The sequence below is a fragment of the Acinetobacter sp. Li1LvA2 genome (genome assembly GCF_056156705.1).
On the sequence record NZ_JBSICF010000005.1, the window covers coordinates 57,672 to 173,014 of the forward strand.

114 protein-coding genes, 1 tRNA gene and 1 pseudogene (2 of these 116 cut by a window edge) are annotated in these 115,343 nt (G+C 38.5%); 61 read left to right on the forward strand and 55 right to left on the reverse strand.

Features of this window, described 5'->3' with window-relative positions:
• Both ACS604_RS11480 and ACS604_RS11485 read left to right on the forward strand, forming a co-directional pair.
• A protein-coding gene (locus ACS604_RS11480; RefSeq protein ID WP_174742247.1) for an aminoglycoside phosphotransferase family protein crosses the window boundary here: on the forward strand, positions 1–789 show its 3' portion. 132 nt of this gene lie to the left of the window's left edge; the window shows 789 of its 921 coding nt (coding positions 133–921); its start codon lies off the left edge, out of view; the stop codon is at positions 787–789.
• A 190-nt stretch (positions 790–979) separates the two neighbouring features.
• Complete coding sequence (locus ACS604_RS11485; protein ID WP_174742249.1) at positions 980–1,693, forward strand: DUF4882 family protein; 714 nt, start codon at positions 980–982, stop codon at positions 1,691–1,693.
• Between the two features lie 68 nt (positions 1,694–1,761).
• Here the strand turns inward: ACS604_RS11485 and ACS604_RS11490 are convergent, their stop codons facing one another.
• Complete coding sequence (locus ACS604_RS11490) at positions 1,762–2,145, reverse strand: hypothetical protein (protein ID WP_474771831.1); 384 nt, start codon at positions 2,143–2,145, stop codon at positions 1,762–1,764.
• Positions 2,146–2,423: 278 nt separating this feature from the next.
• On the opposite strand from ACS604_RS11490, the gene ACS604_RS11495 reads away from it, so the two are divergent.
• The 3 genes from ACS604_RS11495 to ACS604_RS11505 all read left to right on the forward strand — a co-directional run bounded on the left by ACS604_RS11495 (position 2,424) and on the right by ACS604_RS11505 (position 4,066).
• A complete protein-coding gene (locus ACS604_RS11495; RefSeq protein WP_474771832.1) occupies positions 2,424–2,567 on the forward strand; it encodes a hypothetical protein in 144 nt (47 codons plus the stop codon).
• 107 nt (positions 2,568–2,674) lie between these two features.
• Positions 2,675–2,848 (forward strand): hypothetical protein, encoded by a 174-nt coding sequence (locus tag ACS604_RS11500; protein ID WP_474771833.1) that lies wholly within the window; start codon positions 2,675–2,677, stop codon positions 2,846–2,848.
• A gap of 648 nt (positions 2,849–3,496) precedes the next feature.
• Positions 3,497–4,066: a TetR family transcriptional regulator gene (locus ACS604_RS11505; RefSeq protein ID WP_312821152.1), complete on the forward strand. Its 570-nt coding sequence runs from the start codon at positions 3,497–3,499 to the stop codon at positions 4,064–4,066.
• A 69-nt stretch (positions 4,067–4,135) separates the two neighbouring features.
• On the opposite strand, the gene ACS604_RS11510 is transcribed toward ACS604_RS11505, so the two are convergent.
• Positions 4,136–4,999, reverse strand: coding sequence for a metal-dependent hydrolase (locus ACS604_RS11510; RefSeq protein WP_474771834.1), 864 nt, complete (start codon positions 4,997–4,999; stop codon positions 4,136–4,138).
• Positions 5,000–5,105: 106 nt separating this feature from the next.
• On the opposite strand from ACS604_RS11510, the gene ACS604_RS11515 reads away from it, so the two are divergent.
• A complete protein-coding gene (locus ACS604_RS11515; protein WP_004790546.1) occupies positions 5,106–5,723 on the forward strand; it encodes a TetR/AcrR family transcriptional regulator in 618 nt (205 codons plus the stop codon).
• Between the two features lie 122 nt (positions 5,724–5,845).
• Here the strand turns inward: ACS604_RS11515 and ACS604_RS11520 are convergent, their stop codons facing one another.
• Positions 5,846–6,463, reverse strand: a complete 618-nt coding sequence (locus ACS604_RS11520; protein WP_004790547.1) for a TetR/AcrR family transcriptional regulator — start codon at positions 6,461–6,463, stop codon at positions 5,846–5,848.
• A 79-nt stretch (positions 6,464–6,542) separates the two neighbouring features.
• Between ACS604_RS11520 and adeD the strand changes: the two genes are divergently transcribed.
• Both adeD and adeE read left to right on the forward strand, forming a co-directional pair.
• Entirely contained in the window at positions 6,543–7,667 is a 1,125-nt protein-coding gene (adeD, locus tag ACS604_RS11525; protein WP_174731918.1) for a multidrug efflux RND transporter periplasmic adaptor subunit AdeD, read from the forward strand.
• Between the two features lie 9 nt (positions 7,668–7,676).
• Complete coding sequence (gene adeE, locus ACS604_RS11530) at positions 7,677–10,790, forward strand: multidrug efflux RND transporter permease subunit AdeE (RefSeq protein ID WP_474771835.1); 3,114 nt, start codon at positions 7,677–7,679, stop codon at positions 10,788–10,790.
• Between the two features lie 77 nt (positions 10,791–10,867).
• Here the strand turns inward: adeE and ACS604_RS11535 are convergent, their stop codons facing one another.
• On the reverse strand, positions 10,868–11,473 hold the full coding sequence (locus ACS604_RS11535; protein ID WP_174731911.1) for a nitroreductase family protein: 606 nt from the start codon (positions 11,471–11,473) through the stop codon (positions 10,868–10,870).
• 52 nt (positions 11,474–11,525) lie between these two features.
• Positions 11,526–12,668: a glycerate kinase gene (locus ACS604_RS11540; RefSeq protein ID WP_474771836.1), complete on the reverse strand. Its 1,143-nt coding sequence runs from the start codon at positions 12,666–12,668 to the stop codon at positions 11,526–11,528.
• 398 nt (positions 12,669–13,066) lie between these two features.
• Here ACS604_RS11540 and ACS604_RS11545 point away from each other — a divergent pair, with 398 nt between their 5' ends.
• From ACS604_RS11545 to epmA, 5 genes are all read left to right on the forward strand, one after another.
• A complete protein-coding gene (locus tag ACS604_RS11545; protein ID WP_474771837.1) occupies positions 13,067–15,475 on the forward strand; it encodes an FdhF/YdeP family oxidoreductase in 2,409 nt (802 codons plus the stop codon).
• 78 nt (positions 15,476–15,553) lie between these two features.
• Positions 15,554–16,339: a formate dehydrogenase accessory sulfurtransferase FdhD gene (gene fdhD / locus ACS604_RS11550; protein ID WP_174731560.1), complete on the forward strand. Its 786-nt coding sequence runs from the start codon at positions 15,554–15,556 to the stop codon at positions 16,337–16,339.
• Positions 16,340–16,489: 150 nt separating this feature from the next.
• On the forward strand, positions 16,490–16,882 hold the full coding sequence (locus ACS604_RS11555; protein ID WP_004790561.1) for a YkvA family protein: 393 nt from the start codon (positions 16,490–16,492) through the stop codon (positions 16,880–16,882).
• A 106-nt stretch (positions 16,883–16,988) separates the two neighbouring features.
• Entirely contained in the window at positions 16,989–18,056 is a 1,068-nt protein-coding gene (locus ACS604_RS11560; protein WP_474771838.1) for a 4-phosphoerythronate dehydrogenase, read from the forward strand.
• Positions 18,053–19,027 carry an EF-P lysine aminoacylase EpmA gene (gene epmA / locus ACS604_RS11565; protein WP_474771839.1) on the forward strand — a complete coding sequence of 325 codons (975 nt, stop codon included), beginning with the start codon at positions 18,053–18,055 and terminating at the stop codon, positions 19,025–19,027. Before ACS604_RS11560 ends, epmA begins: the two co-directional genes overlap by 4 nt.
• A gap of 58 nt (positions 19,028–19,085) precedes the next feature.
• Here epmA and ACS604_RS11570 read toward each other — a convergent pair whose 3' ends face one another.
• Both ACS604_RS11570 and radA read right to left on the reverse strand, forming a co-directional pair.
• On the reverse strand, positions 19,086–20,078 hold the full coding sequence (locus ACS604_RS11570; RefSeq protein WP_013197042.1) for a Tim44 domain-containing protein: 993 nt from the start codon (positions 20,076–20,078) through the stop codon (positions 19,086–19,088).
• An 82-nt stretch (positions 20,079–20,160) separates the two neighbouring features.
• The gene (gene radA, locus ACS604_RS11575) at positions 20,161–21,549 is read right to left on the reverse strand and encodes a DNA repair protein RadA (protein WP_004790569.1); all 1,389 of its coding nucleotides are present in this window, start codon (positions 21,547–21,549) and stop codon (positions 20,161–20,163) included.
• Positions 21,550–21,891: 342 nt separating this feature from the next.
• Here radA and ACS604_RS11580 point away from each other — a divergent pair, with 342 nt between their 5' ends.
• The 5 genes from ACS604_RS11580 (at position 21,892) to dapF (ending at position 27,593) form a co-directional block, all read left to right on the forward strand.
• A complete protein-coding gene (locus ACS604_RS11580; protein ID WP_004790571.1) occupies positions 21,892–23,385 on the forward strand; it encodes an alanine/glycine:cation symporter family protein in 1,494 nt (497 codons plus the stop codon).
• Positions 23,386–23,700: 315 nt separating this feature from the next.
• Positions 23,701–25,107: an amino acid permease gene (locus ACS604_RS11585; protein ID WP_174731640.1), complete on the forward strand. Its 1,407-nt coding sequence runs from the start codon at positions 23,701–23,703 to the stop codon at positions 25,105–25,107.
• A 140-nt stretch (positions 25,108–25,247) separates the two neighbouring features.
• Positions 25,248–25,469: an LPS translocon maturation chaperone LptM gene (lptM, locus tag ACS604_RS11590; RefSeq protein WP_004790575.1), complete on the forward strand. Its 222-nt coding sequence runs from the start codon at positions 25,248–25,250 to the stop codon at positions 25,467–25,469.
• 22 nt (positions 25,470–25,491) lie between these two features.
• The gene (gene lysA, locus ACS604_RS11595) at positions 25,492–26,742 is read left to right on the forward strand and encodes a diaminopimelate decarboxylase (RefSeq protein ID WP_440202671.1); all 1,251 of its coding nucleotides are present in this window, start codon (positions 25,492–25,494) and stop codon (positions 26,740–26,742) included.
• A 5-nt stretch (positions 26,743–26,747) separates the two neighbouring features.
• The gene (gene dapF / locus ACS604_RS11600; protein WP_151828423.1) at positions 26,748–27,593 is read left to right on the forward strand and encodes a diaminopimelate epimerase; all 846 of its coding nucleotides are present in this window, start codon (positions 26,748–26,750) and stop codon (positions 27,591–27,593) included.
• An 83-nt stretch (positions 27,594–27,676) separates the two neighbouring features.
• Here the strand turns inward: dapF and ACS604_RS11605 are convergent, their stop codons facing one another.
• Positions 27,677–28,300, reverse strand: coding sequence for a LysE family translocator (locus tag ACS604_RS11605; protein ID WP_174731642.1), 624 nt, complete (start codon positions 28,298–28,300; stop codon positions 27,677–27,679).
• A 169-nt stretch (positions 28,301–28,469) separates the two neighbouring features.
• Between ACS604_RS11605 and xerA the strand changes: the two genes are divergently transcribed.
• The 6 genes from xerA to gyrA all read left to right on the forward strand — a co-directional run bounded on the left by xerA (position 28,470) and on the right by gyrA (position 36,612).
• Positions 28,470–29,360: a site-specific tyrosine recombinase/integron integrase gene (gene xerA, locus ACS604_RS11610; RefSeq protein WP_474771898.1), complete on the forward strand. Its 891-nt coding sequence runs from the start codon at positions 28,470–28,472 to the stop codon at positions 29,358–29,360.
• A 461-nt stretch (positions 29,361–29,821) separates the two neighbouring features.
• Positions 29,822–30,571: an electron transfer flavoprotein subunit beta/FixA family protein gene (locus ACS604_RS11615; RefSeq protein WP_474771840.1), complete on the forward strand. Its 750-nt coding sequence runs from the start codon at positions 29,822–29,824 to the stop codon at positions 30,569–30,571.
• A 17-nt stretch (positions 30,572–30,588) separates the two neighbouring features.
• Positions 30,589–31,521 carry an electron transfer flavoprotein subunit alpha/FixB family protein gene (locus tag ACS604_RS11620; RefSeq protein WP_016137313.1) on the forward strand — a complete coding sequence of 311 codons (933 nt, stop codon included), beginning with the start codon at positions 30,589–30,591 and terminating at the stop codon, positions 31,519–31,521.
• Positions 31,522–31,599: 78 nt separating this feature from the next.
• A complete protein-coding gene (locus tag ACS604_RS11625; RefSeq protein WP_474771841.1) occupies positions 31,600–32,442 on the forward strand; it encodes a helix-turn-helix domain-containing protein in 843 nt (280 codons plus the stop codon).
• Positions 32,443–32,532: 90 nt separating this feature from the next.
• On the forward strand, positions 32,533–33,492 hold the full coding sequence (locus tag ACS604_RS11630; RefSeq protein WP_474771842.1) for an MBL fold metallo-hydrolase: 960 nt from the start codon (positions 32,533–32,535) through the stop codon (positions 33,490–33,492).
• A 405-nt stretch (positions 33,493–33,897) separates the two neighbouring features.
• On the forward strand, positions 33,898–36,612 hold the full coding sequence (gyrA, locus tag ACS604_RS11635) for a DNA gyrase subunit A (protein ID WP_004790593.1): 2,715 nt from the start codon (positions 33,898–33,900) through the stop codon (positions 36,610–36,612).
• Between the two features lie 49 nt (positions 36,613–36,661).
• Here gyrA and ACS604_RS11640 read toward each other — a convergent pair whose 3' ends face one another.
• From ACS604_RS11640 to ACS604_RS11675, 8 genes are all read right to left on the reverse strand, one after another.
• The gene (locus ACS604_RS11640; protein ID WP_312821128.1) at positions 36,662–38,308 is read right to left on the reverse strand and encodes a glycosyltransferase family 39 protein; all 1,647 of its coding nucleotides are present in this window, start codon (positions 38,306–38,308) and stop codon (positions 36,662–36,664) included.
• A 9-nt stretch (positions 38,309–38,317) separates the two neighbouring features.
• The gene (locus ACS604_RS11645; RefSeq protein ID WP_151964208.1) at positions 38,318–38,698 is read right to left on the reverse strand and encodes a GtrA family protein; all 381 of its coding nucleotides are present in this window, start codon (positions 38,696–38,698) and stop codon (positions 38,318–38,320) included.
• Positions 38,698–39,678 carry a glycosyltransferase family 2 protein gene (locus tag ACS604_RS11650; RefSeq protein WP_474771843.1) on the reverse strand — a complete coding sequence of 327 codons (981 nt, stop codon included), beginning with the start codon at positions 39,676–39,678 and terminating at the stop codon, positions 38,698–38,700. Before ACS604_RS11650 ends, ACS604_RS11645 begins: the two co-directional genes overlap by 1 nt.
• Complete coding sequence (locus ACS604_RS11655; protein ID WP_474771844.1) at positions 39,675–40,469, reverse strand: ChbG/HpnK family deacetylase; 795 nt, start codon at positions 40,467–40,469, stop codon at positions 39,675–39,677. The genes ACS604_RS11650 and ACS604_RS11655 overlap by 4 nt, the downstream gene beginning before the upstream one ends.
• Positions 40,470–40,728: 259 nt before the next feature.
• The gene (locus ACS604_RS11660; RefSeq protein WP_474771845.1) at positions 40,729–41,820 is read right to left on the reverse strand and encodes an A1S_2622 family ABC transporter permease subunit; all 1,092 of its coding nucleotides are present in this window, start codon (positions 41,818–41,820) and stop codon (positions 40,729–40,731) included.
• A complete protein-coding gene (locus tag ACS604_RS11665; protein ID WP_353155127.1) occupies positions 41,817–42,947 on the reverse strand; it encodes an ABC transporter permease in 1,131 nt (376 codons plus the stop codon). Before ACS604_RS11665 ends, ACS604_RS11660 begins: the two co-directional genes overlap by 4 nt.
• 3 nt (positions 42,948–42,950) lie before the next feature.
• Entirely contained in the window at positions 42,951–44,072 is a 1,122-nt protein-coding gene (locus ACS604_RS11670; RefSeq protein ID WP_353155125.1) for an HlyD family secretion protein, read from the reverse strand.
• Positions 44,073–44,084: 12 nt separating this feature from the next.
• Positions 44,085–45,572, reverse strand: coding sequence for a TolC family protein (locus tag ACS604_RS11675; protein WP_474771846.1), 1,488 nt, complete (start codon positions 45,570–45,572; stop codon positions 44,085–44,087).
• A gap of 384 nt (positions 45,573–45,956) precedes the next feature.
• Here ACS604_RS11675 and serC point away from each other — a divergent pair, with 384 nt between their 5' ends.
• Positions 45,957–47,036, forward strand: coding sequence for a 3-phosphoserine/phosphohydroxythreonine transaminase (serC, locus tag ACS604_RS11680; protein ID WP_474771847.1), 1,080 nt, complete (start codon positions 45,957–45,959; stop codon positions 47,034–47,036).
• 59 nt (positions 47,037–47,095) lie between these two features.
• On the opposite strand, the gene ACS604_RS11685 is transcribed toward serC, so the two are convergent.
• Positions 47,096–47,242: a hypothetical protein gene (locus tag ACS604_RS11685; protein ID WP_004790612.1), complete on the reverse strand. Its 147-nt coding sequence runs from the start codon at positions 47,240–47,242 to the stop codon at positions 47,096–47,098.
• A 33-nt stretch (positions 47,243–47,275) separates the two neighbouring features.
• Positions 47,276–48,217 (reverse strand): hypothetical protein, encoded by a 942-nt coding sequence (locus tag ACS604_RS11690; RefSeq protein WP_474771848.1) that lies wholly within the window; start codon positions 48,215–48,217, stop codon positions 47,276–47,278.
• A 245-nt stretch (positions 48,218–48,462) separates the two neighbouring features.
• Between ACS604_RS11690 and ACS604_RS11695 the strand changes: the two genes are divergently transcribed.
• The gene (locus tag ACS604_RS11695) at positions 48,463–48,951 is read left to right on the forward strand and encodes a YaiI/YqxD family protein (RefSeq protein WP_014207405.1); all 489 of its coding nucleotides are present in this window, start codon (positions 48,463–48,465) and stop codon (positions 48,949–48,951) included.
• Positions 48,952–48,958: 7 nt separating this feature from the next.
• The gene (locus ACS604_RS11700; RefSeq protein ID WP_474771849.1) at positions 48,959–49,867 is read left to right on the forward strand and encodes a DMT family transporter; all 909 of its coding nucleotides are present in this window, start codon (positions 48,959–48,961) and stop codon (positions 49,865–49,867) included.
• Between the two features lie 29 nt (positions 49,868–49,896).
• On the opposite strand, the pseudogene ACS604_RS11705 reads toward ACS604_RS11700, so the two are convergent.
• A pseudogene (locus ACS604_RS11705) lies at positions 49,897–49,977 on the reverse strand (PilZ domain-containing protein); the annotation flags it as partial.
• Between the two features lie 149 nt (positions 49,978–50,126).
• On the opposite strand from ACS604_RS11705, the gene ACS604_RS11710 reads away from it, so the two are divergent.
• From ACS604_RS11710 to ACS604_RS11720, 3 genes are all read left to right on the forward strand, one after another.
• Entirely contained in the window at positions 50,127–51,362 is a 1,236-nt protein-coding gene (locus ACS604_RS11710; RefSeq protein WP_004790618.1) for a lipoprotein-releasing ABC transporter permease subunit, read from the forward strand.
• Positions 51,355–52,041 (forward strand): ABC transporter ATP-binding protein, encoded by a 687-nt coding sequence (locus ACS604_RS11715; protein WP_474771850.1) that lies wholly within the window; start codon positions 51,355–51,357, stop codon positions 52,039–52,041. The genes ACS604_RS11710 and ACS604_RS11715 overlap by 8 nt, the downstream gene beginning before the upstream one ends.
• An 83-nt stretch (positions 52,042–52,124) precedes the next feature.
• Positions 52,125–54,557 carry a DNA internalization-related competence protein ComEC/Rec2 gene (locus ACS604_RS11720; RefSeq protein ID WP_474771851.1) on the forward strand — a complete coding sequence of 811 codons (2,433 nt, stop codon included), beginning with the start codon at positions 52,125–52,127 and terminating at the stop codon, positions 54,555–54,557.
• Here the strand turns inward: ACS604_RS11720 and ACS604_RS11725 are convergent.
• Positions 54,510–55,493, reverse strand: coding sequence for a lysophospholipid acyltransferase family protein (locus tag ACS604_RS11725; protein WP_474771852.1), 984 nt, complete (start codon positions 55,491–55,493; stop codon positions 54,510–54,512). The two genes, ACS604_RS11720 and ACS604_RS11725, sit on opposite strands and share 48 nt — an antisense overlap.
• A 133-nt stretch (positions 55,494–55,626) precedes the next feature.
• Between ACS604_RS11725 and sppA the strand changes: the two genes are divergently transcribed.
• Complete coding sequence (gene sppA, locus ACS604_RS11730; protein WP_004790623.1) at positions 55,627–56,643, forward strand: signal peptide peptidase SppA; 1,017 nt, start codon at positions 55,627–55,629, stop codon at positions 56,641–56,643.
• 21 nt (positions 56,644–56,664) lie between these two features.
• Positions 56,665–57,474, forward strand: a complete 810-nt coding sequence (locus tag ACS604_RS11735; protein ID WP_353155114.1) for an alpha/beta fold hydrolase — start codon at positions 56,665–56,667, stop codon at positions 57,472–57,474.
• Positions 57,475–57,541: 67 nt separating this feature from the next.
• Here ACS604_RS11735 and purN read toward each other — a convergent pair whose 3' ends face one another.
• Both purN and purM read right to left on the reverse strand, forming a co-directional pair.
• The gene (purN, locus tag ACS604_RS11740) at positions 57,542–58,171 is read right to left on the reverse strand and encodes a phosphoribosylglycinamide formyltransferase (RefSeq protein ID WP_004790628.1); all 630 of its coding nucleotides are present in this window, start codon (positions 58,169–58,171) and stop codon (positions 57,542–57,544) included.
• A complete protein-coding gene (purM, locus tag ACS604_RS11745; protein ID WP_004790630.1) occupies positions 58,168–59,238 on the reverse strand; it encodes a phosphoribosylformylglycinamidine cyclo-ligase in 1,071 nt (356 codons plus the stop codon). The genes purN and purM overlap by 4 nt, the downstream gene beginning before the upstream one ends.
• A gap of 135 nt (positions 59,239–59,373) precedes the next feature.
• Here purM and cxpE point away from each other — a divergent pair, with 135 nt between their 5' ends.
• The 4 genes from cxpE to ACS604_RS11765 all read left to right on the forward strand — a co-directional run bounded on the left by cxpE (position 59,374) and on the right by ACS604_RS11765 (position 65,911).
• Positions 59,374–60,567 (forward strand): chloramphenicol efflux transporter CxpE, encoded by a 1,194-nt coding sequence (gene cxpE, locus ACS604_RS11750; RefSeq protein ID WP_004790632.1) that lies wholly within the window; start codon positions 59,374–59,376, stop codon positions 60,565–60,567.
• Positions 60,568–60,587: 20 nt separating this feature from the next.
• Entirely contained in the window at positions 60,588–61,286 is a 699-nt protein-coding gene (hda, locus tag ACS604_RS11755; RefSeq protein WP_144732148.1) for a DnaA regulatory inactivator Hda, read from the forward strand.
• A gap of 335 nt (positions 61,287–61,621) precedes the next feature.
• Positions 61,622–63,472 carry a rhombotarget A gene (gene rbtA / locus ACS604_RS11760; protein ID WP_474771853.1) on the forward strand — a complete coding sequence of 617 codons (1,851 nt, stop codon included), beginning with the start codon at positions 61,622–61,624 and terminating at the stop codon, positions 63,470–63,472.
• Between the two features lie 15 nt (positions 63,473–63,487).
• Positions 63,488–65,911: a CSLREA domain-containing protein gene (locus ACS604_RS11765; RefSeq protein ID WP_474771854.1), complete on the forward strand. Its 2,424-nt coding sequence runs from the start codon at positions 63,488–63,490 to the stop codon at positions 65,909–65,911.
• A gap of 92 nt (positions 65,912–66,003) precedes the next feature.
• Here the strand turns inward: ACS604_RS11765 and ACS604_RS11770 are convergent, their stop codons facing one another.
• The 5 genes from ACS604_RS11770 to ACS604_RS11790 all read right to left on the reverse strand — a co-directional run bounded on the left by ACS604_RS11770 (position 66,004) and on the right by ACS604_RS11790 (position 69,274).
• Positions 66,004–66,393: a DUF3106 domain-containing protein gene (locus ACS604_RS11770; protein ID WP_004790640.1), complete on the reverse strand. Its 390-nt coding sequence runs from the start codon at positions 66,391–66,393 to the stop codon at positions 66,004–66,006.
• The gene (locus ACS604_RS11775) at positions 66,383–66,703 is read right to left on the reverse strand and encodes a hypothetical protein (RefSeq protein ID WP_004643705.1); all 321 of its coding nucleotides are present in this window, start codon (positions 66,701–66,703) and stop codon (positions 66,383–66,385) included. The genes ACS604_RS11770 and ACS604_RS11775 overlap by 11 nt, the downstream gene beginning before the upstream one ends.
• On the reverse strand, positions 66,693–67,307 hold the full coding sequence (locus ACS604_RS11780; RefSeq protein WP_474771899.1) for an RNA polymerase sigma factor: 615 nt from the start codon (positions 67,305–67,307) through the stop codon (positions 66,693–66,695). The genes ACS604_RS11775 and ACS604_RS11780 overlap by 11 nt, the downstream gene beginning before the upstream one ends.
• Before the next feature lie 159 nt (positions 67,308–67,466).
• On the reverse strand, positions 67,467–68,243 hold the full coding sequence (locus ACS604_RS11785; protein WP_005307562.1) for a TrmH family RNA methyltransferase: 777 nt from the start codon (positions 68,241–68,243) through the stop codon (positions 67,467–67,469).
• Between the two features lie 59 nt (positions 68,244–68,302).
• Positions 68,303–69,274: a class 1 fructose-bisphosphatase gene (locus tag ACS604_RS11790; protein ID WP_151964194.1), complete on the reverse strand. Its 972-nt coding sequence runs from the start codon at positions 69,272–69,274 to the stop codon at positions 68,303–68,305.
• A 183-nt stretch (positions 69,275–69,457) separates the two neighbouring features.
• Between ACS604_RS11790 and ACS604_RS11795 the strand changes: the two genes are divergently transcribed.
• Positions 69,458–69,643 carry an NF038105 family protein gene (locus ACS604_RS11795; protein WP_004790651.1) on the forward strand — a complete coding sequence of 62 codons (186 nt, stop codon included), beginning with the start codon at positions 69,458–69,460 and terminating at the stop codon, positions 69,641–69,643.
• Positions 69,644–69,699: 56 nt separating this feature from the next.
• Here the strand turns inward: ACS604_RS11795 and pal are convergent, their stop codons facing one another.
• The 10 genes from pal to ACS604_RS11845 form a co-directional block, all read right to left on the reverse strand.
• Positions 69,700–70,260: a peptidoglycan-associated lipoprotein Pal gene (gene pal / locus ACS604_RS11800; protein WP_013197071.1), complete on the reverse strand. Its 561-nt coding sequence runs from the start codon at positions 70,258–70,260 to the stop codon at positions 69,700–69,702.
• Between the two features lie 27 nt (positions 70,261–70,287).
• A complete protein-coding gene (gene tolB, locus ACS604_RS11805; protein WP_440202655.1) occupies positions 70,288–71,568 on the reverse strand; it encodes a Tol-Pal system beta propeller repeat protein TolB in 1,281 nt (426 codons plus the stop codon).
• A gap of 93 nt (positions 71,569–71,661) precedes the next feature.
• On the reverse strand, positions 71,662–73,062 hold the full coding sequence (gene tolA, locus ACS604_RS11810) for a cell envelope integrity protein TolA (protein WP_474771855.1): 1,401 nt from the start codon (positions 73,060–73,062) through the stop codon (positions 71,662–71,664).
• Positions 73,063–73,065: 3 nt separating this feature from the next.
• Positions 73,066–73,518, reverse strand: a complete 453-nt coding sequence (gene tolR / locus ACS604_RS11815; RefSeq protein WP_004790658.1) for a protein TolR — start codon at positions 73,516–73,518, stop codon at positions 73,066–73,068.
• On the reverse strand, positions 73,518–74,216 hold the full coding sequence (gene tolQ / locus ACS604_RS11820; RefSeq protein WP_004790660.1) for a protein TolQ: 699 nt from the start codon (positions 74,214–74,216) through the stop codon (positions 73,518–73,520). Before tolQ ends, tolR begins: the two co-directional genes overlap by 1 nt.
• Positions 74,217–74,239: 23 nt before the next feature.
• Positions 74,240–74,647: a tol-pal system-associated acyl-CoA thioesterase gene (gene ybgC / locus ACS604_RS11825; RefSeq protein ID WP_004699892.1), complete on the reverse strand. Its 408-nt coding sequence runs from the start codon at positions 74,645–74,647 to the stop codon at positions 74,240–74,242.
• Positions 74,648–74,859: 212 nt separating this feature from the next.
• The gene (locus tag ACS604_RS11830) at positions 74,860–76,194 is read right to left on the reverse strand and encodes a M20 family metallopeptidase (RefSeq protein WP_474771856.1); all 1,335 of its coding nucleotides are present in this window, start codon (positions 76,192–76,194) and stop codon (positions 74,860–74,862) included.
• Between the two features lie 203 nt (positions 76,195–76,397).
• Positions 76,398–77,402 carry a Holliday junction branch migration DNA helicase RuvB gene (gene ruvB, locus ACS604_RS11835; protein WP_004790665.1) on the reverse strand — a complete coding sequence of 335 codons (1,005 nt, stop codon included), beginning with the start codon at positions 77,400–77,402 and terminating at the stop codon, positions 76,398–76,400.
• Between the two features lie 7 nt (positions 77,403–77,409).
• Positions 77,410–78,009: a Holliday junction branch migration protein RuvA gene (gene ruvA / locus ACS604_RS11840; RefSeq protein WP_005307546.1), complete on the reverse strand. Its 600-nt coding sequence runs from the start codon at positions 78,007–78,009 to the stop codon at positions 77,410–77,412.
• 93 nt (positions 78,010–78,102) lie between these two features.
• Positions 78,103–79,443 carry a deoxyguanosinetriphosphate triphosphohydrolase gene (locus ACS604_RS11845; protein WP_004790671.1) on the reverse strand — a complete coding sequence of 447 codons (1,341 nt, stop codon included), beginning with the start codon at positions 79,441–79,443 and terminating at the stop codon, positions 78,103–78,105.
• 308 nt (positions 79,444–79,751) lie between these two features.
• Here ACS604_RS11845 and purL point away from each other — a divergent pair, with 308 nt between their 5' ends.
• The 4 genes from purL to ACS604_RS11865 all read left to right on the forward strand — a co-directional run bounded on the left by purL (position 79,752) and on the right by ACS604_RS11865 (position 85,589).
• Positions 79,752–83,585 (forward strand): phosphoribosylformylglycinamidine synthase, encoded by a 3,834-nt coding sequence (gene purL / locus ACS604_RS11850; protein WP_474771857.1) that lies wholly within the window; start codon positions 79,752–79,754, stop codon positions 83,583–83,585.
• An 82-nt stretch (positions 83,586–83,667) separates the two neighbouring features.
• Positions 83,668–84,873, forward strand: coding sequence for a multidrug effflux MFS transporter (locus tag ACS604_RS11855; protein WP_238611859.1), 1,206 nt, complete (start codon positions 83,668–83,670; stop codon positions 84,871–84,873).
• Positions 84,874–85,073: 200 nt separating this feature from the next.
• The gene (locus ACS604_RS11860; RefSeq protein WP_254628961.1) at positions 85,074–85,199 is read left to right on the forward strand and encodes a KGW motif small protein; all 126 of its coding nucleotides are present in this window, start codon (positions 85,074–85,076) and stop codon (positions 85,197–85,199) included.
• Positions 85,200–85,268: 69 nt separating this feature from the next.
• Complete coding sequence (locus ACS604_RS11865; protein WP_004790680.1) at positions 85,269–85,589, forward strand: YqfO family protein; 321 nt, start codon at positions 85,269–85,271, stop codon at positions 85,587–85,589.
• Here ACS604_RS11865 and ACS604_RS11870 read toward each other — a convergent pair.
• Positions 85,582–86,382 (reverse strand): enoyl-CoA hydratase-related protein, encoded by an 801-nt coding sequence (locus tag ACS604_RS11870; RefSeq protein ID WP_474771858.1) that lies wholly within the window; start codon positions 86,380–86,382, stop codon positions 85,582–85,584. The genes ACS604_RS11865 and ACS604_RS11870 overlap by 8 nt on opposite strands.
• Positions 86,383–86,491: 109 nt before the next feature.
• Between ACS604_RS11870 and ACS604_RS11875 the strand changes: the two genes are divergently transcribed.
• The gene (locus tag ACS604_RS11875; protein ID WP_474771859.1) at positions 86,492–87,067 is read left to right on the forward strand and encodes a nicotinate-nicotinamide nucleotide adenylyltransferase; all 576 of its coding nucleotides are present in this window, start codon (positions 86,492–86,494) and stop codon (positions 87,065–87,067) included.
• An 11-nt stretch (positions 87,068–87,078) separates the two neighbouring features.
• Here the strand turns inward: ACS604_RS11875 and ACS604_RS11880 are convergent, their stop codons facing one another.
• From ACS604_RS11880 to dapD, 8 genes are all read right to left on the reverse strand, one after another.
• Positions 87,079–87,441: a glyoxalase superfamily protein gene (locus ACS604_RS11880; RefSeq protein ID WP_004790695.1), complete on the reverse strand. Its 363-nt coding sequence runs from the start codon at positions 87,439–87,441 to the stop codon at positions 87,079–87,081.
• Between the two features lie 11 nt (positions 87,442–87,452).
• Positions 87,453–88,025, reverse strand: coding sequence for a CAP domain-containing protein (locus tag ACS604_RS11885; protein ID WP_312821096.1), 573 nt, complete (start codon positions 88,023–88,025; stop codon positions 87,453–87,455).
• A 115-nt stretch (positions 88,026–88,140) separates the two neighbouring features.
• Positions 88,141–88,602: a peroxiredoxin gene (locus ACS604_RS11890; RefSeq protein ID WP_151767145.1), complete on the reverse strand. Its 462-nt coding sequence runs from the start codon at positions 88,600–88,602 to the stop codon at positions 88,141–88,143.
• Positions 88,603–88,621: 19 nt separating this feature from the next.
• A complete protein-coding gene (locus ACS604_RS11895; protein WP_474771860.1) occupies positions 88,622–89,308 on the reverse strand; it encodes a Dph6-related ATP pyrophosphatase in 687 nt (228 codons plus the stop codon).
• Positions 89,309–89,407: 99 nt separating this feature from the next.
• Positions 89,408–89,824, reverse strand: coding sequence for a hypothetical protein (locus tag ACS604_RS11900; RefSeq protein WP_017387866.1), 417 nt, complete (start codon positions 89,822–89,824; stop codon positions 89,408–89,410).
• Between the two features lie 16 nt (positions 89,825–89,840).
• Positions 89,841–90,509, reverse strand: a complete 669-nt coding sequence (queC, locus tag ACS604_RS11905) for a 7-cyano-7-deazaguanine synthase QueC (protein ID WP_004790702.1) — start codon at positions 90,507–90,509, stop codon at positions 89,841–89,843.
• A gap of 40 nt (positions 90,510–90,549) precedes the next feature.
• Positions 90,550–91,260 (reverse strand): 7-carboxy-7-deazaguanine synthase QueE, encoded by a 711-nt coding sequence (queE, locus tag ACS604_RS11910; RefSeq protein WP_004790704.1) that lies wholly within the window; start codon positions 91,258–91,260, stop codon positions 90,550–90,552.
• A gap of 98 nt (positions 91,261–91,358) precedes the next feature.
• The gene (dapD, locus tag ACS604_RS11915) at positions 91,359–92,180 is read right to left on the reverse strand and encodes a 2,3,4,5-tetrahydropyridine-2,6-dicarboxylate N-succinyltransferase (RefSeq protein WP_004699931.1); all 822 of its coding nucleotides are present in this window, start codon (positions 92,178–92,180) and stop codon (positions 91,359–91,361) included.
• Between the two features lie 286 nt (positions 92,181–92,466).
• Between dapD and carO the strand changes: the two genes are divergently transcribed.
• A complete protein-coding gene (gene carO / locus ACS604_RS11920; protein WP_004790707.1) occupies positions 92,467–93,216 on the forward strand; it encodes an ornithine uptake porin CarO type 1 in 750 nt (249 codons plus the stop codon).
• An 89-nt stretch (positions 93,217–93,305) separates the two neighbouring features.
• Here carO and ACS604_RS11925 read toward each other — a convergent pair whose 3' ends face one another.
• From ACS604_RS11925 to ACS604_RS11950, 6 genes are all read right to left on the reverse strand, one after another.
• Positions 93,306–94,229, reverse strand: coding sequence for a CysB family HTH-type transcriptional regulator (locus ACS604_RS11925; protein ID WP_004790709.1), 924 nt, complete (start codon positions 94,227–94,229; stop codon positions 93,306–93,308).
• A gap of 28 nt (positions 94,230–94,257) precedes the next feature.
• Positions 94,258–95,319 (reverse strand): sulfate/molybdate ABC transporter ATP-binding protein, encoded by a 1,062-nt coding sequence (locus ACS604_RS11930; protein WP_440202648.1) that lies wholly within the window; start codon positions 95,317–95,319, stop codon positions 94,258–94,260.
• A gap of 11 nt (positions 95,320–95,330) precedes the next feature.
• The gene (cysW, locus tag ACS604_RS11935; RefSeq protein ID WP_353155073.1) at positions 95,331–96,215 is read right to left on the reverse strand and encodes a sulfate ABC transporter permease subunit CysW; all 885 of its coding nucleotides are present in this window, start codon (positions 96,213–96,215) and stop codon (positions 95,331–95,333) included.
• Positions 96,212–97,045, reverse strand: a complete 834-nt coding sequence (cysT, locus tag ACS604_RS11940; protein WP_004699938.1) for a sulfate ABC transporter permease subunit CysT — start codon at positions 97,043–97,045, stop codon at positions 96,212–96,214. The genes cysW and cysT overlap by 4 nt, the downstream gene beginning before the upstream one ends.
• 80 nt (positions 97,046–97,125) lie before the next feature.
• The gene (locus ACS604_RS11945) at positions 97,126–97,734 is read right to left on the reverse strand and encodes an RBBP9/YdeN family alpha/beta hydrolase (RefSeq protein ID WP_004790715.1); all 609 of its coding nucleotides are present in this window, start codon (positions 97,732–97,734) and stop codon (positions 97,126–97,128) included.
• Between the two features lie 30 nt (positions 97,735–97,764).
• Positions 97,765–98,772, reverse strand: coding sequence for a sulfate ABC transporter substrate-binding protein (locus ACS604_RS11950; protein ID WP_004790716.1), 1,008 nt, complete (start codon positions 98,770–98,772; stop codon positions 97,765–97,767).
• A 263-nt stretch (positions 98,773–99,035) separates the two neighbouring features.
• Between ACS604_RS11950 and pabC the strand changes: the two genes are divergently transcribed.
• The 4 genes from pabC (at position 99,036) to ACS604_RS11970 (ending at position 102,083) form a co-directional block, all read left to right on the forward strand.
• The gene (gene pabC / locus ACS604_RS11955; protein WP_004790717.1) at positions 99,036–99,848 is read left to right on the forward strand and encodes an aminodeoxychorismate lyase; all 813 of its coding nucleotides are present in this window, start codon (positions 99,036–99,038) and stop codon (positions 99,846–99,848) included.
• Between the two features lies 1 nt (position 99,849).
• On the forward strand, positions 99,850–100,920 hold the full coding sequence (gene mltG, locus ACS604_RS11960; RefSeq protein WP_474771861.1) for an endolytic transglycosylase MltG: 1,071 nt from the start codon (positions 99,850–99,852) through the stop codon (positions 100,918–100,920).
• 9 nt (positions 100,921–100,929) lie between these two features.
• Positions 100,930–101,529: a dTMP kinase gene (tmk, locus tag ACS604_RS11965; RefSeq protein WP_016140285.1), complete on the forward strand. Its 600-nt coding sequence runs from the start codon at positions 100,930–100,932 to the stop codon at positions 101,527–101,529.
• A 137-nt stretch (positions 101,530–101,666) separates the two neighbouring features.
• Positions 101,667–102,083: a PaaI family thioesterase gene (locus ACS604_RS11970; protein WP_174739611.1), complete on the forward strand. Its 417-nt coding sequence runs from the start codon at positions 101,667–101,669 to the stop codon at positions 102,081–102,083.
• Positions 102,084–102,139: 56 nt separating this feature from the next.
• Here the strand turns inward: ACS604_RS11970 and nadB are convergent, their stop codons facing one another.
• Complete coding sequence (gene nadB / locus ACS604_RS11975) at positions 102,140–103,783, reverse strand: L-aspartate oxidase (protein ID WP_174758567.1); 1,644 nt, start codon at positions 103,781–103,783, stop codon at positions 102,140–102,142.
• A 230-nt stretch (positions 103,784–104,013) separates the two neighbouring features.
• Here nadB and ACS604_RS11980 point away from each other — a divergent pair, with 230 nt between their 5' ends.
• The 12 genes from ACS604_RS11980 (at position 104,014) to ACS604_RS12035 (ending at position 114,241) form a co-directional block, all read left to right on the forward strand.
• Entirely contained in the window at positions 104,014–105,390 is a 1,377-nt protein-coding gene (locus ACS604_RS11980; protein ID WP_312821084.1) for a Do family serine endopeptidase, read from the forward strand.
• A gap of 123 nt (positions 105,391–105,513) precedes the next feature.
• Positions 105,514–105,966, forward strand: a complete 453-nt coding sequence (locus tag ACS604_RS11985; RefSeq protein WP_004790729.1) for an acyl-CoA thioesterase — start codon at positions 105,514–105,516, stop codon at positions 105,964–105,966.
• Positions 105,967–106,140: 174 nt separating this feature from the next.
• Positions 106,141–107,958, forward strand: a complete 1,818-nt coding sequence (gene lepA / locus ACS604_RS11990) for a translation elongation factor 4 (RefSeq protein WP_009393568.1) — start codon at positions 106,141–106,143, stop codon at positions 107,956–107,958.
• A gap of 76 nt (positions 107,959–108,034) precedes the next feature.
• The gene (gene lepB / locus ACS604_RS11995) at positions 108,035–108,862 is read left to right on the forward strand and encodes a signal peptidase I (protein ID WP_474771862.1); all 828 of its coding nucleotides are present in this window, start codon (positions 108,035–108,037) and stop codon (positions 108,860–108,862) included.
• A 24-nt stretch (positions 108,863–108,886) separates the two neighbouring features.
• Positions 108,887–109,261: a DUF4845 domain-containing protein gene (locus ACS604_RS12000; RefSeq protein ID WP_474771863.1), complete on the forward strand. Its 375-nt coding sequence runs from the start codon at positions 108,887–108,889 to the stop codon at positions 109,259–109,261.
• Positions 109,233–109,925, forward strand: coding sequence for a ribonuclease III (gene rnc, locus ACS604_RS12005; RefSeq protein WP_474771864.1), 693 nt, complete (start codon positions 109,233–109,235; stop codon positions 109,923–109,925). Before ACS604_RS12000 ends, rnc begins: the two co-directional genes overlap by 29 nt.
• A gap of 11 nt (positions 109,926–109,936) precedes the next feature.
• Positions 109,937–110,959, forward strand: coding sequence for a GTPase Era (gene era / locus ACS604_RS12010; protein ID WP_081399272.1), 1,023 nt, complete (start codon positions 109,937–109,939; stop codon positions 110,957–110,959).
• Between the two features lie 17 nt (positions 110,960–110,976).
• A complete protein-coding gene (locus tag ACS604_RS12015; RefSeq protein WP_004790744.1) occupies positions 110,977–111,180 on the forward strand; it encodes an NF038104 family lipoprotein in 204 nt (67 codons plus the stop codon).
• 9 nt (positions 111,181–111,189) lie between these two features.
• Positions 111,190–111,903 carry a DNA repair protein RecO gene (gene recO, locus ACS604_RS12020; RefSeq protein WP_107882892.1) on the forward strand — a complete coding sequence of 238 codons (714 nt, stop codon included), beginning with the start codon at positions 111,190–111,192 and terminating at the stop codon, positions 111,901–111,903.
• Positions 111,904–111,916: 13 nt separating this feature from the next.
• Positions 111,917–112,642, forward strand: a complete 726-nt coding sequence (gene pdxJ, locus ACS604_RS12025) for a pyridoxine 5'-phosphate synthase (RefSeq protein WP_312821081.1) — start codon at positions 111,917–111,919, stop codon at positions 112,640–112,642.
• Between the two features lie 6 nt (positions 112,643–112,648).
• A complete protein-coding gene (locus tag ACS604_RS12030) occupies positions 112,649–113,293 on the forward strand; it encodes a MiaE family protein (RefSeq protein ID WP_474771865.1) in 645 nt (214 codons plus the stop codon).
• 189 nt (positions 113,294–113,482) lie between these two features.
• Entirely contained in the window at positions 113,483–114,241 is a 759-nt protein-coding gene (locus tag ACS604_RS12035) for an SDR family NAD(P)-dependent oxidoreductase (protein ID WP_312821080.1), read from the forward strand.
• A 169-nt stretch (positions 114,242–114,410) separates the two neighbouring features.
• Here ACS604_RS12035 and ACS604_RS12040 read toward each other — a convergent pair.
• Positions 114,411–114,486: transfer RNA gene (locus tag ACS604_RS12040), tRNA-Asn, on the reverse strand.
• Between the two features lie 46 nt (positions 114,487–114,532).
• Between ACS604_RS12040 and ACS604_RS12045 the strand changes: the two genes are divergently transcribed.
• Positions 114,533–114,679 (forward strand): hypothetical protein, encoded by a 147-nt coding sequence (locus ACS604_RS12045; protein ID WP_296521840.1) that lies wholly within the window; start codon positions 114,533–114,535, stop codon positions 114,677–114,679.
• A gap of 41 nt (positions 114,680–114,720) precedes the next feature.
• Positions 114,721–115,152, forward strand: coding sequence for a hypothetical protein (locus tag ACS604_RS12050; protein WP_312821079.1), 432 nt, complete (start codon positions 114,721–114,723; stop codon positions 115,150–115,152).
• A gap of 15 nt (positions 115,153–115,167) precedes the next feature.
• Here ACS604_RS12050 and ACS604_RS12055 read toward each other — a convergent pair whose 3' ends face one another.
• Positions 115,168–115,343: the 3' end of a PaaI family thioesterase gene (locus ACS604_RS12055; RefSeq protein WP_151964171.1), read on the reverse strand. It continues 262 nt past the right edge of the window; the window shows 176 of its 438 coding nt (coding positions 263–438); its start codon lies beyond the right edge, outside the window — the gene reads right to left on this strand; it ends in the stop codon at positions 115,168–115,170.

Here is a 115,343-nt window from a genome sequence, read left to right on the forward strand (position 1 = left end):
AAAGTAGATAATGACAGATATTGTGAAATATTGAATGAGCTTAATACATTTTCCCTAGGCCCAAAATTATTAAATAAATTTGAATGGGAAAATTATTCTATTGTTGTAATGAGTGCTTTAGAAGGGCAGTCAGTAAACAATATTTTAAAAAATTGCTCGAGAACAGAAAAATTATTATTGCTAAAATCCGCGGGATCATCTCTAGGAAGTTTTCATCGAGCAATTAATTCTTCTCGCTTACTTAAGATGAATTTCTGGAAGGGACGAGATAATTCTTATGAAGCCCCAACTTTATGGAGCGAACATCTAAAATTAATGACATCAAAGTGGATGTCCCGTATTGATCCATCTAAAGCTGACTATCAAGAATTTAGTTATGAGTTGAATGTATTGCTTTCATATTGCAAAGATTTACGAGAACCCGCCCAGTTGAGTATTTTGCATTGTGATTATATTGGTCGGAATCTTCTGGCAACTAGCAGTAATAAAATCTCTGGTATTTTAGATTTTGAGGCTGCTCGTATAGGAGATGCGGTTTATGATTTAGCGAAGATGGTTTGGGTAGATATAGATTTCTCTGATTTAGAATTAAGAAATTCATTTCTACGAGGTTGGGAAATGACTTATGGAGAAGAAGTTCCTCAAAGGGAGTTCTTATGCTATGTCGGTATTCAATGTCTTGCAGCAATAGCGTGGACAGATAAAAATAAGTCTATGGAAGGTAATACTATATTTAGATCTTCAGCCGTTAAAACATTAAAAAAAGTATTAGAAGAGTTGCAGGTATAGTTTTAGTAAATTTTTAGTTTCATTAATAAATATTGCTAATGTATGGTAAGTAATCTTATTTTGATTTTAGAAAAACACCTATCTAATAAATTACTATAGAACTTAACCTATTGTCTCTTTATCTGAAAAATTTTTAAACCTTAAATTTTTACCATACAATCAAAAATCACAATAAAATTAAGGTGAAATAATGAAAAAAAATATATTGATTCTTAGCTTATTAATTGTCAGTGTACAGAGCTGGGCTGAATGTAAAATTGGTGATCTAGAGATTGATCCAAGTGCTTCACAAACACCAGAAGGGACACCAAATCCAAGCAACTATATAACAATAATTGGGCAGAAAGTGTTAACTAAGGCTTTGGCTAATATAAACATAGGAACACTGATAAAAACTAAATCTGATACCAATATTGCTCAGTCTAATGTGATTGCTTTTGAATATATTTTCAAGAAACCAATAAATCTAAACTCAAATGAACTGGCTTCAGGGTTTATCACAGGAACAAGTAATTATGACGGTATTGTTTTTGCAGCTCCAAGTTTTGGAAGTGCATATGGTTCACAGCAAAATATATTTATGAGTTCTATTTCTGGAAACATAACCCCAACTCAAACACAAAATGAAGTTTTAGCAAATGAAACAGTGAGAGTTGGGATTTATTACAATCAAATCAGCAAGAAAATTGGCTATATTGTAAATGGCGTAGATAGAGGATACACATGGAGTTATACAACTCCGTTAAGCAAAATGAAGTTTGCTATTGCAATTGAAGAGGGATTCTATGCTTCCAACTCTAGTGCCCTTGGTAAAGAAATATCATATGAAATAGTATCTGATCATTCGAAACTACAATTTACCTATCCAGTAGGCACCACAGATATTTGTGGCACACCTCTTTAAAAATAAATTACATATTAAATATACTGCCTTACTACTTCGGTTAGGCAGTTTTTATTAACTACTTATATTTAAATAGAGGACAGTGCTAATAAGGGATTTACTTTTTCAAAAATGTTTTGTCCAGGCATTGAGCTAGAGAAATACCCTTCAAATACTAATAGCACTCTTTCTCTCATCTCATAAAGTTCAGAGCCTTTCAAATTCTTTATTTTAAAATAGTCATTTTGATCTAAATGAGAGCTAATACAAAGTATAATCACGCTAAAAATCCTAAAAATTTCCCAATCTAATTTTTCTGGTGAGTTTTTTTCAAGTTTATAAACTCCCCATTCTAAAAGCCAATATTCTTCGATATCCCATGACTGTTCTTCGTTTAATTTTCCTAAGAATGATAAGTCATCATATAAGTTATTATGTGAAAAATTACGTAGGATAATTTCTTTTGCATCCATAAATTTTGTTCTTTAAAAATTTCCTAAAATACACAATACAGCTTATATGAAATTTACCAACTTAATAAGTAAAAAACTCAGTATTTCTAATCGGCTGATTAACCAAGTTGTATCTGAACTGCTCATAAATTCTTTTAAAAGTGGCTAAGGCTGCTGTAGCTCCATCGTCAAAAGCTGTAAAAACAGGTTTATAAATTATTTAGTGTTGAATTAAATATGTTATACGAGGAAAAGCTCTTAATATATCCTTCTAAAGTTCTAATAATTTGAGTAAGTTTATGTGGGATACTGTTATTTATATTTCTATTTTTGATCATTGGCTTTCAGAGGTAGATGCTGATCAATCAAATATTATTTGCTACGACATCTCATTGAAAAATGATAGTCTGGATGAATATTTAAGTGGGGAAAAAAATTCTTAAACTTTTACTATCAACTTTTTGATGAGTATTCTTTTAAAGATAATAAAAAAATAGATTTTGATGAATATAAAGCCATCATTATAGAAAGTCTAAGAGAGCAGCGGTTGATGGATGTTTATGTTCAAAATGGAAAAATAAGGTTACAAGGGGGATTTGATAGAACTGATCAGCTCTTTTTAGCTAATGCATCTTTGATTCCAGATATTATGAAAAAACTAGAAATAAGCAAATTACACGTTTTAGAGACAATAAGTTATGAAGATTATTTAAAATTAACGTAATACAGATTATAGAAAATCTTTCTAGCTCAAATAAAACAGCCTCCTAAGATTGTTTTACCCCTCTTTATAAACCCCCATTTAACAATAACTCACTCATTATTTATCCTTACTTTTTAATGATCTATTTTAAAACAAATGTCATTTTGTGTGCTTGACTGCAAAAGGGCGGAGCACTATTCTTTGCCTGCTGGCCTACATTGCCAGACGGTTTTAGCAGACCGTACTCAAGTACATTGAAAAAACTCGTTTTTTTTAATGTAGACCCGTTCGTCTCCCTTTTGTTGCGGTAGGACGGAAGGGGGACACCTTCGGGTGTGCTGGGTCTTGAGCCAGTCTGCTAACCCCCTTTCGTTCTGCCACCATAATTCCTATTCATGTCTGGCAGAACTCCCAATAAAAAGGAGTTGGCTTTGCACATTCTTAATTTCTTGGCAGCCTTTGCCAAAATCTATATCGACACCACTTAAACTTTTAAAGCAGTTTGATGGCCATTGGGCTTTTCAGGCTTTAATTCGTCACGACCAAAAACTTAATTAACAATAAAACTTGAGATGTGCCAAGCACAGTCTTTACGGCTTTGCTATGCCTTTTTTTCTCCCAAAAAAGTATCTCATTTATCTACAACAATAATTTTATAACGGTAAAACTATGCGACATTTAGTGATCTCTCCACGTGCCATACAAGTCGTAAATAAATCGATTGATCTGTTTCACCACCACGGATTTCATACGGTTGGAATCGACAGAATCGTGAAAAAATCTCAAATTCCCAAAGCCACTTTTTATCATTATTTTCACTCTAAAGAGCGGTTTATTGAAATCTGTTTGAACGTTCAAAAAGAACGCTTAAAAGAAAAAGTAGTTTCAATTGCTGACTACGACCAAGGTGCAGGTGTGATGGATAAACTCAAAACAATTTATCTTTTACATACCGATTTAGAAGGGCCGTACTATTTATTATTTAAAGCCATTTTTGAAACGAAACTGACCTATCCAAAAGCCTATCAAATTGCAGTGAGATATAGAACGTGGCTACTTAATGAAATTTATAGCCAACTTATAAAACTAAAAACCGATGTTTCCTTTCAGGATGCCAAATTATTTTTATATATGATTGAAGGCGCAATTATTCAGCTTTTAAGTTCAGATAAAACAGGGGAGCGAGAGATGATATTAGAATGTTTTTTGAAGCAGTTTAAAGTCGGCAGGACTATGTAATATCTACATATTTTGAAAGGAAATCAAATTTGTAAAAGCCCTCAGATGAGGGCCTATATATTAATTTTTCTAGCTGAGAGACTCTTTCAAAAAACCTTGTTGGCCAAATAGCTTTTCACGGAATTCAGCTTCTAATTGTTCGGTTTGCATGTGTAAAGGATTAAAATTTTCATCTCTGACATCAAGCATATCCACAAATGCTTTCGATAAAATTCCTAACCGATTAACTCCTCCAAATCCTAAATAAACGCCATCCTTTAACTGCTTTAAGCTAAATCTAATATCTTTTCTTTTTAAAATTTTTATCCAATATTCAAACATAATAGGCATGATAAGTTTTGTGACTCTAGCTAAAGCGAGTTTTCTATTTTTGCTCGAGTTGCCACCGATGGCATTTAGCACATCAAATGCAACCGACTTATGTTCAAGCTCTTCGAGTGCATGCCACTCCCAAAGATTTCTGCTTTCCTGTGTAGTTTTTCGTTTAATTAACTGATCTGTAAGCAATAGCCGAGCGAGGGTAGCTGTGTAATGTTCCATGACTACGGTCGCTGCGACTTGTTCGACCGTTGAAAGTTTACGTAATTTATCTAAACGTGCTTTAGTCTTGGCCTCAATCTCGATTACTTCAGGATAGTTAGAATGTATGAGGTGATTGTTCAGTGTTTTATGTTCACGACTATGAAAGGCTTCTTGAGCAATAAAGGCTCTGATATCTTCTAAAAGTTTTTCATCCTTAATTTGATTTCGAACGTTTCTGATACTTTCAATAAAGAACATTTCACCCGGAGGAAACATGGCGGAAAGTACAACGAATAAAGACGTAACGACAGGATTTTCTTCGTAATAAAAAGAGTAATTTTTATTCGCATCGTAAGAAAGTTCAACATTACGACGAACAATTTTTTGATTTGTAGCGAGAGCTGTATTCATTTTTTTAACTCATCTTTAAAAATAATTGATCAAATTTTGATTTCTATTAGAATTTATCAATGAATTTATACGGAAAAAAGACGGATTTTTTGAAGGATAAAAAACAATGGTAACTATAAGAAAACCAAAACAAAATAGAGCTAAAAATACATTTGATTCTATAGTGAGTGCAGGATTTATATCTGTTATGAAAAATGGCTTGGACCATACAACTGTACTTAAAGTATGTGAGATAGCAGGTGTAGGATCGGGGAGTTTTTATGAATATTTCAAAAATAAAGAAGCACTTTTTATTGAGATGCAGCAGCACTTTATTATGGAAATATCGAAAGTTATTTACGACGTAATTCCTGAAATTTTAGATTTAGAGATCCCTGAAGCAATCAGAACAATTTTTTTAAAAATCGGTGAATTTTTGGCAAAAGATAATAATAAATATTTTTATTGGCTCAGTGTTTCTTCTAAATATAGTACCGAAGCAAGCCATGTAAAAGCTGTAAAAGCGATCAATGTCTTAGCCATTGAATATGCTATGAAGCATCCTGAAGTATTAAAAATCAAAAATTTGAAAATGATGGTTTATATTTTGATTCATTCAAGTATTGCCTTAACCATGAACTTTTTTGCTTCACAAAATATGGGTTTTACTTTTGAAGAGTTAGTTGACTGTTTAATTAACCTTACGATGTCATACATCGAGAATGATCGGAATAAGGTGGTTTAGCTTAGGGGTTATGAGGTTCTCATATTAGAAAGTTCATCGGTCATATTTGTATTCACAAAGAATCTAAATGAACTGATCTAATCATTTAAAAAGCCCTTCTTATAAAAGGGCTTTTTTAAAATCTATTCTTTATATTGCCATGCTTTTAAAAAGGTTCGGCAAACCTCTTCATTTAACTGTTGTAGTTCTTGAGGAGTCGGAATATTTCCACTTATAAGGGTCGCTGGATAAGCATACCCCATCACAGCACCAAGGAATGCTTTTGTTGCTTCCTCAGGTTGATCAATTTTAACAATGCCTGCATTGTGTGCTGTTGCAAGAATATCGGCTAACGATCTTTTAATATTTCCTTGAGTACGCTGTTGAATTTTTGGAAGAATTTCCTTCATTTCAACTAATGCAATAATCAACAATCTTTGCAGACGAATGACGTCAATATTATAAAAATGATTTTGTACAGTCTGCCCAATTTCTAAGAGTAATTGATCTAGGCGCTTATTTTTTAATTCATGTTGTTCAACAAAAGGTACTTCCATTTCTGTTTTTAAATGATCAAAAACTTCAATAAGTAGAGCCGTCTTAGTTGGGAAATGATTATATAAGGTTTGTCGATTTGTTCCGGCTTTAGCTGCAATAGCCTCCAAACGAACTTCTAATCCATGCTCAAGAAATAGTGCACGTGCTGCTGCAAGGATAGTAGGGCGAATTCGAGAAGGGCGACCTGGAGATTTTTTTAACATATGAGAGCTTTCTTGCACATCCTAATTATTTACTTTACAGTAAAGTAAATAAATTGTCTATAAGTCTGGGGTCCCAGATATGCTTGATCTAAGTTTTAATTATCGTAAGTTTTTATATTTATTGCCGTTATTGGTTTTTTTAAATGGATGTGATTCTGATCAGCCTGTCACTAAAAATATTCAGCAGGTGGGTATTATCACAATAAAACCAGAATCTATTGAATCTACTTATCAATTGGCTGGCAGAACAGTAGCTTCTGAAATCTCTCAGGTCCGCCCGCAAGTCAATGGGGTAGTGATAGAGCAATTATTTAAAGAGGGCACACAAGTAAACAAAGGACAACCCCTTTATAAAATTGATTCTTCACTTTATCGGGATGGTGTTGATGAAGCTGTAGGTAATCTTGCACTTGCTAAAGCAACAGTCAATTCGACTCGTTTGCAAGCCGAGCGCTATAAAGAATTAATTAAAGTAAATGGCGTGAGTCAGCAAGAGCTTGATAATGCTCGAAGCGCATATGAACAAGCAAAAGCTACAGTTGCGGTAAATGAGGCTGTACTTAAAACGGCTCGCACCAATTTACGTTATACGCAAGTTACTGCGCCTATTTCAGGACGAATAGGGCGTTCATCCATTACACGTGGGGCTTTGGTCACTTCTGCTCAAACAGATCCTTTAGCAACAATTCAAAAACTGGATCCCATGTATGTCGATTTGACCCAGTCGAGTGACGAATACATGGCACTGCGTAAACAGCTTACTGAAAATGGAATAAAACCAACTGAACTTTCAGTACGTTTGCAACTTGAAAATGGTACGACTTATGCCGAACAGGGAACGTTTAAGTTTAGTGATGTTGCTGTAGATGAAGCGACAGGAAGTGTCACCTTACGTGCGGCGTTTTCCAATCCCAATAATGCTTTACTACCTGGTCTGTATGTGCGGGCAGAACTAGGAACGGGCACACGGCCTAACAGCATCTTAATTCCTCAAGGCGCACTTTTTCGAGATGCCGAAGGAAATCCACTTGTATGGGTTGTTGGAAAAAATAATAAAGCCGAGCAACGAAAAATTACTTTAGGCAGTGCGATTGATAATCGTTGGTTAGTGACCTCTGGCTTGAGTTCAGGAGATCAAGTCATTGTTGATGGCCTGCAAGGCTTAAGTGCTGGCATGACGATTGAACCTACCCCAATGAGTTGAGGATTCACTATGTTGTCGAGTTTTTTTATTGCACGACCTATTTTTGCTTGGGTCCTCTCTATTTGTATTATGGCGTTAGGTGCAATTTCTATTTTGACTTTGCCGATTGAGCAATATCCCGACATTGCACCACCGGGTGTAAATGTCACAGCAAATTATCCGGGCGCATCGGCCAAAACTGTTGAAGACAGTGTGACCCAGATTTTGGAGCAACAAATTAAAGGGATTGACGGTCTACTTTATTTTTCATCGAGTAGTAGTTCGGCGGGGCAAGCACGCATAAGTCTTAGTTTTAATCAAAATACTAATCCTGACACTGCGCAGGTTCAGGTACAAAATGCTGTGAATCAGGCGCTGAGTCGATTACCTCAAGAGGTTCAGCAACAAGGGATCACTGTAACAAAGTCACAAGGCGATAGTTTACTGGTCTTTGCGCTTTATGATGAAAGTGGAAGTAGATCTTCAGTAGATATTTCCGATTATATGGTGAGCACACTTCAAGACCCATTAAGTCGGGTTGATGGGGTAGGTGAAATCACTGTATTCGGTGCCCAATATGCAATGCGTATCTGGCTTGATCCTCATAAATTAAACAGTTATGGATTAATGCCTTCAGATGTTAGGACTGCGATTGAAGCACAAAACACTCAAATTACAGCGGGAGAATTAGGCGCATTACCTACGCGTGATGGGCAGGCTCTAAATGCAACAGTAACGGCACTATCTCGGTTACAAACCGTAAGCCAATTTGAAAATATTATTTTGCGGACAGAAACAAATGGTGCGGTTGTATTACTTAAAGATGTTGCCCGAGTTGAGCGTGGTGCTGAAAGTTATCAGACCTCTACACGTCTGAATGGAAAGCCAGCTTCGGGGATGTCTATTCAACTTGCATCCGGTGCCAATGCACTAGAAACGGCTGAGCGAGTTAAAGCTGAGGTCACACGATTAACTGCCTCTATGCCAGCAGGGCTAAAGGTTGCGTACCCACGCGACAGTACTCCATTTGTGGAAGCTTCGGTAAATGGGGTGATTAAAACTTTAGCTGAGGCGATTGTTCTCGTCATTATTGTCATGTTCTTATTTTTGCAGAGCTGGCGTGCGACTTTAATACCGGCAATTGCCGTTCCAGTTGTATTGTTAGGAACATTTGGGGTGTTAAGCATATTGGGCTATAGCATTAATACGCTGACCTTATTTGCGATGGTTTTGGCTATTGGTTTGCTTGTAGATGACGCAATTGTGGTCGTGGAAAATGTTGAGCGGGTTATGCATGAGCAAAATCTTGATGCTCGGCAAGCCACCATAATTTCAATGCAAGAAATATCTGGCGCACTCGTTGGTATCGCAATGGTACTAGCAGCGGTATTTTTACCTATGGCATTTTTTGGTGGCTCAGTCGGGATTATCTATCGCCAATTTTCGGTAACGCTCGTATCGGCAATGGTACTTTCGGCAATTGTTGCTTTAACACTTTCACCTGCGCTATGTGCAACCTTACTTAAACCTGCAAATGAAAAGCATAAGCAGAAGAAGTTTTTTACTTGGTTCAACCGTAAAGTTGAACAAGGGCAGTCAGGCTACCACACAAAACTGCTTGCAGTTTTAGGTAAACCTAAAATATTTATGATTATATTCTTAGCTATTACAGCTTTGTTAGGCTGGCAATATACGCGTATGAATACGGGGTTTTTACCACAAGAAGACCAAGGTTCAGTTATGGTCCAATTTAGTACGCCAGTTGGCACGACACTCGCTGAAACAGAACGGGTTGGTAATCAAATCGCAGATTATTTCTTGACGAAAGAAAAGGATAATCTCAATGTGATTTTCATGGTCATGGGCAGAAACAATGCAGGTAGTGGTCAAAATGTGGGAATGGCATTTGCTGGACTTAAACATTGGGATGACCGAGAAGGTAGTGAAAATACAGCCGAAGCTGTGATTGCTCGAGCAAATGCACATTTTAAGTCGCTACGTAACGCACGTGTTCAGGTGCTTTCACCCGCTGCTGTAAGAGGCCTTGGGCAATCAAGTGGTTTTGAACTTTGGTTGCAAGATGCTGAAAATAAAGGACGAGATGCTTTAATTACTGCACAAAATAATGTGTTAAAAGCAGCAAATGCTGATTCTGGCCTAGCAGCAGTACGGCTAAATAGTTTAGAAGATAAAGTTCAGTTACAAGTCGATATTGATCAAAGAAAAGCGAGTGCTTTCGGCTTAGCTCAAGCAGATATTAGCAATACGCTGTCGTCGGCATGGGGCGGATCTTATATTAATGATTTTATTGATCAGGGGCGTGTTAAGCGAGTTTATTTACAAGGCGAAGCGAACTATCGCTCTTTACCTCAAGATATCGGGCAGTGGTATGTTCGTGGTTCTAGCGGTGAAATGACGCCATTTTCTAGTTTTTCGTCTGTAAAGTGGCAAATGGGGCCTCAAATGCTGCAACGCTTTAATGGTCTTTCAGCCGTACAACTTCAAGGCTCTGCGGCAACGGGTGAAAGTTCTGGTGGGGCTATGGATAAGATCCAGCAATTGGTCGATCAACAACAAGGCTTTAATCTTCAGTGGAGTGGGTTGTCTTACCAAGAGAAGTTAGCGGGTGGACAAACGATATGGTTATATTTGGCTTCAATCATCTTTATCTTTTTGTGTTTGGCAGCACTTTATGAAAGTTGGTCTATTCCTGTTTCTGTCATGTTGGTTATTCCTTTAGGTCTTATTGGTGCTGTAGTGGCTGCAAGCCTAGCTGGTTTTGTGAATGATATTTACTTTCAGGTGGCGATGCTCACCACAATTGGGCTTTCTGCCAAAAATGCTATTTTGATTGTTGAATTTGCGGCAGCTAAATTGGAGGCAGGTCAGGCGTTAATGGATGCGATTATTGAAGGAGCAGGTCAGCGATTACGGCCAATTATTATGACCTCTCTTGCCTTTGTTGCGGGCGTTCTTCCGCTGGCCGTGTCTACAGGAGCGGGAGCCGTAAGCCGAAAAGAAATTGGTATCGCCGTCACTGGTGGGATGATTTCGGGAACTCTACTTTCTATTTTCTTTGTGCCTTTATTTTTTCTTTTAGTGCGCCGTTTAACGAATAGATTAAATAGCTCAGCAGGAAAATAGTTTCAAAAAAATAATAAAAGCTATTAAAAATTAGGCCCTCATGCTGTAAATGGTATGAAGGCCTAAAATTTAAAAACTTAGAATGTATTTTGAATAATCACATCATCGTAAGGAAGTTTGCCCACACGTGGGTAAGGCTGAGAAGCTGACTTACCAACTGCAATCATTAAACACACCACGTGATCTTCAGGTAAGTTAATCAGCTTTGCCATTGCATCAAAGTCAAAACCATCCATAGGGCAACTGTCTAAACCATGCTCTTGCGCAAGAAGCATCAAGGTTTGAGCAAAAATGCCCGCACTGCGCATAACTTCGTCACGTTGGGTTTGTGGACGATCACGGTAATATTGGTCAATTGCGCCAACCATAATATTTTGAACCTCTGGAGTCGCGCCATCCCACACACGTTTAGCATCGGCCTCCCACGAGCTTACTTTTGCACATAGCACAATCAGTAAGGATGACTCTGTAACTTGCGGTTGGTCCCAAGCAATGGTGCGAATCTTTTGTCTGAGTTCAGCGTCTTCTATCACCACAGGACGCCAGTGCTGTAAATTAAACGCACTTGGTGCATTTGCTAAAACTTCTTGTAATAACTGCTTTTTATTATCTTCAGAGATTTGAAAAGAAGGGTCGAAGCGTTTCACTGCACGGCGGTTACGGATGGCATCAATAACATTCATAAGATTTTCCTACTTGTTGGTTTGACCGTTTTTTAAAATAACAAAGAAATGTTTAGGATTGGTTCATATTAAACTGAATTAATCTTGCAATATCGACAGTTCTCTCATAAATAAGTTCCGATGCATTTTCGCAGGCTTGCTCTAATGTGATGGGACCATTAGTTAGCGAAAATGCAGCCGTAACACCGTGCTCATAAAGCGCTTGGTAGCCTTCGCCTAATGTTCCTGCAATGACAATGACAGGAACATTGTGTGTTTTGGCAATTTGACTCACCCCAAAAACTGTTTTACCACTTAAGGTTTGTTGGTCAAATTTACCTTCGCCTGTAATGACCCAATCCGCGTTAGAGATTTTATGTGCAAGCTGATTGAGTTCAGCCACAACCTTAACTCCAGCCTTAAACTCAGCATTTAAATAACTTTTGGCTGCAAAACCTAAACCTCCCGCAGCGCCAGAACCCGCTTCATCTCGTTTATCGAAACCTAAAAGCTTAAGCGAGACATCGGCAAAATGGGTCAGTGCTTCATCGAGTAACTGTACTTGAGCAGGTGACGCACCTTTTTGTGGACCAAAAATATGAGATGCGCCGTTTGGACCACAAAGTGGGTTGGTCACATCGGCAGCCAGTAAAAACCGTGTATGCTGAATACGCGAGTCGAAATGTGTTAAATCAATTTTTGTTAGGTTTTTAAGAGCAAATCCACCTGCGGGTAAAACGTTTTGGTTAGCATCGAGCAAAACTGCCCCTAAAGCACTGAGTAGTCCTGTGCCGCCATCATTGGTTGCACTGCCACCTACAGTTAAAATAATATCTTTTGCACCTGCGTTTAATGCATCCAAAATGAGTTGGCCTGTGCCAAACGTTGTGCTATGGCAGGCATCACGTTCAGCCGGTGAAACTAACTGTATGCCGCTGGCTTGAGCCATTTCAATGATGGCGATTTTTTGTTTTTCTAACCATCCCCATTTTGCTTGAACAGACTGACCTAATGGTCCCATTACGGTTTTTTCACGCCATTCACCTTCACAGACCTCTAACACAGCTTCTATAGTTCCTTCACCACCGTCTGCCATTGGACATAACAGCGTTTCAGCGTCTGGAAAAACCTCTTGCCATCCTTTGGCAATAGCTTGAGCGACGCCCAAAGCCGACAGGCTGTCTTTAAAAGAGTCTGGCGCAATCACAACCTTCATAAGTTCTCTGAATCTGTTTTTTTCAATTAATTTATACTGCTTAAACCCATAAAAACCTACTTAAAATGACGTAAATTTCAGCTCATTACATCATTTCTATTTTTAAAAAATATAAAGTAAATTATGTTTTTATCTGTAAAAAACAAATCATTGTGTTTTTAAGGTATTGTTATTATTGAATTTAAATAATTTTTTGGTTTGGGCTGAATGATTGTAATTATAAAAAATATGGCACATATTATAACTAGCGTTGAGGCTGCCTCTAAATATCATGAATAAGATAAAAGTGGATTTTTACTTATTTAAGATAAGTAGCAAAATGGCATAGATATAACCATAATTAAGTTGTGAATTTATTGCACCTATAGAATGTGTAAAAGTAATAAGAGGATGAAAAAGTGGATAATTCAGAAGAACAAAAGCATATTCAGGAAAATAACGGCTTTGCACGAATTGAACCCTATACTCATCCTGCGGGCGGGTGGGGAGCACTTCTTAGTGTCGCTCGTAACTTAAAGCGACAAGATATTTTAAAAAAAGGTTCAATTACCTTACTCAACATTAACCAGCCTACCGGGTTCGACTGTCCCGGTTGTGCATGGCCAGAAAAGAAAAATGCTCACGCGTTTAACTTCTGTGAAAACGGCGCAAAAGCAGTTGCATTTGAAGCGACCAGTAAAACCGTTACTCCTGAATATTTTGCAGGTCACACTGTTAGTTGGTTATCAGAACAAAGTGACTTTTTTCTAGAAGACTTAGGTCGCTTGACCGACCCAGTTCGCTACGATGCTGCAACCGATAAATATGTCGCAATTTCATGGGATGAAGCATTTCAGATTATTGCTAAGCATTTACATGCCTTAGATCACCCAGACCAAGCTGCGTTTTATACCTCTGGCCGTGCCAGTAATGAAGCAGCATTTCTATATCAATTGTTTGTGCGAAGCTTTGGAACAAATAACTTCCCCGACTGTTCGAACATGTGCCATGAAACCACAAGCGTTGGGTTACTTGATTCGATCGGTTTAGGAAAGGGCACAGTCACCCTAGAAGACTTTGATTTAGCCGACGCAATTTTTAGTTTTGGGCATAACCCCGGAACCAATCACCCGCGTATGTTAGGTACTTTACGTGAAGTGTCTAAACGTGGCGGTAACATTATTGCGATTAACCCGATTAAAGAGCGGGGTTTAGAGCGTTTCCAAGACCCGCAAGCACCGCTTGAAATGATGACCAACGGCAGTACGCCAATTAGTCGTTATTATTTCCAGCCTAAAATTGGTGGTGACTATGCACTCATGTTAGGGATGTTAAAGCATTTAAATGAGTGGGATAAAAAAGCACTTGCCTCAGGTAAACCAAGCGTTTTTGACCGAAACTTTATTGCGGTGAATACCGTTGGTTTCGATGAAATGATTGCCGAGGTGGAAAGAACTGAGTGGGCAGATATTTATAAGCACTCAGGTCTGTCGCCTGAACATTTAGAAAAACTCTCTAAACTCTTTTTAGAATCAGAGCGTTCAATTTTCTGTTGGGGAATGGGCATCACTCAACATCGCCACGGAACCGCTAACGTACATATGCTGGCAAATTTATTGTTGGCGCGTGGTCAAATTGGCAGACCGGGTGCAGGACTATGTCCGGTTCGTGGGCACAGTAACGTGCAAGGCGACCGCACCATGGGGATTAATGAACTGCCTAGCCCTAAACTACTCGACAATATTGACCGCGTGTTTGGGATTAAATCTCCTAGAAAAAATGGGCATGGTGTGGTTGAAACCATTAAAGCTATGGCTGAAGGCGAGGTTAAAGTCTTTATTGGTCTAGGCGGAAACTTTGCAGTAGCGACACCAGATACACCGTATACCCAAGAAGCACTTAGAAAGTGTAATTTAACCGTTCATGTCGCAACCAAGTTAAACCGTAGCCATTTGGTTTGTGGTAAAGAGGCTCTGATTTTGCCATGTTTGGGCCGTACCGAAATTGATGAGCAGCTTCATGGTCCACAGGCCATTTCAGTCGAAGATTCGATGAGTAATATTCATTTGTCGGCTGGGCGTAATACCCCAATTTCTGAAAATATTTTATCTGAACCTGACATCGTGGCAAGAATGGCTGAAGCCGTGCTGCCAGACAGTAAGATCAAATGGAAATGGTACATTGAAAGTTATGACCGTATTCGTGACTCAATTGCTGAGGTTTTTGATGAGTTCCATGATTTTAATTTACGTGTCTATAACCCAGGTGGTTTCCATCTAGAGCACCCGGCTAATCAGCACATCTGGAACACAAAAAGTGGTAAAGCACAGTTTATGATTACACCACTGAGTGAAGTCTATGGTGATAAAGAAAATCAATATGCTGCCGCCTATACCGATAGCAAAGTTTATACCTTAATGACCACTCGCTCTCACGATCAGTACAACACTACGCTATATGGTCTCGATGACCGTTACCGCGGAGTCTTTGGGCAGCGCCGTGTGTTATTTATGAACCAAGCCGATATTGATGAAGCGGGCTTTGAAGCAAATCAGTGGGTTGATATTGAAAGTGTTTTCTCAGATGGTATTAAACGTATTGTGCATAGTTTCCGTATTGTGCCGTACAACATTCCACGTGGTAGTTTAGCTGCGTACTATCCAGAGACCAATCCTTTGGTGGCGTTAAGCAGTCATGATAAATATGCCAAGATTCCAGCTTCAAAAAGTGTTCCTGTGATTTTGCATGCTGGTGATGCACCTGCACACTTTAATTTGGCAACGGCAGTTGACCCTGAAGATGCAGATAAGAAAGTAAGTAACCTTTAAATTAACAGCGATATTAAAAGTGTAATTCAAACAAATGGCGCTCTAAACAAGCGCCATTTCAAGATAAAGGAAATTATTTTGACACCACATTCTTATGGGGTTGAAACATTACAAGTAAAGCGGTTTAAAAAAACCGAATCTGAAAGTGTTTTAGATAATATTGTTCAAGAGCATCCGATTGCTTTGGTATATAACGGCATTTCTCATGCAGTGATGATGGCAACGCCTACCGATGTGAAAGTGTTCGCTAAAGGTTTTAGTCTGTCCGAAGGAATTTTAACAAGTTTAAAAGAGTTGTACGCCATTGAGATTTATGAAAGTGAATTGGGAATTGAAGTGAACATGACCATTTCATCTAGAGCATTTGCTGCGTTAAAAGAAAGGCGGCGTATGTTGGTGGGTCGTACAGGCTGTGGTTTATGTGGGATTGAAAGTTTGGAGCAGCTTCAGCTCGATATTTCTAAAATTACCATCGAACCTTCCAAAGAGTGGCTTGAACAAATTCCAGTCGCGATTTCTCAATTAAAAGATCAACAAAAAATTACTGCCTTAACAGGTGGCGCTCATGCCGCTGCTTGGGTGGTTCAAGGCAAAATCATGGCTTTGTTTGAAGATGTCGGCCGTCACAATGCCTTAGACAAACTACTAGGTTATTTAGCTCAAGAAAACTACGACACCAGTTTAGGTTTTGTTGTTATGACCAGTCGTGCAAGCTACGAATTAATTCGTAAATGCGCTCAGCTTAATATTGGTTTATTGGCTTCAATTTCTGCCCCAACCAGTATGGCCATTCGGCTCGCAAAAATATCTGGCCTAACTTTAGCAAGCTTTTGTCGTGGAGATGATTTCGTTTTATACACATAAAGGTCATGCATCAAAATATTGATCAGATCAGCTCAAATGCTAAGAATGATCAAACACAATGGAAATATACATTTCTATTTTGCCTAATTTTAAGTTAAGTACGAACTTTATACTTTATGATCAGACTTATGTAGTTCAGAGTGTGTCCCAGTGGCTTGGTTACAGTCCTTAAAAGATTGGGCAAAACGTTTAAAAAAACAAATTATTATGCTTTGGTTTGCATCGAAGCATCCTCAAATGCCGATATTGCCTAAAATTTTGGCTGTGATTGCTGTTGCCTATGCTTTTAGCCCCATCGATTTAATTCCAGATTTTATTCCTATTTTAGGTTTTGTTGATGACGCTTTAATTTTGCCCATTCTTATTTGGTTAGCTGTTCGTTTTACGCCTAAGCAAGTCATTTTAGATGCAGAACAACAAGCTGATGAATGGCTAGAACAACAGGAGCGACGACCTCAAAATTATTTGGTCGCTGTGTTAATTATTTTAGTTTGGATAACGCTAGCAGTAATGGCTTATTTCTATTTTGGTGGAGGTTTGTAAGCCTTAAAAGTGCAAGATATAGAATCGTGAATTTAAAGCCATTAATATTGTGCTTTGCTACAACTCAAAGGATAATAACGTTTTTATAAGCTTTGAGTTGCAGATAATGAAAATCGTCGCAGATGAAAATTTGGCATTTACCGACTACTTTTTTTCAGAGTTTGGCGATATTCAACACCATGCGGGACGCACCTTAACTCATGCAGATGTAAAAGATGCAGAAGCATTATTGGTTCGCTCAGTCACTGCGGTGAATGCAAGCTTAATCGAAAATACAGCATTAAAATATGTGGGTAGTGCCACAATCGGCACCGATCATTTAGATATTCCTGCTTTAGAAAAACAAGGGATTATATGGGCGAATGCGGCAGGCTGTAATGCGCAGGCAGTTGCTGAATATGTTATTACTGCTTTACTTCATTTAGATGCCAACCTTTTAGAACAACAAGAAAAATTTACACTAGGCATTGTTGGTCTTGGAAATGTCGGTAAGCGTTTGGCCTATATGGCCCAGTTGCTTGGCTGGAACGTGATTGGCTTTGACCCATTTGTGCAGTTAGATTCAATTAAAAATGTAAGTTTAGAAACTCTTTTGCAACAAGCCAATACAATTTCAATTCATGTGCCTTTAACCAAAAATGGTGAACATGCGACGTATCATCTGTTTGATGAGCAAGCGTTTGCAGCACTTCAACCGAACACGATTTTAATTAATAGTGCGCGTGGGCCGGTCGTTAAAGAAGCTGCTTTAATCGAAGATATTCAGCGCACCCAGCGTAAAGTTGTGCTCGATGTATTTGAGCATGAGCCAGTGATATCTGAAGAACTTATAGACATGTTGGCTTTAGCAACACCGCATATTGCAGGTTATAGCTTGGAAGGTAAGGCTCGTGGCACCCAAATGATTTATGAAGCGTTCTGTCAAAAGTTTGGGTTTGATATAAATAAACGTTTCGAGACCCAATTGCCTACATGTGACGACTATTTTTCAGGCAATGATTTAAAAGCGGTGTTAAAGCAAAAATTAGCTCAGATTTATGATATTGCTCAAGATGATGCCAACATCCGTGCCTGTATTAAAGATGGCAAAGTAGAGCAAAAAGCATTTGATTCATTACGTAAGAATTATCCGCTGCGCCGTGAATGGGCAGCACATGGAGGGCCGCAGGCATGAGCTTAAGTTATCAACCAACTTGTTCAATTGATGCCTTAAAAGCACGTGCTAAGCTCTATAACCAGATTCGTCTGTTTTTTGCTGAACGTGATGTCATGGAAGTGGAAACACCGATTGTTTCACAGGCAGGTGTCACCGATGTGCATTTAGCTTCTGTTCAGACTTTACGTCATATTAATGGCAAATTGCAGACTCAATATTTACAGACTTCGCCTGAGTTTGCCATGAAGCGTTTGTTGGCGAGTGGCAGTGGGCCGATTTACCAGATTTGTAAGGTTTTTCGAGACGATGAACACGGACGTAAACACAATAGTGAATTTACCATGCTCGAATGGTACCGCCCGGGTCTAGACTTAAAAGCATTAATGCATGAAACCGCCGATTTATTGCAAAGCTGTTTGCAGCATCGTTTTGGTGAAGTTCGTCCGTTTATTTTAAGTTATAAATATGCCTTTCAAGATCGCCTTGACATTAATCCTTTACAAGCAACATTGAAGCAACTCAAAGATACGGCAAATCGTGTGGGATTAAATCTTGATTTAGGCGATGACCGCCTAGCTTACATGGATTTATTATTTTCTCATTTTGTTGAGCCAAGTTTAGGGTTTGATGCACCTGTCTTTTTAACTGACTTTCCTCCAGAAATGGCGTCTTTGGCAAAAGTGAAAGTGGATGAAGATGGGGAAGAGGTCGCAGCGCGTTTTGAGGTTTATATTGAAGGCTTAGAGCTTGCCAATGCTTACGATGAATTGCTTGATGCAGAGGTGTTACGTTCACGCTTTGAAGCAGACAATGCAGAGCGAGCTAAGCAAGGTCTCCATGTCATGCCTTTAGATGAGCATCTTTTAGCAGCTTTGCCTCATATGCCAGAATGTTCAGGAATTGCTTTAGGTATAGACCGCTTGCTCATGGTTGCAATGGATCAGGTCAAAATTGAAAAAGTCATTACATTCCCAGCAGAAATTGCTTAAAAACTGACAAATAAAAAAGCCACAATATTGTGGCTTTTTTATTAAGGGTTTATTTAGCTTAAGCTTGTTGAATACCAGCAACAACCCAGTCTTGCTGAGAACCAGCAGGTTTAACAAAGTGCCAGATTTCAGTAAATGGTTGTGGCAAGCTGTTTAAATCTTCACTCACAGTACCAGTGAAGCGTACGCTTACAACGTATTGACCATTTTCAGTCGCGCTGTCTACAACCATCGCATTCAGATTGCTAAATTCAGCAACGTCTTGATCTTGGTTTTCCATGATGTCGTTATACATAGAACTATAAAGTTCTGGTGTTAAGTAACGGCGAATTTCTTCAATGTTACTTGCAGTATTCATCGACTGGATGTGATTAAAACGTTGACGTGCAATACGTAAGAAAGCAGCAGGTTCACTACCATCTGGAAGTTGATTGCCATTGCTCGTTGTTGCACCGCCAAAAGGAGCTTGGGTTGCTGCACCGCCACCAACAGATTGACCAAAGATATTTGTATTATCTCCAGCATTACGTGGTGTCGCTTGTGGTGCAGCAGAACGACCAAATGGGTTTTGACCGTCGTTATTCGGTGCGTAAGGATTATTAGCTGCTAATTTTTTTTTTGCGCCCAATTTGCGGAAAACAAAAAAGGCTAAAGCTGCTGCAAGTAATACCCAAAGCCAGCTAGGAATTCCACCTTTTTTCTCTTCTTGTTGCGCTTGAGCAGCTTGTTCTGTTCCAGCTTGAGTTGCTTGATGTTCAGTTGATGTTGGTTTGTCATCAGCTAAAGCATTTGCTGCAACAGCACCTACGGCAGCACCAGCCACACCAGCTGCAACCATTGAACCAACACCCGGACCTGATCGTTGAGGTGCAGTAGCAGGTTGTTGAGCAGGAGTCACTTGACGAGGTTGTTGATAAGACTGGCTTGAAGTAGTAGAGCGTGCCATACCGTGGCTTTTACCACCACCTGCACGTTTAGCTTCAGCAAGAGGCGAAATTGCTAAAGCAGCCATTAAAATACCGGTAATCAAGCCACGCTGGTGTACTTCCATAGGAAATTCCTGTCTAAAATTAAATTGTAATAGTATTTATGAAGGTATTTACGCTAAATTTCAACCATAAAAGTATGTTTTTTTATGTCAATTCATCACTGAGTTGCATTGCTTCAGTCAATGCTTCATGCAGACGGGCAACCGCAATGACTTGTACGCCTGGAATTGCTTTTTGCGGCGCATTCCCTCTTGGCAAAATGACATACTTAAAACCATGTTTTGCAGCTTCTTTTAAACGCTCTTGACCATTTGGTACAGGACGAATTTCACCAGAAAGGCCAACTTCTCCAAAAACGGCAAGTTGTTGAGGTAAAGCTTTAGTGCGCAAACTTGAAGCGCATGCTAATAAGACAGCCAAGTCAGAACCTGTTTCGGTAATTTTTAGACCACCTACAATGTTCACATAAACGTCTTGTCCAGTAGTTTGAACACCACCATGACGATGCATTACAGCAAGCAGCATATTTAAACGGTTTTGCTCAAGACCCAATGCGACACGTCGTGGTTGACCTTGGGCATCATCTACTAAGGCTTGAACTTCAACTAACAGAGGGCGGGTTCCTTCACGGCTAATCATAACAATTGAACCAGGAATTGCTTCATCATAACGGCTTAAGAAAATAGCAGAAGGGTTGGCAACTTCACGCAAGCCTTTATCTGTCATGGCGAATACGCCAAGTTCGTTCACTGCACCAAAACGGTTTTTAACAGCACGAATCATTCGATAACGTGAGTCTGATTGACCTTCAAAGTAAAGTACACAATCCACCATATGTTCTAAAACACGTGGACCTGCCAGTGCACCTTCTTTGGTCACGTGCCCAACAAGAAATAGCGCCGTGCCACTATTTTTTGCATAGCGTGTAAGTAATGCCGCAGATTCACGAATTTGAGAAACACCACCCGGTGCCGATTGGAGTGTTTCGGTGTAAAGAGTTTGAATCGAATCTAAAATAGCAACCGCAGGCTTTTCTTGTTCTAAAACTTCACAAATTCGCTCAACACAGGTTTCGGCCATGGCTTTTAATTTGTCAGTTGGCAAATCAAGTCGTTGAGCACGAAGAGCAACCTGAGATAACGATTCTTCACCCGTAATATAAAGAGCAGAGCTTTTTGCACTTGCCATGTGGGTCGCTGTTTGTAACAGAATGGTCGATTTACCAATGCCCGGGTCACCGCCAATCAGTACGACTGAACCTGTAACTAAGCCTCCGCCAAGTACGCGATCAAATTCGCTGATACCGGTCTGTAAGCGTGTTTCATGCGAAACTGAAACTTTATTTAGTGTTGTAATATTCGCGACTTGACCTGCATAGCCTCCAATTTTTGGACGTGCGCGGTGAGCAGTGGTCGGCTCAAGTTTGACTTCAGTCAGAGAATTCCATTCACCACACTCTGAACATTGACCAGCCCATTTAAGATGATCGGCACCACATTGCTCGCAACGGTAAACAGTTTTGACTTTGCTCATAAAAAATTGAAATTTTGCTCGATATTATATAAATATAGTTCTTAGGAAGTTCTTCATTCTTGTTTCCTGAAATTTTCGTAAAAGATAATGAGGAAATTTGAAGGGTATTTCTAAGGAACTAGTAAGGGAAAGACGTCAAAAATAACACGATATAGGATTTTTACAAGTCAGATAGAGTTTGTTTTAAATGGATATAAAAATCTAATCGATCCCCAAGGAAGGTGTTTTTACTGATGTATGTATCTAACTGTTTATTATAGATATGGCATGGATATTGCTGAAGTGAAAAACGAACAAAATAATATGAGTATTGTATCTTAAAGATACAAAAGGTTGATATCTATGAGTGCAGCAGAAATTGTTGATTGGGTAAATAGCATAATTTGGAGTAAAGGGCTTATTTATCTGTGCTTAGGTGCAGGTTTATTTTTTTCTATTTTGACAAGGTTTGTTCAAGTACGCCAAATGAAGGAAATGGCTAGACTTTTAATAAAAGGTACTTCTTCAGAACAAGGGATTTCATCTTTTCAGGCTTTAGCGGTTTCATTATCAGGGCGAGTAGGTGTAGGTAATATTGCTGGTGTAGCGGCAGCAATTGGTTTCGGTGGACCTGGTGCTGTTTTTTGGATGTGGTTAGTTGCATTTTTAGGAGCAGGCACTGCATATGTAGAGTCAACTCTAGGGCAAATCTATAAAGTTGAATATCAAGGACAATATCGTGGTGGCCCTGCTTTTTATTTTGATAAAGGCTTAGGTCAGCGTTGGTTAGGCGTTGTGTTTGCTATAGCAGCGATTGTTTCTTGTGGTTTGTTCTTACCAGGGATCCAAGCAAATGCTGTGGGTAAGGCATTTACACAGATTACAGGTGAAGGAGCAATTATATTTGGCGATATTGGGTTATTTAAGCTTGTTGCACTTGTAGTCATTGTTGGTTTACTTGCTATCATTATTTTTGGTGGGATCAAACGAATTGCACGTTTTGCTGAATTTGTGGTTCCTTTCATGGCAGCTGGTTACATTTTAATGGCTGTCGTTATCGTTATTGCTAATATTCATGAATTACCTGGTGTAATTAAATTAATTTTTGAAGATGCTTTTTCTCCTATGGCAGGCCTTGGTGCTGCGATCGGTTGGGGCGTAAAACGTGGTGTTTATTCAAATGAGGCGGGACAAGGAACTGGTCCTCATGCCGCGGCTGCTGCAGAAGTTCAGCATCCTGCTCAGCAAGGTTTTGTACAAGCATTCTCCGTTTATGTAGATACTTTATTCGTATGCTCTGCAACAGCATTCATGATCTTAATTACCGGCAAATATAATGTGCAAGGAACATTAGAAGCTGGTCAATTCATTGTGCAACATGTTGGAGCTACTGTAGAAATAGGTTCTCCTGCATTTACCCAGATGGCAGTGAGCACAATGTTTGGTAATTTTGGTCAAATCTTTGTTGCTTTAGCGGTTTTCTTCTTTGCATTCACCACCATAGTTGCTTACTACTATATTGCTGAAACCAATATTACTTACCTAAGTTATATTACAAAATCTCCATCATTATTATTTGTGACCAAGTGCTTTATTATTTTATCAGTATCTTATGGGGTATTAAGTGCAACTGGCTATATATGGGGAATTGGCGATATCGGTGTAGGTTTAATGGCATGGATTAATATCGTTGGCATTATAGTGACTTATTTTGTTTGGAAACCAACGATTAAAGCACTAAAAGATTACGAGGAGCAGCAAAAAGCTGGAGTAAAAGAATTCACATTTGATCCTGTTAAATTAGGAATAAAAAATGCGACATTCTGGGAAGAAAGACTGAAGAATAAGCAAAAGTAAATTTTTAAAAGATTACTGTATTTTTTGTCTCTTCATCAAAAAGGCTACCTCATCGGTAGCCTTTTTATATAGGTTGGAGTTAAACAAGTGCGACAAAAGTTGACTTGATAGTCCGTTGTATTGCAGAAGGCTTGTGCGTATTATCGGCCCTAATTGTATGTAGCTTAAAGTCATTAGCAATACAGACAAATATTGGTTAGCTGAAAAGTTGTCAAAAAATATACATTTAAAAGATACCTGCAAATGGTGCGATATCGTCTTTTTGATTTGGATTTAGCTAACGGACTAAAAAAATTACTGGAGTGTATTTATAAAATGTCGAATCAAAATCTGAGCGAGCCTCATGAACAAGGTGAGCTCCATCGAAGCCTCTCCAATCGGCATTTACAGCTGATCGCGATTGGTGGTGCAATTGGTACCGGATTATTTATGGGATCAGGCAAAACAATTAGCCTCGCTGGTCCGTCGATCTTATTCATTTATTTGATTATTGGTGTGATGGTGTTTTTTGTCATGCGTGCGCTTGGCGAATTACTTCTTTCAAATCTTGCCTATAAATCATTTATTGACTTCACAACAGATTTAATCGGTCCATGGGCAGGTTATTTCGTCGGATGGACCTACTGGTTATGTTGGATTACGATTGGTATCGCCGATCTGTCTGCAATTATCTATTACTTACAGTTCTTCAATAATGGTCTGCCTTTCTCACCTGTCGAAGGGGCGATGATCAGTGTTGCGGCTATTGTATTTATTATGGGTTTGAACCTACTGACAGTACGTTTATTTGGTGAGTTAGAGTTCTGGTTTGCGCTCATTAAGATTCTTGCGATTATTATTTTAATTGCTGTGGGTCTATGGATGATTTTTACTGGCTTTACTTCGAGTACTGGTGAAGTTGCTTCATTTACTCATCTTTGGGCGAATGGTGGTTTCTTCCCAACAGGCGTACATGGTTTCTTAGCTGGTTTCCAGATTGCAATCTTTGCCTTCGTTGGTGTAGAACTTGTGGGAACAACAGCTGCCGAAACGAAAGATCCAGCCCGTAACTTACCAAAAGCCATTAACTCAATCCCAATTCGTATCATTATTTTCTATGTGTTCGCATTAATTATTGTAATGTCAGTAACACCATGGAATAAAATTGATCCGGCGATCAGTCCATTTGTAAACTTGTTTAGTCAAGCTGGTGTTGCAGCTGCAGCGATCTTGATGAACTTGGTGGTGTTGTCTTCAGTAATGTCATCAATGAACAGTGGCGTGTTTTCAACAAGCCGTATGTTGTTTGGTTTATCGCGTGAAGATCAGGGACCCAAAGCTTTTGGTAAATTGAATAGACGTGCGGTACCTGCAAATGCATTGTATTTTTCTGCTGCGTGTTTGCTGTTAGGTGCAGCATTACAGTATTTTGTACCCAATACCGTTGAAGCATTTACGCTCGCAACAACACTTTCAACGATTTTGTTCATTTGCGTGTGGTTACTTATTATCTGGAGTTATATCCGTTATTACACTACACGTCCTGAGCTACACGCAAAATCAACATTTAAATTGCCGGGCGGTCTATTTACATGTTGGATCACGATTATTTTCTTTATTGGTATGATTTACGTGTTGTCTTTAGAGCCAGATACGTTTAAAGCGCTTAAAGTCAGCCCAATTTGGTTTATTATCTTGATCATTGGTTATTTCTTCTTCTATAAACCGCGTCATAAAAAGTAATTAAATTTATTTAGTTATGATCAAACGCCGGCTGAAAAGCTGGCGTTTTTTATGCATATTGTTTTTCTCTTTAAGTTTACTCTTTAGCCGCCTGCATGATCACGGTATACTGCATCGAATTGTTTAAATCAGGTGCTCAGATGCGTCGTGTCATTTGCCTCATCAGTTTATTGAGCAGCAGTATTTTGCTAAGCGCTTGCGGTCAGTCAGGAGCATTACAGCTACCTTCTGATCCGAATTATGACAAACGTGCGAAATACTTGCTCTATCGTAATAAAGAACAGAAACAAGTTGTGCAACAGGATGAACAAGCTGATCAGCCAGTTGAATCATCAGCCCCAACCCAAACAACTTCACCTTAAGCTTTGAAATAAGGACACATTCATGAGTTTCACTCGCATTAATGGAGTATTGCACGCAGAGCAATGTTCTATGGAGCAGCTTGCGCAGCAATTTGGCACACCTTTGTATGTTTATTCAAAAGCAGCTTTTGAAAAACATTACTTAGATATGGATCGTGCTTTTGATTTTATTGATCATCAAATCTGTTTTGCGGTGAAGTCTAACTCAAATTTAGCTGTTCTTAATGTATTGGCAAAACTTGGTGCTGGTTTTGATATCGTATCAGGTGGTGAGCTTGCACGTGTTTTAAAAGCGGGTGGAGATGCATCTAAAGTTGTTTTTTCTGGCTTAGGTAAAACTGAAGCTGATATTGAAACATCATTAAATGTAGGCATTGCTTGCTTTAATGTGGAGTCTTATGCCGAACTAGATCGTCTTCAAAAAGTTGCTGCACGTCTAGGCAAAAAAGCGCCGATTTCTTTGCGTGTAAATCCAGACGTAGATGCAAAAACACATCCTTATATTTCAACAGGCCTTAAAGAAAATAAATTTGGTATTCCAAGTGATACCGTTTATGAAACCTATCAATATGCTGCATCTTTACCAAACCTTGAAATCATTGGCATTGACTGCCACATTGGTTCGCAACTAACCGAGACTAAACCATTCGTTGATGCTTTAGATCGTGTCATGGTGATGATCGAAGAGTTGAAAAAGCTTGGTATCAATCTTAAACATATTGATATCGGTGGGGGGTTAGGTGTTTGTTATAAAGATGAAATACCACCAAGTGTTGAAGAATATGCAAATTCAATGAAACCTGCTTTAGAAAAGCTAGGTCTCAAGGTTTATATGGAACCGGGCCGTAGCATTAGTGCAAATGCAGGTGTGCTTTTAACCAAAGTGGATTTACTCAAACCAACGAGCCATCGTAATTTTGCCATTATTGATGCAGCAATGAATGATTTAATTCGCCCTGCTTTATATGAAGCTTGGATGGATATCCAACCTGTGGTGCCAAGTTCAGATACTGAAGAAAAAACCTGGGATCTCGTGGGTGCAATCTGTGAGACAGGTGATTTTATTGGGAAAGATCGCTCATTGGCTTTAAAAGAAAATGACTTGTTAGCTGTTCTTGGCGCTGGTGCTTATGGTTTTGTAATGAGTTCAAATTACAATACACGTGGACGTGCCGCAGAAGTGATGGTGTCTGGCGACAAAGCCCATTTGATTCGTGAACGTGAAACAGTTGAATCCCTTTGGGAAAAAGAAAGTTTATTGCCTGAGGAGTAAATGAAATGTTGTTAGAATTTACTAAAATGCATGGTCTAGGCAATGACTTTATGGTGGTTGATCTAATCAGCCAACGTGCCTATTTGGATACAGAAACAATTCAACGCTTAGCTGACCGCCATTTTGGCATCGGTTTTGATCAACTTTTAATTGTTGAACCACCAGATTTACCGGAAGCGGATTTTAAATATCGTATTTTTAATGCTGATGGCTCTGAAGTTGAACAATGTGGTAACGGTGTGCGTTGTTTTGCTCGCTTTGTACATGAGCGCCATTTAACAACCAAAACTAGTATTACTGTTCAAACCAAAGCAGGGATTGTCAAACCTGAATTGGGGCAAAATGGTTGGGTTCGCGTGAATATGGGCTACCCGAAATTCTTGCCGAATGAAATTCCATTCATTGCTGAACAACCAGAAGCTTTATATACACTTGAGTTAGCCAACGACCAAAGCATTAGCATTGATGTGGTCAACATGGGTAATCCTCATGCTGTCACTATTGTTCCAGATGTATTAACTGCTGATGTTGCTGGCATTGGTCCACAAGTTGAATCACATAAACGTTTCCCTGAACGTGTGAATGCTGGTTTCATGCAAATTATTGATGAAAAGCATGTGCGTTTACGTGTATTTGAACGTGGTGTAGGTGAAACTCTCGCATGTGGTACAGGCGCTTGTGCTGCTGCGGTAAGTGGTATGCGCCGTGGTTTACTTGCTAACTCAGTTGAAGTTGAACTTGCTGGTGGTAAGCTACAAATCGAATGGCAAGAAGGTGATGTGGTCTGGATGACGGGCCCGACAACTCATGTATATGATGGGCGTTTGGATCTACGTTATTTTCAAGGTTAATCGCATGACCTAAATAGAGGCCTCTTTTATTAGCTAAAATGATAAAAGAGGCTTTCTTTATATACAATAATTTTTTAATTTAATTACCTTTTACTCAAAGCCAATTTCAAAGCAAACAATACAAAAATACTGCCTGTAATTCGGTCCATATATTTCACAAATTTGGGTTGCTTAAGATAACGTGACAGTGGCTGCATAGCCAAAATTAATAAAATTGACCATAAGGTTCCAATCACCACATGAATCATTACAAGCCCCATAATCCAAGTGACAGCCGATGCTTGTGGTGGAATAAATTGTGGAAGAAATGAAATATAAAAAATCCCAACTTTGGGGTTAAGTAAGTTACCCAAAAAACCTTTAATAAACCAATTTTGTGAAGGAGATGTATTTGAACTATTCTCTTGCATATCTGCAAGCTGGCTACGTGGTTTTAAAATCATATTTAAACCTAACCATGCTAGATAAGCTGCTCCCATCCATTTCAGAATATTAAAAGCTAAATCAGAAGCCATAAGCAAAGCCCCTAGACCACAAGCAACTACAATTCCCCATGCAATACAGCCAAGGCTAATACCTACTGCTGCTTGAAATGCTTTTGATTTACCTTCAAGAGTAGCAGTACGAATAATTAAAGTCGTATCGAGACCAGGTGTAAGCGTAAGTAAAGTAATGGCAATTAAGTAGGGAATGAGTATGGTAGTCATGATAGAGGGATTCCGACAAATACTTACAGTGGAGTGTAATATATAAGGTAGAGAGTTGTTGCACTGTACGATCTTAAATTTCCTGAACAACTACTTTTTGATACACTGAAAAAATAAAATGAGCAAATAAATGGAGAGCAATTTGGATTTTGCATTACAGCTGCTCTCAATGTGGTTAAAAGAAAGAAAAATTCAGAATCAATCTGAGCACACGATTACAGCTTATGAAAGAGATGTTAAAAGCTTTCTTGAATTCTGCGAGCTCAAACAAATTGATTTAAGAAATATTGAAGCTTCAGATTTACGTGAATATTTGGCCCAGCGTGTTGAGCAGGATCAGTTAAGTTCAAGCAGTATGCAGCGTCATCTCACGTCAATTCGCCAGTTTATGAAATGGGCTGAGCAAGGGAAATATTTAGAAATTAATCCTACTGATGATTTTAAGTTAAAACGTCAGCCTAGACCCTTGCCGGGTATGATCGACATAGAAACGGTTAATCAAATTTTAGATCAGCCAATGCCTGAAAAACCAATTGATCAGCAATTATGGTTACGTGATAAAGCCATGCTCGAATTACTTTACTCAAGTGGTTTGCGTCTGGCTGAACTGCAAGGCTTAACAATTAAAGATATAGATTTTAACCGTCAACTGGTACGTATTACAGGTAAAGGAAATAAAACTCGGATTGTACCATTTGGGAAAAAGGCGAGAGAAAGCCTATTGAATTGGCTGAAAATCTACAAAATCTGGAAAGGTCATTTTGATCAGAATGCTTCTGTTTTTATTTCTCAAAGAGGCGGTGTGTTAACCCCACGGCAAATCGAAAAGCGTGTAAAGCTTCAAGCACAAAGAGCTGGTGTGAATGTAGATTTGCATCCTCATTTATTACGGCATTGTTTTGCTAGCCATATGTTATCAAGTAGTGGTGATTTGCGATCAGTACAAGAAATGTTAGGCCACAGTAATTTGTCTACGACACAAATTTACACGCATATCGATTTTGATCATTTGGCGCAAGTTTATGATCGAGCTCATCCGAGAGCACAAAAGTATGAATAGATTTAAGAACGATCTTAATAATAAAGTTGTTTAAAATGGCAAGTCTTATACGAATGTAGACATCATTTGTATTTTTTTAGAAATTTGTTTAAGAGAAATAGGGGAAATAGTCAAATTGACCATTTTGATCTTGGGATATTTTGTCGGTACCCCTGAGTCAAAAACATCTAATCCCGATTATTTTAAGGCGATCTTATGTTTCTGACTAATAAGCTAAATAAGATAAAAAGATAATAAAAATCAATATATAAAATAGAGTGTAAAAAGAATGAAATAGCACCGAATAAGGCATAATATTTTTTTTATGAACTGATGGTTTCATTTTTTTTGTGCTGTTCTGGAAAATTGTGACTTGACCGAAATGCCAAACACATTGCAAGATAGGGTACCTAAAAAATTTTAATTGAAGAGTTAATATACTTTTCTCAACATTTACTTTTGCTAGAACAGCCGAGGATTACATGAAGGCTCTTGTTGCTGTAAAACGCGTGGTTGATGCCAACGTCAAAGTTCGTGTTAAGCCGGACAATAGTGGGGTTGACCTAACTAACGTTAAAATGTCAATTAACCCATTTTGTGAAATCGCAGTGGAAGAAGCGGTTCGCTTAAAAGAAAAAGGAACAGTAACAGAAATCGTTGTTGTTTCTGTGGGTCCTAAAGAAGCTCAAGAACAAATCCGTTCTGCAATGGCTTTGGGTGCAGACCGCGGTATTTTAGTTGAAACCACTGATGAAATTGGCGCTTTAGAAGTTGCTAAAATTTTAAAAGGTGTTGTTGATGCTGAAAAACCAGAACTTATCCTTCTTGGTAAACAAGCAATTGATGATGACTCTAACCAAGTAGGTCAAATGCTTGGCGCATTATTAGGTGCGGGCCAAGGTACATTCGCTTCTGAAGTGAAAGTTGATGGCGGCAAAGTACAAGTAACTCGTGAAGTTGACGGTGGTTTACAAACTGTTGAACTGGCACTTCCTGCAATCATTACAACTGACTTGCGTTTGAATGAGCCACGTTATGCAGCATTGCCTAACATCATGAAAGCTCGTAAGAAGCCACTTGATACTAAAGCTCCTGCTGATTATGGCGTTACAGCTGGTACTAAGCTTAAAACTGTTAAAGTTGAAGCTCCAGCAGAACGTAAAGCTGGCGTACAAGTGAAATCTGTAGATGAGCTTGTTGAAAAATTGAAAAATGAAGCGAAAGTGATCTAATACGGAAGGATAAAATCATGAGTATTTTAGTTATCGCTGATCACAACAACCAAGTACTTAACGGTGCTACTTTAAACGTTGTTGCTGCAGCACAAAAAATCGGTGGTGATATTACTGTATTAGTTGCTGGTTCTGGTGCTCAGGCAGTTGCTGATGCTGCTGCTAAAGTTGCTGGTGTAAGCAAAGTTTTACTTGCTGACAATGCTGCTTATGCAAACCAGTTAGCTGAAAACGTAGCTGCTTTAGTTGCTGATTTAGCTAAAGGTTACAAATACGTATTAGCTGCTTCTACAACGACTGGTAAGAACATTCTTCCACGTGTTGCTGCTCTTCTTGATGTAAGCATGATCACAGACATTATTTCTGTTGAATCTGCAAATACATTCAAGCGTCCGATTTATGCAGGTAACGCGATTGCGACTGTTCAATCTGACGAAGCAATCATTGTAGGTACAGTTCGTGGTACTGCATTCGATCCAGTAGCTGCTGAAGGTGGTTCTGCTGCGGTTGAAGCAGTAAGTGAAGCGAAAGATGCAGGTATTTCTAACTTTGTATCTGAAGAAATCGTGAAACTTGACCGTCCAGAATTAACTGCGGCTCGTATCGTAGTTTCTGGTGGTCGTGGTGTTGGTTCTGGTGAGAACTACCATAAAGTACTTGATCCATTAGCTGACAAGCTTGGTGCAGCACAAGGTGCTTCACGTGCGGCAGTTGATGCGGGCTTCGTACCTAACGATTTCCAAGTGGGTCAAACTGGTAAAATCGTTGCACCTGACCTTTACGTTGCTGTAGGTATTTCTGGTGCGATCCAGCATTTAGCTGGTATGAAAGATTCTAAAGTTATTGTTGCGATCAACAAAGACGAAGAAGCGCCAATCAACAGTGTTGCTGACTACTGGTTAGTTGGTGATTTGAACACTGTAGTACCAGAGTTAGTAAGCAAGTTGTAATTTACAGCTTGTCACTTATTCGAAAAACGCCCTTGTGCTATAAATAGCCAAGGGCGTTTTTTTATTTAGATCATCATTATGAATATTAATTATTCCGCTTCCATAGAGGCCCACCAATTGCATCAATCACTTGTGAGATTAGCACGGGCAGATATGGCGCGAGATTATTTATGTATTCGTTCGAAAAATCAGCATGGACTATCCAATATTAAAGTTAGTCAGTTGCACATGGGATTTATTTTATATGGGCAACAACAATTAAATCTTCAAACAAAACAAATCAATTTTAATGCCGGTGACCTATACATTATAAAACCCGATACGGTTATCGATGCAGTTAATCTGCCTGACCCTATAACGGGTGAATATCTCACTATTCTGGTGCCTATGTGTGACGAAGTCATTCAAGCTGCACAAATGATTTGGGCTAAGCCAGTTGTAGACAGAACTGAAGCAATATTAAAGTTTTCAATTGATGATTTCGCTATATCTTTAGCTGAGTGGCAAACGGCTTTATTTAATCATGACGTGGTGAAAGCACGTTTATGTATTACCGCCATACTTGTACAGTTATGCCAACAGCATTGTTCAGATGTGTTAATTGTACCGCCACCTAAATTGACAAAAATCATTCATGATTGGGTCATAGAGAATCCACAGCATCATTGGCAGTCTAGTGAGTTTGAAATACGACTAGGTTTGAGCAGTGCCACACTTCGCCGCAAGCTTAGCCATGAAAATACAACCTTAAGAGAAACGATTACGCATGCACGGCTTACTTCTGCACTTGAGTTGTTGTATTCGAAAAAGTTACCTATGAAAACTATTGCAGCAAAATCTGGATACCAGTCTGTTGCTATTTTTCGTGATCGCTTTGTAGAGCGTTATGGTATAGATCCTGCTGTGCTAGCTGCTGAATAAGTCAATTTGAGCGTTTCTTATCGCTTATTGAGCGATTTAAATAGATAAAAACGAATAGAGTTAAAGTATGAAGATACCAAGGACTCTATGATGAAATCATTAAAATCACTTACGATATTATTGCTACTGAGTGCCAGTACAGTCATACATGCGGAACAAACGCCAAGAGTACATCAAGTTGATGGTTATTTTTTACAACCAGTAGGAAACCTTAAGGTAACAGCATTGTTTGATGGCGAGTTGGGATTACCTCGTAGTGATTTATTGGGTATTTCAGCTGAAAAAGCCAATCGATTGTTTGCAGAAAACTTTGTTCCTGTAGATGAGCATAATCAAATTGTCACAGATTTCTCTGCCTATCTTGTTCAAACACCCACACAAAATATTTTAATTGATGCTGGCACTGCAAAATGTTTTGGTCCAACCTTGGGCCATGTGCGTGAAAATTTAAAGAAAGCAGGCGTACAGCCTGAACAAATAGATACCATCTTGATTACACATGCCCATCCTGATCATTTATGCGGTATTACACTTGATGGCAAAATGGCTTATCCGAATGCGAAAGTTTATCTGGCTAAAGAAGATGTAGATTTTTGGACATCGCCAGTGAATGAAGCAAAAGCTACCAATTTTTTTAAGCCAATATTTAAAATGACGAGAGATGCATTGCAGCCATATCAAAAGGCAGGGCAACTCGTTGCTTTTACAAAAACTTCTTTTAACGTACCGAATGTTCAACTCATCGTTACTCATGGTCATACTGAAGGTCATTCTTCATATTTAGTAGATGGAAAAAACGGTCAAAAGTTCTTAGGTCTAGGTGATGTTGTGCATTATGGTGCAGTACAGTTTCCTTATCCTGAAGCAAGCTACAAACCCGATACTCACTCGAATCAGGCTATAGCTGTTCGTAAAAGTATTTTTGAACAAGCCTATAAAAACCAATGGTGGGTAGGGGCAGCACATATCGCTTTTCCTGGCATTGGACACATTGGTAAAGGCTCAAAAGGATATCAGTGGATTCCTGCTCAATATCAGCCTACAAAATGACATTTCAAACCTATTATTAAAAGAATAATAGGTTTACAACAAGGCAAGTATATTTAAGCTAAATATTATTTATTTTGGCTAATAAACTAAGTTTTGTTTTTAAGATTAGATGAAAAGTGCTCTAAAGAGAGCACTTTTGTGTTGTCTATATTTTGGTCGAACTGTTGAGTTTTAAGAAATACATTTAAAACTAGAATTCTCTAATTTTAACTTATTAATTCTAATGAAATTTTTATTGTAAAAAAATGCTATTTTCAGATTGCTAAACTCCCAGTTAACGAGCAGTTTGTGCTATACTATACAGCTATATTTTTTTCGATTTTAGTTCAGTTTTCAGAACTAAATTTTTTGCAAGATCAAGACATATTAGCAGATGGAAATTTCTATCTGTAAGAAGGAGTATGCATGAGCGTATCGGAAATCCGACCGATTGCCATTGAGGATGAACTCAAGCATTCATATTTAGATTACGCAATGAGTGTAATCGTATCTCGTGCATTGCCGGATGTGAGAGACGGTCTGAAACCTGTTCACCGTCGTGTGCTATTTGCCATGCACGAATTGGGCAATGACTATAACAAAGCCTACAAGAAATCTGCACGTGTTGTTGGGGACGTAATCGGTAAATATCACCCTCATGGTGACTCAGCTGTTTATGAAACTATTGTACGTATGGCTCAAGATTTTAGCTTACGTTATTTATTGGTAGATGGTCAGGGTAACTTCGGTTCGATCGATGGTGATAGCGCGGCTGCAATGCGTTATACCGAAGTCCGTATGACTAAGTTAGCGCACGAGCTTCTTGCAGATCTAGAAAAAGACACAGTTGACTGGGAAGATAACTACGACGGATCTGAGCGTATTCCTCAGGTACTTCCAACACGTGTTCCTAACCTGTTAATTAATGGCGCTGCTGGTATTGCCGTAGGTATGGCAACTAACATGGCACCGCATAACATGACAGAAGTTGTGAATGCATGCTTAGCTTATGCTGACAATCCGAATATCTCGATTGAAGGATTGATGGAATATATTACTGGTCCTGATTTCCCTACAGGCGGTATTATTTACGGTAAATCAGGTATTGTTGATGCTTACCGTACAGGTAAAGGCCGACTACACATTCGTGGTAAATACCATTTCGAAGAAGATGAAAAGACAGGTCGTACAACCATCGTCTTTACTGAAATTCCATATCAAGTTAACAAGGCAAGAGTTATTGAACGTATTGCTGAGTTAGTTAAAGAGAAAAAACTTGAAGGCATTTCAGAGCTTCGTGATGAGTCTGACAAAGATGGTATGCGTATTGCAATTGACTTAAAACGTGGTGAAAACGCAGAAGTCGTTGTAAATAACTTATTCTTAAATACGCAGCTTGAAAACTCATTCAGCATCAACATGGTTTGTCTTGATAACGGACAACCAAAATTGATGAATCTGAAAGATATTATTGCGGCATTTATTCGTCACCGCCAAGAAGTAGTGACACGCCGTACCATGTTCGAATTGCGTAAAGCTCGTGAACGTGGTCATATCTTAGAAGGCTTAACTGTTGCTTTAGCCAATATTGATGAAATTATTGAAACCATCAAAACTTCTGCTAACCCAGCTGAAGCGCGCGAGCGTTTACTAGCTGGTGAGTGGGCTGGTGGTGGCGTTATTTCGTTACTTGAAAAAGCTGGTGCTATTTCTGTTCGCCCAGATGAAATCGAAGGTGAAAACCCAGATCGTCCATTTGGTCTAACTGAATCAATTTACCGTTTATCACCAACGCAAGTGGGTGCAATTTTAGAATTGCGTTTACATCGTTTAACGGGTCTTGAGCAAGACAAATTACATGCAGAATATACTGAAATTTTAGGTCAAATTGCTGAACTTACGGCAATTCTTAATGATTTCAATTTATTGATGGCTGTAATTCGTGAAGAATTAGCGCAAGTACTACAACAGTATGGTGATGGTCGTCGTACAGAAATTATTGAATCACGTATTGATTTTAGCCGTGAAGATTTAATTCCTGAAGAACAAGTTGTATTAACGGTTTCACAAACAGGTTATGCAAAAACTCAACCACTTTCAGACTATCAGGCTCAGCGCCGTGGTGGACGTGGTAAGTCTGCAACCTCAATGAAAGATGATGACTTTATTCAACATCTGATCGTGGCTTCAAATCATGCGACTGTACTCTGCTTTACTAACGTAGGTAAAGTGTATCGTCTTCGCGTATTTGAAGTACCTCAAGCATCACGTGGTGCTAAAGGCCGCCCGATTGTAAACTTGTTACCTTTAGATGCGAATGAAACAGTAACTGCTATCTTGCCGTTAACTGAATTCCCAGAAAACCATTATGTATTTATGGCCACAGCTTCTGGTACGGTTAAACGTGTTGATTTGGAGCAGTTTGCTAACATTCGTTCAAATGGCTTACGTGCAATTGAACTGAATGAAGAAGATACCTTGATTGGTGTTGCGATTACTGATGGTAATCAGCAGATCATGTTGTTCTCGAATGAAGGCAAGGCAATTCGTTTTGCAGAAACTGACGTGCGTTCAATGGGTCGTACTGCTAAAGGCGTCCGTGGTATGCGTGTTAGCTTTGCAAGCAGCACTTTAAGTGAAGAAGATGCAGAAGTTGAAAATGATGAATCTGATGACAACGAAGATTCAGCAGATTTAAATGTCGTAAGTCGCATCGTATCGCTTGTTGTTGTTCCTGAAACGGGCGAAGTGTTGTGTGCGAGTGCCAATGGTTATGGTAAACGTACTCCTGTAAATGACTTCCCAACCAAAAAACGTGGTGGTAAGGGCGTTATTGCGATTAAGACAAGTGAACGTAATGGTGAGCTTGTAGGTGCAGTATCTATTGATGAAAGCAAAGAACTGTTGCTTATTTCTGATGGTGGTACATTAGTTCGTACTCGTGCTGCTGAAGTTGCAATGACAGGTCGTAATGCACAAGGTGTTCGTCTGATTCGTTTAAGCGAAGAAGAAACTTTAGTGGGTGTTGTGTCTATTGAAGCTGTCGAAGATGAAGAAGAGTTTCTCGAAGGAGAAGTTGATACTTCAGAAGTAGATGGTGAAGATGCAGTTTCTACGAATGATGATGTGTCAGAAGAGTAAGTCTTAATTAAATAAAAAAGGAAGCGCAAGCTTCCTTTTTTTTTATGGTTTATTTGGAGTTATTAAAAATAAACACATCATAATTTCGATAATGTAGTGTTTTAACAGATGGATCTTTAGTTGCAAAATTATTAGGCTGACTTACGACAATCAAATCTTGCTTTTGCGTTAAAGCATCTTGAAGCTGTTGCTCACTCCATAAGTATTTTTTACGTTGCGGTTCAAACAACAAACCATCTTTAATTTCTAAAGAAGCACTATCTGAATGTACTGTATCCCATTGATTCACAATATATACAGGTTGTTTTAGCTGTAAAAGGAAAGGCACATCATAGAAATAGTAATTGTAGAAAACTATTTTTGTTGATGGTGTCATATATTCAGAAAAACTCGTTTCTCCCACATTATTTTTGGTATCTAAAATACGAACGGCAAATGGGACTGAACTACACAGAACAATTAAACTTATAAAAATATAGTTTAAATAGTTTAATTTCTGCTTTTTATATAACCAGACTAGAGCCAGTGGAAGCATAACCAATAGCGCGCCAATGATATAAATAAATACCGCTTGGTTTTGGAAAAAGGGTTGATGTGCACGTATAAAATGCGGTGTAGCAGCAATACCTATTCCAACAAACATAATAAATATAGGTAAACCCCAAACCTGTAATTTGGTTTTATAGTCACTTTTAATTACATGGTTGATAACAAGAGCCAAGAAAACAGCGAGCGGGGGCACAGCTGGTAAAATATAGCCAGCTAGCTTAGATGGAGGAATAGAGAAGAAAACCGTAACAGAAATAAACCACCATACAAGTAAGGCTAGTAAAGCGGATTTCTTATAATTTTGAAATACGGCTTTAATAGATTGAAATCTACTCGAAAGAATCCACGGTAAAAAACTGACAAATAAAATAAGCAGATAGAAACACCATGGTTGCTTATTATTAAACTCTTTTGAGCTGAATCGACTAAATTGCTGGTCTATAAAGAAATAATGTAAAAATTGAGGGTATTTAAGTTGAACTGCATAGAGCCATGGACTAACCAATAATATAAATAGCAAAATCGCCAAAGGGTTAAGCAATGACGGGATTTTTTTCCATTGTTTGGTGTAAAGCAACCACGGTAAGAGAATCATACCGGGAATTAACACACCAATCAGGCCTTTACTTAAGAACGCAGCCGCGCCTGCAAAATATCCTAAAAATAAAATAGATTTGCGTGCTGAAATTGTGAAATCAACAAAACATAAAACACTGACTGTAATCCATGAAGCAAGCAGTAGGTCATGGTTAATATATTCACTACTACCAAAAAACAGTAAATTGGTGCCTAAAATAATGGCAGTAAGTTGTGCTACACGTTCTGAAATGTGCTTTCTAACGAATAAGAATAGGCTGACGAGCATGAGTGTAGCTGCTAGCACTGGAACTAATCTCAACACCCAAATATGCATACCGAACAGTTCCATAAATATAGAACTTAACCAGTGTAATAGAGGGGGTTTATGCATAAATGGCAAGCTATTGATACGGGGAATCAACCAATCTCCCAACTCAAACATAGATCGACTAATATCTCCGTAGCGTCCTTCATCTGGCACAGAGAGAGGTCTTATCCAAGACAGAACAAACAACCAAATCGGTAAAAATATTAATAAGAATTTGGAACTACGAAGCCATTGCTGCATACATAATCCTTAATGTTGAAATGCAAAAAAACGATTAAGCAAGAAAGTCACAATTGAAGTCAGGACAATAGCCACACAAACCAATGTTGAAACAGGGGCGCTGAAATACAAATTAGAAAGTAAGAGAAAACTCTCATTGAATAAAAAACCTAATCCAGCGACTAATGTAAATTTGGGTAGTGTGCGTCGATGAGAAATATGCTGAGCTTTGAAAGTAAAAATACGATGCCCAAAATAGCTCACCCAATAGGCAAGTAGAAAGGCCACTAAATTGGCATACTGCAATGCAATGTTTCGTTTAAATAAGAGCATGACAATACTGTAGTGTGTAAGTGCCGCTGCGGCCCCAGTCGTGGTAAACCGGGCAAGCTGAAAAATATGTGCAAACATTAGAAACTAGAGAACGTATTTTCGGAGTGAGTAATTGGGTGTTCTTGCTTAATACGAGAATGTTCGGTTGAAACAATATATTTTGGTCGATTTTTAACTTCTGCATAAATTCGGCCAATGTATTCACCTAAAATTCCAATGAATAACAATTGAATGCCACCTAATAGCGTCATACCTGCTGCAAGAGTTGCCCAACCAGGTACAGAAATTCCTTCAATCAGAGTTTTAATAATGATCCAGACACCATAACTCATAGCGCCTAAAGCCAATAGGGCACCTAGATAAATACAAATTCGTAAAGGTAAATCTGAAAACCCAGTTAGACCCGACATTGCCAGATTGAATAATGACTTTACGTTAAAACTAGAGCGACCATGTTGACGTTCTTGCTCCGAGAAATTGATTCCGATACTTTTAAAACCGACCCAAGCATATAGACCTTTCATATAGCGATTTTTTTCTGGTAATTGTTTAATCGCCTCGACAACTTTTGCATCTAGAAGTCTAAAGTCACCAGCACTTTCAGGAATATCAATAGGCGAGCTTAAGTTTAATATGCGGTAATAACCGTGGGTTAAGGTTCGTTTTAACCATGATTCAGTGGTACGATTACGAATGCCATACACCATGTCATAACCATTTTTCCAAAGGTTAATCATGGTCGGAATTGCTTCAAAAGGATGTTGAAAGTCAGCATCAATCAGTAGTGCAACTTCACCATTTACATGGTCTAAACCTGCGCTTAAAGCAGCTTCCTTACCAAAATTTCGTGATAATTCCAGCACAACTAAAGGATAATCTTCGATCATCGTTTGCAAGATCGTAATAGTATCGTCCTTACTGCCATCATCGACCACAATAATTTCATAGCTAAGATTTTGTTGCTTTAAGCTGTTTGCTAAAGCTGGAATAAATGTCTTTAAATTCTCGGCTTCGTTATAAGCGGGAACAACGCAGGATAAAAAAGGTTTTGTGCTCATTGCATTGCCCCTAGTCTAGTAAGTTGGATGCCATTTTTCTGGCAATCAAGAGGGAACTGATCAGAAGAAAAATATTGGTATTCTTGGATTCGTGCATGCTGGATCGGATCTTGCTCACTTGGTGTAGAAAGTGAGGGATGGCACATAATCAGTAAGTGGTCTTTTGCTTGAGCAAGCCAATATTGATTCAGTTCGGCATAATCATTTTGTTTAAAGTCATAGATACCAGCGAAATATTCATTTTGGCTAAACTGGTAGGTTTGGCATGCTTTTGCTAAGGCATTTGAGCCAAGTGCAGAAAGCATATGAGTTTTAAAACGATAATGTGGTAGATAAATTGGATGTTGTAAATTACGTATCCAACCAGTGAAATTTTTCTCTTTTAAAAGCTGTAGCAAAATATCTCGTATAAACGGAAATTGATGGACATGTTGGTGCCCATCAATAAAATCGGGTTGTTTTCCCATGACTGAAACAAATGCATCCCATTGCTCTTCAATACACTGAGTAATTAATTCACGGTTAAGATTTGATGACCATGCGCGAAATATGAGTGCTGGTAATGAGAAAACCGTATTACCTGAAGTAAACGCATGAGTGAAATTTAAATGTAAGCCAATATCAATTTGATTCGAGAAAGGTTTAAGTTTGGCAGCAGCTGTTTCCCAGAGTTCAGATTGGGTCATACATGAGGTCGCTTGCAGTACTCCTCTTTCAATTAACTGAATAATTGCATGAGATATCTCTGCATTCATTGCAAAGTCATCTGCGCAATAACATACCTTTGCCATATCAAATTCCGTCATAGAACAGGGTAGCAGAGTTACCCTTTTAGGCTGCTGAAAAACTAAACAGTTTTACTATGGAGAAATTTCCTTAATTTCAACTTAAAGTTTTTTTAAGGTTTTATGACAATTGTTACTAATTAATAATTTGAATTTATTGGTTTTTTTATATTTTTATGGTCAATAATTTTTAAGAAATGACTTTTATCTATCAGATTTCATAGTAAATAAAAATATAATTTATGCTCCAAGTTTAGAAAACTCTTCACTTGGAGGCTTTTAAACGTGAATATGCCCAGATTAAAAAAATAAGACCGATTGTCGTAAGAAATATCAGTTTTGGTACAACTGTGGCTAACGGAACACCCATCTGATTAAGTTGTACAAACATTTGTACTCCATGTGTTGATGGTAAACACCACGCGAACCATTGTAGCCATTCAGGCATTGCTTGATGTGGCCATGCAGCGCCAGTTAATAAGAATAAGGGTACAGAGCTAAACACAATAATATGTCCAGCACGTTCTGGCATGTCTAAAAGTGAACCGATCAACATGCCTAATCCAATCACACAGCTAATAAAAATAGGAACAGCAACGAGTAAACCTGTGAAGTTTCCACCGTGTGGATAGTCGTTGAACCATAAGGTAAAACCAAAAAGATAAAAACTGCTTAAACAACCAATAGTAAACAGGCTGGCGAAAATTCCAGCGAAGCGAATAGCTGTAATTTTTTGGTGTTGCTCACGGTAGCTTGCAATCAACATCGCTAAACCTAACACAATGGTTTGATGAATAATTAAAGATGCAACAGCCGGAAAAATATAACTTCCATATCCTGAAAGGGGATTAAATAAAGGAACCTGATGGATAGAAAGTGCGGGTTGGAAATGAGTACGCTCTCCAAATTTTTCGACATATTCTTTTAAGGTGGCTTCAATGGATGTAGCTAGGCCTAAACCAATTTCTTTAGTTTTTAAAAAGTTCGTTGTACTCAAATATAAGCCAATTCCGCCCGTTTCTCCACGGCGTAAGCTTTGCGTTAAGTTGCTTGGTAAAAGTAAAATACCATCGGCTTTTTGTTCACGAACCATTTGTTCTGCTTGTAAGAAGTTGCTTGTAACGGTAACAATATGAACATGTGGGCTATTTGCACTTTGACCGATTAATTGAGAAGTTAAAAGGCTTTGCTCTTCATCAACAATTACGATTGGAATTGATTCTGCCCGCTCAGCTTTATAGGCAGTAGGGTAAAAAAAACTATAAAGAATGACCGATAAAATCAGAGTCGTGAAAACTGAACTATTCCCTACAATATCTTTAAAAGTTTGCAAATATGCATTTAAAAACTCTTTCATTGTGCTGCTCCCTGAATTAGTTTTTTAAGAAGCAAACAACTTAAGAAGAAATAAATAAGGCAATAACCCATAAGTATTAAAAAAGGAATCATAGAAATGAAAACTGGACTTCCAATCACCCATTGTTCAGTTTGCAGCTTGGCATAAGGGGTATAGGGAATAATGAGTGACCAAAATTTGGTAAAAATAGGAGCATTATTCAAAGGTAGTGTAACGCCTGCGAAACTTAAAGATGACCCACCATAGACAGCGATAAAGCCAAAAGTTTTGCTTAAATTTTTGGTTGCTAAAATAACTGTGCTGCTAATCAAAGCGTAGGCAAAATAAAGTAGGAACTGTGCAGATAGCAATAAACTAAGAGAACCCGCTACAAACCAGCCACGGATTTCGACTAGCCAAAACATCCATAACCATGTCCAGAAACAAAAAATAAGGCTATAGAGCAAATTTTTAGCCAATAAGCCTTGAATAAAACTTTCTCGGTTTACCCACGATGTTAATGTGCCACGTTTCAGTTCTTGTCCAATGGCAAAGGCAACACAGCAGCATAGCAATAGATGTAATACAGCTGGAACCATGAAGGGTTCTAAATAAAACTCATAGCTCATGCTTGGGTTATAAAGCGTTGAGATTTTGACATGAGCCGTAGGAACATCTAAATAGGGAATATTATTTGCGAGATAACTCTGGCCTGCGTAGTCTGCTAAAGCATTGAGGGTGCTGACCAACATTGCGGAGGAAATCGTATTCCCGACACTAAAAAAAGACTGGTTAAATGCAATGCTGATTTGAGCATCTTGCGCTTTCACAAAGCGTTTTTCAGCGCCGTCTGGAATGAAAACATAGCCCCAGATTTTTGTTTCATTGAGTAGTTGTTCCGCTTCTGTGGAGCTTGCCGTAATTGTTTTAATATCTACCGTATGATTTAAAGAAAGATACTTTTCAATATTACGGCTGAGTTCACTTTGGTCCTGATCAATAATCGCAATTGGTAAGTGTTCAGCTTTACCTGCGTAAAACATGCTGCTAAACATAAAAATGATAAAAGCAGGGATGAGTGTCACCATACACAAATCCCATTTGTTGCTTTTTAGATAGTTTAGTTCACGTAATATACTGGCAAACATGCTTTATTTTTCTTCTTTAATTTTAAATAGAACACTCATCCCAACTTTTAAATCTTGCACTGGACGTTCAGGTATAAGATGCAATTTAAAGCTGCGAATATCATAACCTCCAGTTTGGCGAGTCGTTTTTATAGTGGCAAATTCACCTTCAGCATCTATATTCTTAATTTTAAAATTCACATTCTGATTAAGTGCTGGAATGAATCCTTCAAGGGTTTTATTTTTATAAACAGAGGCATATTGATTTTCACCCACGTTTAAACTTACCCATAAATCATCATCTTCTAAAATGCTGACAACAGGTACACCCATAGCGACTAACTCAGAAGGCTTACCGTAAGTTTTTGAAACCGTACCTGAAATAGGAGAGAGTAAACGTGTTTCTTCCTCTAGTGCTTTTGCTTCACCTACAGCTGCTTTTGCAATTTCAACCTGTGCATCTGCTGTAGATTTTTGTTGGCTCGTACTGCCACGTTTTGCACGAGCATATTGTTGATAAGAGGCTTCACTTAATTCTTGAGCAGAGGTCTGTGCTGCGAGCATTTCATCTCGTCTTTGACGCGAAATTACCCCTTGTCTATATAAATTTTCCCCACGTTGGTAAGTGGTTTTTGCAAGGTTTGCTTGTGCTTTCGTGCTTTGCCAGTTGGCATAAAGAGTATCGATATTCTCTTGTTGAGAACCACGATCTACCGTAGATTGAAATGCTAAAGCAGATTGTAAGGTAGCCAAAGCTTGTTGCTTTTTAGCTTCTATTTCCGGGCTAACTAAACGAACAAGTGGCTGGCCTTTGGAAATTTTTTGGCCTTCTTGTACATAAATTTCTTCAATACGACTCGGAACTTTTGTGCTTACGTGAATTGTTTCGGCTTCAACTCGGCCTTGTAGTTCAATAGGCTTTGGCTGATAACTTTTCCATAAACCAAAAATAATTAAACCTAATAGGGCAATAATGATCAAACCAATAATCAGTTTAATTTTTGAATTTTTAGGTGGTGTGGAATCACTTTTATTTGTGCTTGATTCTTGCTGATCACCAGCTTGGTCATCTTTTTGAACTTGGTTGGTTTCTGCTGTATCCGCAACAGGAGCATCTTGTTCTGAATGAGCTGAGTCTTGATTCATTTTATACTCCCCTTAACGAATATAGTCGGTATGTGGTTGATTAACGTAAGCTTTAAACTGGTCAATTGAGCCGTGACTTTGTAGTAAGGTTGCGAGTGACATGACATATTTATAAGCATTTAAAGCCATTTCAGTTTTTAACGCACTTAATGCATTTTGTGCATCAATCACTTGGGTTGCTGTACCCATTCCTTCACGAAAAGACAGTTCTTGAATACGTAAGTTTTCTTGAGCAGCATTTACGTTTCTTTGTAAGAGCTGATGACTTTGCTGAGCAGAGTTAAGTTCGTTATATGACTTATTCAAAAGAGCTTCGATCTCTTGTTTAGTTCGTTCAGTCATGAGTTCAGAGGCATAGCGCTTCAATTCGGCAGCGTGAATATTCTTATTTTTATCTACACCTGAAAATAGGTTGTATTTTGCCATTACGCCGACAATCCAGTTTTCATTTTTATCGAGAGCATATTCACCAAAAGCAAAAAGACTTGGTTTTTTTGCAGCTTCCTGAGCTTGAATATTTACATTAGCCAGTTGAGTATCCATCTGCATTTTTTGTACAAGGCTAGATTTTTGCGAATAACTGCTTAAAAGTGATTCTAGAGACTGGCTTGGGGTCTTATTTACAAATAGTGGCGTACTTAAATCTATATTATTTTGTTGATGTAAAAGATTATTAAGACTGAAGCGACTGGCATTTAAGTTGGCTTGAGTATTTTGTAAAGTACGTTCCGCATTATTACGGGCGACTTCAAATTGCATGCGTTGCCCTTTACTAATAAATCCTTGTTGTTCGAGTTTTAGGGCGTTGCTGTAATGTTTTTGCATTGCATTAAAGTTAAATAAGCTACTCGCTACCAGTTGCTGCTGTAATTGAACATTAAAATAGCTTTGTACCACTTCAAACCGCTGTATATCTTGTTGTTGCTGGCTTGAAAGCTCTGAACGCTGTGCTTGAATATTTGCTAGTTTTTTTGCACTGCTAGTTAAGCCGCCTGTATAGAGTGGCATAACGACCGAAATAGAAGGGCGTACAACCTGATCTTCTATGGTCAGATTCGCATAATCGGGAAAGCGATTTATACCGTCATGGATGGTTTGATTTGCGCCTTCTTGGACTTGCCCCAGCACATCCGATGGAATGACATTGTTCCACTGTGAAAGTTTGTCATTGAGTCCTTGGCTTAAATCATTCTCAAGTTTTTGTTTAAAAGAGCCAAGAGGTACATCTGTTTCACTATGAAAAGCATAGGCTCTGACATTTAAATCAACTCGAGGTAATCCGAGGCCCTTTACGGCTTCAGCTTCTAATTGAGATGCTTGCTGTAATGCTTGGTTGGCTTGAGTACTATATGAACTTTTCAAAGCTTGTTGTTCTGCTTCTGCATAACTTAAGCTTTGGGCATATAAATGATTAGTGAAAAAAAAGCCTAAAGCCAAAGCAATATGTTTAGGTTTAAATGAAAAGGGAAAAATAGACTGTCTATATCGATGTGCTGGCATTTTAAATAACAATTTCTGGCATCCCTTATAGTTTAAATTTCTTGTTATTAAATTCAATTATCATATTGTTTATTATACATTTGTATAAAAACATTTTGATTTTAGCTCCTTTAATTATTGAATTTACTAAGCCAATATTTTTTCTAATATCTATCAAGGTATGTGAAATTATAATCACAAGTCAAGTTGATCTTTTTGCTTAAAATCTTTTTAAATTTGGAAGGCAGTAATTAACAGTAGGTAAATAGCGGCACCAATAATTGAAAAAATAAACTTAAATACAGTCCAGCATTGAAATATTTACTTGAGAAGCTGCTGCAAGCTTAAGCAATCTGTGGTTAAATGCCATTTTTATTGTGTTTGACTTTATACAAGGGAAAAATCATGCGCGCGTACAATTTCTGTGCTGGTCCTGCTGCATTACCTACTGCCGTTTTAGAAAAAGCTCAACAAGAATTGTTGGATTGGCAAGGTAAAGGTCTATCCATCATGGAAATGAGTCACCGTAGTGCTGACTATGTTGCTGTGGCTGAAAAAGCTGAAGCAGATTTACGCAAGCTAATGAATATTCCAGAAAATTATAAAGTACTGTTTTTACAAGGCGGTGCGTCATTACAATTTTCTGCGATTCCTTTAAACCTTTTAGGTAAGAACAGTAAAGCTGATTATATTGACACAGGCATCTGGTCTGAAAAAGCGTTAAAAGAAGCTCAACGTTATGGCGACATTAATGTTGTAAAAGCTGGTATTAAAGTAGATGGTAAGTTCGCAATTTCTGATCAAAGCGAATGGAATTTGTCTGATGATGCAGCATATGTACATTATGCAGATAATGAAACGATTGGTGGTTTACAGTTCGCAGGAATTCCTGATGTAAAAGCTCCACTCGTTTGTGACTATTCATCAAGCATCTTATCTGCTCCATTAGATGTGACCAAGTTTGGTTTGATCTATGCTGGCGCTCAAAAAAATATTGGTCCTGCTGGTTTAACAATTGTCATTATTCGTGATGACTTACTTGATCAAGCTAAACCAGAAATTCCAAGCATTTTAAAATATGGTGACCAAGCGAAAAATGGTTCTATGGTAAATACACCATCGACTTACGCTTGGTACTTGTCTGGTTTGGTATTTGAATGGTTGTTAGAGCAGGGTGGGGTAGATGCTATCCATAAAGTTAACCTTGAAAAAGCTCAGTTGTTATATGGTTATATCGACTCAAGTGATTTCTACAATAACCCGATTGCAATTCCGAACCGTTCAATTATGAACGTACCGTTTACCTTGGCAGATGAAGCTTTAGACAAGCAATTCTTAAAAGAAGCGGAAGCAAACCATTTGTTGAATTTAGCTGGACACCGTTCTGTAGGTGGTATGCGTGCAAGTATTTATAATGCTGTACCATTAGAAGGCGTACAGGCTTTAATTAGCTTTATGGATGATTTTGCAAAACGTAATGGTTAAGCAAATCAAATAAATAAAGCCCTCAAATGAGGGCTTTATTTTTGAATAAATTTTATAAACTAAAAAGGCACTAAACCAAGTTGGTGCATGAATATGGCAGCTAAAAACATACCCAATACAAAAAAGCAAAACGCACCAGTATCGACCTTTACGCGCAGGCTACTAGATTGAATGAGGCTGGTAGTTTGTTCGGGTATAATCTTCATTCAATAACCTAATTATTAAAATATTAGTGAAATTCAATTAGTTTCACCCTTTTTAGCACAAATAGTCGCCTGAATCCAGATATTACCGCGAATATATTCGCCAATATTAAAGTTTTTATACAAATCGTTTTTGGTCGCAATGCGCACTAATATGGCAGGAAGATCATCTTCTAAAACCAAAGTGACATCATAAAGAGTATATTCTGCCCCCATAAATGTCATAGAAGTTTTACCAACAATATTACCTTGGAACCATGCTTCATCTTCTTGACCAAGATTTTCGCCATATAAATATGCAACCATTTTAGAAAAATCAACAGTTACAGGTTCTTGATCTTCTGGGGTTTTTGGCTGCCATTCATTAATGAGTTCCTGTAGGTTTTCAGGAGCAACACCATTATGTTCAGTCAAAATTGCATTTAATGCACGGTGATGTTTAATTGAAGCTGGGTCATCAACAACAATTTTCTCGCCTGCTGGAACCGGTTCTAATTCATATGCCCATGCATTAAATTGAACTTGATAGTTTTGATTTTTGTCATATTGACAAGCGTTAACGCTAAATAAATTATCAAATGCATAAACAGTTGTATTTTTATTTAGTCTTAAACTTAACACGGCTTGCGTTGCAGACTCACAAGTAATGATACGTTCAATTTTTGCATTATATTGATATGGACTTTCAAAACTTGGAAACGCTGTTTTGAGTGCTCGAGGCTTTTGGTTTTCAACAGCAATAATCTGGTTGATTGTAACTTTTTGGTTTTGTGGGCCTTGGATCAACCAAAAAGATTGATCCATATCTTCTTCATATTCGCATAAGCCCATTGGCATTACTGGTGCATCAAGTGCTAGTCCTAACCATTTTGGTACATCTGTTTCAGGATGGGACGTCAATAGATTCCAATGTTCGCCATGACTACCAAAATTTTGGTCATTTACTTTAATTACTTCTGGACTGTTTTGATTTTTCATAAGCACGATGCTGTTGGGTTCACATTACTTGTTATATTAAATCGAGGGTGTTTACTATTTTTCAAGTCATCATGTGTAAATTCTCTTGTAAAAGCACATATTTAGTCATTTAAAGAGAAATGCGGCTTCTATTTATAAATTAAAAGTAAGCTTCATCTATAAAAACTTGAATGTTGAAATTAAAAATAAGTTTAATGTTTATTTCTACTCACCTTCGAAAAGCATCTGTTAGACTTAGATTTTTAGTGGAAATAGAGAATAACGTGCTGCCATTTAAGCTATGGGTAGACGCAGATGCCTTACCAAAAATTTTACGTGAAGTAATTTTGCGTGCATCAGATCGTTATCAGTTAGAAGTTATTTTTGTTGCCAATCAAAATGTTGGGATTACACCTTCTGTTCGTATTAAGTCAATACAAGTTTTAAGTGGCGCTGATCAGGCCGATAAAGAAATAGTTGATCGTATGACTGAAAATGACATTGTCATTACGCAAGATATTCCACTGGCAGCTCAAGTGATCGAGAAAGGGGGCGTTGCTATTCATCCGCGTGGTGAAGTCTATACAACTGCAAATGTTAAAGCACGTTTACATCTGCGTGATTTCATGGATACGCTTCGTGGTGCGGGTGTGCAAACTGGTGGACCGCCGCCTATTTCCGAGCGAGATAAGCGTGAATTTTCAAGTTCATTAGATCAAACAATTTTAAAGCAAAAACGTAAAACAGCTAAGTGAGCATCACATGCCATCGCAAACCAATTTGGCTTTAACTTATGCCTTGTTAGTGTTCATTTGGGCAACCACTCCATTGGCTATTGTTTGGAGTGTGTCTGATTTACATCTGATGTGGGCATTGTTGTTACGCTTTTTTATTGCATTGCCTTTGGCAGTCATCATATTACTGATTTTAAGAACACCTTTTCCGACTCATCGACAAGCAATTCATAGCTACATTGCCGGATCTTTTAGCTTAATTGGTTCCCAAATTTTTACTTATGCCGCAACCCAATATTTAAGTTCAGGCATGATTGCACTTATGTTTGGCTTAGCACCTATTATGGCAGGGCTTATTGGTCGGTTTGCATTTGGCCAACAACTTTATAAGCTGCAATGGTTGGGTATGGCAATTGCGGTTAGTGGGCTAGCGATTATTTGTTTGAGCGGTGCAAATCAGCATGTGCATCCGTTTGGTATTGTCCTTATGCTGATCAGTGTGTTTGTTTATTCTTTTTCAATTTTCTGGGTTAAGAAAGTTAATGCTCAGATCCAGCCGATGGCTCAGGCAACTGGTTCTATTTTAGTGTCTTCTGTTTTTGCTAGTTGTTTTATTCCATTTATTTGGCAATATGCACCGACACATTTGCCAGAAGCTAAATCTTTATTTGCCTTAATTTATACGGTACTCATGGCTTCATTAGTCGCCATGTTTTGTTATTTCAAACTTATACAAAATATTCAGCCAACGACTTTATCTTTAACTACAGTAATTACACCAATGTTAGCTATGATGATTGGAGCTGCCTTAAATCATGAACAACTTTCGATTATGGTTTTTGTAGGGGCTTTAATCATCTTGTCTGGACTCTTTTTATATTTCTATAAAGACATTCAGGCAAACCGGAACTTTGCTCAACATATGAAGTCTAAATAGGAGAAGATTGGGGTAATTTGTTGAGCTTATTCATTAAATTGTTCTAATTCGTAGCGAAATGCATGATCAAATTGATCTCCTAACTTAAGTAGTAGAAAATAGCGCAGCAATATAATATTAGGATTGTTAAGGGAAGATCAGAACTTACTGATTTTTAAACCTTAATACAGCATCTAACGATATGGCCAAATAGTAAATGTGAATGTAATTTGACATTAGCATCTGCTATTTCCCATCAATCACCTTGGATTTAGAAGGTATGTTTAAACCAATCTCACTGTATATAGGGTTGAGATATACTCGCGCAAGACGCAGTAATCATTTTATTTCTTTTATTGCATTGGTTTCGATGGTCGGTTTGACACTAGGTGTCGCAGTGCTGATTACGGTACTTTCTGTAATGAACGGTTTTGATCGCGAATTGAAAAACCGTGTTTTGGGAATGGTGCCGCAAGCGACAGTTTCATCTACACAAATCCTTACGGATTGGCCTGAACTGGTAAAGCGAGTTGAACATCATCCACATGTAACAGGGGTTGCACCTTTTACCCAATTGCAAGGTATGTTAACCGCGCAAGGGCAAGTCGCTGGTATTATGGTGACGGGTATTGACCCAAAATATGAAAAGAATGTTTCTATTATTCAAAATCATATTGTTGCCGGAAGCTTAGATTCACTTAAAAAAGGTGAGTTTGGTATTGTGCTTGGTAAAGATATGGCTGATTCATTGGGCTTACGTCTAAATGACAGTGTGACATTGGTTTTACCAGAAGCAACCCCATCTCCAGCAGGTGTAGTACCGCGTTTCAAGCGTTTTAAAGTGGTTGGTATTTTTAGTGTAGGCGCTGAAGTTGACTCTATGGTGGGTTATATCGCCCTATATGATGCTTCAACCTTATTACGCTTACCAGATGGTGCCCAAGGTGTTCGTTTAAAACTAGATGATATTTTTGCAGCGCCACAAGTTGCCGATGATTTGGTAAAAAGTTTACCAAGCAATTTCTATGCAACGAACTGGACTTATACGCATGGCAATTTGTTTAATGCCATTCAAATGGAAAAAACTCTAGTTGGTTTGTTGCTTGTACTTATTATTGTGGTTGCAGCATTTAATATTGTTTCGTCATTGGTCATGGTTGTAACTGATAAAAAATCAGATATTGCAATTTTGCGTACTTTAGGCGCTTCGCCATCAATGATTACTAAAATATTTATGGTTCAAGGCACCGTGATTGGTGTGATTGGTACCGTTGCAGGTACGGTTTTAGGTGTTATTTTAGCTTTAACCATTAGCGATATTATTTCATGGTTTAACAATGTGTTGGGCTTAAATCTATTTGATGCTTACTTTGTGCATTACCTTCCATCTTATTTAAGATGGCAAGATGTGACGATTATCGTGATTGTTTCTTTACTTTTAAGTTTCTTGGCGACTATCTATCCGGCGCTTCGTGCTGCCAAAGTTCAACCTGCCGAGGCTTTGCGCTATGAGTAAAATTGTTTTAGAAGCGAAAGAAATATATAAACATTTTGATGATGGTAAATCTAAAGTTGAAGTCATTAAAGGTCTTTCTTTACAAGTTGAAGCAGGGCAGTTTGTTTCTATTGTCGGTGCAAGTGGTTCAGGTAAAAGTACTTTGCTTCATGTGCTAGGTGGTTTAGAGCAACCAACTCAAGGGCAAGTATTTTTAAATAGTCAGCGTTTTGATAATTTAGGTGAAGCCGAGCGTGGTTTTCAACGCAACCAATACCTCGGTTTTGTTTATCAATTTCACCATTTATTACCTGAGTTTTCTGCGCTTGAAAATGTGGCGATGCCTTTAATGCTTCGAGCGGATAGCCAATTTAAATCGGTAAAAGCACAAGCTGAATATTTACTTGATCGAGTTGGGTTATCTCATCGTATGGACCATAAGCCAGGTGAGCTTTCAGGTGGTGAGCGCCAACGTGTGGCTTTAGCGCGTGCTTTAGTCACCAAACCAGCGGTTGTTTTAGCAGATGAGCCAACAGGTAATTTAGACCGTAAAACAGCTCTAGGTATTTTTGAGTTACTGACAGATCTTAAGAAAGAACTAAACATGGCAATGTTAATTGTGACCCATGATGAGCATTTAGCTCAGGCTGCTGACTCTATTTTGCATATGCAAGATGGACTCTGGGTGAGTGGTTCTTAAAAATTGTCATTAAATCACATTGTTAAAGCCCACTCAGTTGGGCTTTAATTTTGCCCCTAAAAAGATAATGATTATGACGTTGAATGTTAAAATTTATTTTAATGGGGTGGATTGGGGGTATTGCATTTATGGGGATAGATATCCCTCTCATCATGCAATATGGTTGGATCGGTAAAGTATTAATCGTTATAGGTTTTATTTTTTATATTTTTAAGGGGCATACATTTTTAAATCGACTCATATTAAAAGCCATTTACTGTCTAGTCTGCGCTATTAGTCTTTTTACTATAGGACATCAATATGCTCAGAATGCCTTAAATGAAAGATTACAACTGCGACAAATGCAGCCTAAATCTTTAGATATAGTTGTGTATGTAGACCACATAAGTGAAGAAAAAGAAGATAAAACACAGCAACCCGTTCAGGTATTAGGGCAGTCCTTACATCCCGTTAACTGGCTATTATATTTAAAAAGCCAAAAAGTAAACTCAGCGATAGATGAACCAAAATTACAATTAGGTCATTACTATCGAATTTCGGGTAAAACCAGACCAGCTCATAGCTATGCAGTGGCAGGAGCTTTTGATCAAGAACAATGGTTTATTCAGCGAGACATAATGTCTGGTTTTAGTGTTCAGCATATTGAGTCTTTAAGCTCTAATGAAATGTATCGGTTGGGTTATCAACATCATTTAAAAGAGCAACAAAAGTTTTTTAACAGACAACAATTAAATATAGAAAAATTGCGTCTAAAATTTAGATTGATGCTACAAAAATCTCCTTTGCAAAATAAAGGGCTATTATTAGCTTTATTAACAGGGGACGAAAGTCTCTTAAATGATGAGATTAAAAATCAATTTAAGGAATTAGGAATCTCTCATTTGTTGGCGATTTCAGGGCCTCATGTGCTCATTTTTGCCATCATCTTGTCTTGGGGATTACATCAATTAGTACGGCGTTATTATCCGCAGCTTTACTTGTATCAGCCTAAACAAATTTGGGCCATGATTCCATTATGTTTCGGTGTTTTGATTTATACGGCATTTGTTGGTTTTGAAATTCCCGCCTTAAGAACTTTACTTTCAGTATTTTTATTTGCTTCTTTATTATTGATCAAACTGCCTGTTAAGCCATTTTCACTGTTAGTTTATAGTGCAAGTCTACTTTTATTTTTCGATCCTTTCAGTGTTTTATCTGCAGGCTTTTGGCTCTCTTATGGTTCCTGCTTTATTTTATTACGTATTTATCAAACTATAGAACAAGTTCCAAAACTAGTTTCAATGAGTCTGTTATCTAGAATCATTCTTTTCGGCAAAATCTTAATTGATTCTCAAGGCAAAATATTTATTGCTCTATGTCCTTTAATGTTGGTTTTCTTTCAACAGATTTCATGGGTTGCGCCTTTTACAAATATTATTGCGGTGCCTTTACTCGGAGGGGTAATTGTTCCTTTAAATATTTTTGCTGCTTGTATATGGCTTATTTTTAATCCTATTGGAAATTTATTTTTTCAAATTAATGATATTTTGCTCAGTATGGTGCTGACATGCTTTAGTCTTTTAGAGAAATTATCTCTACCATTACAAGGCTTTAGCCTGACAACACTTGATTTAGTTTGCCTTAGCTTCGTTATTATTATCTTATTTTTACCGCGTGGGGTTTTACCAAAATCTTGGGGACTCATATGCTGTTTACCCTTGGTTATTCCAAATAAGTCGTCCCAGCAAATTCAATTAAATATTATAGATGTGGGACAGGGGCAAGCTATTTTCTTGCAACATCCAGAGCAGACATGGCTCATAGATACAGGCGGTTCTTATGATGAGAAAGCCTTTAGTATTGGTCAAAATGTGGTGATTCCATATTTACGTCAAAAGGGAATTAGACAACTGGATCACGTCGTACTATCTCATCTTGACCAAGATCATAGCGGAGCATTTCCTTCTATCGCGCAAGCTTTTCCTATTAAACAAGTCATATCAAATGAATTATGGAAAGAGCAAATTAAAGAACCTTTTACTTATTGTCATCAAGGGCAAAAATGGCAATATCCACAATTAGATATTAAAATTCTTTGGCCTAAAGAAAAAGATTTAAATTTAGTTTCTTTAAATCAAAACCAATATTCTTGTGTGGTTTATATTCATTTAAAACAGATTAATGGTTATCAAAACTATTTAATTATGGGGGATGCAGGGTGGGAAGCAGAATATCAACTAATGAAAGAATATCCTGATTTAAAGGTAGATGTCTTGGTCTTAGGTCATCATGGTAGCAAGCATAGTTCAGCCTATGACTTCTTAGCGAAGTTAAACCCCAAGCTTGTTATTGCGTCTGCCGGTTTTAATAACCGATATGGTCATCCAAGCAAAGGGGTTTTAGCGAGAATACAAGAACTTAATATTCCATTTAAAAGCACAGTTGAGCAAGGAACATTAAGTTTTGTATATGAGAATCATCAAATGATTTTATACACTCGACGTTTCGAGCGTACTTGGCTTCACAGAAATTTGTGAAGCTTCTGCTTTAAGCTTATCCACAATTTGAAGAGCTTCAGTTGGATCAATATTATAAATATTATCTAAAGCAGGATTTGCTTTAAAACGTTTATAGCTCCAATGGTAATGTTCTGGATAACGATGGATGAGTTGTTCAATAGCCTGATGAATGACATAAGTTCCATCATCTGCACTACCTTCGTAGATTTTCTCATCCATAGGTTCAACGTGCATCGTGAAACCGTCATTTTCGTTACGAATCGCGTAAAGGAATAAAGCTTTTGCTTTAGTTTTTTGAATAAGCTTGGTACTTAAATTACTTGAGGCAAGCGGAACACCAAAATAATTGATCATACTGCCGCCGACGTTAGGGGTATGGTCAGGCAAAATTACGGTAGTTTCACCTTGTTTTAAGGCTTTAAAAATTTGTCTTACACCAGTTTCGTCAGTAGGAACCAAGTGAGCTTGTTCACGACTACGTGCTTCTCGAACAAAACGGTCTGCATCTTCATTCTTTACTGGCTTGTATAAAATTGTCATTGAAGTGAATTGTGAACACCAAGCATTCAGGATTTCCCATGTACCAAAATGTGGAACAATCAAAACCACACCTTTTTTTGCTGCAAGTGCTTCATGAAAGTAATGCTCACCTTCAATATGATGAATTCTTTCGATATTCTTACTATTTGATGAGCCCCAAATACTTAAAAATTCAAAGTATGAGGTGACTTCATTACGAATAGCTTGTTGCGTAATTTCTATTCGCTGCTGTGGCGTTAAATGTGGAAGGGCGATTTGTAGATTTAGTTCTATACTTTTTGATGTTTTAGTAATTTTTAAAGTATTGATTAACCCTGCCAACATACGAGCAAGAAAACGTCCAAATTGAATTGGCTGGCGGCTAAAAGTTTTGAGTAGGTAGTAGTTCATGCTTTTTGTATCTAATTTGGTCATCTATCGCGGTAAAAAGGAAGCAATAATTAAAAAAAGATAAAATTATTATAAATGAAATCATATTATTTAGACAGTTTTTATCAAATCAACGTATATAATGACATCATTTTAGATTAATTTGGATTGGAATTTTATGTCCGATTGGCCACCAAAACCACAAAATGAACCTATAATCCCTAAACAAAATGGACCAGAATGGCAAATTCTTGAGAAGGCTGTACTTGCTTCAGTAGAGGAGCAGCGCCGTAGTCGCCGTTGGGGAATCTTCTTTAAAACATTAACTTTTATTTATTTATTATTCATTATTGTACTCATGGGTAAAGGCTGTTCAACCAGCAAAGAAGGCTCTGCTGTAAGTAGCAGTAGTGCCCATTTGGCTGTAGTGGATATTATTGGAACTATTGATGCTTCGAGTAATCAATCAGTAAATAGTGAAGATACCAATAAAGCGCTTAAACGTGCTTTTGAAGCTTCAAATAGTAAAGCTATTGCACTTAATATTAACTCACCTGGCGGTTCCCCAGTTCAGTCTGATGAAATCTGGCAAGAGATTCGTTATTTGAAAAAACAGCATCCAGATAAAAAGGTTTACGCTGTGATTGGTGATATGGGCGCATCAGGTGCTTATTATATTGCGTCTGCTGCGGATGAGATTATTGTCAATCCATCAAGTCTAGTCGGCTCAATTGGTGTGATCATGCCTAACTATGGGATTACTGGTTTAGCTCAGAAACTTGGCATTGAAGATCGCACTTTAACGGCAGGAACGAATAAAGACATTTTAAGTATGACAAAACCGATTGATCCTGTGCAAAAGCAACATATTCAATCTGTTCTTGATAATGTCCACACTCACTTTATCACTGCAGTTAAAGAAGGGCGTGGAAAGCGTTTGAAATCGAACGATCCAGCTATTTTTTCTGGTTTATTCTGGACTGGCGAACAAGCAATCCAATTGGGCGTTGCTGACCGTTCAGGTAACATTACGAGCTTGATGCGTGAACTAAACCTTGATAATAAAGTTGACTACACAATTGAGCGCAACCCATTACAATCCATTTTAGGTCGTATGGGGGCACAAATCGGGCAAGGGGTAAGTGAATCTATTGCTCAAGAAGTGCAGACTCGTCAAAGCGCAAAATTACAATAAAATCTGTTTTAGGATAGCGGTATGTCAATGAAACCAGTTATACACTTTGCTCATGCGAATGGCGTGCCATCAAAAGTGTATCAAAAACTGTTTGACCAGTTGAAAGGGGAATATGACATTATTTATGTTCCTCTGATTGGTCCTGATAAACGTTATCCTGTGACTAACCATTGGCCTGCTTTGGTTGATCAGGTAATTGACAGTATTGTACGACAGGCGAAAGGACGTAAAGTGATTGGAGTTGGCCATTCTCTCGGTTCGGTTTTAACGTTGATGGCATCTTTTCAGCGTCCTGAACTCTTTTCTCAAGTCATTATGTTAGATCCGCCTCTTATTTTAGGGCGATATTCATTTGCATTTCACATGGCAAAACTATTTCGTCCTAAATTGGTTGATGCGATGACTCCAGCAGGTTTATCTGCACGCCGTCGTGAACATTGGGACTCGAGAGAGCAGGCTGCTGAGTTACTACGTCCTAAAGGATTTTATAAAGATTTTGATGAAGATTGTTTTCAAGCCTACATCGACTATGCTTTGAAAGAAGATTCGGTCCGTGGCGGAGTTACTTTAACGATTTCTCGTGAGGATGAAGTTGCAATTTTCCGTAAGAATCCTTCTTGGTGGTGGTTGCCTATGCCAAAACCTAAGATGCCTGTGCATTTAGTAGTGGGTAAAAGAAGTGATTTCTTAAAAAGAGGCTTTCCTCAAATGGCAAAGCGAAAAATGGGAATTCCGTTTACTGTGGTTGAAGGGGGGCATATGTTCCCTCTAGAGCATCCAATTGATACAGTGAATTCTATAAAGAAATTGATTCATCATCAGCCAAATTAATTTTTAGACTTATAAAAAAGGACATGCTGGCATGTCCTTTTTTATTTTTGCTTTTAAGTAAAAAGTTTTACCAATTTGCAAAACGAATAGGGTGTTCAAGAACTTGATCACGGAAATAAGCTTGACCATTTTTCCACGTAAGTTGACCGTTACATAACCACTCTGCTACTTGTGGGTAGATAAAGTGCTCAAGTGCATGCACTCGATTTGCTAATGAAGCGGCAGTATCATGTTCTTTAACTGAAATAGCGGATTGGGCAATTGATTGACCAGAATCCAGTTCAGCCGTTACAAAGTGTACGGTACAACCATGTAAACGATCACCTGTGTTTAAAACACGTTGATGAGTGTTCACACCTTTATAAGCTGGAAGAAGTGAGGGATGTATGTTCAGCATTTTCCCTTGCCATTTGTTGACAAAGGTGGGAGTTAAAATGCGCATGAAACCGGCTAAAATAACCACATCCACTTGCCAAGCTAACAGCTGTTGATGCATTGCTTCATCAAACACTTCACGAGTTGGAAAGTCTTTATGAGAAATAACGGCCGTAGCAATATTGGCTTTTTGAGCACGCTCTAGAGCATAAGCATCTGCTTTATTAGACAGTACACCTACAATTTGCCCTGATAGATTTGCATCTATCAAGGCTTGTAAATTACTGCCGTTCCCAGAGACTAGAACAGCAATTTTTATCATGCAAAGATCACACGAATTTTTTCGTCTGCACCTTCCACTGATTCAGCATTTTCTTGGATGTGTCCGATTTTCCAAGCTTTTTCACCTTGAGCATTAAGCACTTCAATTGCTTTTTCAGCATCATTAGCATCAACAGCAATGACCATACCTACACCACAGTTAAACGTACGGTACATTTCAAAGCGCTCTACATTGCCTTCGCGTTGTAGAAGTTGGAATAACTCAGACCATTCCCAAGAAGCTTCATCAATGACCGCTTGAGCACCATTTGGTAATACACGTGGTAAGTTACCAGGTAAACCGCCGCCAGTGATGTGTGCCATAGCATGCACATCAACTTGTTTGCAAAGTTCAAGAACTGGTTTTACATAAATACGTGTTGGTTCCATTGCAACATCTGCAAGAGGGCGACCATCAATTATTTGAGTTAAATCAACGTTTTTAACGTCTAAAATTTTACGTAGTAATGAGTAACCATTTGAGTGAGCACCACTTGATGCAACACCGATAAGTACGTCACCAGACTTTACTTTAGTGCCATCAATAATTTTGCTTTGCTCAACAACACCAACCGCAAAACCAGCAAGATCGTAATCTTCGCCTTCATACATGCCTGGCATTTCTGCGGTTTCACCACCTACAAGTGCGCAACCTGCAAGCTCACAACCTTTACCAATACCGGTAACAACATTTGCAGCAACGTCAACATTTAAGTGACCAGTCGCGTAATAATCAAGGAAGAATAATGGTTCTGCACCACAAACTAAAAGGTCATTTACACACATAGCCACAAGATCTTGGCCGATTGTGTCATGACGATTAAGATTAAGTGCCAAACGTAATTTAGTTCCTACACCATCGGTTCCAGAAACTAAAACAGGCTCTTCATAACCTTTAGGAATTTTGCATAGTGCACCAAAGCCACCAAGACCGCCCATTACTTCAGGACGACTTGTACGTTTAGCGACTGACTTGATACGATCGACCAGTGCGTCGCCCGCTTCAATGTCGACACCCGCATCTTTATAGCTTAAACCGGTATTTGGGGTAGAAGTTGAGTTGCTCATAAATGAAGTCTCCGCATTGGCGGCAGATTATAACCTGAATATACGAAACTCTTATGTTATTTATGCTCGAAAATGCTATCTTTAATAAAAATATTTTTTCATTTATAACGATTAAATCAAAAAAGGCTAGATTTTATGCAAGATCGTATACTGCGCCGTATTCTTTTACTCGCAGGTATTGTATTGCTGGTATGGGTATTGTACTTACTCAAGCCTGTAGTCATTCCTTTTATCGGTGCTTTTTTCCTGGCTTATTTATTCAGTCCACTCGTTGATGTTCTGGTAAAAATCAAATTGCCGCGCTGGTTAGCAATTAGCGTGGTGTTCATCGGAATTGGTGTAACACTAACCATTGCATTATGGTATTTGGTTCCTCTGATCTGGAAACAATTGGTTTACGCCCGAGATAGCATTCCAGCAGGTATTCACTGGATTAATGCAGAACTATTGCCATGGGTTTCTTCGACATTTAATGTTCAGCAAATGGAAATTGATACTGATCAAATGTCCAAAGCTGTCATGGATTATGTTCAGACAAATTACAGTGCCGATAGTATTCAAGCTGTCTTATTAAAGCTTGCACAATCAGGGCTCAATTTTATTCAAATTGGTGGAACAGTTGTTCTAATTCCAATTATTGCTTTTTATTTTTTATTAGACTGGGACCGTATGCTACAAAACTTACGCCGTCTCATTCCACGCCCATATGAAGCAACTACTTTACAGATCGTTGGTGAATGCCATAGCGTTTTAGGAGCGTTTGTTAAAGGTCAGTTTCTCGTCATGCTATTGCTAGGCGTGGTATACGCAGTTGGTTTACAGCTCATTGGTTTGGAAGTTGGTCTTATTATTGGTATGGTGGCTGGTCTTGCCAGTATTATTCCTTATCTAGGATTTGCTGTCGGTATTATTGCTGCGGTTATCGCGAGCTTATTCCAGTTCGGATTGGACTGGATGCATTTATTACTGGTTGGTGTGGTTTTCATGATTGGCCAAGCCGTAGAGGGGTATATTCTTCAGCCATTCCTACTAGGAGATAAAATTGGTTTATCTCCTGTAGCAGTCGTTTTTGCCGTATTAGCAGGTGCACAGCTTGCAGGTTTCTTGGGAATGTTAATTGCATTGCCTGTTGCGGCTGTTATTGTAGTGTTGTTGAAGCATTTAAGAGAGAATTATGAAAGAAGCTCACTTTATGCTCCACCTTCTACATTAGTGATCCAACATGGCGATATTGAGCAAATTCATGTAGAAACCGAAAGCACTAAGCTTGATCTTGAAGTTAAAACACAGCAAGATACAGATGAACTGAAATCCCCTAACCAGAAATAATTTCAAGGTTAATTCAATATATGCGTCAACTCCAACTGGATATAGAACCTCAACTTGATGCCCGAATCAGTGATTTTTCGGGACCAAGTTGGGGGAATGTAGTCGATGCTGTGCGTCAACTACATGCAGGTCTAGTGAGTAGGTTTTACATCTACGGTGGAGCAGGGACAGGAAAGAGTCACTTACTTTCCGCAATTTGTGACTCTTATTTAGAAATAGGCAAATCTGCAATTAAAGTTTCTTTGCTTGAACTCCTCGATGCTCCTATCGAAGCAATTACTTCTTTAGAGCATTATGATCTTGTCGCTTTGGATGATATTGAATCAATTAGTGGTGTGCCTCATTGGCAAAAAGCTGTCTTCCATTTAATGAATAATCACGAAGGACAGCTAGTATTTTCTTCACGTGTAGCGCCTATCGAATTAAAGTTAGAATTGCCAGACTTACAGTCACGACTTACGCAAGCTGTTAGTGTTAAAGTACCGAGTGGAAGCTTATATGCGGACCGCTACTCTTTAGTTACGTCTGTAATGTCTAGACGTGGTATCCATTTTGATCAGCAAATTGTTGACTATTTATTATTACATGGTCCTCATCAAGCTTCTCTTTTACTACAGACAGTTGCTCAGTTAGAAAAACTTCTCAAAGGCGAAAAAACAAAACTTTCCAATGCAACTTTAAGACAAATTTATGCTTTGATTGATGAATATCAACAATAGATATCCTTTAATCTTGTCTTATTGCCTCGCCTGCGCATATAAAAACTATTAAAAATAGAGTCTCTGACATAAGATTTCTAATTTCAGAGCACTTACTTCTACATCTTTTAAAGCTTCTTCTAATTTTAAACCATTCACATTTTTGTATTTAAAAAAGTTTTTTAAATGTATGAAGCTTTTTGTAAGCTGGTTTAAAAATGACTCTACAGACCGACCAAAATGTCTTGAGAAATTCTACTTGCTGTGACAAAGTACGCACAAAGGATGCGATTGCAAAAGCGGAAATTTTGCAATTTTGACAAAGAAAAATGAAAAAAAGATGTAAGGAGATGGGTATGCTCAAACGGAGCATTGCTTTTGCTTTATTGGCTGCTGCTGGACACGCTTATTCTGCCGATATTCAAGTCACAAGCTTAATTGATGAAGATAAAGACGATACGCTCTGTACATTGCGTGAAGCTGTAGAACTGTTAAATAAGCGTAATTCAAGTGATTCTACTGTTGTTGCATCTGTAAAAGATGGTTATCACGGCTGTGCGAGTAGTGACTCAACAAATATTATTCTGCAAAGGGATAAAGAGTACACACTTAATGAAAAAATAAAGATTACAGCACCATTAACAATCAGTACTGTTAAGAATGATTCTACGTTAGTTGATACCGATCAACCAGGTTCACATAACGCTACAATAAAAATGATTGGTACAGATCAGTTATTTAAAATTGATGATGAAAGTGTTGAGAAGGCATCGCTCTCGGTTTCTCTAACTGATCTTAATTTACAAGGTGCAGGTTTAAAATCTAAAGTCTTTACTGGTGGATTGATCGATAATCATGAAATGTTGAAGATCCAAAATTCACGTTTAATCGATGGATACGCAGCTCAAGGGGGAGCAATTTATAATCGAGGGCTGGTCGCGAAAAGTGGTCAGACTTATGGTTTCGTCACTATTACCAATACTCTTATTCAAAATAATAAAGCAACAGAAGGTGGAGTAATTTATAGTGAACAGCCTTTGTATTTGGTCACTCAGTCTGTAATCCGAGATAATGAAGTTAGTTCTGTAACTGGATCACTTTTTTTTAATGCAAATAAATTTGATGATGCAAGCACAGCTGGATATTTAAGTCAGCGCGATACTGGATTGAGTAACAGTACTTTTTTCCACAATAAGGTAGGTTTTATTGCAAATATTCGGGATGGAATGTTTGTTAATAACATTACGATGATTAAAAATGATAAAGGATTATTTCTAGATGCTCCGCAAGGTAATGCTTCTATCTCAAATAGTGTTTTAGTTGGAAATACGATCAACTGTCAGGCTAGTACTACTGATAAAGCAATTATACAAAGTAATTTAGTTACAACAGAATGTAATAGGAATGCGACATCTAAGCTCCCTAATATTCTTTATCCCGCTAATGAAAAATTAATAGCAGGTAGCACAGATGAAGGTGTCTGTGATGTAACAGCAAAAGAAGGCTTATTTTGTCCTTTTAATACTCCTAAAGATAGCTTCTTAGGTTTTTTTAAACCTCGACTTTTAGAAAGTTATAATACTTTAGCTGACTCCTTAATTATTAATAAAGGTCGTTTATATAGTGACGGCACTTCAGTAGGATTAGCAAGCTGTGAAAGCGTTGATCAACGTGGGAAAAAACGTAGCGGTTATGATGAGCTGTGTGATCTTGGTGCAATCGAATATATATTAAACACAGAAATGTCTTCAGTAGGTCAAGATATTAGATATGGCCAAGTTGCTAAATTTAATATTCTGGGTTCTTTAAGTGAAGCAGATTTAGTTACTCCAGCTACATGCAAACGTTTATTTGGTGAGCGTGCTGATGGCAAAGAATGGCAACCTGGATGCTTTCGAATTAGACAAAGTACGGATACTCCAGTCTCTAAAGGTACTATAACTCTAGATCAAAATGGGAATGTAATTTATACGCCGAATGGGAACTGGCATGGTGCAGATATTTTTAGCATTCAGGTTGTTACGAGTGTGTCTCGATTTAATGAAGGCGTAGAGTTTCAATATATCACTATCCCGACAAGAATTGTTCAGGACCCTGTATCTGGAATTGAAGACAAATCTGTGAGTGCTGGAGGTGGGGGCAGTGTTGGTGGCGGCTTTATTTTAAGTTTATTGGGTTTAATTGCTTTGCGCCGTTTCAAGTCATAATCAGGGATGAGGACTATGAAAAATTATAAAAAAGCATTATTAGCATTAGCTGTACTTGCAAATATGCCACTTTTTGCTGATACCACAAATCAAAGAATTGAGGTTACAACTTTTGCTGATGAAGATGGTGAAAATGCGAATGCATGTTCATTAAGAGAAGCTATTAAAGTTGCTGAAACCCGTAAATCGGCTTATGGATGTACTGTTTTTAATCTTAATACTGATCAGGTAATTCAGCTAAAAGCTGGAACTTATACTTTAAATAAGGAATTAGTCCCAAATGCTAATATTTCTATTTATGGTTTCGGAGAGCGTGAGCAAGATAAAATTTGGTCAGAAAAGAATGTACTAACAAATGATTATCCTGCTTTACCTCTTCTTCAAACTCGTATTAATGCGGCAGGTAAGTCACGTATATTTAATACAGCAGAAAATCAAAAAGCATTATTTCTGCAAAATATTATTTTAGAAAATGGTAGGGTTTCAAATCAAGGCGGTGCTATTTATGCGGGTGGTAATGTTACCTTATTAAATACTCAAATTTTGAATTCGCAAGCGTCGAAAGGTGGCGCTGTCTTTCTTGGTGGTAGCGGAGTAAATTTATCGGTAACTCACTCGTTATTACAAGGCAATCAGGCAACGACTGGTAGTGTATTAGCAATGAGTTGTCTTAATGGTACTGAATATGCCAAACGAGACGTTACTTTTACATCTTCAAGTATTATCAAGAATGGTTCAAATAATTCTGCTAGTACATTTGAATTTTGTGGTGAACCGAAAGCTGAGTTTACTATTAATACGATTGCTCAAAATATTGCAAGTACTGTAAATGGGGGAATTTTAAAATTTACAGGAGATGCGATTCCTGGTAGTACAACGAATCCATCAACCATTTTAAGTGGTGGAAGTAGTTTAAAACTACAAAATAATACGATTGTCGAGAACAGTGCCAATACTACTTTCCTTTATGATAGTTTAGGTGGAAAAGAATTAAATTTTAATATAATTGGATATAATCCAAATGGTTATGCTTGTCGATATCTGGCAGGCTCAGCAGCTGATTTGAAAAACTCGGGTCTTAGGTTATCATTTAATGCACTAAATTTAAGTAATAGTACAGACAAATGTGATTTGCCAACAGAAGTACTTTCTTCAGCTAATAAGACAATTGATATTTCTGGTGTTCCATTTAACTCTTTACTTGAGCGCCATGATGCTACAGCAGTAACAGGCTTCTTACCGCTTTATTTTCCACTAAAATTATCAGAAGGAAAAGAAGATCTGATAGATGTAGATTCTGATGGTAAAGCTGTATGTGCTAATATAGATCAACGTGGTTTAGCTCGACTTCCAACTAATAAATTATATTATCAACCAGTAAATATTGCTCGTAATAGCTGTGATATAGGCTCAGTAGAATTAATGAAATTGACTGCTGGTGATTTAAAAGGTTTGGGTAATGAATCACTTACGACTTTACTTGAGGGCTATCAAACACAATATGATACTGCAGAAAAAAACCTCACTAATCCACTTTATTCATATTTGTGGGATGCTCTAAAAAAAGATTTGGCAAATTATAAAAATCTTCTTGATCAAACTAAAGCAAATGCAAAATATCGAGCGATCTATATTGATTTGAAAGCAAATGGTTTACCTTTGCCAAATGAAGATAGTAGCCATCTTCTAAAGTTTTTTAATAGCACAGACTACAATATTAAAGTCGAGACAATTGGGACCGGGCTAATCGATGATAAAGTATATAATATTAAAGATAAGGAAGAAAAAGTACTTAAATGTGAGTGGAATGCGGCTTTACAACAAATTATTTTTTATAGATTAGATGATTTAATTACAACAGCTGGCGACAATAATTATTGTAAGTATACCGTAAGTACTAAGGATGGAACTATCCAGTCAACAGGTTTGATAGAAGCGAAGTTTGATAACATTGCACCAGTAGTAAGTGATAATAAGGTCGTATTTCAATATTTAGCAAATGAAATGATTCCTTTGAATTTACTTAAATATGCAAATGATGATGGGGATGGTCCAGCTAATACACTTATTACAAAGCCAAATAAACCTCAGTTTGCAGACTTGCCTATCTATTTACCAAGTAAAAGCTCAAAAGATGGAATTTTTACAGTAGTTAAGGCAGATAGAGAAGGCCCTTGCCCAGGCGATGATAAGGATAATACTTGTTATGGCGGCAATATTTATATTCAGGCTAAGAACAGTTTTAATAACTTCAATGATACGTTAACTTATTACGTATATGACGCTGATAATAAAATTTCAAATGCTGGTACTCTGAGTTTAGTTAGCAGTAATACTGCTGCCGGTGGAAATAGTAATGGAGGCGGAGGTGGTAGCATCGGAATTTTATCTTTAGCATCCTTACTTGGTTTAATAGCTTATAGACGCTACCGTAAATAAACGATATGAAAAAAAGCCTCCAATTGGAGGCTTTTTTATAAAAAATTATTTAAGACATTAAAGTCACTTCATACGAATTTTACAGAGTATATTTAATGTTCTAAATACTTGTTCATATACTCTTCACGAATAGCTGTTCTTTCTTCGCCATTCGCTTTAAGCATACGCTGGCGTAAATCATTACGCTCTTGTGTACTCATTTTTTGCCATGCTTCACGCATTTTTTCTTTTTCAGCATCGGGAAGTTGAGTAAACCAGTCCATACGTTGCTGTAGGTTCGTACTTTGATTCGCTGGTAACTCTTTTAAGCTCTGGTAGCGTTTAATAACTGCACGTTGTTCCTCTTCAGAAAGAGCATTCCATGTGTCATCAACTTGTGTATTGGCATCCTTAGAAAAAATCCAAAATCGTTCAAAACCTGCAAAACTCGTTTGCAGGAAACTTAATGAACAAAGGATAAGTGCTAATTTTTTAGCTGCCATGTTGTACTTTATCCTCACCCAAGACCATTAGCATTTCTAAATCTTCTACCATTTGTGGAGATAATTTAGGATTTACAATCACTTGATTTTGCGGCTTATCAACAATATCTGCTGAATTAGGTAAAATTACAAAACCTGTGATCGCAGCTGCAAGTGCAAAACCAGACATTTTCCAGACACTATAAAAAGAGGCTGGTTTTTGTTGAATATGGTCAAGCACATGATTCATGACCACTGTTTTATTTTTATGGTGATGTGCCAAACTATCAAGTTTAGACGTCACCTTTTTAGTGAAATCATCATGATTCATCAGAACCTCCCAAGGGATTTAAATGGGCTAAGTACTCTCTAAGTCCCTGAATTGCTCGGTGATAATGGGTTTTTACACTACCTTCAGTACAGTTCATGATCTGAGCTGTTGTGTGTGTGTCAAAACCTTCCCACGCACGTAACATAAATGCCTGTTGTTGACGAACAGGTAGCTTTGAAATTGCTTCTCGAATTTCTTCGATAGTCACTGCTTGATCAAGAAAATCCGCAGGATTAATGGCTTTTTCATCAACTACATCAATAACTTCATCTTCGTCATTATCCAGACTAACTTTTTTGAAGAATGAAAATGGGTTTGCTCTACGAGATTCTTTGCGGCGCCAGTCCTGAAGTTTGTTGTTTAAAATAGTATAAAACAGGGGATACCATTCTTCAGTACTTTTATCGGCATAAGATTTGTGTAAAGCAATAAATGCTTCTTGAACCAAATCCATTGCAATACCTTGTTGACCTTGGGTAGCACTCTCCATCATCACCAAAGCGCGACCAGTAACATCTTGCATGAAAACTTTCAGGCGTTGTTCAGCCGTGCTTGCATGAGCACTAGATGTTTCCGATCGAGACTTTTTCGGTGCTAAATCCATGGAGATGGAAAATCCTGTCATTGGACATACCCACCTTATCTTCAATATATCTCTTATATAACGTTGAAAAGAGGTGGGAGGTTGACAACAATCGGTTATTTTTTACTAGTGTAATTGATTTTTTTCACAAATATGTGAGATGTAAAATAAATTAACGTTTTATTGGCGTTGACGAACCATCTCAAAAAAACAAATAGATCCTGCAATTGCTACATTTAATGACTCTTGTCCACCAGGCTGAGGAATAGTCACAGATTCTGCATGATCTAAGGCGTAATCACTTGCACCTTGGCCTTCATTTCCTAAAATCCAGACACATGGTTTTGAAAGATCTTTTGAGTAAAGACTAGTTGAGCGATGAGAACTTGTAACAAAAACTGGTATTTGAAATTTTGGAAGAATATCTGTGAGTTGGAAGTTTTCAAAACAATGTAAGCTAAAATGAGCTCCCATGCCTGCTCTTAAAACTCGTGGCGACCAAAGTGATGCAGAGCCTTGTGTGCAAATAATTTGTTTAATATTTGCTGCCGCTGCTGAACGTAGCAATGTGCCTACGTTACCTGGATCTTGTATATTTTCCAGAATTAAAGTATCTACTTTATAGTCAATTGTTGATGCAGTTTTAGGTAAATCAATAATAGCTAAACAAGGTAAGCTTGTACCTAATGTGCTCAAATCTCTATATAAAACTTCACTAATAACAAAGATATGACCTTGATGCAGTTCGATTATTTTTTTTAAATCAGTATGTTCTAATGCTTGTTCTGTCGTAAATAAAGAAAAAATCTTCTTTTGCTGTTGTAACCATGTCAAGCAGAGATGGGTACCTTCAAGAACTGTTTGTTGGTGCTTTTTTCGGGCGCTATTAAGTTCGATTAACCCACGCAAATGTTTAATTTTTGCATTGTCTTTTGATTCTAAAAAAATAACCGCCATGAGAAAATATCCAACAAAAGGGCACCATCATACTATGATGCCCTAAATAATTAAAATTATTAATGATAGCTTGTTACACGTTCAACTTCATTTTTAGAACCAATAATTACAGGAACACGTTGGTGAAGTTCTGTCGGTTCAATATCTAAAATGCGAACACGGCCTGTAGTTGATGTGCCACCAGCTTGTTCTATCAGCATACTCATTGGGTTTGCTTCATACATTAAACGTAAGCGACCTGCTTTTTTCGGGTCTTTTAAGTCGTATGGATAAAGGAAAATACCGCCGCGGCATAAAATACGGTGGATATCACCCACCATACATGCTACCCAGCGCATATTGAAATCTTTTTCACGAACAGATGTTTTACCTGCAAGTAATTCATTAATATATTGTTTTACAGGCTCTTCCCAATGACGTTGGTTAGATGCGTTAATTGCAAACTCTTGAGTATCTACTGAAACTTGAACATTGTCATTCGTCAGCAAGAATGTTTGAGTTTCTGGGTCTAAAGTAAAGAATACTACGCCATTTCCTACAGTTAAGGCCATCATGGTTGATGGACCATAAAGTACGTAACCAGCAGCAACTTGCTGTGTACCTGCTTGCATGAAATCTTCTGCTTGGGTTACCGCATTTTTCGCAGGCAGAATAGAGAAAATTGTGCCTACACACATATTGATGTCGATGTTACTTGAGCCGTCTAATGGATCAAATAAAACCAGATATTTACCATTTTCTTGTGCAGGTGTGAACTCATCAAGTTCTTCTGAAGCGAGGCCACCCACTTGTGGATGAACTTTTAAAGCATCAATTAAATAGTCATTTGAAATCACATCAAGTTTTTTCTGTGTTTCACCTTGAACATTTTCATTACCAGCACTACCTAAAATACCAGCGAGTGCACCTTTTTGTAAGGCTTGATCGATTGTTTTACAGGTGGTGGCGATAGTGTCGATGACTTGAGCCAACTCAGGTGTTAGATTCCCTTTTTGTTGTTGTAAAAATTGGGACAATGTGAGGTTGGACATAAAAAAAGCTCCTGTGCTTCAAGCATCAAAATGAGTCAGATAAATACGTGGCATATTCTAGATGAGAATGTCATAAAATAAAAATTATCTTACTTTATTTGTGTTGGATTTATGCTTACAACCCCCATTTTAAATGGTATGTTGATGATATGACAACGGACTGTATATTTTAGGAGAATCGAAATGACAACAAAGAAGTTTGATGCGACCCCAACAGCAGGTGAACCAATCAATCTAGATGAAATTTCGAAAGAAAATGTTCAGGAAGCTTGGAAAGACTACGAGGCTAAGCCTGAATATAAAGACTTTAATAAGCATGATTTGATTGAATCTATGCAACATTCTGAAGAAGAAAAGAAATCTTCTTAAGTTCTGTTGTTATAAAAAACGCTCATAAAATATGAGCGTTTTTTTATGCATATGCCTTATTTTAATAAAGGAGGCACTGCTTCGTAATTAATTTCAACGCGGCGATTTTCTTTCCACGCAGATTCATCATGTCCTGCATTAACAGGCGCTTCTTTACCATAACTTACAGCTTCAAGTTGCTGTGGATTTACACCATTGGTAATTAAGTAGCTTTGTACAGCTTTAGCACGACGCTCGCCTAAAGCCATATTGTACTCACGTGTACCACGTTCATCTGTATGGCCAGTTAATGCAACTTTTGAATTTGCATTTGCCATAAGGAATTGAGCGTGAGCTTGAAGCGTTTGATAGTCTTCAGTAGATAAATCACTACTGTCATAATCAAAATGAACAACGCGTTTAGCCAAAGCAGCTTTATTTGCTTCAGTTACACCTTTCGATGAAGCACCAGCCAAATTTTGAGCATTTAATGCAGCATCTTCACTTAAACCAGAAGTGTTAACTGTACTTGGATTTGTGCCAGTTGCAGTAGTTGTTGCTGGTTTGCGGCTAGCACAACCCGTCATTACAAGTGCTACGCTAAGAAAGGGTAAAGCTAAATATTTGATTGATTTCATGATCTTCTCCATCAATGGAATTAAAAGTTATTTTGGTGCCCAAGCTGGTTCACGTACTTCACCTTGTTCACTTGGTAAATTCATACGGAAACGTCCATCAGTAGACATGATAGATAACAAGCCGCGGTTACCTTCACGAGTCGCGTAGACCACCATTTGCCCATTCGGTGAGAAACTTGGTGATTCGTCTAAACTGGTTGGAGTAAGAATATTGGTGATGCCAGTATTAATGTCTTGAATTGCAACTTTATAACTGCTGCCACTTGGACGATGAACAAGAGCAATCTTTTTGCCATCTGCACTCAAAGTTCCGCGTGCATTAAATGAACCTTTAAACGTTAGACGTTTTACTGAACCATCAGCAAAGGTATAACGATAGATTTGGGCTGAACCACCACGGTCAGAAGTGAAAATAAACGATTTTCCATCTGGTGTATAACGTGCTTCTGTATCAATTGCCGAGTCGTTTGTCATACGTTTAACTTGGCGAGTTGATAAATCCATTTGATAGATTTCTGGATTGCCATTCATAGATGCTGTGAATAGCATTGATAGGCCATCAGGTGAAAAACTCGGTGCGCCATTTAGGCCTTTAAAGCTAGTGAGTACTTCACGTGTTCCAGTAGATAAATCTTGTAAATAAATTGCTGGACGTTTGGTTTCAAAAGAAACATAAGCAATTTTCTTGGCATCTGGTGTCCATGCCGGAGAAAGAATTGGATCACGAGATGACAAAACAGTTTTTGGCTGTTCACCATCTGTATCTGCAATTTGCAGAGTATAACGCTCAGCAGGAGTTGCGGGGTTTCTGAGTACATATGCAATACGGCCGCTAAAATCACCTGGAATACCAGTAAGTGCCTGATAAATAGCATCACTCACCATATGGCCAGCTTGACGTATCCGTGAAGCGGGTACATTTAAAAGTTCATTTAAAATGTATTGTTGCTTTTGTACATCATAAAGTTGGTAATGAACTTCAAAACCTGTAGCTGTTTGTTTAATTTGTCCAGTAACTACATATGGAATTCCGGCAGCTTGCCAGTCAGAAGCTTGAATCTGATTGATTGCAGCATTGGCAGGCAAATTTTTAGATGAGCTTGTAAAGCGCCCAGAACGGTTTAAGTCAGTTTCAACAATAGGAGAAAGCCCATTGTCATTGTTAAACGGGACAATAGCAATTTTTGGTGCCTGATCTGGTGCTTTGGCAATTTCCAGATATAACTGGGCAAAAGCAGTTGTAGAAGCAATAGGGCTTAAGGCGGTGATCAATGCTAAAGATAGCAGGTGTTTGCGGCTCGTATTCATAAGTTTAAAGTCATAGCAGGTATTTTTGTGACTGTTGATTTTGTAGCATAGTTACATGCCTTAAACTATTTAAAGCATGTAACTCTTTCAAAATTATTGCGCTCTAAATGTAGAGTTAACACTTCTTGCTTCGCGTCTTGCATCAGGGTCTGATGGCATAGGATATGGTGCAGATGCTTGAATTGCAGCCTTAATACTTGCATCTAAAGCATCATCGCCACTTGAACGTGTGATCACAATAGAATTAACGCTACCTGAGTCTGAAAGGGTAAAACGGACACCAACTGTTTTACCGCTACTGCCAGTCGGAACATCCCAAGAGCGTCGAATTTTTTGCTCAAAATCACGTCTAGCTGAAGAAGCAATTTTTTTAGCTTCGGCTTTCTTCTGAGCTGCTTCTTCTTGTGCTTTTTGAGCAGATGCAGCTTTTGCTTCGGCCTCAGCTTCAGCTTTACGTTTAGCATCATCAGCAGCTTTTTGCTGCTTAGCTTTAGCGTCTGCTTCAGCTTTACGTTTAGCGTCGTCATTGGCTTTTTGCTGTTTAGCTTTCGCATCGGCCTCAGCTTTACGTTTAGCATCATCAGCTTTTTGCTGTTTAGCTTTAGCGTCTGCTTCAGCTTTACGTTTAGCATCGTCATTGGCTTTTTGCTGCTTAGCTTTCGCATCGGCCTCAGCTTTACGTTTAGCATCTTCAGTTGCTTTTTGCTGCTTAGCTCTAGCATCTGCTTCAGCTTTACGTTTAGCATCATCAGCTTTTTGCTGCTTAGCTCTAGCATCTGCTTCAGCTTTACGTTTAGCATCTTCAGCAGCTTTTTGTTGCTTAGCTTTAGCATCAGCTTCGGCTTTTCGCTTAGCTTCTTGTTGTGCTTGAAGTTTAGCGTTTTCAGCCTTTTGAGCTTCACGTTTTAATTTTGCATCGGCCTCAGCTTTACGTTTAGCGTCTTCAGCAGCTTTTTGACTGGCCTTAGCTTCAGCATCAGCTTTTGCACTTTGTTCAGCCTTACGTTTTTGTTCGGCTTCGGATTTTGTTTTAGCCTCCGCTTGGCGTTTAGCTTCAGCCTGCTGTTTTTGAGTTTCCTCTATGCGTTGCTGTTCTGCTGCTTGTTTCGCTTTCGCAGCTTCTTCAGCTTTACGCTTTTGCTCAGCTAACTTGGCTTGCTGGGCCTGTTCGGCCTTTTGCTTTTGAGCAGCAAGTTGTTGAGCTGTTGGAGGAGGAGGTACAACTGGAAGATTTTGAGGTAGCGTTTCATCCACAATAGGGGCTAATACCTCTTTTGCTTCATTGGTAGCTGTAGTCTCTTGTTCAACTTCTTTGGCTAAAGGAGGAGGTAAATCTTCTGGCTTAACTAAAATAGTTGTTAGCTTTTTTGGCTGTTCAGGTGGTTTACTCAAGCCTAAAAAAAGCAAGCCAACAATGGCAATTGCATGAACTCCTAGTGTAAAGCTCAATGCAATCGCATTTTGTTTAAAGTGTGGCTTTTGATTTTTATTCATAGCTTATTTTAAAGGCTCTGTCAGAAGGCCAACTTGAGTTAAACCTGCTTCTTGTAAACTTGCCATTAATGATACGACTTCTCCATAAGGACGAGACTTATCACCATTGACTAAAACTGTGAGTTGTTTATTTTCTTGTTCAGCTTGTTTTTGAGCACCGCTTAAAACTTCTTCAAGTTTTTCACGAGACAATGGTTCACTATCTTTGTAATCTTCATACTGAAGATAAATATTGCCATCTTTACCAATGGTTACCATGGCTGGCATATCTTTTGATTCGATTGGATGGTTATTTGCTTGAGGTAAATCGACTTTAATACCACTAGTAATCATGGGAGCAGTCACCATGAAAATAACCAAAAGTACGAGCATAACGTCAATATAGGGTACGACGTTCATATCACTTTTTAATGGTTTTTTTATGCGCTCAAAGCGCCCTGAACGCTGAATTGCCATTATGCATCTTCCTGTGATGAACCCACAGACTGACGTTGCAATAAGGCAATCATCTCTTCAGCAAATAAAGCACGATCAGAGTAAACACTTTCACTTTTAGAAGTGAAGTGGTTAAAAGCTAATACAGCAGGAATTGCAGCAAATAAACCAATTGCGGTTGCAATAAGTGCTTCGGCAATACCAGGTGCAACAGTTGCCAAAGTGACTTGATCAACAGCAGCTAAACCGATAAATGCATTCATAATCCCCCAAACGGTACCGAATAGACCGATGTAAGGAGCTACAGAGCCAATACTTGCTAAAGTACCTAAGCCGTATTCTAGATGGCTCTGATCACGACTCAAACCTACTCGCAAAATACGTTCAGTCCCTTCAATCGTTTGTGAAACAGGGGCCTGACGTTTTTTAAGTTTAAAAAACTCACTCAACCCTTGATAAAAAATATCTTCAAGACCTGAGCGTTTTGAGTTGAGCTGAGCATTGTTGTAAAGCGTATTGAGTTCAGCACCCGACCAGAACATTTTCTGGAAATGTTCATCTTCTTGATGGGCTTTTTTATAACTCATATGTAACTTGGCAATCAGATACCAACTAAAGATTGATGCTAATAATAAAATTAGCATGACCAACTGAACGACTGGACTTGCCTGTAAAATAAGGTCAGAAATATGCAGGGTTGATTCAATGTTTGTTGCCATAGTTACATATGCCGGTTGTTTTTTTAGTCTTGTTCCAATTCTTTACGAATAAGATCACGTATTTCTTCTGGAAGACGACGAGCTACAAGTTCTTTGCTTAAACATGCCAACTCAACCTCGCCAGAAGCAAGCAAGATTTCACCACGATAAATATTTTGTTGCAACACAAATGACGCAGCTTTACATGAAACTACACGTGCTGTAACAGTAATTAAATCATCCATTAAAATAGGACGCATGTATTTTACGTCAATTTTGTGTACGACAAAGTTGTAGTCTTTTTGATGCCAGTAATGATCAACGCCAGAAGCACGGAGCCATTCAGTACGGGTACGCTCCATATAGCGAATGTGGTTGGCATGGTAAACAATACCGCCTGCGTCCGTATCTTCAATATAAACACGAATGTTGAATTCAAAATGATTCGCCATGAGAGGATTCCGTTTTAGTTCACTATAGAGCTTTATATTTAAAATGTGGCTTTGAATAAAACATTGGTTCCATTCAAAAGCCATACATCTGCTTTTAAATACGGGGCAGTTTAGCAGATTGCATACTAAGTCCTATGGCACAACCTTTCAATTGCGATTGCTGAATTTCTAATCTAAAAACGCTACATCTTATGGCTAGCAAGCTTTTTAAGTTAAGAGGGCTTCCATGAAGTTTGGACTTGTTTTGATATATTCGGATAATCTAATACGAACCTTACATGTAGCTCGGTTCCAGTTTTTAGAGCTTTGTCATCTACAATAAAATAGGGATTATGATTCGGTGCAGCCTGACTTAAGTCTTGATTTTCTGGTGTCGCCCCTAAGAAAACAAAAAATGAGGGCATTAACTTGCCATAATAGGCAAAATCTTCACTAGCGCTTGCATTGTGATCAAGCACATGCAGTTTTGAATCTCCTGCAACTTTGGCTAATGTTGGCTGAATAAGTTGAGTAAGGGTTTTATCATTCATGGTTACTGGTGCATAAGGTGCAATTTCAACTTTAGCAGTTACATCATTGGCTTGAGCATTATGCTCTATCATGACTGGTAAACTTTTTAAGATATTATTTCTTATTTCTTCGTTATTAGAGCGAATGGTACCAATCATATTGACCTGTTCGGGAATCACATTTCCTGCTGTACCACCTTGAATATTGCCAATACTGACTACGCCCATACCTTGGGTTAGATCTGTTCTTCGGCTAATAAGGCTTTGCAAATTATTAATCATTTGTGCCGATGCATAAATTGGATCTCTGCCTAACCACGGCGTTGATCCATGAACCTGCTTGCCGTTGACCTGAATACGTAAGTGATCTGCACTATTTAAAATGGCACCATCTTTATAATAAAGATGACCACTTTTCATACCCGCAATGACATGCATTCCAAAAATAGCTTCTGGTTTATAGTCTTTAAAAGCACCATCAGTGATCATTTTTCGTGAACCGATTTGATCACCCTGAGTGAAGTTATCTATATCTGCACCACCTTCTTCAGCAGGTTGAAAAACAAAAATAACTGTGCCCGATATTTTATCTTTATTCGCAGCTAAAATTTTTGCTGCGCCTAATAACATTGCAGTGTGTGCATCATGTCCACAGGCATGCATTACATAAGTTTCTTTACCTTGATAAATTGCTTTTTGTTTACTGGCAAAGGGAACACCGCTTTTTTCTTCCATGGGTAGTGCATCCATATCGGCTCGAAGTGCGATAATAGGCCCTGGTTTATTGCCTTTTAAAATGCCAATTACACCCGTTTTTGCATAGCCTGTTTTGACCTGAATGCCATAAGATTTCAATTCTTTTTGAACAAGGGCAGACGTTTTAAATTCCATATTGCCCAGTTCAGGATGTTGGTGAATGTTTTGTCTTAGCTGAATGACTTGATTTTCATTTTGTTGGGTAGCATCGCTGACCCAATCTGCTAGGCTTAGCTGAGTCATGAAGGCAAGTGGAAAAAATAAAGCGGCTTTCTTATACATGTCCTTATCCTAAAAATATTATTGTTCATAAGATTTAATATCTAGATTTCTTATAATTCAGTTTTTGAAAATATTAAAAAATCAATAAGGTATAAAGAAAGACTTAAAAGGTATCGAGTGGCTAATCTATTGATAAGAAAATAATTATTTGAGTTGGAAGAATAGAAGAATTAAAAAAGGAAGAGAAAATTCTCTTCCTTTGATTAGTTTTTAGGCTCTGGTGGTGTCATTCCAAACTGTAAATAAGATTGGTTCGTTGCAATGCGGCCTCGCGCAGTACGCATCACATAACCTTGTTGAATTAAATACGGTTCAATTACATCTTCAAGGGTGCCGCTATCTTCAGCCATAGCAGCTGCAAGTGCTTCGACTCCGGCAGGGCCACCATCAAAACGCTCTAACAGCATGCTCAAATAACGGCGGTCTAGGGTGTCTAAGCCAGCTTTATCAACATTGAGCATATCAAGCGCACGTTGTGCCATTTCATGAGTCACTTCACCTGTACCTTTCACTTGGGCATAGTCACGAACTCGACGTAATAAACGATTGGCAATACGAGGCGTTCCGCGTGCACGGCGTGCAACTTCTTCTGCACCCTCAACTGTAATGGGTACATTCATCAGGTTTGCAGAGCGTGAAACAATATGAGTTAAGTCTTCTACAGAGTAGAACTCAAGACGTTGCACAATACCAAAACGGTCACGTAGAGGTGAGGTGAGTAAGCCCGCACGTGTAGTTGCAGCCACAAGTGTAAAAGGCGGTAAATCGAGTTTAATTGAACGAGCAGCAGGGCCTTCACCAATCATAATATCTAATTGGTAGTCTTCCATCGCAGGATAAAGAATTTCTTCAATCACTGGAGAAAGGCGGTGAATTTCATCAATGAACAAGACGTCGCCTTCTTCAAGGTTGGTCAGCATTGCAGCTAAGTCGCCTGCACGCTCCAAAACTGGCCCCGAAGTAGATTTAAGATTACCGCCCATTTCACGCGCAATAATGTTGGCAAGGGTGGTTTTACCTAAGCCCGGTGGACCAAAAATCAGCGTGTGGTCAAGTGCTTCACCACGACCGCGAGCTGCGCCAATGAAAATTTCCATTTGCTCGCGGACTACAGGCTGTCCGATGTAGTCGGCAAGAGAAGTTGGTCGAATCGCCCGATCAAAATGATCTTCAGGTTTTTCCGCTCCACTGATTAGACGGTCTTGCATAAGTGTTTTACTTCATCATTGATTTAAGAGCAGCACGAATAATATCGGCTGATTCTGTGTAATCGGCTTTAACCGCAGCAACAGCTTTTTGTGCTTCAAGTGGCTTATAACCTAAAGATTGCAAAGCGGCTTCTGCTTCTGCCACAGGCGAGTTTGCAGCGAACTGAATTTGAGGCAGGCTAGCTGAAGTAGAAGTGCCTTGGGCTAATGTTTTGAAACGGTCACGAAGCTCAATCATTAAACGTTCAGCTGTTTTTTTGCCAACACCCGGAACTTTTACTAACGTGTTAATGTCGTCATGCTCAATGGTGTGAACCAATAGCTCAACGCTTAGTGTCGATAGAATACCCAATGCCATTTTCGGGCCGACACCATTTACTTTTAATAAGGTGCGGAAAATTGTTTTCTCTTGAGCATCACTAAAACCGTAGAGTTGTTGAGCATCTTCACGAACAACCAAATGCGTCCATAACGTAACTTTCTGGCCTTTTTGTAATTGGCAAAATGTTGAAAGTGGCGTATCGATTTCATATCCCACACCATTTACATTCAGTAAGACAGTAGGGGCTTCTAGGGCAAACACTTCGCCAATTAAACATCCGATCATAGAGTAATTTCACTTATTCATAACTGTAAATCTGATCGTTTTAACATTTATTGAAAACGATACAGGTTTTATTTCTTTCTATATTAAGCCAGCTTAAAACAAGCCAATTTTATTACCTTGTAGCTCTTGAGCCAAGCTATAAGCCTGATGATCTGAGAACTTACTGATAATATCGAGTACTTGCATAATATTGCTGTAATGATTATTGCTAAAGTTAGCACCATACAGATTAAGGATAGACATTAAACGTTGTTCTTTAAAGCTTAAAGATTTATGTGGTGTGGTCAGCGGCACAAATGCATCTAAAATCGTTTGCAAACTTTGATGCGCAATAATTTCTAAGCCAGACTTTTGTGGATGCTCAAAAATTTTATCACGCGCCAGATTTTTGGCTGTTTCAATACCAATTGCAATATCGGGTGAGCAATATTGTAAAAGGTTACCTTTAAGCTGGCCTGTAATGATTTCATAATGATGTTTAGCAAAGGCTGTAGTGACTTCATCTACAAGCCGTTTCATGACACGACCACGTAATGCCGAAATCTTTTGTTGCCATGTACTATTTGGATGTGACAATTCTTCAGGCTGACCATAGTCGGCAATAAGGTTTAAGAAAATTGGTTCAACTTCTTGGTAACTCAACATATTTAAGATAATGCCATCTTCTAAGTCAATTAAGGCATAGCAAATGTCATCCGCAGCTTCTAACAAATAGGTGAGTGGGTGACGGCAATAATGATATTCACCTAACTGAATAAGGCCGAGCTGTTCAGCAATCTGTTTTAAAATTTCTTTTTCAGATTGATAACAACCAAACTTTGCTCGTTGATGAGAAGGGCGATCACCTTGTGAGGCAATAGTTTTTGAAAGCCATGGATACTTTAAATAAGCCCCTAAAGTTGCATAGGTTAAGCGCATTCCTCCATCATTTGGATGATAGTCAATGCGACTTAATAAACGTAATCCTTGAGCATTGCCTTCAAACTGACGTACATCGGCCTCTTCTTCGGGACTTAGCTTTTTTAAAAAATCATCATGTGAGGCATCATCGAACCACTCACGGATTGCATATTCACCTGCATGTCCGAAAGGTGGGTTGCCAATGTCGTGGGCAAGACAAGCTGCTTGAATAATTGCGCCGACATCGGCAGGGGAAATCCAGACGGGTAATTCATTTTTAATTTTTTCTGCGGCAAGCATACCCATTGAGCGGCCAATACAGGAAACTTCAAGTGAGTGAGTTAAACGGGTATGAATGCCATCATGCTGTGCGAGTGGGTGAACTTGCGTCTTACGGTTTAGCTGACGAAAACTTTGAGAAAATATAATACGGTCATAATCTTTATGGAATGGGCTACGAGCCAGTTCTGTACTGCTTTTTTTACTACCTAAACGAACTGCAGAAAGCAGCTCTAACCAACGCATTTGTTCCATTTATCATTATTCAAAACTGTAAAACCTGATCATGCCAAAAAAAAGTTAAAAGCACTAGCTTGGTGCGACATAGTTTGTCTTAGTTCAGGTTTTATTATGTTATTGAATAAACATGAAACAATTTATTTTTAGCTAGAATGCCTAAAAAATGATTTTGAACAAAAAACTATTCACTTCTTGCAGAATTAGGTTACAGAATACTGATTCTACATCTAGCTGATTTTAGCAAGAAGCAGTAGAATATGCGCTCTCTCTAAAGTCACATTGCGGTAAGGTTCACAAGACCTGCCCGTGGAGCCAAAATCAACATGTTTATCGTGGCCGGTGCAGCAGCACATTCTTCTTTTAAGAAAGCTCAACTATTAACACGTTTATCGTCAATTAGTTCTGTTCAATCTTTTGACAGCCAATGGGTCTATTTGTTTGATCAAGCGCTCAACGAGCAGCAAAATCAATCTGCTTTGCAATTATTGAATGACGGTGAGTCTTTTGAACTTCGTCAATCTGCAAGTGATGAGATTCAGATTTTAGTTACACCACGTGTGGGTACTATTTCACCTTGGTCTTCTAAAGCAACTGATATTTTCAAAAACTGTAATACGCCAGTACACCGTTTAGAACGTGGTCTTTTATTCACGTTAAAAGGCGTTACTGAAATTACGAATGAAGTTAAACAAGTACTTCATGACCGTATGACAGAAACAGTTTTTGCTCAAATTGATGATGCAAAAGCATTATTTTCAGAAACAGCTCCAAAACCATTAAATTCAATTGATATCTTGGGTCAAGGCAAAGAAGCTTTGGTTAAAGCTAACAATGAGTTTGGTTTTGCGTTATCTGAACAAGAAATTGATTACTTAACTGAAGCATTCATTAAGCTTGGTCGTAATCCGAATGACATCGAGTTGATGATGTTTGCACAAGCAAACTCTGAGCACTGTCGTCATAAAATCTTTGGATCTGAATGGACAATTGATGGTGAAAAACAACCATTATCATTGTTCCAGATGATTAAAAACACTTATAAAGAATCTCCAACTGATGTGTTATCGGCATATAAAGATAATGCTTCAGTAATTGTGGGTTATGACACGATGCGTTTTTATCCGAAAGCGGATGAAAATGGTCACTTTGTTTATAAATATAAGAGCCAAGCTGCTCATATTTTAATGAAGGTTGAAACTCATAACCACCCAACAGCAATTTCTCCATTTGCTGGTGCTGCAACTGGTTCAGGCGGTGAAATCCGTGATGAAGGTGCAACAGGTCGTGGTGGTAAACCAAAAGCTGGTTTAACAGGTTTCACAGTTTCGAACTTAAACATTCCTGGTTTTGAACAACCTTGGGAAGAAAACTACGGTAAACCTTCACGTATGGCATCGCCATTACAAATCATGATTGAAGGTCCATTAGGCGGCGCGGCATTTAACAATGAATTCGGTCGTCCTGCATTAAATGGTTATTTCCGTACTTTCGAACAGAATGTAAATGGTGAAGTGAAAGGCTTCCACAAGCCAATTATGATCGCTGGTGGTTACGGTAATATCCGTCCTGACCATGTAGAAAAAGATGCGATTCAACCAGGTGATTTACTCATTGTATTGGGTGGCCCTGCAATGTTAATCGGTCTTGGTGGCGGTGCAGCATCTTCTGTAGATAGCGGTACAATGGGTGAAAGCCTTGATTTCGCTTCTGTACAACGTGAAAACCCAGAAATGGAGCGCCGTTGTCAAGAAGTCATCGATACTTGCTGGCGTTTAGAAGACTTCAACCCAATCGTTTCTGTACACGACGTTGGCGCGGGTGGTCTATCAAATGCTATGCCTGAACTTGTGAACGATCATGAGTTAGGAGCGGTTCTTAACCTTCGTAAGATTCCTTCATTAGAGCCGGGCATGAGCCCAATGGAAATCTGGTCAAATGAAGCACAAGAGCGTTATGTTCTTGCTATTCGTCCAGAATCTTTAGAGCAGTTCGAAGCAATCTGTGCACGTGAACGTTGTCCGTTTGCCGTGTTGGGTGAAGCAACTGAAGCACGTCACTTAACAGTTGAAGATCCATTGTTCCAAAATGATGCTGTTGATATGCCAATGCAGGTAATGCTTGGTGGTACGCCACGCATGCAACGTTCTTATGAAACTATTGAACGTAGTGGCGATGATTTTGACGCTTCAAAAGTTGATTTGAAAGATGCGATTTTCCGCGTATTGAAAAACCCTACAGTTGCGTCTAAATCATTCTTGATCACCATTGGTGACCGTTCAATTACAGGTATGGTTGCACGTGATCAAATGGTTGGACGTTGGCAGGTTCCTGTTGCAGATGCAGCAGTAACGACAACAAGTTTGCAAGGTTTCACTGGTGAAGCAATGGCAATGGGCGAACGTCCGCCAGTTGCATTGTTAAATCCAGCTGCATCTGCTCGTTTGGCAGTTGCTGAAGCAATTACCAATATTGCATGTGCAAACATTGAACAAATTAGCGATATCAAACTTTCTGCAAACTGGATGGCTGCTGCGGGTCAAAAAGGTGAAGATCAAGCACTGTTTGAAGGCGTGAAAGCAATTGGTATGGAAATGTGTCCTGCTTTAGGAATTGCGATTCCAGTAGGTAAAGACTCACTTTCAATGCGTACGACTTGGAATGATAACGGTGAAGATAAAGCCGTAACTTCTCCAATGACGGGTGTAATTACTGCATTTGCTCCAGTAACTGATGTTCGTAAGACCTTAACACCTGAACTTAAAAATTTAGAAGATTCAGTACTTGTGCGTATTGATTTATCTAAAGGTCAGTTCCGTTTAGGTGGTTCGATTCTTGCTCAAGTATATAAAGCAATCGGTTCAATCACTCCAGATGTTGATAGTTTTGATGATTTCAAAGCGTTCTTCGCTTTAATCCAAGACTGGAACAATCGTGGCCTAATTCAGGCTTACCATGACATCGGTGATGGTGGTTTATTAGCTTCTGTAGCTGAAATGATGTTTGCTGCACGTTTAGGTGTTGCGTTAGAAAATCAGACTACTGCGGGCTTATTTGCAGAAGAAATTGGTGCAGTACTTCAAGTCAAAGCAACTGATTGGGAAGCTTTGCAGGCAGAAATCGCAGCTTCTAGCTTAAAAGATGCAATTGCTGTAGTTGGTCATGTAAATAACTCAGATCAATTATCTGTAAATGGTTTAACTTTAGATCGTGCTGAATTACAACAAGCTTGGTCTGAGGTATCTCATCAGATCCAACGTTTACGTGATAACGTAGAAACTGCTGATCAGGAATTTTCATTAATTACTGACAATGCACACCAAGGTTTAATTGCTAAACCAACATTCGATTTGAATGAACCTATTGAAGCGCCGTTCATTAATACACGTCGTCCTAATATGGCAATCTTGCGTGAGCAAGGTGTAAATGGTCATATTGAAATGGCAGCAGCTTTTGACAAAGTTGGCTTTAATACGATTGACGTACACATGAGCGATTTACTTGCTGGTCGTGTAAGCCTAAGTGATTTCGAAGGTTTAGTGACTTGTGGTGGTTTCTCTTACGGCGACGTAATGGGCGCAGGTGGTGGTTGGGCAAAATCAGTATTGTTCAATGCTAAATTACGTGATCAGTTTGAACAGTTCTTCCATCGTGAAGAAACATTCAGCTTAGGTATCTGTAATGGTTGCCAAATGTTGTCACAATTAGCACCGCTTATTCCGGGTGCTGAACATTGGCCACGTTTCCACCGCAATATGTCAGAAGTTTTTGAAGCTCGTAGCGTAAACGTTCGTGTTGAAAAATCTGTTTCTGTATTGCTTGATGGTATGGAAGGTTCAATCTTACCAATCGCTGTAGCACATGGCGAAGGTCGTGCTGTTGCAAGTGAAGCTAACATTGCAAGCTTGAACGCAGCTAACCAAGTTGCATTGCGTTATGTTGATAGCCACGGTAACCCGACTCAACATTACCCATTGAACCCGAATGGCTCACCTGAAGCGATTACTGGTGTTACTTCTAAAGATGGTCGTGCAACGATTATGATGCCGCACCCTGAGCGTACTTTCCGTGCAATTCAGCACTCTTGGAGTCCAGAAGAGTGGACTGAAGATGGTGCATGGTTACGTATGTTCCGTAACGCTCGTAAGTTTATTGGTTAATATAAACACTGAAATAAGCCACCGTTAGGTGGCTTATTTGTATGTAGTACAATTTAAATAGAATAAATAGTAGAGAATAAAAATGAAATCAAAAATCCATTTCCGTGAATTTGCATTGCTCATGGCATTACTCATGTCTATTGTTTCTTTTTCGATAGATGCAGTTTTGCCTGCTTTAGGCGAGATAGGACGTATTTTTGAATTAAAAAATAATAACCAATCGCAATGGGTCATCATTGGTATCTTTTCTGGTATGACCATTGGCCAGCTCATTGCGGGGCCTCTATCCGATGCGATTGGGCGTAAACGCATTTTATTCACAGGAATTATTATTTATTTCCTGGGAAGTTTATTGTGCTTTACAACACAAAGTTTTGAGTGGTTTTTAGTTGGGCGCTTTATTCAAGGTATTGGTGTTTCAGGGCCTTATGTTGCTACTATTTCAATTGTTAGAGATAAATACAGCGGAGCTCAAATGGCTCGTATCATGTCTTTAATCATGATGGTATTTATGGTGGCTCCAGCAGTTGCACCGAGTTTAGGGCAACTCATAATTCATTTCTTTGGTTGGCGTGAGATCTTTGTTTTATATATGGTTTATGCCACAGTGATTGGAGCATGGGTTGCTTTAAGATTAGAAGAAACCTTAGTGCCTGAAAATCGTTTACCTATGCGGTTGCAAGCATTTCAAGAGGGCTTTAAAGAAGTTGTAAGTAATAAAACCACCATGAGCTATTTGCTATGTGCAGGTTTTTGCTTTGGTGGATTCATTGGTTATTTGGGAACTTCTCAACAAATCTTTATGCAGCAGTTTGGTAAAACAGGACAAGAATTTAGCGCTTATTTTGCTGTACTTGCTGGTGTGATGGGAATTGCCTCATTTACAAACTCTAAAATTGTTATGAAGTTTGGTATGCGTCCAATCTGTATTTATGGCTTTTTAGGCTTGTGCTTTATTTCTTTGATTTTCTTGGGAATTCAGCTTTTAGGCGTGGTTGTATCATTCTGGATGTTTATGCTTTATGCCTGCATTTTATTTTTATTATTTGGAACTCTATTTGGTAATTTAAACGCGATTGCGATGGAACCAATGGGGCATGTCGCTGGAATGGCGTCGGCTATTATTGGTGCAGCTTCCTCTGTCTTGTCACTTATTCTTGCCTCTATTATTGGGCAATTATATAACGGTACATTAATTCCAATGACCTGTGGTTTTGTCATTTTGTGTGGTTTAGCTTTTGCTATGACAATATATGAAAATAGATATTTAAAGAAATCGGATGCTTAAAATTATAGGGATGAAGATAAGTCATTGAATTTTCAATTTTCTTCAAACTATTGACTGCATATGGATGGTTGAAGCTCTTGAAGCATTTTAAAAAAACGTATAAAAGTATAAGCAGCTTACTATTTAACCACTTATGCTTTATTTGAGGTTGGTTCAATTTTTGCTTTCTCTGTAACAACGATAAAAAATCGGAGATCAAAATGATGAAAAATGGAAATCACATAAAAACGTTTTATAAAAAAGATAAGGGCTGGCGTTTATTCGGCTTGGCGCTTGCGATTCAAATCCTCTTTATTGGAGCAAATTATTTAGTAATGATGAACTGACTTTGATTTTGAGGCTTTTTTAACGGTATGATTTAAAGCAAGTTCGCTAGTTTTTGAGTCATTTTGCCCATGTTAAAGCTGATTTATTACGTACCTGAGTCACATCTTGAGTCGACTAAACAAGCCATTTTCTCTGCTGGTGCAGGTGGTATTGGTAATTATGAACACTGCGCATGGCAAGTGAAAGGAATAGGGCAGTTTAAGCCAGTTAAAGGCGCCGATCCTTACATCGGAGAGCTAGGTGAACTTGAACAAGTTGATGAGTGGCGTGTAGAAACAATTGTAATTGAAGAAAACGCCAAGACCGTAGCGAAAGCATTAAAGGCAAGCCATCCTTATGAAGAGCCTGCCTTTGAGTTTATTCAAATCATAGAAATTGATTTTAATTAAACTGAGCGAAATCTGGTTTACGTTTTTGCATAAATGCTTGTACTGCTTCTAGCATTTCAGGTGAGTGAACGCGCTGCATAAAGATTTCAGCTTCATGATCAATACATTCAATAATTTGCTCTAAATTATGCTTCATAAGCGCTTTTGTTTGTTTTAATGATGCAAGAGGCAAAGCTGCTAAATGCTGAGCTGTTGTCTGAGCAGATGCGTAAGAATCTTCAACCACTTCATTCACTAAGCCTGCTTGTACTGCAGTTTCAGCATTGAATTTTTTTGCAGTAAGCAGAAGTTCGGCTGCTTTGTGATAACCAGCTTGTTGAATGAGTAATTGACTTGCACCACCTTCTGGAGAAAGGCCAAGACTTACAAATGGAATTTGGAAAAGGGCGGTGTTGTCAGCAAAAACTAAATCTGCGTGTAATAAAATCGTAACGCCAATTCCAATTGCCACACCTTTTACTGCAATAATAAGTGGTTTTGTTAATTTAGCAGCCGCTTTAAGTAGAACGAATGGCGGAACTTCTCCTGCTGGACCCATGTTCGGATTTTGTACAAAACTCATAAAATCTTTCATGTCATTGCCAGCGGTAAAATCTTGCTCGACACCACGTAGAATAACTACTCGAACATCTTTATGAAGGTCGGCTTCATTCAGTGCTTGAGCAATCCATAAATAGAGTTCGCCATAGAGTGCATTTTTTGCATCTGGGCGATTTATGGCTAAGGTGAGTACGCCACCTTCTAAATTTGCGTTTAAATGTTGATGAGGTTGTTGAATACAGCTAAGTGTCATCGTACTATCCTTGCTTTAAACCACGTTGTTAATTTTTAGGTTCTCATTATGGCGCATATTTTTTGTAATGAGCGTTACTGATGAGTTCATAAAAAGTGAAAATCTAATTATGTATAAATTTGACTATCTCGTTTTTATAGGGCGTTTTCAACCATTTCATTTGGCTCATATGCAGACAATTGAAATTGCCTTACAACAAAGTCACTATGTGGTTTTGGCACTAGGCTCTGCTCAAATGGAACGTAATATTAAAAATCCATTCTTAGCAATAGAGCGTGAGCAAATGATCTTGTCAAATTTTTCTCTAGAAGAACAAAGACGCATCCGTTTTGTACATGTGGTAGATGTTTATAATGACGAAAAGTGGGTAAAACAAGTCAAATCTTTAGTGAATGGTGTAATTGAACCGAACTCAAAAATTGGTTTGATCGGGCATTTTAAGGATGAGTCTTCATATTATTTAAGATTATTTCCAGAGTGGATCATGGTTGAGCTGGATAGCTTAAAAGATTCAATTTCGGCAACGCCAATGCGTGAAGCTTATTATCGTGGTGAAATCCAAACGGAATTTTTTCCTGTAGGAACGATTAAATTTTTAGATGAGTTTAAAAAAACACGTACTTATCAACAACTGCAACAACGATTTGAAGAAGATGATCGCTCTAATCTAGATGAGTTTGAATAAATTCATCTAGATTAAGCATCTGCCCAAAAGATAATTCGGTTGGAAAAAGGATCGGTGATGCTGAGTTCAAGTGTTTCCCAATCTGTTTTTTCAACCTGAGGCTTAGAAAATTTATAATCTTTTTTGCTTAGTTCGCTGTGCAGCTCATAAATATGTTCCCAATAAATACGGATTGCACTATGTGGACTTGCATCACCAAAATGCTCTGATAAATGAATAACGCAATCATCTTTGGAAATTTGTAAATATAACGGAAAGTTATCTTCAAATTGATGTTGCCAATCAAGCTGAAAACCTAAGAACTCAAGATAAAATGATTGAGCTAAATCAACATCAAAAATTCTTAAAATTGGAGTGATTGAACCAGATTGCATCATTTTTCCTTTTAACGCGTACCAAATTGTTGAGTCCAATAACTCTTTTGCTTTACAGACTGATCAGAAGCACACGCAATTGCGTAAGTGGTGAATTTTGGATTCATTAGATTACTACAATGCAAGGGACTTGTTAGCCATTTAGACATAACTTGCCCTAAAGTTTTTTGGCCACTAGCGACATTTTCACCATTGGCTTTACCAAGTGTATTGTAAATTTTCAAACGTGATTTTAAGTCCAGACCGGTTGAGCCAACATGCCCGAGAAAGTTGTGTGCAGCCATATCTTCACTATGAGAAAGTGCACCTTTATATAAATTATTACTCCAGCTCAAAGGTTTGGTTGCTGGGAAATACTGCTGACCACATTGGCGTGATTGCTGTCGGATCTGATTAATTGTGTTTAGTACAGCTTGTTGATAGGCTGGGTTTTGCAAGTCTTGGCAGCTTATTTCATTGGAATTTTTTTGAATTTGAGCAATTGTTGTGGGCGTGTCAGTGGATATTGCTAATGTATTTGCACTACATGCACCGATAAAAAGAGTAGCAGGCAGCAAAGAGCAAGTTTTGAGTAGTAGACTCATATCATTGCCTTAAAATAATTATTCTAATATTTTTATGATACGCCAAAGTCAAAGTATTGGGTAATGCTTTGCAAACAAAAAGCGAGTGTAAAACTCGCTTTTTTTGTTAATTTTATTAAGCTGTTTGAAGGGCTTTTAAGTCTTCTAGAACTTGTTCCGCATGCCCAGCAGCTTTAACTTTACGGTAGCTTTTAACTAAAGTTTTGTTATGGAAAATGAAAGTAGAGCGTTCAATACCCATTACTTTTTTGCCATACATATTTTTTTCTTTAATCACATCGAAGTGCTTACACAGTACTTCTTCTTTATCACTAATCAGATCAATAGTCAGTGCCTGTTTTTCAGTAAAGTTTTGGTGGGCTTTTACTGAGTCGCGCGAAACACCGTAAATACGAGCACCTAAAGCTTCAAACTGATCTTTTAGACAAGAAAAACCAACTGCTTGTGTTGTACATCCTGGAGTTGAATCTTTAGGGTAGAAGTAAATGATTAACCATTCGTTTTCGACCTCAGTCAAGTTCACTTCACCTTGTGTCGTTGGGAATACCTGATTTGGTAATTGGATATTGTCAGTCATTTCTCATCCTTCAAAAAAGCTAAATTTGATCTAATTCAAGTGGTAAAAAAGCATATTCTTCATAATAAACAATATCGAGCTTTCTTACAGGAATTGGTTTGTTAAAAATTGGGCCATCAATTACCGTCGTATGAAATTCACCGCCTTCACCACATGGATCAATACCACGGTTTTCAAGTTCTTTTATATATTCTAAGGTTAAAGTTTTTCCTAAATCTTGAATTGTCATTCCTAGTTTTAAGTTCACTGTTACAAGCACACTATGGAAACCAAGATTGATAAATTCTTCAACAACTTCACGATGTGGGCGAAGCCAAAGAGGCATTCCTAATTTGAGTCCTACCTGTTGAGTTATTCGATCATGCCAACATCCATGTTCAGGCATATCCAGATCGCCTGTAACAAGTACCTCAGCACCTTGTTGTTTTGCCTGAATGAGTAATTCAATAAATTTAGCTTCATAGTCATTCCAGCTTGATGAAGCCATGAATACTGGTAAGCCGATTGCTTTAGCTTGTGCTTGAATAATATCAAGTGGCATAGCATGTAAACGAGAGCGCTGACCTTGTTCTTCCAGCATGACAATGAGCCCACTCACCGTACCAGTTTTCATTGCATGGTAGAGTGCAAGGGAGCTGTCTTTACCACCACTGAATGAAACAATAGAGGTCTTATTTATTGCGTTGGTTTTCCATTGTTCTTGCATGGTTTATTTCGGATAAATTGTTCAAGTTCGATAAGATCATTTTAACAGAGCTACAAAAAAGCCTGCATAAATGCAGGCTTAATTTGGAATAACAAAAGCTTATTTTTTAGGAGCTTGTTGTTGAGCAGCTTTCATTGCATCTTCAGTTAATTTTTCAAGTTTAGTTGTTAACTGAGGACCGAAACATGCTTTAAGATCACGGTTTTGTTGTTGTACAAATCCTAGAGAGCTTGGGCTTTTCTTCGCATTGATTGCACTTTGGATTTCCCATTTTTGTGCTTCAGTCACTTTACCTTGTGCTTCAACTTGGCAGCTACAGAATTTGCTAACTTCAGATGAACTTAGTTTGCCACCTTTAGCTGTTTGATCTTTACAAACGTTAACTAATGCACCTTTAACGTTAGTACTTTTATATGCTGCTTGAACTGGGTTTTCGGCAGCATGTGCTGTACCAGCCATAAGAGCAACTGTTGAAAACAAAGATGAAAGAATAAGATTTGATTTTAACAACTTCATAAATTTTACCTACTTATTACGGTATATAGCGTGTTGGGTCGGCAACACCGGCCTCAATAAAGCCTTCTTTACGCAAACGGCAACTGTCACATTTGCCACACGCACGTCCTTGAGCATCTGCTTGGTAGCAAGATACCGTTTGACTATAGTCTACGCCATGTTCAATCCCTAAACGTATAATATTCGCTTTGGATAAATGTAACAGTGGTGTTTCAAACTTAAGTGGTTTTCCTTCTACACCAGCTTTAGTTGCTAAGCGTGCCATATTCGCAAAAGCATCAATAAATTCAGGACGACAATCAGGATATCCTGAATAATCAACAGCATTGATACCAATAACAATCGCTTCAGCATTAAATACTTCAGCTGCAGCTAGAGCATAAGAGAGGAAAATAGTGTTACGCGCTGGTACATAAGTTACAGGAATACCTTCTTGTAACTGTTCTGGTACAGCAATGTTGTGGTCTGTAAGTGCAGATCCACCTAAATTCGCCAAATCGATATTAATTACACGATGTTCAACACCTGCACGTTGAGCTAATGCTTTTGCTGCATCTAGTTCAGTCGTTGAGCGTTGGCCATACATAAAACTAATAGCAATACATTCATAGCGTGCTTGTGCCCAAGCTAGGCAAGTGGTTGAGTCTAAGCCGCCTGAAAGCAAAACAATGGCACGAGGGCGCATATTTTTCTCCATATTCGGAATGATTTATTTTATTGAGTGATTAACGACCTGATTCATCGTTCCAAAGCAGTTTATGTAACTGAAGTTGGAAGCGAACAAGGAGTTTATCATCAAGTATCCACTGTGCCAGATCACGTGCTAGACGTGGCAGGCCAACAGCACCTTTTTCAACTGCAAAGGCAGGGGAGAACCAAACGGTACTGACTTTTTTATGCAGTTGATATTTTTCAACTTGCTGCTTTGACCATTCATAATCTTCGCGGTTACAAATGACGAATTTAATTTGGTCATGTGCAGTCAAATGATCAAGATTACTGATGAGATTGCGATGTTCCTCACCAGAAGTTGGAGTTTTTAAATCGAGAACTTTAGAAACACGCGAATCTACTTTTGAGACATCGAGCGCGCCACTAGTTTCCAAAGAAACATCAAAGCCTGCTTCGCATAAGCGTTGTAATAGAATCAAACAGTTTGGCTGTGCTAATGGTTCGCCACCAGTAACACAAATATAAGGTGTTTGATACTGTTTAGCTGTTTCAATGATATGTTCAAGTGAAAAACGTTCTCCGCCTTCAAAAGAATAAGTCGTATCACAGTAACTACAACGTAGTGGACAGCCTGTTAAGCGAATGAATACAGTCGGTAAACCAGAAGCATTCGCTTCACCCTGCAACGAGTAAAAAATCTCGGTAATGCGTAAACCAGACGCAGGGTCAGAGACAGGAATTGCAGAGGAACGTAAGGAAGCCATTCTAGAAATACCACACTATATAAAAAATAAAATCTCTACGATCAGTTGGATCGTAGAGATGAGGAGCGATTAAAGCTCCGCAAGAGCGTTATAGCAAATTAGTCAGCGCGTAACAAATCGTTCAAGCTCGTTTTTGCACGTGTTTTTGCATCAACTTTTTTCACGATAATTGCAGCGTATAAGCTGTAAGTTCCACATTTAGATGGCAAGCTGCCTGAAACTACAACTGAACCTGCTGGTACACGACCATAATGGATTTCGCCAGTTTCGCGGTCATAAATTTTAGTTGATTGACCAATGAAAACGCCCATTGAAATGACTGAGCCTTCTTCAACAATTACGCCTTCAACGATTTCTGAACGCGCACCGATAAAGCAATTGTCTTCAATAATGGTTGGGTTAGCTTGTAATGGTTCTAAAACACCACCGATACCTACACCACCAGACAAGTGAACATTTTTACCGATTTGAGCACATGAACCTACAGTTGCCCATGTATCAACCATTGTGCCTTCATCTACATAAGCACCAATGTTTACATAAGAAGGCATTAACACTACGTTTTTAGCTTGGAAGCTACCACGACGCGCTACAGCAGGAGGAACAACACGAACACCTGCTGCTTTAAATTGCTCTTCAGTCCAACCAGAGAATTTAGTTTCAACTTTATCGTAGAAACGAAGATCACATGACTCGATTGGTTTATTGTCATTTAGTTTAAATGATAATAAAACAGCTTTTTTTAACCACTGGTGAACAACCCATTCACCATTGATCTTTTCAGCAACTCGAAGTGTACCGTTATCTAAACCAGCAATTGCTTCTTCAACAGCTTGGCGGATTTCGCTTGAGCAATCTGCTGCAGTAAAGTTTGCGCGGTCTTCAAATGCTTGCTCAATGATCGTAGAAAGCTGAGACATGATCTTCCTTCCATAAAAAATTTTAAAGATTTTACACTAATTTGTGACAAGAATCTTTGAAAAAACGTGTTACGTTTAATTGAGGATATAAATAGGTTAAATGAAATTAAGCTTATTAGATAATCAAGTGTTTTTTACACAAAAATGATTAGAAAATAAAAATTTAACTCAATTTGTATCAAAAAATAACAGAAATCTAGCATTTTTTGTATAAAAAAGAATCTAAGCTCTTTTATTATGATTTTAGTCACAAAATTAAAAACAGAGCCTTTTTGAGGAGAAAACTATGAAAGCATTACGTGTATTAGTAACAACAACAGCTTTATTCGCTGCTGGTGCTGTAATGGCAGATGAAGCCGTTGTTCATGACAGCTATGCATTTGACCAAAAACAATTACTTCCTGTAGGGGTGCGTGCTGAGGTAGGTACAACTGGTTACGGTGGTGCTTTATTATGGCAAGCAAACCCATATGTAGGTTTGGCTCTTGGTTATAATGGTGGTGACATTTCGTGGACAGATGATGTTTCTGTAAATGGTACGAAATATGACCTAGATATGGATAATAACAATATCTATTTAAATGCTGAGATTCGTCCATGGGGTGCTAGTTCTAATCCATGGGCTCAAGGCTTATATGTAGCTGCTGGTGCTGCTTATCTAGATAATGATTATGACTTAGCTAAACGTATTGGTAATGGTGAAACTTTATCAATTGATGGTAAGAACTATCAACAAGCAGTTGCTGGTCAAGAGGGCGGTGTAAGAGGTAAAATGTCTTACAAGAATGATATTGCTCCATACTTAGGTTTTGGTTTTGCTCCAAAATTCAATAAAAATTGGGGTGTGTTTGGTGAGGTAGGTGCATATTATACTGGTAATCCATCAGTTCAATTAACTCAGTACAATCTTGCTCCTGTAACAGGTAATCCAACATCTGCTCAAGATGCTGTTGATAAAGAAGCAAATGAAATTCGTAACGATAATAAGTATGAATGGATGCCAGTTGGTAAAGTTGGTGTGAACTTCTACTGGTAAGATATAAAAGAAAAAACGAGCTGCGGCTCGTTTTTTTTGCATCTAATAAAATAAAAGAGCTTTTTAGCTCTTTTATTTTCTCTTAATCTTTATTCATCAGGGTAAGCAATTTTCTTAAGCGCTTTAATATCGGCATCAGGTGAGCATAAGGAAATAAACTCGTAACCATAACCGCGTAGTAGGTGACCTTTACGAACTGCAATCCATGTCGTATTGACACCAAAAATATCAGTTTTGGTTTGTTTTAAACGATGATCACGTTCTGTGTCATAAGCCACGTCATTGACAATTCCGACTCCCATACCCAATTCGACATACGTTTTAATAACGTCTGCATCAAGAGCAGACATTACGATATCTGCATCAAGATGAGCTTCTTCAAAAGCTTTGTCAATTTTAGAGCGACCTGTAAAACCGCCATGATAAGTAATGAGTGGATAGTCCGCTAAAAGTTCAAGCGTAATCTTGTCTGCCTTTACTAAAGGATGATTTTGCGGTGTGATAATGCTGTGTTGCCATTGATAGTAAGGAATACTAGCCAGATTTTCTTCAGTTGTTAAAGACTCTGTGGCAATCCCAATATCCGCCTCGCCTTGTAAGAGCATTTCTGAGATTTCAACAGGGCTGGCTTGTTGTAAAATCAAATGAACTTTAGGAAATAACTTCTTAAATTGGTTTACGATCGGAGGTAACACATAACGTGCTTGAGTATGGGTTGTTGCGATCGTTAATGTGCCTTCATCAACTTTATTAAAGTCTTCTGCAAGGCGTTTAATATTTTCAGCATCAACCAACATGCGTTCAACAATGCCAAGAAGAGATTGTCCTGGCTCTGTTAAACCTAAAAGACGTTTACCTTTTCGTATAAAAAGTTGTACGCCGAGCTCATCTTCTAGATCTTTAATATGTTTACTTACACCTGATTGAGACGTGTAGAGTGCAGCCGATGCTTCGGTTAAGTTAAAGTTTTGGCGTACAGTTTCTCGGATAATTCTTAATTGTTGAAAGTTCATTCACACTTTTCCTTACCAAATATATTTCTTAAGCAACTTGATCTGCAAATAAGTGCAATTGAGATGCACTCACCCAAACAGTTTGATTCGGTTTAAATGCATGTAATTTTGCAGCTTCACTGCTCAGAGCAATTTCAATTAAACGTCCATTACGGTCTTGTAATTCCGCCACAACTTTTCCAGCAATCCAGATTTCACGTACAAAAATGGCTTCAATGCTATTCGCCTGCGGTTGCGAGTGAATATGTAACTCATCTGGACGGGCAAAAGCAATCACTTTTCCTTGAGGTGCTTCAACTAACGTTGGTAATTGAATACGGTCATTGCCCATACGGATAATACCGTCTGTATTTTCACCTTCAAAACGATTTGCCTGACCCAAGAAATCAAATACGAATGGTGTTGATGGTTTTTCATAAACTTCACGAGGTGAGCCGATCTGTTCCACATTACCTTTATTCATTACAATAATCTGATCTGCAACTTCAAGTGCTTCTTCCTGATCATGAGTCACGAAAATTGAAGTAATATGCAATTCATCATGTAAGTTGCGTAGCCAGCGGCGTAACTCCTTACGGACTTTAGCATCTAGCGCACCAAACGGCTCATCAAGTAATAAGACTCGAGGTTCTACTGCCAAAGCACGGGCTAAAGCAATACGCTGACGTTGGCCGCCTGAAAGCTGTGCAGGGTAGCGGTCTGCTAAAAATCCAAGTTGAACTAAATCGAGTAAACGCGTAACGCGTTTTTTAATTTCAGCTTCTGAAGGGCGAGTCGCACGAGGACGAACACGTAAACCAAAGGCAATATTGTCAAATACTGTCATGTGGCGGAATAAAGCATAGTGCTGAAATACAAAGCCAACCTGACGCTCACGTACATGTACATTAGTCGCATCTTCACCTTCAAGTAACACTTGACCGCCATCGGCTGATTCTAGACCTGCAATAATTCTAAGTAGAGTCGTTTTACCGCATCCAGATGGGCCAAGTAATGCAACCAGTTCACCTTCTGGAAAGTCTAGGGAAATATTTTTAAGCGCATGGAATGCACCAAAGTGTTTTTCAATATTTTTAACTTGAATACTCATGATTTCATTCCTTACGAATCAGTTGAATGTGGTTCTGGTTTGTCTTGATGTAGTTCTAACCACGTTTTCAATACCAGCGTTAATATGGCTAAAAAAGCAAGTAATGAGGACACGGCAAAAGCTGCGCTAAAGGTGTACTCGTTATATAAAATTTCGACATGAAGTGGCAAGGTATTGGTTTCACCACGAATGTGACCAGAAACCACCGATACTGCGCCAAACTCACCCATTGCACGGGCATTACAAAGAATTACGCCGTAAATTAGCCCCCATTTAATGTTAGGGAGTGTGACCTTCCAAAAGGTTTGCCATCCTGATGCGCCGAGTACGATAGCTGCTTCTTCCTCTTCAGTTCCTTGAGCTTCCATGAGTGGAATTAACTCACGTGCTACAAATGGAACGGTAATAAAGATAGTCGCTAAAACAATTGCAGGTACGGCATATAGAATCTTGATGTCATGGTCCATTAACCAGCCGCCTAACCAACCTTGAGCACCGAAAATCAGTACAATCATTAAACCTGCGATAACAGGTGAAACTGAAAAAGGCATATCAATAATGGTAGTTAAAACTGCCTTACCTCTAAACTGGAACTTAGAAACAGCCCATGCAGCGGCAACACCAAATACCACATTAATTGGAACAGCAATTGCTGCGGTGAGTAAGGTTAATTTCACTGCTGATAGCGTGTCTGGATCAATCAAAGCTTGAACATAAACTTCAAGTCCTTGTTTAAATGCTTCTACAAAAACCAGAATGAGTGGCAACATGAGGCAACTGAGGAAAAAAACCAGCGCAATTGTAATTAAGGTATAACGTACCCAAGTCGGCTCACGTGTCGCGTCACGAGATTGCAACTTCAAGGCAAGCGCATTGCTGTCGGTATGTAAATTCATGTGATATTTCTCCCTGTACGACGGTTTGCCCACGCTTGAAGTAAATTAATGGCAAATAAAATAATGAAAGAGAGAACTAACATGACCGCAGCAATAGTGGTTGCACCTGCATAGTCATATTCCTCAAGACGAGAAATAATCATGAGTGGTGCAATCTCTGTTTTAAAAGGTTGATTGCCAGCAATGAAAATAACAGAACCATATTCCCCCACACCGCGGGCAAATGCCAAAGCAAAGCCTGTAAATAGGGCAGGTAGTAAGATCGGTAAAATAATTTTAGTGATGGTTTGCCAACGATTTGCGCCGAGTGCGGAAGCCGCTTCTTCAAGTTCAGTTTCGATATCACTGAGTACTGGTTGAACTGTTCTTACAATAAATGGGATACCGATAAACACCAATGCCAGCGTAATCCCGATAGGTGTATAGGCAACCTGAATACCAAGTGGTTCCAGATATTGGCCTATCCAGCCAGTAGGTGCATAGAGTGAGGTAAGCGCAATACCTGCAACCGCTGTTGGAAGTGCAAAAGGTAAATCGACCAAGGCATCAACCAGACGTTTCCCAGGAAAGTTATAGCGCACAAGGCACCAGGCTAAAAGCAAACCAAACACAACATTAATAAACGCTGCGATTAATGCTGAGCTAAAGCTGAGTTGAAGCGATTTTAAAATACGCTCAGACGTTAAAATTTCCCATAATCCGTCCCATCCGATTCCAAATGATTTGATAAAGACTGCGGCTAATGGAATAAGCACAATAAAAGACACATAGGCGAGGGTGAAGCCCAAAGATAGGCCAAACCCAGGCAGCACTCGGGATCGCTGCGACATGATATTTCCTCAAAGAGAAAAGCCTGCTGAAACCAGTAAGCGAATAAATAAAGATAAACGGTGCGGTATAAAGATTGGTATTAAGCAAATTTCAAAGAGAAATGTGTTTTTACCGGGTCGATAGATGAGTAACTACACATCGAATCTTCTGGAATCAAATAATTCAGTAAATCTGGAAATGGCCCAAAACCTGAGGCAACATTAATATGACCAACTTCACCAAGATTCACTGGATTTAACTTCCATGATTTTGCAAGTTGTAAGGCATCAAAAAGACCGAGCCAAGGATCGTTCTCACTAATGAGTAGCGTTGCAGGCACATCAATTTTTAATTGATGAAAATACGCTTTGTAGTCGGTCAAGCTATGACGAGCAAATCCTGCTTCCCCAAAGCGTGCTGGATTTGCTGGCGCGACTAAAATAAGTTTCTTCACTTGGCTTCTTAATTCTGGGTACTCTGCTAAAGCAGCAACACTTGTTAAACATCCAAAACTATGTGCAACAATCTGAACAGGAGTTGGTGCTGCTTGAACTGTTTTAACAAATTGTTCAACCCATTCGCTTAGTACGGGTCTATCCCAGTTTTTTTGCTCAACACGAGAACTAGACACGAGTTGACGCTGCAACCAAGATTGCCAATGTTGATGTTCACTACCACCTACACCCGGAACAATTACAGTGTGAATCATGTCTGTTCTCCTTATCCTTAGAACAAAGAATTATTTCTCTGCACTATTGATTTTCACGATTTGATCGAAAACACCACCATTATCAAAATGTTGTTTTTGCACTTTTGTCCAACCACCAAATTCTTTGTCGATGGTTACAAGCTTTAATGGCTTAAATACATTGCCGTATTTCTTAAGAACAGCTGCGTTACGCGGACGGTAGAAGTTACGAGCTGCAATTTCTTGACCAGCAGGTGAGTACAAGTAGTTGAGATAACCTTTAGCAATCGTTAAGTTGCCTTTTTTAGCTGCATTCTTCTCTACAATTGCAACTGGAGGCTCAGCTAAGATCGAAAGAGACGGGGTAATAATTTCAAATTTGCCCGGTTGTTCGCGAAGAGCTAAATGAGCTTCGTTTTCCCAAGCGAGTAACACATCACCAATACCACGCTCAGCAAAAGTAGTCGTGGCACCACGTGCACCCGAATCTAGAACTTTAGTGTGTTTATAAATTTGACGAACGTACTCTTGTGCTTTTGCATCATTGCCACCCGGTTGATGTTTTGCCCAAGCCCAAGCTGCAAGATAATTCCAACGAGCACCACCTGAAGTTTTCGGGTTTGGCGTAATAATTTCTACACCTGGTTTGATTAAATCACCCCAGTCTTTAATTTGTTTTGGATTACCTTTACGCACTAAAAACACAATTGTTGAAGTGTATGGGGTAGAGTTCTGCGGTAACTTTTTCTGCCAGTCAGCTGGAAGTAATTTTGCTTTTTCCGCAATTTCATCGATATCTGCCGCAAGTGCCAATGTCACTACATCTGCGTTTAAGCCATCAATAACCGCACGCGCCTGTTTACCAGAACCACCGTGTGATTGCTTAAACTCAATATCTTGACCCGTACGTTGTTTCCAGTAAGTACCGAACTGTTTGTTGAAATCTGTATATAACTCACGAGTTGGATCGTAAGAAACATTTAAAAACTCTTGAGCTGCAAATGATGAAACAGAAAGAAGTGCAGCGATAACCCCGACTTTTAATTGTGAAAAACGCATGAGATAAGTCCTCAAAAAATATGAAATGTTCAAAACATGAACGCAGAATAGCGCTAGTCTTTATTCTAAAAAAATAATAAAAAACGAATTTAATATGAAAAAAATAGAAATAGTAAAAAGAGATAAACTATTCTTAAATCTTGATATATAACAAGTTTTAAAAGTTAATACGAAATCGGTATAATTTTTTAAAATCAATCATTTATTATTTAAATGAAAGGTGTTGTTTTTGTTGTGCGATTTTTAAGAAAGGGTGATCAAACATGTGGTGTTTTAAAAATGGGCAACCTGTTGAGACCATTCCTTTATTGGATCGAGCATTTCATTATGGCGATGGGTGCTTTACTACAATTCGTGTTTTTCAAAACCAGATTGAGCTTAAAGAAAGACACTGGGAACGTCTAAAACTTGCATGTCAAAGACTGTCTTTAACTGCGAATTTTGAACTCATAGAACAAAGCTTACAGCAATTACAAAAGCAAAATCTTGTGCTCAACGGCACTTTAAAAATTGTGATTAGTCGTGGTGAAGGTGACCGTGGTTATAGTTTGCCAAAGCATGAAGCAGATATTTATATCTGGTTTTATCCAAAAGCTTTAGAGCCATTTTTGCCAGACTCTATCCAGTGCGGTGTCTTAAATCAGGCTCTAGGTCTAACCATGCCGAGCTTGGTCGGACTTAAATCTTTAAACCGTCTTGAACAAGTATTGCTAAAAAAAGAAGCAGATCAACTCGGGTGGGCTGAAGCATTAGTTACTGATGTACAAGGTTATATTGTTGAAGGGATCAGCAGTAATTGTTTTATTCGTTTAAATGATAGATGGATTACTCCTGAACTTCGCTATAATGGCGTCCACGGTGTAATGCGGGCAGAAATTCTGGCGCGTATGCAGCACCATGGTATTGCCTGTGAAGTACGTGTGATTGAGTTAGATGAAGTATCTGAAATACAAAGTCTATTCTTTTGTAATGCTTTAAACCCTATGCGAGTGGTCACTCATTTAGGCGAAAAAACGCTAGATACACAGGCATGCATAGATTTATTTCATATCCTTAACTTAAATCAGATTCATTAATATGCCGAAGCCACCTGTGAATGCGAAAGCAAAAAACGCCAAGAAAAATAACAAGAAACAAGCTCCAAAATTTTCTAAGCGACTGGTTTTAATTGGCCTGTTTATTGTCTTAATTTCTGCCTTTGCCATTTTATGGTCGAGTCTATTCAAAGCTTATCCTATTGAAGGAAAAAAACAGATGTTATCTATTACATCTGGAGAAACTTATTCTGGTTTTATTGATCGTTTGGCCAAAGAAGGCAAAATTAGCTTTCCTATCGTATTGAAGCTTTATCAAAAGTTTATAATTCATGACAGCATGAAAGCTGGTGTGTATGAAATTGAACAAGGGATGAGTGTAAGACAAGTATTAGAGATGTTATCTGACGCTGATAATGCTCAGATGAACCGTGTTTTGGTGATTGAAGGTACAACTTTTAAGCAGCTTATTACTGCACTCAAAAATGATAAAAACGTAAAAAATACAATATTAGATTTACCTAATGATCAGCTTATGAAAGCGCTTGGGATTCCTTACGATCATCCAGAAGGCTTGTTCGCGCCGAATACTTATTTCTTTGCCAAAGGCGAGACTGACAAGAAAATTCTGACCGATTTATACCACCGTCAAATGAAAGCTTTAGATGCTGCTTGGGCAAATCGTGCGCCGAATTTACCTTATAAAGATAAATATGAAGCATTAATTATGGCTTCTATTGTTGAGAAAGAAACAAGTTTAGACAGTGAACTTACACAAGTTTCTGGCGTTTTTGTCCGCCGTTTAAGACTCGGTATGCGTTTACAAACAGATCCTACGGTTATTTACGGTATGGGTAATAACTATAAAGGCAATATTACCCGAGAAGACCTGCGTACCCCAACGCCATATAATACTTATACCATTAATGGTTTGCCTCCAACTCCAATTGCTTTACCAAGCCAAAAAGCGATTGAAGCAGCGTTACATCCAGATAACTCAAACAACATCTATTTTGTAGCGACTGGCAATGGTGGACATAAATTTACGGCAAGTTTGCAGGCGCATAATCAAGCGGTGCAGGACTATTTATCCGTGTTGAGATCGAAGAAATAAGGAAAAGAGATGTTTATTAGCTTTGAAGGCACGGAAGGGGTAGGTAAAACTACACTCATTCGAAAAATTCATCAGTATTTTGAAGAACAAGGTAAACAAGTTGTTTTAACTCGAGAGCCGGGTGGGACGCCGCTAGCTGAACAAATTCGTTCAATGCTTTTAGCAGTGAATCATGATGAAAACATGAGTCATGATACTGAACTATTGCTTATTTATGCGGCACGTGCTCAACATTTGCAACAGGTTATTTTGCCGGCTCTAGACGCTAACAAAATTGTATTAAGTGATCGTTTTACTGATGCAAGTTTTGCTTATCAATGTTCTGGTCGTGGTTTAAGCCAAGATAAATTACAGCTTTTAAATCAGAACTTTGTTTCGCGCATGCCAGAAGTGACTTTCTGGTTAGATGCACCGATTGAATTGGGCATGAATCGAGCACGCGAACGCGGAGCTTTAGATCGTTTTGAACAAGAAAAGTTAAGTTTTTTCACAAAGGTTCGTGAAGGTTATGAAACCTTATGGAAAGCTGAACCTGAACGTATTAAGCGAATAGATGCAACCCAAAGTCCTGATCAGGTGTTCGAACAGGCATTGCAATATTTAGGATAAGCATTTGGATGAGCCACTCTTATAAAAATGGGAGTGGTTAAAGATGACGTTAATTCTGATTTAAATCGTCATAGAAAAGATCTGTTATTTTCTTATGCTATCTTACATATGATTTTATAGATTGAAGAATAACAAGGATGAAAAGTTCAAAAGAAGAAATCGTGGCATTTCTTGAAAAGGAATTTCCACCCAGTCTTGAACATTGCACGATTGAATCAGTCACGCCTAAAGCTGCTGTCGTTTATTATCATGTCGATCAAAGACATCAACGGCCTGGTGGTACCATATCTGGCCCAACCATGATGACTTTGGCTGATTTTGCTTTATATATTGCAATATTAGGTGAAATCGGCATTGTTGGTTTAGCTGTAACGACCAATTTTAATATTAATTTTCTAAGAAAACCTGCGGGTGATCAAGACTTGCGCAGTGAGTGTAAGCTTATGAAAGTAGGAAAGAGTTTAGTAGTGGGTGAGGTGTGGATTTATTCAGTTGGGTTAGAGGAACCCGTTGCACATGTGACTGCGACTTATTCAATTCCACCTAAATCATAAATATTAAACCAAATAAAAAGCACAGTCTGAACTGTGCTTTTTCGTAGAAGAACAGCTTAAATATCAGTATTAACTAAGGGCTGTTCTACTGCAAAATTTGGCGGTGTTAGAACTGTTTTACGAATCTCACTCGAAGTTTCCGGGTAATCGAGTGTGTAATGCAGACCACGTGATTCTTTACGTTGCATAGCACAGCGCACAATCATCTCAGATACTAAAACAAGGTTACGCAGCTCAATTAGGTTTTTGCTAACACGGTAGTCTTGATAATATTCAGTGATTTCACGCTTTAACATTTCAATACGGTGCAAAGCACGTTCTAAACGTTTTGTAGTTCTTACAATACCAACGTAGTTCCACATGGTCGAACGTAACTCATCCCAGTTTTGTAAAATCACAACATCTTCATCTGGGTTGGTTACTTGTGAGTCATCCCAAGTGGGCACTTCCGGTAATTTGAAGTTTTTATCAAATTTATTTTCGATATCTTTTGCCGCACTCATGCCGTAAACGAAGCACTCAAGTAATGAGTTACTTGCCATACGGTTTGCACCATGTAAACCGGTATAAGACGTTTCACCAATCGCATATAGACCTTCAATATCAGTCTGGCTATTTGAGTCAACCACAACACCACCACATGTATAGTGAGCTGCTGGCACCACTGGAATCATGTCTTTGGTAATGTCGATACCTAACTCAAGCAATCGCGCATAAAGTGTAGGGAAGTGCTCTTTGATAAACTCTGGTGATTTGTGTGTAATATCTAACCACACATGACGAATACCGAGGCGTTTAATTTCATGGTCAATGGTACGTGCCACAATATCGCGAGGAGCCAGTTCTGCACGATCGTCAAAACGTAGCATAAAACGCTCGCCATCAGGTAAGCGCAAATAAGCACCTTCACCGCGCATGGCTTCAGTAATTAAAAATGAGCGAGCTTGAGGGTGATACAGACAAGTTGGGTGGAACTGATTAAATTCCATATTGGCTACACGGCAACCTGCACGGAAGGCCATTGCAATACCATCACCTGTAGCAATATCTGGATTAGATGTGTACAGATAAGCTTTCATCGCACCGCCGCAAGCCAGTGCGGTAAATGGTGCAAGGAATGTATGAACTTTTTCCGTATTTTCATCTAAGGCATATAAACCAATAGCGCGATTCGCTTGATCGGTATGACCTAATTTATGCGAGCTAATTAAATCAATCGCAATGTAGTTTTCAAAAATAGTAATATTTTTACGTTCTTTGGCACGCTCAACCAAGGTGGTTGAAATAGCTTTACCGGTTGCATCAGCCGAATGGATAATACGACGTTGTGAATGACCGCCTTCACGTGTTAAATGAAGTTGTTCATCTTCATCTAAAGTAAATTGCACGCCTTGCTTTAAAAGAAAATCAACAGAAGGACGACCGCCTTCTACGGTATGTTGTACCGCATCCATTTCACATAAATGAGCACCTGCAATCATAGTGTCATTAATGTGCTGTTGAATAGAGTCAGTCTCATCAAGAACAGCAGCAACACCACCTTGAGCATAAAAGGTACTTGCTTCGGTTAAAGCAGCTTTGGCTAAAACTGCAATATTAAAATGATTTGGTAACGATAAAGCCAGACTTAAACCAGCACCGCCGCTGCCCACAATAATCACGTCAAAGTGGTGAATTGTCTGTAAATTAGGCATGTCCATTCGCAACAATCTAAAACGTCCGCTAATGACACCCCTTTTTATCTAAAAAGGCAAGAGCTTAAGCGCTCTAACTCAGAGAAAAATTGCAATTGGCTTAAAAAGTTGCAATGCGTAAAATAATGAATGTAAGGATGCCTTACAAATAAACATATTGTTACGCACAACCCCAAAGCGTTGTGATACAACATTTTTATTCTTATTCTCGTAGACCAATTGTGGGTGAGCACCGAATGAAAACTCGCTATTTACAACAAGGAATGTATGCAGCGGTATTTACAGTTGCTGCTGTTCAGGCAAATGCTGCTGTTGATTTTTCAAACCTCGTTGAACAAGTTAGTCCAGCAGTGGTGAGTGTAAACGTCGTAAAAAAAATGACTCAGGATGAACTATTGCAGCAGCAAGTCCCTGAAATTTTGAAACGTTTCTTTGGAAATCAGGTGATCATTCCACAGCAACAGGGTCCACAAGAAAAAACTGCATACGGTAGTGCATTCTTTATTAGTAAAGATGGTTATCTACTCACCAACCACCATGTGATTGAAAATGCCTCACGCATTAGTATTACTTTAAATGACCGCCGTGAAATTGATGCAACGGTGGTTGGGAGTGATGAGCGTACAGACGTTGCATTGTTAAAGGTGACTGGAAATAGCTATCCAGCTTTACGCGTAGGAAATGTTGACCGTTTGCGAGTGGGAGAGCCAGTTTTAGCAATTGGTTCGCCTTTCGGTTTTGATTACTCTGCGTCGGCAGGTATTGTGAGTGCTAAATCACGAAATATGAGTGGTGAAACTTCGGTACCATTTATTCAAACTGACGTTGCGCTAAACCCCGGTAACTCTGGTGGTCCACTATTTAACCAAAATGGTGAAGTAGTCGGGGTAAACTCTCGAATATTTAGTGGTACTGGCGGCTATATGGGCTTGTCTTTCTCTATCCCGATTGACGTAGCGATGGATGTAGCCGAACAGCTTAAAACTAAAGGTAAGGTAACACGCTCTTATCTTGGTGTGATGATGCAAGACATTGACCGAAACCTTGCTGATGCTTACAAGTTACCAAAACCTGAAGGGGCTCTAATTACTCAAATTTCTCCGAACTCGCCTGCACAAAAAGCCGGCTTGCGAGCGGGTGATGTGATTTTGAAATATAACGGTAATCCGGTATCGCGCACGAGTGAATTACTCTACGCATTAAACAAAGTACAGCCGAATCAAACTGTTCAATTTGAAGTATTACGTGATGACAAAACCCGTAATATTTCAGCAACTTTAACGACTGCTCCAGATGAAACGCCTGCCACAAGTGCGCAAAGTACGGTATCTAAAGGACCAGTTTTAGGAATGAGCATTCGTGATTTAGCTGAGCCAGAAAAAAGTGCTTTAAGTGTGAAAGGTGGTATCTATGTACAAGATGTTCGCCGTGGTGGCTTAGCATCATTGTCAAATATCATTCCGGGTGATGTGATTGTTCAAGTCAACAATAGCCAGATTTTAAATAGTCAGGATTTTGCAAAAGTCGTTTCTAACTTGCAAAAAAATACGGTAGCGCGTGTGGCAATTATTCGTCAGGGACAACGCGCAATGCTTGGTTTACGTATTCAGTAAACTTAAAAAGAAACAATGAACCACCCTAAACATGGGTGGTTTTTTGTTATTTATCTTGAGCGTATAGTGATATCTACCTACACTTATTTCAGTTTGAAATTTAATAAATAAGAGTGAACATTTGTGAGTAGTATTTTTGATTTACATATTCAGGTGCAGCCACATCATATTGATGCGTTAGGACATGTGAATAATGTGATGTATGTACAGTGGATGCAAGATGTAGCTGCTGCTCATGTTGAGACCTTAGGAGTCGGGGTAACTAAATATCTCGAACTAAAACATGCGATGGTCGCGGTTGAGCATCATGTGCAATATCGTAAAGCTGCATTTGAAGGTGAACAAATTGTATTACGCACATGGTTAGATGATATCAATGCTCTTTATTCGTTCCGCCAATATGTATTTTTCCGTCCATCAGATCAGGCCGTATTATTTGTTGGAAATACAAAATGGGCATGTATTGAAATTGCTACAGGACGTCCAAAGCGAATGTCACCAACTTTTACCCATGCATACAAGCCGCTTGATTCAAGCATAAACCCATATGATTTTACTATTTCTTATGCCCAATAACCTGAAACAATAGGCTCACTGCGATTGTCATTTTTAAAACATAAGTACAAAGCTCATGATTATTTTGGATACTTTAAAATATCCATCTGTTATAATCTCACGCAATTTATTTAACTGCTTTGGCTGTGTATTAAAACAAGCTACATAGCACTCTATATTTTCTCAAGGTAACCCATGGCGCAAGCTAAAAAATCCGTCGATATCAAAAATATACGAAATTTCTCGATTATTGCCCACATTGACCATGGTAAGTCTACATTGGCTGACCGTTTTATTCAGATGTGTGGTGGCCTACAAGATCGTGAAATGCAAGCTCAAGTCTTGGACTCAATGGAGCTTGAGCGCGAACGTGGGATTACCATTAAAGCCGCTTCAGTCACGCTATATTATACTCATCCTAATGGTCAGGAATATCAACTTAATTTTATTGATACTCCAGGACACGTAGACTTCTCGTATGAAGTTTCTCGTTCATTAGCTGCATGTGAAGGTGCGCTATTGGTTGTAGATGCTGCACAAGGTGTAGAAGCACAATCAGTTGCAAACTGCTATACAGCAATTGAACAAGGTCTCGAAGTTCTTCCTATTTTAAATAAAATTGATTTACCGCAGGCTGAACCTGAACGTGTAATTCATGAAATTGAAGAAATTATCGGAATTGAAGCAACTGATGCACCAACCTGTTCAGCAAAAACCGGTTTGGGTGTTGAAGGTGTTTTAGAGCGTTTAGTCGATGTTATTCCAGCACCTGAAGGCGATCGCGATGCTCCATTACAAGCATTAATTATCGACTCATGGTTTGATAACTACCTAGGTGTAGTTTCTCTTGTGCGTATTAAACAAGGTCGTATCCGTAAGGGCGACAAAATGTTGGTTAAATCGACAGGACAAACTCATCCGGTAACTTCAGTAGGTGTATTTAATCCTAAGCATACAGAAACAGATATCCTTGAAGCTGGTGAAGTAGGTTTTGTAATTGCGGGTATTAAAGATATTTTTGGTGCGCCAGTAGGTGACACGATTACGCTTGCCTCTACTCCTGATGTAGCGATTTTACCGGGTTTCAAAAAGGTTAAACCACAGGTGTATGCTGGTCTTTTTCCGATTGATGCGAGTGATTTTGAGCCATTCCGTGAAGCGCTACAAAAATTGCAGATTAATGACTCAGCTTTATTCTTTGAACCAGAAAGTTCTGATGCACTAGGCTTTGGTTTCCGTTGTGGCTTCTTAGGGATGCTACACATGGAGATTGTACAAGAGCGTTTAGAGCGTGAGTACGATCTTGATCTCATCAGTTCTGCGCCTACTGTAATTTATGAAGCATTAACCAAGAAGGGCGAAACGATTTATATCGACAGTCCATCAAAAATGCCGGACGGATCTACGGTAGAAGATTTGCGTGAACCGATTGCAGAGTGTCATATTCTTGTTCCGCAAGAGTACTTAGGGAATGTAATGACCCTTTGTATTGAACGCCGTGGTGTTCAAAAAGATATGAAATTCTTGGGTAATCAAGTTTCTATTACCTTTGAAATCCCGATGGCTGAAGTCGTTATGGATTTCTTTGATAAATTAAAATCATGCTCGCGTGGTTTTGCATCGCTAGACTATAACTTTGTGCGTTTCGAAAGTTCAGCTTTAGTTAAGGTTGATGTATTAATTAATAGTGACAAGGTTGATGCCTTGGCTATGATTTGTCACCGTAATGACGCGCGTCATCGTGGTATTGCATTGGTTGAGAAAATGAAAGATTTGATTCCTCGCCAAATGTACGACGTTGCTATTCAAGCAGCTATCGGTGCACAAATTATTGCTCGTTCTACTGTAAAAGCGATGCGTAAAAACGTATTAGCAAAATGTTATGGTGGTGACGTTTCACGTAAGAAAAAACTACTTTCTAAACAAAAAGAAGGTAAGAAACGTATGAAACAAGTGGGAAGCGTTGAAATTCCACAAGAAGCGTTCTTGGCTGTATTGAAAGTAGAAAGATAAGAAATGAAGGTCGGGGGAAGTAAGACATTACTTTTCCCTACTTTAAGACAAGCAGCTAGGCTGCGAGTGAGGTCGTGTGGATTTTGATTTTAATTTAATTCTTGTTCCAGTTACGCTGATTCTATTTGCAGTGTGGTTGTTAGATAAACTTGTATTCAAACAGCGTGCAAATAAAGGGCGCGGGAACGAAAATTTTGTTATTACATGGGCTTATGACTTTTGGCCAGTTTTAGCTGTAGTACTTGTACTTCGTTCATTCCTTTACGAACCATTTAATATCCCATCAGACTCTATGGTACCTACCTTAGAAACTGGTGATTTTATTCTGGTGAATAAATTTGATTATGGTGTGCGTTTACCTATCGTTAATAAGAAAATTATTGATGTAGGAGAACCAAAGCGTGGCGATGTGATTGTATTCCGTTATCCACCTCAACCTACCATCAGTTATATTAAACGTGTAATCGGTTTACCAGGCGATCATCTTGTTTATGATCATGGACAATTGATCATTAACGGACAAAAAGTACCGAAAGTATTAACACAGTTTAGCCGTGAAAAAGATATATTAGATACACCAACGTCTATTTATCATAAAGAGACGATTGGTACGCACACTTTTACAATGCGTGAACTTGAAGGTGTAAATGTGGCGCGTCAAGCACCGTTTATCAACTATGTTGAAAACGGTAAATATGCAAACCAAGACGGTTTATATTGGGAAGTGACCGTTCCAAAAGGACATTACTTTGCAATGGGGGATAACCGTGATCAAAGTGCAGACAGTCGTTTCTGGGGCTTTGTTCCTGAAGAAAATTTAACAGGACGAGCATTCTATGTCTGGATGCATAAAGAACCAGGTTTACATCTTCCTAATTTTGGCCGAAATGGAAAAATAGATTAAAAACAACCATTAGGAAAAAAAGAAATGCGTAAGGCACAACAAGGTACTTCGTATTTAGCAATTTTATTTGGGGTGGTTATATTTGCGATTGCAGTAAAAGCTGTACTTGCAGTTTGGCCAGCATATTGGGATGATCGATTGATTAATAATCAAATAGAAGAGCTTTTACAAGAAAGCTCTTCTGATATCACCCCGCAGAAGTTTATGACACAAATGGATCAGCGACTGGAAATGAACAATATTCGTGATCTTCATTTCAAAGAGATTGCGCAAGTGTTTAATGAGTCTGGTCTAAAAGTCCAAAAGAAATATGAGGTAAGAAAACCCTTCTTATCAAATATTGATTTAGTTTTAACATTTGAGAAGAGTTTTGATAAAACAACAGTTCAAACTAAGTGATCCTCGCTTATTGAGTCGAATCGGATATCAATTCAAGCAGCTTGAATTGTTACAGTTAGCTTTGACTCATCGTTCGGTGAGTCATAAATACAATTACGAGCGCTTGGAGTTTTTAGGCGATTCATTATTAGGCATGATTATTGCCAATTATCTATATCATGCCTATCCAAATGAAAATGAAGGTCGTCTAACGCGTATGCGAGCGACTTTAGTACGTCAGGAAGCGTTAGGTAAGATTGCAACCGATTTGCAACTTAGTCGGTGTTTAATATTAAGTACCGGTGAATTGAAATCTGGTGGTCATCACCGTGAGTCAATATTGGCTGACACGGTAGAAGCCATTATTGGTGCAATTTATATTGATAGTGGTGATCTCAACTTACTTACAGATATTGTGCTAAAATGGTATGTGCCGTATTTAGACCATATTGAGCCTACGGATCAACTTAAAGACCCTAAATCACGTTTACAAGAGTATCTACAAGCACGTAAAAAACCTCTCCCTGTTTACGAGGTTGTAGATATTCAGGGTGATGCACCTCACCAGCACTTTAAAGTTGAATGTTTGATAGATGGCTTATCAAAGATTCATGGTGAGGGTTCAAGTCGTCGTTTTGCCGAGCAGGCAGCAGCGGCGGAAATTTTAAAGTTATTGGAGCAATAACCTGCATGTCGATGCATTCTGATCAAATCAATCCAGATTCAAATGAGAACCAAGATCCTAATAATCTGATTGATCAATTTTTTAGTTCCAAAGGCGTAACAATTCCTTCGGATTTTAAGAGCGGATTTGTGGCGATTGTGGGACGTCCAAATGTGGGTAAATCTACCCTCATGAACCATTTGTTAGGTCAAAAGCTTTCTATTACTTCGCGTAAACCTCAAACAACACGTCATAAAATTATTGGTATTGATTCGCGTGAAAAAATGCAGGCGGTATATGTAGATACCCCGGGTATGCATAAAAAAGAAGTGCGCGCTATTAATAAAATGATGAACCGTGCAGCTCACTCTGCATTGCGCGACGTCAATTTGGTCTTATTTGTTATTGATGCTTATAAGTGGACACAAAATGACGACTTGGTGCTTGAAAAACTCAAGAATGCTGAAATGCCAGTTATTTTGGTGATTAACAAGGCTGATACTTTTGAAGATAAAAGAGATATTCTTCCTTTGATTCAAGAGCGCGCTAAGCTTATGAATTTTGCCGAGATTGTTCCTGTATCTGCATTACGCGGAGCAAATCTGGAACACTTGAGCGAAACGATTGAGAAGTATCTTCCTTACCAAGCGCCTTTGTATTCATTTGATCAGATTACTGACCGTTCTGAACGCTTTTTAGCTAGCGAAATTATTCGTGAAAAAATCATGCGTCAATTAGGTGAAGAATTACCTTATGACTTAACAGTACAAATTGAATCTTTCAAAACGGAAGAAGAGACTGTTAATGAAAAAACTGGTCGTTTAAAACCAGCTTGTACTTATATTGATGCAACGATTTTTGTAGATCGTGCAGGCCAAAAAGCGATTGTGATTGGTGAAAAAGGTGCCAAGCTTAAAACAATCGGTATGGATGCTCGTAAAGACATGGAAAAAATGTTTGAGCAAAAGATCATGCTTACCTTGTGGGTTAAAGTTAAAGGTGGCTGGTCTGATGATGAGCGTGCTTTAAAAAGCTTAGGGTATAGTGATATCTAAAGGATAAGGATGCTGGTATGAAAACAATTACATCATTGGTCGCTATAATTGGATGTACATTGATGTTACAAGGTTGTGTATATAAGCTTGTAACCGTACCAGTAGGTATCGCCTATAAAACTACAAAAGGTGTTGTTAAAGGTACAGCGGCTGTTGTAGGGGCGGTAATTCCTGATGGTGATGATGAGGATGACAAAAAAGAAAAAGAATCTGAGGAATAGTTTCTTTTTATGATGCGCAATGAAGTCCTCCATGGATATATGATTCATCACCGTAAATACCGTGAAAAAAGTCATATTGTGCATCTTTTTACTCAGGAGTATGGGCGAGTCGATGGTATTTTAAGACAGACTCCGCCTCCTCAATATCAGCCTATTCGCTTGCAAGCCACGGGTAAAAGTGAGCTGAAAAACTTTACAAAGCTTGAAATCTTAAATCAGCCTGTTTTCTTTTTTGGTGATGCTTTTTTTGCCGGATTTTATTTAAATGAAGTTGTTCTTAGACTTTGTCCCTTAGAAGAGACAATGCCACAAACGTTTGAGCAATATCAGTTAACGTTACTTCAATTACAAGAATTATCTTCCCACGAAAATCCTGACCTTTTTCTTCGGCAGATTTTGCGCCAGTTCGAGCATATTTTACTTCCTGAACTTGGATACGCGATTGATTTCTCAGTCGATACCCAACAACAGCCGATTCAGGCTCATCAGTTTTATCAATTTCAAGTGACAGAAGGTTTCGCACCTGTTGTGCAGGCGAGTCGTTCTTCTTTGTCAGGGAAAGCGATTTTGTCAATGTTAGATTATGAGCAAGGGCAGGATTTTTCTCTCGAACAATTGCAATTATTAGGTAAACTATACCGTCAAATGATTACATCGCTTTTAGGTGATCGTCCCCTAAAAAGTCGACAATTGTGGATTCAAAACACTCAAACTCAATCGTAATTAGGATTTATTTATGGCTGCATTGCTTGGTGTAAACATAGACCATGTTGCTACTTTGAGACAGGCGCGCGGTACTACTTACCCAGATCCTGTAGAAGCTGCTCTTATTTGTGAACAAGCCGGTGCAGAGGGCATTACTTTGCATTTGCGTGAAGACCGTCGCCATATTCAAGATGATGACGTACGCCGCATGCGTCCATTATTAAAAACACGTATGAATCTTGAGTTGGCTGTTACTGATGAAATGGTCGAGTTTGCGAAAGAAATTCAGCCACAGCATGTTTGTTTTGTTCCTGAAAGACGCCAAGAAGTAACCACTGAAGGTGGTTTAGACGTAGTAGGTAACTTTGAAAAAGTTAAAGCTGCAACTCAGATTTTAGCTGCTATTGGCTGTGACGTATCATTATTTATTGATGCAGATTTAGCTCAAATTGATGCAGCAGTTGCATGTGGTGCACCTACGATTGAGTTACACACGGGTGCATATGCAGATGCGGCAACAGAACAAGATCAACAGGCTGAGCTTGCGCGTATTATCAAAGGTGTTGAATACGCAGCTTCAAAAGGTTTGGTTGTAAACGCTGGCCATGGTCTTAACCTTAAAAATATTGCTCCAATTGCTGCTATATCACAAATTCACGAGTTAAATATTGGGCACTCAATTATTGCAGATAGTGTTTTTGTGGGGCTGGTTCAAGCTGTTAAAGATATGAAAGCAGCAATTCAGGTGGCAGGTTAATTGGTTATGTCGAGTATCAATTACGATGAATTAATGCAACCTGTTTTGGCTTTTTTAGGCTGTCAAACGCCAAAAGCATGGTTAGATGAGGCAATCAATAATCTAGATATTTTGATGCAAGATCATGCTAATTGTGAAAAAAAAGCAGCTAGTACAGCAATGAACTTAATGTTTCGTTATAGCTTCTTCCCTGATTTGCAAGTAAAGCTTGCACAGCTGGTACGGGAAGAAATGCTTCATTATGAACAAGTGCTTGAGCTTATGGCCAAGCGTGGTCAGAAATGGGATGGCTTAAGTGCAGGGCGCTATGCTGGTGGGCTCCGTAAAGAGATTCGGACTTATGAGTCAGAGGCTTTAATTGATGTACTTGTGGTAGGTGCTTTTGTTGAGGCGCGCTCATGCGAACGCTTTCATGCTCTTGCCCCACGTGTAGATGATGAGTTAGGACGTTATTATCGCTATTTGCTTAAGTCGGAGTCTCGTCATTTTGAAGACTACTTAGCACTTGCACTTGATGTTGCAAAAACTGCAAAAATGAAAAATCCTAAAGAGGATATTCAGCAGCGCATTGATCATATTCGTGAAGTTGAAAAGAATCTGATTTTAACGCCTGACGACACCTTCCGTTTTCACAGTGGCGTGCCTGCATAATATTAGAAGTTTTAATAAAAAAGTTTACCGTGAAAGGTAAACTTTTTTATTAAGTAAGCTTTATACCTTCGGTGGTAGGCGTGTTCTGCTTTTATTTTTTAAAGTAATAACGAATATTATGTAAATATAAAGATAGTTTTGTTCATAATCGGTTCAACTAAATTAGTCGAATATTTTAAGGATATAAGAATGTTAGCATTAGTTACAGGTGCCTCTGCGGGCTTTGGTTATAGTATTTCAAAAAAACTGATTGAGTCAGGTTATAAAGTTATTGGCTGTGGAAGACGGGCAGAAAAACTAAAAGAATTACAACAAGAGCTTGGTGAAAAGTTCTATCCTTTAGTATTTGACATGACAGATACCGTAGAAAATATAAATAAGGCACTAGTTGATTTACCAACCGAATTTCAAATCAGTCAAATTGATTTATTGGTAAATAATGCTGGTCTAGCATTAGGGTTGGAGTCAGCCGATAAATCAGATTTAGATGATTGGTACACTATGATTGATACCAATGTTAAGGGGCTTATTACTGTTACCCGATTAATTTTGCCAAGCATGGTAAAGAAAAAGTCTGGCTTAATTATTAATATGGGATCAATTGCAGGTACATACCCATATCCGGGTGGTAACGTTTACGGTGCAACGAAAGCATTCGTGGAGCAATTTAGTTTAAACCTTCGAGCTGATCTATCAGGTACGGGCATTCGAGTAACTAACATTGAACCAGGGCTTTGTGGGGGTACAGAGTTTTCTTTGGTACGTTTTAAAGGTGACCAAGAGAAAGTGAACAGTCTTTATGATAAAAAGAATCCAATCTTGCCTGAAGATATTGCAAATACGGTAGCTTGGGTTGCTTCACAACCTCCGCACATTAATATTAATCGTATTGAAATGATGCCGACCAGCCAGTCTTTTAATCCTTTAAAAGTGGTTGAAATGGAATAATGATTTAAGAAAAGAATATCTTTTTCAAACTTAGATTAGATTATTAAGCCAAGTAAATGGTTCAAGCATGAAAATTAAATCCTCTATATTGATAGGGGATTTTTTTATAGCTATTAATAAAATTATGGCAAAAAAAAGCCCGCTTTAATGCTGCGGGCTTTTTAGTATTTGGCTCTCCCACCTGGGCTCGAACCAGGGACCTGCGGATTAACAGTCCGTCGCTCTACCGACTGAGCTATGGGAGAATCTGCATGCGATTATAAGGAGATTTTGAGAAGGGTCAAGTCTAAATTGCCATGTTTACTTCATTTTTGTGTTGTATGCTTTTTATTTGATCAGTTGGGTGCTGTGTTAAGAAATTACTTGCACTTTAAAAATTCAGTTGCTAGATTCAAGAAAGAACAAGCGTTTGGAGAAATCCAAACAGTGTGGATTTAAACCAACTTGCCAGCACTAAAATGGCTAAATCGGAGATAAGTATGAAAACGCTTACGATCGCTTCTATTTTTTCTAATTTTGATTTTTATCAACAAAATTATCTTAATGTCTTAACTCAATCAGAATCTTATTACACACCTGTAGAAGATGCATGGATTGATGTTTATCCTTTCAAAAAACAGAATTTATATTTAGGTGATTTACTGCAACTTTGGTTTAGTTCTAAATGGAACGTGCATAATTCACTTAAAATTTTAAAAAGCTCGAAATTATTAAATTCCTCTAAATCTCTATATATTTTTCAATTGGAAGGGGAGTTATTGTTGGGTAAAAATAAAGTGTTAGCTTGGTCTACTGAGCATCAAGAAATTATAGAACTTCAACTTAAAAATATTTGGTCGCCTTATGTGATTGCGCAAACTTGTGAACGTCCAAATAATCAAAATTACTCAATAAAAAAGGCAGCAGTTTAAGGCTGCCTTTAATTCTTAGGGACGAATAATCATGCAGGTTGCTGTTGCATAGGCATACAGTTTACCTTCCTCATCAATAATCTTTCCTTCGGAAATACCTAAATTTTTACTTAAATTAATAACTTTTCCTGTCGCAATTAAAGGATGGTTCTTTGGAATGGGGCGGCACATTTTCACGTTAAGGTCGATTG

Excerpts from the sequence above, each read along its gene's own strand:
- lepA (WP_009393568.1), top strand. The coding sequence starts at position 106,141 with ATGGCGCAAGCTAAAAAATCCGTCGATATCAAAAATATACGAAATTTC.
- ACS604_RS11710 (WP_004790618.1), top strand. The coding sequence starts at position 50,127 with ATGTTTAAACCAATCTCACTGTATATAGGGTTGAGATATACTCGCGCA.
- mltG (WP_474771861.1), top strand. The coding sequence starts at position 99,850 with ATGCCGAAGCCACCTGTGAATGCGAAAGCAAAAAACGCCAAGAAAAAT.
- rbtA (WP_474771853.1), top strand. The coding sequence starts at position 61,622 with ATGCTCAAACGGAGCATTGCTTTTGCTTTATTGGCTGCTGCTGGACAC.
- ACS604_RS11585 (WP_174731640.1), top strand. The coding sequence starts at position 23,701 with ATGTCGAATCAAAATCTGAGCGAGCCTCATGAACAAGGTGAGCTCCAT.
- ACS604_RS11605 (WP_174731642.1), bottom strand. The coding sequence starts at position 28,300 with ATGACTACCATACTCATTCCCTACTTAATTGCCATTACTTTACTTACG.
- adeE (WP_474771835.1), top strand. The coding sequence starts at position 7,677 with ATGTTGTCGAGTTTTTTTATTGCACGACCTATTTTTGCTTGGGTCCTC.
- ACS604_RS11625 (WP_474771841.1), top strand. The coding sequence starts at position 31,600 with ATGAATATTAATTATTCCGCTTCCATAGAGGCCCACCAATTGCATCAA.
- tolR (WP_004790658.1), bottom strand. The coding sequence starts at position 73,518 with ATGGCAATTCAGCGTTCAGGGCGCTTTGAGCGCATAAAAAAACCATTA.
- ACS604_RS11880 (WP_004790695.1), bottom strand. The coding sequence starts at position 87,441 with ATGCAATCTGGTTCAATCACTCCAATTTTAAGAATTTTTGATGTTGAT.
- purL (WP_474771857.1), top strand. The coding sequence starts at position 79,752 with ATGTTTATCGTGGCCGGTGCAGCAGCACATTCTTCTTTTAAGAAAGCT.
- ACS604_RS11655 (WP_474771844.1), bottom strand. The coding sequence starts at position 40,469 with ATGGCAAAGGTATGTTATTGCGCAGATGACTTTGCAATGAATGCAGAG.
- ACS604_RS11510 (WP_474771834.1), bottom strand. The coding sequence starts at position 4,999 with ATGAATACAGCTCTCGCTACAAATCAAAAAATTGTTCGTCGTAATGTT.
- ACS604_RS11945 (WP_004790715.1), bottom strand. The coding sequence starts at position 97,734 with ATGATTCACACTGTAATTGTTCCGGGTGTAGGTGGTAGTGAACATCAA.
- ACS604_RS11925 (WP_004790709.1), bottom strand. The coding sequence starts at position 94,229 with ATGAACTTTCAACAATTAAGAATTATCCGAGAAACTGTACGCCAAAAC.
- ACS604_RS11670 (WP_353155125.1), bottom strand. The coding sequence starts at position 44,072 with ATGAATCAAGACTCAGCTCATTCAGAACAAGATGCTCCTGTTGCGGAT.
- ACS604_RS11500 (WP_474771833.1), top strand. The coding sequence starts at position 2,675 with ATGGATGTTTATGTTCAAAATGGAAAAATAAGGTTACAAGGGGGATTT.
- ACS604_RS11720 (WP_474771851.1), top strand. The coding sequence starts at position 52,125 with ATGTTAAAATTTATTTTAATGGGGTGGATTGGGGGTATTGCATTTATG.
- cysW (WP_353155073.1), bottom strand. The coding sequence starts at position 96,215 with ATGAATTTACATACCGACAGCAATGCGCTTGCCTTGAAGTTGCAATCT.
- ACS604_RS11580 (WP_004790571.1), top strand. The coding sequence starts at position 21,892 with ATGAGTGCAGCAGAAATTGTTGATTGGGTAAATAGCATAATTTGGAGT.
- ACS604_RS11660 (WP_474771845.1), bottom strand. The coding sequence starts at position 41,820 with ATGAAAGAGTTTTTAAATGCATATTTGCAAACTTTTAAAGATATTGTA.
- ACS604_RS11650 (WP_474771843.1), bottom strand. The coding sequence starts at position 39,678 with ATGAGCACAAAACCTTTTTTATCCTGCGTTGTTCCCGCTTATAACGAA.
- dapD (WP_004699931.1), bottom strand. The coding sequence starts at position 92,180 with ATGTCTCAGCTTTCTACGATCATTGAGCAAGCATTTGAAGACCGCGCA.
- hda (WP_144732148.1), top strand. The coding sequence starts at position 60,588 with ATGCGTCAACTCCAACTGGATATAGAACCTCAACTTGATGCCCGAATC.
- ACS604_RS12030 (WP_474771865.1), top strand. The coding sequence starts at position 112,649 with ATGTCGAGTATCAATTACGATGAATTAATGCAACCTGTTTTGGCTTTT.
- gyrA (WP_004790593.1), top strand. The coding sequence starts at position 33,898 with ATGAGCGTATCGGAAATCCGACCGATTGCCATTGAGGATGAACTCAAG.
- carO (WP_004790707.1), top strand. The coding sequence starts at position 92,467 with ATGAAAGCATTACGTGTATTAGTAACAACAACAGCTTTATTCGCTGCT.
- ACS604_RS11950 (WP_004790716.1), bottom strand. The coding sequence starts at position 98,772 with ATGCGTTTTTCACAATTAAAAGTCGGGGTTATCGCTGCACTTCTTTCT.
- ACS604_RS11830 (WP_474771856.1), bottom strand. The coding sequence starts at position 76,194 with ATGTATAAGAAAGCCGCTTTATTTTTTCCACTTGCCTTCATGACTCAG.
- queC (WP_004790702.1), bottom strand. The coding sequence starts at position 90,509 with ATGCGCCCTCGTGCCATTGTTTTGCTTTCAGGCGGCTTAGACTCAACC.
- ACS604_RS11790 (WP_151964194.1), bottom strand. The coding sequence starts at position 69,274 with ATGTCCAACCTCACATTGTCCCAATTTTTACAACAACAAAAAGGGAAT.
- ruvB (WP_004790665.1), bottom strand. The coding sequence starts at position 77,402 with ATGCAAGACCGTCTAATCAGTGGAGCGGAAAAACCTGAAGATCATTTT.
- ACS604_RS11700 (WP_474771849.1), top strand. The coding sequence starts at position 48,959 with ATGCCATCGCAAACCAATTTGGCTTTAACTTATGCCTTGTTAGTGTTC.
- ACS604_RS11765 (WP_474771854.1), top strand. The coding sequence starts at position 63,488 with ATGAAAAATTATAAAAAAGCATTATTAGCATTAGCTGTACTTGCAAAT.
- ACS604_RS12050 (WP_312821079.1), top strand. The coding sequence starts at position 114,721 with ATGAAAACGCTTACGATCGCTTCTATTTTTTCTAATTTTGATTTTTAT.
- ACS604_RS11690 (WP_474771848.1), bottom strand. The coding sequence starts at position 48,217 with ATGAAAAATCAAAACAGTCCAGAAGTAATTAAAGTAAATGACCAAAAT.
- ACS604_RS11855 (WP_238611859.1), top strand. The coding sequence starts at position 83,668 with ATGAAATCAAAAATCCATTTCCGTGAATTTGCATTGCTCATGGCATTA.
- pdxJ (WP_312821081.1), top strand. The coding sequence starts at position 111,917 with ATGGCTGCATTGCTTGGTGTAAACATAGACCATGTTGCTACTTTGAGA.
- purM (WP_004790630.1), bottom strand. The coding sequence starts at position 59,238 with ATGAGCAACTCAACTTCTACCCCAAATACCGGTTTAAGCTATAAAGAT.
- ACS604_RS11770 (WP_004790640.1), bottom strand. The coding sequence starts at position 66,393 with ATGGCAGCTAAAAAATTAGCACTTATCCTTTGTTCATTAAGTTTCCTG.
- ACS604_RS11780 (WP_474771899.1), bottom strand. The coding sequence starts at position 67,307 with ATGGATTTAGCACCGAAAAAGTCTCGATCGGAAACATCTAGTGCTCAT.
- purN (WP_004790628.1), bottom strand. The coding sequence starts at position 58,171 with ATGATAAAAATTGCTGTTCTAGTCTCTGGGAACGGCAGTAATTTACAA.
- ybgC (WP_004699892.1), bottom strand. The coding sequence starts at position 74,647 with ATGGCGAATCATTTTGAATTCAACATTCGTGTTTATATTGAAGATACG.
- queE (WP_004790704.1), bottom strand. The coding sequence starts at position 91,260 with ATGGCTTCCTTACGTTCCTCTGCAATTCCTGTCTCTGACCCTGCGTCT.
- ACS604_RS11485 (WP_174742249.1), top strand. The coding sequence starts at position 980 with ATGAAAAAAAATATATTGATTCTTAGCTTATTAATTGTCAGTGTACAG.
- ACS604_RS11665 (WP_353155127.1), bottom strand. The coding sequence starts at position 42,947 with ATGTTTGCCAGTATATTACGTGAACTAAACTATCTAAAAAGCAACAAA.
- serC (WP_474771847.1), top strand. The coding sequence starts at position 45,957 with ATGCGCGCGTACAATTTCTGTGCTGGTCCTGCTGCATTACCTACTGCC.
- tolA (WP_474771855.1), bottom strand. The coding sequence starts at position 73,062 with ATGAATAAAAATCAAAAGCCACACTTTAAACAAAATGCGATTGCATTG.
- pal (WP_013197071.1), bottom strand. The coding sequence starts at position 70,260 with ATGAAATCAATCAAATATTTAGCTTTACCCTTTCTTAGCGTAGCACTT.
- ACS604_RS11785 (WP_005307562.1), bottom strand. The coding sequence starts at position 68,243 with ATGGCGGTTATTTTTTTAGAATCAAAAGACAATGCAAAAATTAAACAT.
- lptM (WP_004790575.1), top strand. The coding sequence starts at position 25,248 with ATGCGTCGTGTCATTTGCCTCATCAGTTTATTGAGCAGCAGTATTTTG.
- era (WP_081399272.1), top strand. The coding sequence starts at position 109,937 with ATGCATTCTGATCAAATCAATCCAGATTCAAATGAGAACCAAGATCCT.
- ACS604_RS11725 (WP_474771852.1), bottom strand. The coding sequence starts at position 55,493 with ATGACCAAATTAGATACAAAAAGCATGAACTACTACCTACTCAAAACT.
- ACS604_RS11930 (WP_440202648.1), bottom strand. The coding sequence starts at position 95,319 with ATGAGTATTCAAGTTAAAAATATTGAAAAACACTTTGGTGCATTCCAT.
- ACS604_RS11715 (WP_474771850.1), top strand. The coding sequence starts at position 51,355 with ATGAGTAAAATTGTTTTAGAAGCGAAAGAAATATATAAACATTTTGAT.
- ACS604_RS11890 (WP_151767145.1), bottom strand. The coding sequence starts at position 88,602 with ATGACTGACAATATCCAATTACCAAATCAGGTATTCCCAACGACACAA.
- ACS604_RS11860 (WP_254628961.1), top strand. The coding sequence starts at position 85,074 with ATGATGAAAAATGGAAATCACATAAAAACGTTTTATAAAAAAGATAAG.
- cysT (WP_004699938.1), bottom strand. The coding sequence starts at position 97,045 with ATGTCGCAGCGATCCCGAGTGCTGCCTGGGTTTGGCCTATCTTTGGGC.
- ACS604_RS12000 (WP_474771863.1), top strand. The coding sequence starts at position 108,887 with ATGCGTAAGGCACAACAAGGTACTTCGTATTTAGCAATTTTATTTGGG.
- ACS604_RS11640 (WP_312821128.1), bottom strand. The coding sequence starts at position 38,308 with ATGCAGCAATGGCTTCGTAGTTCCAAATTCTTATTAATATTTTTACCG.
- sppA (WP_004790623.1), top strand. The coding sequence starts at position 55,627 with ATGTCCGATTGGCCACCAAAACCACAAAATGAACCTATAATCCCTAAA.
- recO (WP_107882892.1), top strand. The coding sequence starts at position 111,190 with ATGATGCGCAATGAAGTCCTCCATGGATATATGATTCATCACCGTAAA.
- ACS604_RS11885 (WP_312821096.1), bottom strand. The coding sequence starts at position 88,025 with ATGAGTCTACTACTCAAAACTTGCTCTTTGCTGCCTGCTACTCTTTTT.
- ACS604_RS11775 (WP_004643705.1), bottom strand. The coding sequence starts at position 66,703 with ATGAATCATGATGATTTCACTAAAAAGGTGACGTCTAAACTTGATAGT.
- ACS604_RS11895 (WP_474771860.1), bottom strand. The coding sequence starts at position 89,308 with ATGCAAGAACAATGGAAAACCAACGCAATAAATAAGACCTCTATTGTT.
- ACS604_RS11570 (WP_013197042.1), bottom strand. The coding sequence starts at position 20,078 with ATGGAAGTACACCAGCGTGGCTTGATTACCGGTATTTTAATGGCTGCT.
- ACS604_RS11865 (WP_004790680.1), top strand. The coding sequence starts at position 85,269 with ATGTTAAAGCTGATTTATTACGTACCTGAGTCACATCTTGAGTCGACT.
- ACS604_RS11735 (WP_353155114.1), top strand. The coding sequence starts at position 56,665 with ATGTCAATGAAACCAGTTATACACTTTGCTCATGCGAATGGCGTGCCA.
- ACS604_RS11535 (WP_174731911.1), bottom strand. The coding sequence starts at position 11,473 with ATGAATGTTATTGATGCCATCCGTAACCGCCGTGCAGTGAAACGCTTC.
- ACS604_RS11520 (WP_004790547.1), bottom strand. The coding sequence starts at position 6,463 with ATGTTAAAAAAATCTCCAGGTCGCCCTTCTCGAATTCGCCCTACTATC.
- ACS604_RS11980 (WP_312821084.1), top strand. The coding sequence starts at position 104,014 with ATGAAAACTCGCTATTTACAACAAGGAATGTATGCAGCGGTATTTACA.
- ACS604_RS11795 (WP_004790651.1), top strand. The coding sequence starts at position 69,458 with ATGACAACAAAGAAGTTTGATGCGACCCCAACAGCAGGTGAACCAATC.
- ACS604_RS11875 (WP_474771859.1), top strand. The coding sequence starts at position 86,492 with ATGTATAAATTTGACTATCTCGTTTTTATAGGGCGTTTTCAACCATTT.
- ACS604_RS11900 (WP_017387866.1), bottom strand. The coding sequence starts at position 89,824 with ATGAAGTTGTTAAAATCAAATCTTATTCTTTCATCTTTGTTTTCAACA.
- ACS604_RS11505 (WP_312821152.1), top strand. The coding sequence starts at position 3,497 with ATGCGACATTTAGTGATCTCTCCACGTGCCATACAAGTCGTAAATAAA.
- pabC (WP_004790717.1), top strand. The coding sequence starts at position 99,036 with ATGTGGTGTTTTAAAAATGGGCAACCTGTTGAGACCATTCCTTTATTG.
- ACS604_RS11630 (WP_474771842.1), top strand. The coding sequence starts at position 32,533 with ATGAAATCATTAAAATCACTTACGATATTATTGCTACTGAGTGCCAGT.
- ACS604_RS11870 (WP_474771858.1), bottom strand. The coding sequence starts at position 86,382 with ATGACACTTAGCTGTATTCAACAACCTCATCAACATTTAAACGCAAAT.
- ACS604_RS11620 (WP_016137313.1), top strand. The coding sequence starts at position 30,589 with ATGAGTATTTTAGTTATCGCTGATCACAACAACCAAGTACTTAACGGT.
- adeD (WP_174731918.1), top strand. The coding sequence starts at position 6,543 with ATGCTTGATCTAAGTTTTAATTATCGTAAGTTTTTATATTTATTGCCG.
- cxpE (WP_004790632.1), top strand. The coding sequence starts at position 59,374 with ATGCAAGATCGTATACTGCGCCGTATTCTTTTACTCGCAGGTATTGTA.
- xerA (WP_474771898.1), top strand. The coding sequence starts at position 28,470 with ATGTGGTTAAAAGAAAGAAAAATTCAGAATCAATCTGAGCACACGATT.
- epmA (WP_474771839.1), top strand. The coding sequence starts at position 18,053 with ATGAGCTTAAGTTATCAACCAACTTGTTCAATTGATGCCTTAAAAGCA.
- radA (WP_004790569.1), bottom strand. The coding sequence starts at position 21,549 with ATGAGCAAAGTCAAAACTGTTTACCGTTGCGAGCAATGTGGTGCCGAT.
- ACS604_RS11615 (WP_474771840.1), top strand. The coding sequence starts at position 29,822 with ATGAAGGCTCTTGTTGCTGTAAAACGCGTGGTTGATGCCAACGTCAAA.
- ACS604_RS12015 (WP_004790744.1), top strand. The coding sequence starts at position 110,977 with ATGAAAACAATTACATCATTGGTCGCTATAATTGGATGTACATTGATG.
- ACS604_RS11560 (WP_474771838.1), top strand. The coding sequence starts at position 16,989 with ATGAAAATCGTCGCAGATGAAAATTTGGCATTTACCGACTACTTTTTT.
- ACS604_RS11495 (WP_474771832.1), top strand. The coding sequence starts at position 2,424 with ATGTGGGATACTGTTATTTATATTTCTATTTTTGATCATTGGCTTTCA.
- lysA (WP_440202671.1), top strand. The coding sequence starts at position 25,492 with ATGAGTTTCACTCGCATTAATGGAGTATTGCACGCAGAGCAATGTTCT.
- nadB (WP_174758567.1), bottom strand. The coding sequence starts at position 103,783 with ATGGACATGCCTAATTTACAGACAATTCACCACTTTGACGTGATTATT.
- ACS604_RS11540 (WP_474771836.1), bottom strand. The coding sequence starts at position 12,668 with ATGAAGGTTGTGATTGCGCCAGACTCTTTTAAAGACAGCCTGTCGGCT.
- tmk (WP_016140285.1), top strand. The coding sequence starts at position 100,930 with ATGTTTATTAGCTTTGAAGGCACGGAAGGGGTAGGTAAAACTACACTC.
- ACS604_RS11685 (WP_004790612.1), bottom strand. The coding sequence starts at position 47,242 with ATGAAGATTATACCCGAACAAACTACCAGCCTCATTCAATCTAGTAGC.
- ACS604_RS11675 (WP_474771846.1), bottom strand. The coding sequence starts at position 45,572 with ATGCCAGCACATCGATATAGACAGTCTATTTTTCCCTTTTCATTTAAA.
- dapF (WP_151828423.1), top strand. The coding sequence starts at position 26,748 with ATGTTGTTAGAATTTACTAAAATGCATGGTCTAGGCAATGACTTTATG.
- tolB (WP_440202655.1), bottom strand. The coding sequence starts at position 71,568 with ATGAATACGAGCCGCAAACACCTGCTATCTTTAGCATTGATCACCGCC.
- ACS604_RS11845 (WP_004790671.1), bottom strand. The coding sequence starts at position 79,443 with ATGGAACAAATGCGTTGGTTAGAGCTGCTTTCTGCAGTTCGTTTAGGT.
- ACS604_RS11645 (WP_151964208.1), bottom strand. The coding sequence starts at position 38,698 with ATGTTTGCACATATTTTTCAGCTTGCCCGGTTTACCACGACTGGGGCC.
- ACS604_RS11515 (WP_004790546.1), top strand. The coding sequence starts at position 5,106 with ATGGTAACTATAAGAAAACCAAAACAAAATAGAGCTAAAAATACATTT.
- ruvA (WP_005307546.1), bottom strand. The coding sequence starts at position 78,009 with ATGATCGGATGTTTAATTGGCGAAGTGTTTGCCCTAGAAGCCCCTACT.
- ACS604_RS11970 (WP_174739611.1), top strand. The coding sequence starts at position 101,667 with ATGAAAAGTTCAAAAGAAGAAATCGTGGCATTTCTTGAAAAGGAATTT.
- tolQ (WP_004790660.1), bottom strand. The coding sequence starts at position 74,216 with ATGGCAACAAACATTGAATCAACCCTGCATATTTCTGACCTTATTTTA.
- ACS604_RS12035 (WP_312821080.1), top strand. The coding sequence starts at position 113,483 with ATGTTAGCATTAGTTACAGGTGCCTCTGCGGGCTTTGGTTATAGTATT.
- ACS604_RS11490 (WP_474771831.1), bottom strand. The coding sequence starts at position 2,145 with ATGGATGCAAAAGAAATTATCCTACGTAATTTTTCACATAATAACTTA.